Annotated in this window: 68 protein-coding genes and 4 tRNA genes; 54 read left to right on the forward strand and 18 right to left on the reverse strand. The window is 70.7% G+C overall.

The window, feature by feature from the left end:
- Nucleotides 1-90: 90 nt before the first annotated feature.
- A complete protein-coding gene (locus tag IE136_RS36990; RefSeq protein ID WP_189601865.1) occupies nt 91-297 on the reverse strand; it encodes a hypothetical protein in 207 nt (68 codons plus the stop codon).
- Between IE136_RS36990 and IE136_RS29765 the strand changes: the two genes are divergently transcribed.
- Together IE136_RS29765 and alc are read left to right on the forward strand one after the other, a co-directional pair.
- A complete protein-coding gene (locus IE136_RS29765; RefSeq protein ID WP_189601866.1) occupies nt 296-1,210 on the forward strand; it encodes a LysR family transcriptional regulator in 915 nt (304 codons plus the stop codon). The two genes, IE136_RS36990 and IE136_RS29765, sit on opposite strands and share 2 nt — an antisense overlap.
- Nucleotides 1,211-1,294: 84 nt before the next feature.
- Complete coding sequence (alc, locus tag IE136_RS29770; protein ID WP_158987334.1) at nt 1,295-2,425, forward strand: allantoicase; 1,131 nt, start codon at nt 1,295-1,297, stop codon at nt 2,423-2,425.
- A gap of 148 nt (nt 2,426-2,573) precedes the next feature.
- Here alc and pepN (IE136_RS29775) read toward each other — a convergent pair whose 3' ends face one another.
- The 5 genes from pepN (IE136_RS29775) to IE136_RS29795 form a co-directional block, all read right to left on the reverse strand.
- On the reverse strand, nt 2,574-5,144 hold the full coding sequence (gene pepN, locus IE136_RS29775) for an aminopeptidase N (RefSeq protein ID WP_189601867.1): 2,571 nt from the start codon (nt 5,142-5,144) through the stop codon (nt 2,574-2,576).
- Between the two features lie 52 nt (nt 5,145-5,196).
- Complete coding sequence (locus tag IE136_RS29780) at nt 5,197-6,432, reverse strand: TerD family protein (protein WP_158987330.1); 1,236 nt, start codon at nt 6,430-6,432, stop codon at nt 5,197-5,199.
- An 88-nt stretch (nt 6,433-6,520) separates the two neighbouring features.
- A complete protein-coding gene (locus IE136_RS29785) occupies nt 6,521-7,537 on the reverse strand; it encodes an aspartate-semialdehyde dehydrogenase (RefSeq protein WP_189601868.1) in 1,017 nt (338 codons plus the stop codon).
- A gap of 193 nt (nt 7,538-7,730) precedes the next feature.
- A complete protein-coding gene (locus IE136_RS29790; RefSeq protein ID WP_158987326.1) occupies nt 7,731-11,051 on the reverse strand; it encodes a S8 family serine peptidase in 3,321 nt (1,106 codons plus the stop codon).
- A gap of 198 nt (nt 11,052-11,249) precedes the next feature.
- Nucleotides 11,250-11,792, reverse strand: a complete 543-nt coding sequence (locus IE136_RS29795; protein WP_189601869.1) for a CGNR zinc finger domain-containing protein — start codon at nt 11,790-11,792, stop codon at nt 11,250-11,252.
- Nucleotides 11,793-11,925: 133 nt separating this feature from the next.
- Here IE136_RS29795 and IE136_RS29800 point away from each other — a divergent pair, with 133 nt between their 5' ends.
- The 5 genes from IE136_RS29800 (at nt 11,926) to IE136_RS29820 (ending at nt 15,813) form a co-directional block, all read left to right on the forward strand.
- A complete protein-coding gene (locus IE136_RS29800) occupies nt 11,926-12,381 on the forward strand; it encodes a VOC family protein (protein WP_158987322.1) in 456 nt (151 codons plus the stop codon).
- A 313-nt stretch (nt 12,382-12,694) separates the two neighbouring features.
- Entirely contained in the window at nt 12,695-13,576 is an 882-nt protein-coding gene (locus tag IE136_RS29805) for a pyridoxamine 5'-phosphate oxidase family protein (RefSeq protein WP_189601870.1), read from the forward strand.
- Nucleotides 13,573-14,049 carry an HPP family protein gene (locus IE136_RS29810; protein WP_158987319.1) on the forward strand — a complete coding sequence of 159 codons (477 nt, stop codon included), beginning with the start codon at nt 13,573-13,575 and terminating at the stop codon, nt 14,047-14,049. The genes IE136_RS29805 and IE136_RS29810 overlap by 4 nt, the downstream gene beginning before the upstream one ends.
- 21 nt (nt 14,050-14,070) lie before the next feature.
- On the forward strand, nt 14,071-14,538 hold the full coding sequence (locus IE136_RS29815) for an NUDIX hydrolase (protein WP_158987317.1): 468 nt from the start codon (nt 14,071-14,073) through the stop codon (nt 14,536-14,538).
- A 93-nt stretch (nt 14,539-14,631) separates the two neighbouring features.
- Nucleotides 14,632-15,813 carry a serine hydrolase domain-containing protein gene (locus tag IE136_RS29820; RefSeq protein WP_158987315.1) on the forward strand — a complete coding sequence of 394 codons (1,182 nt, stop codon included), beginning with the start codon at nt 14,632-14,634 and terminating at the stop codon, nt 15,811-15,813.
- Between the two features lie 3 nt (nt 15,814-15,816).
- On the opposite strand, the gene IE136_RS29825 is transcribed toward IE136_RS29820, so the two are convergent.
- Both IE136_RS29825 and pepN (IE136_RS29830) read right to left on the reverse strand, forming a co-directional pair.
- Nucleotides 15,817-16,671, reverse strand: coding sequence for a hypothetical protein (locus IE136_RS29825; protein ID WP_189601871.1), 855 nt, complete (start codon nt 16,669-16,671; stop codon nt 15,817-15,819).
- A 200-nt stretch (nt 16,672-16,871) separates the two neighbouring features.
- Complete coding sequence (gene pepN / locus IE136_RS29830; RefSeq protein ID WP_158987311.1) at nt 16,872-19,436, reverse strand: aminopeptidase N; 2,565 nt, start codon at nt 19,434-19,436, stop codon at nt 16,872-16,874.
- 136 nt (nt 19,437-19,572) lie between these two features.
- Between pepN (IE136_RS29830) and IE136_RS29835 the strand changes: the two genes are divergently transcribed.
- Nucleotides 19,573-20,208 (forward strand): mycothiol-dependent nitroreductase Rv2466c family protein, encoded by a 636-nt coding sequence (locus IE136_RS29835; protein ID WP_158987309.1) that lies wholly within the window; start codon nt 19,573-19,575, stop codon nt 20,206-20,208.
- Nucleotides 20,209-20,339: 131 nt separating this feature from the next.
- Here IE136_RS29835 and IE136_RS29840 read toward each other — a convergent pair whose 3' ends face one another.
- The 3 genes from IE136_RS29840 to IE136_RS29850 form a co-directional block, all read right to left on the reverse strand.
- A complete protein-coding gene (locus tag IE136_RS29840) occupies nt 20,340-20,984 on the reverse strand; it encodes a superoxide dismutase (RefSeq protein ID WP_158987307.1) in 645 nt (214 codons plus the stop codon).
- Nucleotides 20,985-21,166: 182 nt separating this feature from the next.
- Nucleotides 21,167-22,585: an amino acid permease gene (locus IE136_RS29845; RefSeq protein ID WP_158987305.1), complete on the reverse strand. Its 1,419-nt coding sequence runs from the start codon at nt 22,583-22,585 to the stop codon at nt 21,167-21,169.
- A gap of 115 nt (nt 22,586-22,700) precedes the next feature.
- On the reverse strand, nt 22,701-24,095 hold the full coding sequence (locus IE136_RS29850; RefSeq protein ID WP_189601872.1) for an amino acid permease: 1,395 nt from the start codon (nt 24,093-24,095) through the stop codon (nt 22,701-22,703).
- Between the two features lie 266 nt (nt 24,096-24,361).
- On the opposite strand from IE136_RS29850, the gene IE136_RS29855 reads away from it, so the two are divergent.
- Nucleotides 24,362-24,955 carry a biotin transporter BioY gene (locus IE136_RS29855; protein WP_189601873.1) on the forward strand — a complete coding sequence of 198 codons (594 nt, stop codon included), beginning with the start codon at nt 24,362-24,364 and terminating at the stop codon, nt 24,953-24,955.
- A 392-nt stretch (nt 24,956-25,347) separates the two neighbouring features.
- On the opposite strand, the gene IE136_RS29865 is transcribed toward IE136_RS29855, so the two are convergent.
- Complete coding sequence (locus IE136_RS29865; protein WP_158987301.1) at nt 25,348-26,793, reverse strand: amino acid permease; 1,446 nt, start codon at nt 26,791-26,793, stop codon at nt 25,348-25,350.
- Nucleotides 26,794-26,977: 184 nt separating this feature from the next.
- Here IE136_RS29865 and IE136_RS29870 point away from each other — a divergent pair, with 184 nt between their 5' ends.
- Together IE136_RS29870 and IE136_RS29875 are read left to right on the forward strand one after the other, a co-directional pair.
- Entirely contained in the window at nt 26,978-27,472 is a 495-nt protein-coding gene (locus IE136_RS29870; RefSeq protein WP_189601874.1) for a ribose-5-phosphate isomerase, read from the forward strand.
- A complete protein-coding gene (locus IE136_RS29875; protein ID WP_189601875.1) occupies nt 27,472-28,287 on the forward strand; it encodes an Fpg/Nei family DNA glycosylase in 816 nt (271 codons plus the stop codon). Before IE136_RS29870 ends, IE136_RS29875 begins: the two co-directional genes overlap by 1 nt.
- A gap of 9 nt (nt 28,288-28,296) precedes the next feature.
- Here the strand turns inward: IE136_RS29875 and IE136_RS29880 are convergent, their stop codons facing one another.
- Nucleotides 28,297-29,526 carry a GNAT family N-acetyltransferase gene (locus IE136_RS29880; protein ID WP_189601876.1) on the reverse strand — a complete coding sequence of 410 codons (1,230 nt, stop codon included), beginning with the start codon at nt 29,524-29,526 and terminating at the stop codon, nt 28,297-28,299.
- Between the two features lie 106 nt (nt 29,527-29,632).
- On the opposite strand from IE136_RS29880, the gene IE136_RS29885 reads away from it, so the two are divergent.
- Both IE136_RS29885 and IE136_RS29890 read left to right on the forward strand, forming a co-directional pair.
- Complete coding sequence (locus IE136_RS29885; RefSeq protein ID WP_158987292.1) at nt 29,633-30,775, forward strand: PP2C family protein-serine/threonine phosphatase; 1,143 nt, start codon at nt 29,633-29,635, stop codon at nt 30,773-30,775.
- Nucleotides 30,776-30,933: 158 nt separating this feature from the next.
- Nucleotides 30,934-31,128, forward strand: coding sequence for a hypothetical protein (locus IE136_RS29890; RefSeq protein WP_030684996.1), 195 nt, complete (start codon nt 30,934-30,936; stop codon nt 31,126-31,128).
- A 178-nt stretch (nt 31,129-31,306) separates the two neighbouring features.
- Here the strand turns inward: IE136_RS29890 and IE136_RS29895 are convergent.
- Nucleotides 31,307-31,380 (reverse strand) — tRNA-Gly (locus IE136_RS29895).
- A gap of 132 nt (nt 31,381-31,512) precedes the next feature.
- On the opposite strand from IE136_RS29895, the gene IE136_RS29900 reads away from it, so the two are divergent.
- From IE136_RS29900 to clpX, 5 genes are all read left to right on the forward strand, one after another.
- Nucleotides 31,513-31,589 (forward strand) — tRNA-Pro (locus IE136_RS29900).
- A gap of 168 nt (nt 31,590-31,757) precedes the next feature.
- Nucleotides 31,758-33,143, forward strand: a complete 1,386-nt coding sequence (gene tig, locus IE136_RS29905) for a trigger factor (protein WP_158987290.1) — start codon at nt 31,758-31,760, stop codon at nt 33,141-33,143.
- 257 nt (nt 33,144-33,400) lie between these two features.
- Entirely contained in the window at nt 33,401-34,006 is a 606-nt protein-coding gene (locus tag IE136_RS29910; protein ID WP_158994269.1) for an ATP-dependent Clp protease proteolytic subunit, read from the forward strand.
- Nucleotides 34,007-34,058: 52 nt separating this feature from the next.
- Nucleotides 34,059-34,745 (forward strand): ATP-dependent Clp protease proteolytic subunit, encoded by a 687-nt coding sequence (locus tag IE136_RS29915; protein ID WP_373309179.1) that lies wholly within the window; start codon nt 34,059-34,061, stop codon nt 34,743-34,745.
- Nucleotides 34,746-34,921: 176 nt separating this feature from the next.
- On the forward strand, nt 34,922-36,205 hold the full coding sequence (clpX, locus tag IE136_RS29920; protein WP_158987286.1) for an ATP-dependent Clp protease ATP-binding subunit ClpX: 1,284 nt from the start codon (nt 34,922-34,924) through the stop codon (nt 36,203-36,205).
- 86 nt (nt 36,206-36,291) lie between these two features.
- Here the strand turns inward: clpX and IE136_RS29925 are convergent, their stop codons facing one another.
- The gene (locus tag IE136_RS29925) at nt 36,292-37,257 is read right to left on the reverse strand and encodes a sulfur globule family protein (protein ID WP_158987284.1); all 966 of its coding nucleotides are present in this window, start codon (nt 37,255-37,257) and stop codon (nt 36,292-36,294) included.
- A 138-nt stretch (nt 37,258-37,395) separates the two neighbouring features.
- Between IE136_RS29925 and IE136_RS29930 the strand changes: the two genes are divergently transcribed.
- The 27 genes from IE136_RS29930 to IE136_RS30060 all read left to right on the forward strand — a co-directional run bounded on the left by IE136_RS29930 (nt 37,396) and on the right by IE136_RS30060 (nt 74,251).
- Nucleotides 37,396-40,017, forward strand: coding sequence for a valine--tRNA ligase (locus IE136_RS29930; protein WP_158987282.1), 2,622 nt, complete (start codon nt 37,396-37,398; stop codon nt 40,015-40,017).
- A 172-nt stretch (nt 40,018-40,189) separates the two neighbouring features.
- Complete coding sequence (gene folC, locus IE136_RS29935; RefSeq protein WP_189601877.1) at nt 40,190-41,689, forward strand: bifunctional tetrahydrofolate synthase/dihydrofolate synthase; 1,500 nt, start codon at nt 40,190-40,192, stop codon at nt 41,687-41,689.
- 5 nt (nt 41,690-41,694) lie between these two features.
- Complete coding sequence (locus IE136_RS29940; protein ID WP_158987278.1) at nt 41,695-42,054, forward strand: DUF4233 domain-containing protein; 360 nt, start codon at nt 41,695-41,697, stop codon at nt 42,052-42,054.
- Between the two features lie 194 nt (nt 42,055-42,248).
- Nucleotides 42,249-42,662, forward strand: coding sequence for a nucleoside-diphosphate kinase (gene ndk, locus IE136_RS29945; RefSeq protein ID WP_158987276.1), 414 nt, complete (start codon nt 42,249-42,251; stop codon nt 42,660-42,662).
- Between the two features lie 283 nt (nt 42,663-42,945).
- Nucleotides 42,946-43,965, forward strand: coding sequence for a rod shape-determining protein (locus tag IE136_RS29950; protein ID WP_158987274.1), 1,020 nt, complete (start codon nt 42,946-42,948; stop codon nt 43,963-43,965).
- A gap of 108 nt (nt 43,966-44,073) precedes the next feature.
- The gene (gene mreC, locus IE136_RS29955) at nt 44,074-45,090 is read left to right on the forward strand and encodes a rod shape-determining protein MreC (protein WP_158987272.1); all 1,017 of its coding nucleotides are present in this window, start codon (nt 44,074-44,076) and stop codon (nt 45,088-45,090) included.
- A gap of 3 nt (nt 45,091-45,093) precedes the next feature.
- Nucleotides 45,094-45,756 carry a rod shape-determining protein MreD gene (mreD, locus tag IE136_RS29960; protein WP_189601878.1) on the forward strand — a complete coding sequence of 221 codons (663 nt, stop codon included), beginning with the start codon at nt 45,094-45,096 and terminating at the stop codon, nt 45,754-45,756.
- A 19-nt stretch (nt 45,757-45,775) separates the two neighbouring features.
- Nucleotides 45,776-47,968, forward strand: a complete 2,193-nt coding sequence (mrdA, locus tag IE136_RS29965; protein ID WP_158987268.1) for a penicillin-binding protein 2 — start codon at nt 45,776-45,778, stop codon at nt 47,966-47,968.
- Nucleotides 47,969-47,972: 4 nt separating this feature from the next.
- Nucleotides 47,973-49,172 (forward strand): rod shape-determining protein RodA, encoded by a 1,200-nt coding sequence (gene rodA, locus IE136_RS29970; RefSeq protein WP_158987266.1) that lies wholly within the window; start codon nt 47,973-47,975, stop codon nt 49,170-49,172.
- A 40-nt stretch (nt 49,173-49,212) separates the two neighbouring features.
- Nucleotides 49,213-50,739: a CYTH and CHAD domain-containing protein gene (locus IE136_RS29975; protein WP_189601879.1), complete on the forward strand. Its 1,527-nt coding sequence runs from the start codon at nt 49,213-49,215 to the stop codon at nt 50,737-50,739.
- Nucleotides 50,740-50,791: 52 nt separating this feature from the next.
- Nucleotides 50,792-52,720, forward strand: a complete 1,929-nt coding sequence (locus IE136_RS29980; RefSeq protein ID WP_158987261.1) for a TIGR03960 family B12-binding radical SAM protein — start codon at nt 50,792-50,794, stop codon at nt 52,718-52,720.
- A 97-nt stretch (nt 52,721-52,817) separates the two neighbouring features.
- Complete coding sequence (locus tag IE136_RS29985; RefSeq protein WP_189601880.1) at nt 52,818-53,954, forward strand: hypothetical protein; 1,137 nt, start codon at nt 52,818-52,820, stop codon at nt 53,952-53,954.
- Between the two features lie 124 nt (nt 53,955-54,078).
- Nucleotides 54,079-54,882 carry a TIGR03936 family radical SAM-associated protein gene (locus IE136_RS29990; RefSeq protein ID WP_189601881.1) on the forward strand — a complete coding sequence of 268 codons (804 nt, stop codon included), beginning with the start codon at nt 54,079-54,081 and terminating at the stop codon, nt 54,880-54,882.
- Between the two features lie 234 nt (nt 54,883-55,116).
- On the forward strand, nt 55,117-58,914 hold the full coding sequence (locus tag IE136_RS29995; protein ID WP_189601882.1) for an Rne/Rng family ribonuclease: 3,798 nt from the start codon (nt 55,117-55,119) through the stop codon (nt 58,912-58,914).
- Between the two features lie 255 nt (nt 58,915-59,169).
- Nucleotides 59,170-59,490: a 50S ribosomal protein L21 gene (gene rplU, locus IE136_RS30000; RefSeq protein ID WP_114036861.1), complete on the forward strand. Its 321-nt coding sequence runs from the start codon at nt 59,170-59,172 to the stop codon at nt 59,488-59,490.
- 14 nt (nt 59,491-59,504) lie between these two features.
- The gene (rpmA, locus tag IE136_RS30005; RefSeq protein ID WP_030961848.1) at nt 59,505-59,759 is read left to right on the forward strand and encodes a 50S ribosomal protein L27; all 255 of its coding nucleotides are present in this window, start codon (nt 59,505-59,507) and stop codon (nt 59,757-59,759) included.
- A 111-nt stretch (nt 59,760-59,870) separates the two neighbouring features.
- A complete protein-coding gene (obgE, locus tag IE136_RS30010) occupies nt 59,871-61,310 on the forward strand; it encodes a GTPase ObgE (protein ID WP_158987253.1) in 1,440 nt (479 codons plus the stop codon).
- Nucleotides 61,311-61,381: 71 nt separating this feature from the next.
- Entirely contained in the window at nt 61,382-63,019 is a 1,638-nt protein-coding gene (locus IE136_RS30015) for a glycosyltransferase family 2 protein (protein WP_308432493.1), read from the forward strand.
- 224 nt (nt 63,020-63,243) lie between these two features.
- Nucleotides 63,244-66,027 carry a CDP-glycerol:glycerophosphate glycerophosphotransferase gene (locus IE136_RS30020; RefSeq protein WP_189601883.1) on the forward strand — a complete coding sequence of 928 codons (2,784 nt, stop codon included), beginning with the start codon at nt 63,244-63,246 and terminating at the stop codon, nt 66,025-66,027.
- A complete protein-coding gene (locus IE136_RS30025) occupies nt 66,020-67,174 on the forward strand; it encodes a glycosyltransferase (RefSeq protein WP_158987249.1) in 1,155 nt (384 codons plus the stop codon). Before IE136_RS30020 ends, IE136_RS30025 begins: the two co-directional genes overlap by 8 nt.
- 123 nt (nt 67,175-67,297) lie before the next feature.
- Entirely contained in the window at nt 67,298-68,290 is a 993-nt protein-coding gene (gene galE / locus IE136_RS30030) for a UDP-glucose 4-epimerase GalE (protein ID WP_189601884.1), read from the forward strand.
- A 182-nt stretch (nt 68,291-68,472) separates the two neighbouring features.
- Nucleotides 68,473-69,000, forward strand: a complete 528-nt coding sequence (locus tag IE136_RS30035) for a GtrA family protein (protein ID WP_229819300.1) — start codon at nt 68,473-68,475, stop codon at nt 68,998-69,000.
- A gap of 36 nt (nt 69,001-69,036) precedes the next feature.
- A complete protein-coding gene (proB, locus tag IE136_RS30040; RefSeq protein WP_158987247.1) occupies nt 69,037-70,164 on the forward strand; it encodes a glutamate 5-kinase in 1,128 nt (375 codons plus the stop codon).
- Nucleotides 70,165-70,353: 189 nt separating this feature from the next.
- Nucleotides 70,354-70,827: a DUF8830 family protein gene (locus IE136_RS30045; RefSeq protein WP_158987245.1), complete on the forward strand. Its 474-nt coding sequence runs from the start codon at nt 70,354-70,356 to the stop codon at nt 70,825-70,827.
- A gap of 229 nt (nt 70,828-71,056) precedes the next feature.
- Entirely contained in the window at nt 71,057-72,340 is a 1,284-nt protein-coding gene (locus tag IE136_RS30050) for a glutamate-5-semialdehyde dehydrogenase (protein WP_158987243.1), read from the forward strand.
- A 125-nt stretch (nt 72,341-72,465) separates the two neighbouring features.
- Complete coding sequence (locus IE136_RS30055; RefSeq protein ID WP_189601885.1) at nt 72,466-73,071, forward strand: SCO2584 family spore wall biosynthesis protein; 606 nt, start codon at nt 72,466-72,468, stop codon at nt 73,069-73,071.
- Nucleotides 73,072-73,165: 94 nt separating this feature from the next.
- Complete coding sequence (locus IE136_RS30060) at nt 73,166-74,251, forward strand: SCO2583 family membrane protein (RefSeq protein ID WP_189601886.1); 1,086 nt, start codon at nt 73,166-73,168, stop codon at nt 74,249-74,251.
- Here IE136_RS30060 and IE136_RS30065 read toward each other — a convergent pair.
- The gene (locus tag IE136_RS30065; protein ID WP_158987239.1) at nt 74,236-75,405 is read right to left on the reverse strand and encodes a M48 family metallopeptidase; all 1,170 of its coding nucleotides are present in this window, start codon (nt 75,403-75,405) and stop codon (nt 74,236-74,238) included. The two genes, IE136_RS30060 and IE136_RS30065, sit on opposite strands and share 16 nt — an antisense overlap.
- Before the next feature lie 227 nt (nt 75,406-75,632).
- Between IE136_RS30065 and IE136_RS30070 the strand changes: the two genes are divergently transcribed.
- The 8 genes from IE136_RS30070 (at nt 75,633) to IE136_RS30110 (ending at nt 80,516) form a co-directional block, all read left to right on the forward strand.
- Nucleotides 75,633-75,791 carry a hypothetical protein gene (locus tag IE136_RS30070; RefSeq protein ID WP_189601887.1) on the forward strand — a complete coding sequence of 53 codons (159 nt, stop codon included), beginning with the start codon at nt 75,633-75,635 and terminating at the stop codon, nt 75,789-75,791.
- A gap of 52 nt (nt 75,792-75,843) precedes the next feature.
- Complete coding sequence (gene nadD / locus IE136_RS30075) at nt 75,844-76,464, forward strand: nicotinate-nucleotide adenylyltransferase (protein ID WP_158987237.1); 621 nt, start codon at nt 75,844-75,846, stop codon at nt 76,462-76,464.
- A gap of 19 nt (nt 76,465-76,483) precedes the next feature.
- A complete protein-coding gene (locus IE136_RS30080) occupies nt 76,484-78,208 on the forward strand; it encodes an LCP family protein (protein WP_189601888.1) in 1,725 nt (574 codons plus the stop codon).
- An 80-nt stretch (nt 78,209-78,288) separates the two neighbouring features.
- Nucleotides 78,289-78,726 (forward strand): ribosome silencing factor, encoded by a 438-nt coding sequence (gene rsfS / locus IE136_RS30085; RefSeq protein ID WP_158987228.1) that lies wholly within the window; start codon nt 78,289-78,291, stop codon nt 78,724-78,726.
- Nucleotides 78,723-79,376 carry a histidine phosphatase family protein gene (locus IE136_RS30090; protein WP_158994263.1) on the forward strand — a complete coding sequence of 218 codons (654 nt, stop codon included), beginning with the start codon at nt 78,723-78,725 and terminating at the stop codon, nt 79,374-79,376. The genes rsfS and IE136_RS30090 overlap by 4 nt, the downstream gene beginning before the upstream one ends.
- Nucleotides 79,377-79,461: 85 nt before the next feature.
- Nucleotides 79,462-79,534: transfer RNA gene (locus IE136_RS30095), tRNA-Ala, on the forward strand.
- Nucleotides 79,535-80,063: 529 nt separating this feature from the next.
- Complete coding sequence (locus tag IE136_RS30105; RefSeq protein WP_158987224.1) at nt 80,064-80,279, forward strand: hypothetical protein; 216 nt, start codon at nt 80,064-80,066, stop codon at nt 80,277-80,279.
- A gap of 3 nt (nt 80,280-80,282) precedes the next feature.
- Nucleotides 80,283-80,516 carry a hypothetical protein gene (locus IE136_RS30110; protein ID WP_158987222.1) on the forward strand — a complete coding sequence of 78 codons (234 nt, stop codon included), beginning with the start codon at nt 80,283-80,285 and terminating at the stop codon, nt 80,514-80,516.
- Here the strand turns inward: IE136_RS30110 and IE136_RS30115 are convergent.
- The gene (locus tag IE136_RS30115) at nt 80,495-81,730 is read right to left on the reverse strand and encodes a glycosyltransferase 87 family protein (protein WP_189601891.1); all 1,236 of its coding nucleotides are present in this window, start codon (nt 81,728-81,730) and stop codon (nt 80,495-80,497) included. The two genes, IE136_RS30110 and IE136_RS30115, sit on opposite strands and share 22 nt — an antisense overlap.
- A 120-nt stretch (nt 81,731-81,850) precedes the next feature.
- On the opposite strand from IE136_RS30115, the gene IE136_RS30120 reads away from it, so the two are divergent.
- Nucleotides 81,851-81,923 (forward strand) — tRNA-Ala (locus IE136_RS30120).
- A 71-nt stretch (nt 81,924-81,994) separates the two neighbouring features.
- On the opposite strand, the gene IE136_RS30125 is transcribed toward IE136_RS30120, so the two are convergent.
- Nucleotides 81,995-83,009 (reverse strand): NADH-ubiquinone oxidoreductase-F iron-sulfur binding region domain-containing protein (locus tag IE136_RS30125; protein ID WP_189601892.1); only part of this gene is annotated, 1,015 nt, incomplete at its 5' end.

An 83,009-nucleotide genomic window follows, 5' to 3' on the forward strand; every position in this document is an offset into this window, starting at 1 on the left:
TCAAGCACAGCCCGCTGGGCACCGGTCACCGACAACGGCGGAATCTTCGGACCCGGACGACTCATACCGAACCAACGACGAATCTCCGACTCAGGTCACTAGGCCATCACCCTGATCGGCGCCGCCCGCGCCGGAGCCGTCCACCACCTCCAGCCGGCCTGCGTCGCCCTGCTCTCCTTCGCCCTCCTCGGCGGGCGGCCCGGACTCCTCGGCGGCGCCTGCATGGTCCTCGTCCTCGGCGGGGTGGCCCTCGCCTCGGCGCGCGGCAGGTGACCGCCCCGGTAGGTTGCGCCCCATGACCGAGTGGGACATCAAGAAGCTCCAGATCCTCCGCACCCTCCGTGACCGCGGCACCGTCACCGCGACCGCGGAGGCCCTGCTCATGACCCCCTCGGCCGTCTCCCAGCAGCTCACCAACCTCGCCAAACAGCTCGGCGTCCAGCTCCTGGAGGCGCAGGGCCGCAGGGTCCGGCTCACCGACGCCGCACACCTCGTGCTGCGCCACGCCGAGGTGGTGTTCGCCCAGTTGGAACGCGCCGACGCCGAACTCGACGGATACCTCCGGGGCGAGGCGGGCCAGGTGCGCGTGGCGGCCTTCTCGACCGCCGTACCCGCCCTCGTCGTCCCCGCCGTGCATCAGCTGCGCACCGCCCACCCCGGGCTCGACGTCCGCGTCCGCGAGGCCGAGGCCGCCAAGGCGTACGAACTGCTCGCCGCCGGCGAGGTCGACCTGGCGCTCTCGCTCGCCGCCCACGCCCCTTCCGTACGCGACCCCAAGTTCAGCCGCGTCCCCCTGCTCGCCGACCCGCTCGACGTGGCCCTGCCCACCGGGCACCCGCTCGCCGAAGCGCCCGGACTGCGGCTCGCCGACCTCTCCGCCGAGCCCTGGATCTTCGGCGGCTCCGGCCCCTGGTCCGAGATCACCACCGCCGCCTGCGAGGCCGCCGGCTTCGTGCCCGAGCAGGCCCACAGCGCCTCCGGCTGGACCGCGATCCTCGCCATGGTCGAGGCCGGGATGGGCGTCGCCCTGGTGCCCAGGATGGCCTCAGCCGAACGCCGCACGGGCGTCGTCATGCGGGTCCTCTCCGCCGACCAGCCCCGCCGCCACGTCGTCGCGGCGGTCCGGCGCGGCGCGGAGGAGGGGCCCGCCGTGGCCCGCGTGCTCGGGGCGCTCCGTCAGGCCGCCGCAGGGCGTGAGACCGTTCGGTAGCGCACTAGACCATTCAGTAGAACTGAAGGGATACATCGAAAACATTCGATGGACCGCAGGGCTGGCAGCGGGCAAGGTCGGGGCATGAGCAGCTTCCAGGAGAACCAGGACCCGCACGCCAACGACGCCGCCCCGTACGGCGGTGGCGACCCGTACGCCGACTACCGCACCGGTGACTTCCCCTTCACCGAGCTGGTCGACCTCGCCGACCGCCGCCTCGGCGCCGGCGTCGTCGCCGCCAACGACGAGTTCTTCGCCGAGCGCGAGAACCTCCTCGTCCGCGAGCGTGCCGTCTTCGACCCGGAGCACTTCGGTCACAAGGGCAAGATCATGGACGGCTGGGAGACCCGCCGTCGCCGCGGCGCCGACGCCGAGAACGTCTTCCCCGCCGCCGAGGACCACGACTGGGCGATCGTCCGCCTCGGCGCCCCCGGCGTCATCCGCGGGATCGTCGTGGACACCGCCCACTTCCGCGGCAACTACCCGCAGCGGGTCTCCGTCCAGGCCGCCGCCTTCGAGGGATCGCCCAGCCCCGAGCAGCTGCTCGCCGACGACGTGAAGTGGGAGGAGCTCGTCCCGCCCACGCCCGTCCGCGGCCATGCCGCCAACGGCTTCGGGACAACCTCCGAGCGCCGCTGGACCCACATCCGGCTCTGCCAGCACCCCGACGGCGGGATCGCCCGCCTCCGCGTCCACGGCGAGGTCGTGCCCGACCCCGAGTGGCTGGAGCTGCTCGGCACCCTCGACCTGATCTCCGTACTCAACGGAGGGGTGTACGAGGACGCGTCGGACAAGTTCTACTCCTCGCCGACCCAGATCATCCTGCCCGGCACCTCCCGCAAGATGGACGACGGCTGGGAGAACCGCCGCCGACGGGTCCGCGGCACCAACGACTGGGTCCGCTTCCGGCTCGCCGCCCAGGGCGCCGTACGCGCCGTCGAGATCGACACCGCCTACCTCAAGGGCAACTCGGCCGGCTGGATCGCCCTCCAGGGCCGCAACGGCGAGGCGGGCGAATGGTTCGAGATCATCCCGCGGACCAGGCTCCAGCCCGACACCCTGCACCGCTTCAAGCTCCCCGCCCAGGCCGTCGTCACCCATGTCCGCCTCGACGCCTTCCCCGACGGCGGCGTCGCCCGGATGCGGCTGCACGGCACGCTGACGGAGCAGGGCGCTGCCGACCTGCGCGCCCGCTACCAGGCGCTCGGCGGCTGACCCGCCCGACGCACAGCTTCCGCCCGGCGGAGCGGTCGCGCACCGACGACCGTCCGCCGGGCGGACCTCGAGCACGACGAAGGGGCACTCCCACGGGGGAGGGTGCCCCTTCGTCGTTCAGGCGTTCAAACGCCGATGCGTGTGCCGGTCAGACGGCCGCGTCCGCCGCCCGGGCCTTCCGGGCGCGCTCCACGCCCGCGCGGCACTCGGTCACCATCCGCCGCAGCGCCGGCGCCGGGTCGTGCTGAGCGATCCAGGCGTCCGTGGCGTCCAGGGTCTCCTGCGAGACCTGGATCGTCGGGTAGAGCCCGACCACGATCTGCTGGAGGATCTCGTGGCTGCGGGTCTCCGCGATGCCCTTGATCGACGCGAAGTACTTCTCCGTGTACGGAGCCAGCAGCTCACGCTGATCGGTCTGGACGAAGCCGCCGATCACCGCCGCCTGCACGGCGTTCGTCAGCTTGTCGGACTCCACGACCGACGCCCACGCCTCCGCCTTCGCGGCCTCCGTCGGACGCGCGGCCCGCGCCGTGGCGGCATGACGCTCGCCCGCCGCCGTACGGTCCCGCTCCAGCTCGCCCGCGATCTCCGGCTCGTCGTAGACACCGGTCGCCGCGAGGCGCTGCACGAACGCCCAGCGCAGCTCGGTGTCGACGGCCAGGCCCTCGATCGACTCGCGGCCCTCCAGGAGCGCCGCCAGCAGGTCCAGCTGCTGCGGCGTCCGCGCGGTCGCGGCGAACGCCCGCGCCCACGCCAGCTGGTGGTCGCTGCCCGGCTCGGCCGCCCGCAGGTGCGCCAGCGTCGCGTCCGTCCATCGGGTCAGGCCCGTCTCCCGCCAGCCCGGCGCCGCGTACAGGTCGAGCGCGGCCTTCACCTGGCCCTGCAGCGACTGCACCACGCCGATGTCGGACTCCTTGCCGATGCCGGAGAGCACCAGCTCCAGGTAGTCCCGGGTGGCCAGCTCGCCGTCGCGGGTCATGTCCCAGGCGGCGGACCAGCACAGCGCGCGCGGCAGCGACTCGGTGAAGTCACCGAGGTGCTCGGTGACGTTCTTCAGCGACACCTCGTCCAGACGGACCTTGGCGTACGACAGGTCGTCGTCGTTGAGCAGCACGACCGCCGGGCGGGCCTTGCCCACCAGCTGCGGTACCGAGGTCAGTCCGGTGGCGGTGACGTCCAGCTCGACCCGCTCCGTACGGACCAGCTTGCCGGCCTCGTCCAGGTCGTAGAAGCCGACAGCGATCCGGTGCGGACGCAGGATCGACTCGCCCTTGGCACCGGCGGGCAGCGCGGGCGCCTCCTGCTTGACGGCGAACGACGTGATCGCGCCGGAGTCGTCCGTCTCGATCTCCGGGCGCAGGAGGTTGATGCCGGCCGTCTCCAGCCACGCCTTCGACCAGGCCTTCAGGTCACGGCCGGAGGTCTTCTCCAGCGCGCCGAGCAGGTCCGACAGGCGGGTGTTGCCGAAGGCGTGCGCCTTGAAGTACGCCTGCACGCCCTTGAAGAACTGCTCCTGACCGACGTACGCGACCAGCTGCTTCAGGACACTGGCGCCCTTGGCGTAGGTGATGCCGTCGAAGTTGACCAGCACGTCCTCGAGATCGTTGATCTCGGCCATGATCGGGTGCGTGGACGGCAGCTGGTCCTGACGGTAGGCCCAGGTCTTCTCCGCGTTGGCGAAGGTGGTCCAGGCGTGCGGCCAGCGGGTGCCCTCCACGGAGGCCTGGCAGGCGACCGAGGTGAACGTCGCGAACGACTCGTTCAGCCACAGGTCGTTCCACCACTCCATGGTGACCAGGTCGCCGAACCACATGTGCGCCAGCTCGTGCAGGATCGTCTCGGCCCGGCGCTCGTACGCCGCGTCCGTCACCTTCGAGCGGAAGACGTACTGGTCGCGGATGGTGACCGCGCCCGCGTTCTCCATCGCGCCGGCGTTGAACTCCGGCACGAACAGCTGGTCGTACTTGGCGAAGGGGTAGTCGTACGCGAACTTCTCCTGGAACCAGTCGAAGCCCTGGCGCGTGACGTCGAAGATGTGGTCCGCGTCGAGGAACTCGGCCAGCGAGGGACGGCAGTAGATGCCGAGCGGGACGGACTGCCCGTCCCTCTCGTAGGAGGAGTGCACCGAGTGGTACGGGCCCACGATCAGCGCGGTGATGTACGTCGAGATGCGCGGGGTCGGCTCGAAGACCCACACGTCGTCCTTGGGCTCCGGCGTCGGCGAGTTGGAGATCACCGTCCAGCCGCTCGGCGCCTTCACGGTGAACTGGAAGGTCGCCTTCAGGTCCGGCTGCTCGAAGGAGGCGAAGACGCGGCGGGCGTCCGGCACCTCGAACTGCGTGTACAGGTACGCCTGGTCGTCGACCGGGTCGACGAACCGGTGCAGGCCCTCACCGGTGTTGGTGTACGCGCAGTCGGCGACGACCCTCAGCTCGTTCGGGCCCTGCTGCAGATGCTTGAGCGCGATCCGTGAGTCCCGGAAGACGGCGGCCACGTCCAGCGCGTGCCCGTTGAGCACGACCTCGTGCACGGCGGGGGCGACGAGATCGATGAAGGTCTCCGCACCGGCCTCGGCGGAATCGAAGCGGACGGTGGTGACGGACCGGTAGGTGCCGCCCTCCTGCGCACCGGAGAGGTCCAGTTCGACCTCGTACGCGTCCACGGTCAGCAGCTTCGCCCGCTGCCGCGCCTCTTCACGGGTCAGGTTTGTGCCAGGCACCCGGTCAACTCCTCGGTTTCGTGACGTTTGGCTCATCCTTCCACGGCGCGGCTCAGCGGCGCACGACGCATTTCCACGGCCCGTCGCCACTGATCCGCAGCAGTCCCGGCCCGGACACGGGAGCGCTCACCCGCACCTCGCCGATCTCGTTGACCAGCAGGTCCTGGTCCTCGTCGTCGTAAGCCGGCTCGGCGGGCGGGGTGTGCTGGTGGACGGTGAAGTTGGACTCGCCGTGGTGGGAGAAGTCGAGGATCCCGGGCGGCCCGTCGTAGACGACGAGATCGTGCGCCACGCCCTCGATGTGGCTGTCGAAACGGCGCGCGTGGGTCAGCGGCAGGACCCGCAGCGTCCAGGGGGTGTCCGCCTCGACCCGCAGCGTCAGCGGCCTGCCCCGGGGCACGAGGGCGACGGTACGGGCCCGGACGTCGTCCTCGTACGCCATCAGCAGGTAGTCCTCGGCGCGGCCGTAGGCGTCGCAGGACTCGATGGTGGTCGAGATCGAGTGGTACGACTCGATCTCCAGGAGGGCCCAGCCCGGCGGGATGGCCGGGTCGCAGTGCACGGTCTCCTTGCCACGGCCCTGATGGACGGAGGGCCGGAAGGTGGTGGAGATGGGGTCGACGGCGGTGTACGTGGGGGTCGCGGCCCGGGGCGCGGGGGACGGCGGGGCATACGCGGGTGCGGCATACGCGGGTGGGGCGTACGCGGGCGGCGCGGGCGGGACGTAACCCGGACCCGGGATCGGGGCGGGCGGGGCCTCGACCTCGATGCCGAAGTCCGTCGCCAGCCCCGACAGGCCGGAGGCGTACCCCTGCCCCACCGCCCGGAACCGCCAGCCGCCGTCCCTCCGGTAGAACTCCCCGAAGACGAACGCCGTCTCCGTCGTCGTGTCCTCGATCGGGAAGTACGCCACCGGGGCGCCGGTCAGGTCCATGACCCGGATGTCCAGCGCCGGTATCCGGCCGAAGGGCACGCCGTCCGCGGAGGCGGCGACCACGACCCGCTCGACGCCGGGCTCGAGCCGGGCGAGGTCCATCCACAGCCAGTCCGCGGCCTGGTCGCCCGGGGCCCCGGGCGCCGATCTGCCCAGGTGCCGTAAAGCCCCCGAAGGATGCTCCTGATGGTTGTAGAAGACGAGGTCCGCGTCCCCGCGCACCCGGCCCCGCGCGTCGAGGAGCAGGGCGGAGACGTCCACGTCGGGCACGCCGGGACCGGTCCGCCAGGCGACGGCGACCTGAAGGGCCTGGGCGGGCACCGGCAGATGGGCGCCCTTCGGTATCTGGGTCATGGACAGCACTGTGCCACTGCCGCACACGCCGAGGGGCGGCCACCTCCCGGTGACCGCCCCTCGGACGCGAACGGCGCGTGCTCCGGCGTCAGCCCTTGAGTTCCGCCGCCACCAGCTCGGCGATCTGCACCGCGTTCAGCGCCGCGCCCTTGCGCAGGTTGTCGTTGGAGAGGAACAGCGCGAGACCGTTCTCCACCGTCTCGTCGACGCGGATGCGGCCCACGTACGACGCGTCCTTGCCGGCCGCCTGGAGCGGCGTCGGGATCTCGGAGAGCTCGACGCCCTCGGCGTCCTTCAGCAGCTCGTAGGCGCGCTCCACGCTGATCGGACGGTCGAAGCGGGCGTTCACCTGGAGCGAGTGGCCGGAGAAGACCGGGACGCGCACGCAGGTGCCGGAGACCTTGAGCTCGGGGATCTCCAGGATCTTGCGGGACTCGTTGCGGAGCTTCTGCTCCTCGTCGGTCTCGAAGGAGCCGTCGTCGACGATCGAGCCGGCCAGCGGGACGACGTTGAAGGCGATCGGACGCTTGTACACGGCCGGCTCGGGGAACTCGACGGCCTCGCCGTCGAACGCCAGCTGGTCCGCCTTCTCGGCCACGGCGCACGCCTGGGTGCGCAGCTCGGCGACGCCCGACACGCCGGAGCCGGACACGGCCTGGTAGGTGGTGGCGACGAGCGCGGTCAGACCGGCCTCCTGGTGGAGCGGCTTGAGGACCGGCATCGCGGCCATCGTGGTGCAGTTCGGGTTGGCGATGATCCCCTTGGGACGGTCCTTGACCGCGTGCGGGTTGACCTCGGAGACCACCAGCGGCACGTCGGGGTCGCGGCGCCACGCGGAGGAGTTGTCGATCACGACGGCACCCTGGGAGGCGACCTTCTCGGCGAGCGCCTTGGAGGTGGCGCCACCGGCCGAGAAGAGCACGATGTCCAGGCCGGTGTAGTCGGCGGTGGAGGCGTCCTCGACCGTGATCCCGTCGACGACCGTGCCGGCGGAACGGGCGGAGGCGAAGAGCCGCAGCTCGTCGACCGGGAAATCGCGCTCGGCCAGAATGCTGCGCATGACTGTGCCGACCTGACCGGTGGCTCCGACGATTCCGACCTTCACGGGGACTCCTCCGTACGTATGTGCAGGGTGCTGCCAGACCATGATGCGTATGTCACGGGGCGCCTTGTCCAATCCATTGTCCAAGGGACGGGACGTATGGCGGACGGTTGCCGGACGTGTGTCACGACACACGAAGGGCGGGCGCCGGTTCCGGCGCCCGCCCTCCTACCCGCTCAGCGGGGTTTCACCGTGCTTACGGTGTGACCTTGCCGATCACGACACTGCCCGAGCCCGCGACCGTGCCGCGCGCGTTCAGCAGCTGGACCTCGCCGAAGAACTGCCGGCCCTCCGGCGCGGCACCGGCGACCAGGACCTCGGCGCCGACCTTCGCGGACGCGCCGTTGGCCAGCGGCACCGTCTTCGCGGCGTCGACCTGCACGCTGCCGAGCGCGGACGAGAAGTACACGTCCTTGTAGTCGTAGGTCGTGCCGCCCGCGGCCTGCACCGAGTAGCCGTCGATCACGATCGTGTAGGTGCCGGCGGCCGGCTTGACGAGCGAGACGGCCTCCTCCGAGTCGCCGTCCGCCGCCTGGCCGACCTGCTTGCCGTTCAGGAGAACGGTCAGGTCGAGGTCGGCGGCCTTGTCGGAGGTGTTGCCGATGGCCACGTCCAGCCGCTCCACACCCTCACCGATGGTGACGGTCTTCGTCTGCTGCTCGTGGTGCTGGATGGTCGGCGTCTCGACCTTGGCCGAGCCGAGCGAGCCACCCTTCAGCCTGCCGTCGATGCCGGCGAACTTGTTGGTGACGGTCCACTCGACGGCGGCCGGGGTGCCGACCTTCGCCTCGGCGACGGTCTGCACGGCCGGGTCGAAGTCGGCGCCGAGCACCGAGACGTCCAGCTTGTACGGGTTGTCCAGGTCGGGCGAGGTGCGGCGCGCCTCGACCTCGATCTCCCAGACGCCCGGCGTCGGGTTGGCGTACGAACGCAGGTCCGCACGGCAGCCGTTGCCCGGGTTGTAGTGCGGGTAGCACACGTTGGACGCGGTGGGCTCGACGGCCACGCCGTACGGGTGGATGGAGATGAACCGGGTCTGGCTCTTCTCCTTCAGCCCGCCGAGGGCGACCTCGAGGGTCTTGGCGCCCTCCGGCACGGTGACGAAGTACGACTTGTGGCTGTTGCGCTGCACCGAGCCGGCGGCCGAGAGGCCGTAGCCGGGCGCGACCAGGTCGTTCGCGACGACGACGGTCGACAGGATCTGCTTGTCGACGCCCTCGGTGCGCTCGTCGTCGGCCTCCAGGATGACGCTGTGCACACCGGCCGAGGTGGGCCGGGCCTGGATCTTCACGGTGACCGGCTTGTTCAGCGGCAGGTCGATCTCGTCGTCGCCGAGGATCCGGAAGGTGCCGTCGTTGTACTTCAGGTCCAGCTCGTGCTCGATGGTCCGGTTCGGACCGCTCGTGCGTGTGACGGTGACGTCGTAGACCTTCTTCTGGCCGACCTTGAGGCCGCCCTCACGGTCGTACACACCGGTGCCGGTGTGCGGGGCCGGGAAGATCGCGGTGTCGACCGGGGCCTCGACCTTGTAGTCGTGCGCCGTGGCGCCGTCCTTGATCGAGTCCCAGGCGTCGTTGATGTCGATCAGACCGGAGCCCTGCTCGTGCGCCGCGACACCGGAGATCCGGTTCGCGGTCGAGGTGAGCGCGGTGCGCAGGGTGAGCGGGGAGAGCTCCACGCCCTTCTGCTTCGCGGCGGAGAGCAGCAGCGCGCTCGCGCCCGCGACCTGCGGGGAGGACATCGACGTGCCGTTGAGCATGCCGTAACCGGCCGGCAGCGCGTAGCCGGCCTCGGGCACGCCCGAGCCCGCCTGCCAGGTCGGGATGGTGTTCACGGCCGAGCCCGGACCGGTGATGGTCGGGGTGAAGCCGCCGTCCTCACGCGGGCCGCGCGAGGAGAAGGGGAACATGGCGTACCGCTTCTCGACGGCCGAGCCGTAGTTGGCGGCCCAGGTCGACTTGGAGATGGCCGCGCCGACCGAGACGACCTTGTCGGCCAGGCCGGGGTCGCCGATCGTGTTGATGCCCGGTCCGGAGTTGCCGGCCGAGATGACCAGCTGGACGCCGTACTGGTCGATCAGGCGGGTGTAGAGGCGGGCGCGCACGTTGTCGCCGTCGTTCTGCGCGGGCAGGCCGCCGATCGACATGTTGACGATGTCGACGCCGCGGTTGACGACGAGGTCCGTCATGCCCTCGGTCAGGGCGGTGTTGGTGCAGCCGCCGGTCCAGGTGCAGGCGCGCGAGGAGACGATCTTCGCGCCGGGGGCGGCGCCGTTCATCTTGCCGCCGAAGAGGCTGTGGGCGGCGGTGATGCCGGCGACGTGCGTGCCGTGCGAGGACTCGACGATGCCGACGTTGACGAAGTCGCGCTTCTGGCCCACCCAGCTGCCGCCGAGCGGGTCCATCGCGACGTCCTTGCGGATCTCGACGACGAACGGGGTCTTCTCGACGACCTCGGTGGCCGGGTTGTCGGTACCGAACCAGCCGATCTGGTACCCGTCCTTGTACGGCTTCATCGGCGTGTTGTCCGTGAAGTCGTTGTTCTGGTCGGTGTCCACGCGGACGGTGCCGGCGGCCGGGTCGTACAGCATCCCGAAGACGTCGGTGGTGTCGCCGTCGCGGTTGATGTCACCGGCCGGGTCACCGCCCGCGGTGATCGACTCGGTGAAGCGGCTGAACTGGTAGGAGCCCGCGGGCGCCTTCCAGGACTGCGACGAGGCGGTGAAGACCGGGCCGTTGACCGGGGCGTTCTGGGCACGCCAGGTGGCGTCGCCCTCGGTCAGCGGGTCGGTGGCGGTGACCCAGTCGACGATCTTGCGCTCGCCGGTGGTGGTCTTCTGCAGGGCCGGGTGGCCGAGGTCGACACCGGAGTCGAGGACGCCGATGGTCACGCCGCGGCCGTCGGCCTTGGGGTGGTCCTGGACGAACTCGACCGCGCCCGTCTCGTGCGACGGGTTGTACGGGTTCTTCGCCGGGGTGTTCTTGCCGGGGGCCGGGTACGTCGTGGTGACGGTCGTGCCCTCGACGGCGCCGGCGGCGCCCGCGTCCGGGGTCGGGTCGTCCAGCTTGATCTCGGCCTGGAGGTCGATCGACTGGACGGAGGAGAGCTTGGTCGCCGCCTTGATGGCGGCGTCCGCCTTGCCGGTCGGGATCGTGGCGCGGACGTAGCCGAGCTTGTCGTCCCGCTTGCCGACCGAGGCGCCCTGGACGGCGTCGAGCTGGCCGGCGACCTGCTCGGTGGAGCCGGGGGCGGTGGCGACGAGGATGGTGACGTTCTTCTCGCCGGTGGCCTCGGCCTCGGACAGACGCTGGGCGTCGGTCGCGCCGAGCTTGTCGGCGGGGTCGGCGGACTTCACCGGGGGAGTGGTGGTCGCCGGATCGTCGGCGGCCAGGACCGGAGCAGCACCGGCCGCGATGAGCGCGGTCACAAGCCCGGCGGCGGCGGCGATACGTGCCGCGCGTCTGTGCCCGGGGGTCGAGCGTCCGGGTATGGAGCTCTGAGATTCGGGGGTGGTCATTTACATCCCTGTTTGTGAAAAGAGAGGGTCCGGATTTCGGTACCGGATGACCGCTCAGCCTTTCGCAAGAGACAGGGGTTTGTGGAGAGTTGCCAGGGGACGGGTTACGGCCGTGGCATACATCCGCCACCGCGCGCGATGCGCCATCGGGAACGTAACGGGGCGGACCGGGGCGAGTCGACTCCCTTCCGCCGCTGGTTAGTTGTCCTTTGTACGGGCGTAGTGCCGCGAGGCCTTGGCCCGGTTGCCGCAGGTCGTCATCGAACACCACCGTCGCGTGCCGTTCCGCGAGGTGTCGAAGAAGTGCAGGATGCACGCGTCGTGGGCGCAGGCCCGGATCCGGTCGGGGGCGGCCCGCAGAAGGGTGAGGTAGTCGCGGGCGGCGGTCCAGGCGGGTCCCCAGGCGAGATCTTCGAACTCCGGCTCCTCGCCGGGGCCCTCGACGGTGAGGGTGGCCCGGATGCGGCCGTGGCCGAGGACGGCGTCGACGCGGGCGACGGCGTCGGGATCGCCAGGGCGGTCGGCGAGCGCGAGCAGCGCGCCCCGGGCGGCGAGGGTGTGGCGCAGAGTGGTCGCGTCCGCGACGAAACGGTCCTCGAGCCGGTTGGCGGCGAGCCAGACACCCAGGCCCTCGGTCCCGGTGAGCAGGTCCTGACGGACGCCGTCCTTCATCCACCGGGTGTTGAGCAGGTCCAGGGAGACGGGCTCGCCGGTGAGCGGACGCGGGTCGGTGACGGTCATCGCGGGGGCCCCTTTGCCGTGGTCTAACCACTCAAGAGTACGTGGCGGGTTGACGCTGGCGATCTCTAACCTCTAAAGTCCGATTAAGAGGTTAGCCCCGCTCGGGGTGGACCGCCGCGAGAGGGGAACCGCCATGTCGGCGATCGGCACGCTGCGAACCGGCCACATCGGACTCAACGTCACGGATCTGGAGCGCTCGCTCGCCTTCTACGGCGACGTTCTCGGCTTCGGCCTGATCGGCGAGGGCAAGGAGGAGGGCAGGCGCTACGCCTTCCTGGGCCAGGGCGGGCGGCTCCTCCTCACCCTCTGGCAGCAGGCGGAGGGCGGATACGACGCGGGGCGCGCCGGCCTCCACCACCTGGCCTTCGAGGCCGAGTCGATCGAGCGGGTCAGGGCCGCCGAGGTCGCTCTCAAGGCCCGGGACGTCTCCTTCGCCTACGAGGGCGTGGTCGCCCACCGCGAGGGCTCCGCCTCCGCCGGCATCTTCTTCCACGACCCTGACGGCACCCGCCTGGAGATCTACGCCCCCGAGGGCGCGGATGCCGCCGAGGCGCCCTTGGGGTCGGCCCCCACCTGCGGCTTCTTCTAGGCCGGGTTCGTAAAGTCCCGTCTGGTCCGCGACGCCTGGCACGCACGCTCGCCGCGTTGTCGGGATCACCCGAGTACGCCCGGTACGGGCGCGGCCCTCCGCCTCGTGATCGCACGCACCGGACGCCGCGGGCCCTGCCCCGCGGGCAGAGGGCGCAGGACACGACCTGGAGGAGCCCGCCACGTCGGGGGCAATCGTTCCGCACGGGGGTTGCCCCGAGGGCGAAGCCCCCGGGGGGCGCAACGGTGGGCACACCCCCGAACGCGCCGCCCGCGCCCCCGACCCCAGGACCCCACCCGGAAGGACGCTCAAGATGGACCCGTACAACCCCGGCTCCCTCACCGTCCAGGAAAGAGCCGGCGTCCGCCACCTCGCCGCCCGCATCGCCCCCTCCATCACCCCCGGCATCCGCCCCGTCGCCGCCGCCTTCCTCGGACTCCAGCCCATGCTGGTGCTCGGGGCGGCCGACGCCGACGGCCACGTCTGGAGCACCCTCCTGACCGGCGCGCCCGGCTTCGTCCGGGTGACCGGCCCGCACACGATCTCCGTGGCGGCGCCCCTCCCCGCTCCCGCAGCCGGCACCGCGGGCACTCCCGTCGGAACGATCGCCCTCGACCCCCGCACCCGCCGCCGCATGCGACTCAACGGCATCGCCCGCCCCAGCGCCCGTGGCTTCACCATCGAGGCGGAGCAGGTCTTCTCCAACTGCCCGAAGTACCTGCGGAAGCGCGAGCTTCACGCGCCCGACACGGCCACCCCGCCCGGTGCCCCGCACCACGGCACGGCGCTCACCCCCGACCAGGAGCGCTTCGTCCGCGCCGCCGACACGTTCTTCGTCGCCACCGTCGCCCCCGACGGCGCGGACGCGAGCCACCGGGGCGGCAACCCCGGCTTCGTCCGGGTCGACTCGCCGACGCAGCTGAGCTGGCGGGACTACCCCGGCAACGCGATGTTCCTGACCCTCGGCAACCTGGAGTCCGACGGCCGCGCCGGCCTCCTCTTCCTGGACTGGGGCACCGGTACGACGCTCCAGCTCAGCGGCCGCGCCCACACCGTGTACGGCCCCGACGGGAGCGACCGCACCACCCGCTTCCGTATCGAGCGGACCGTCGAGACGCCCCACGCCGGCCCCCTGCGCTGGTCGGGCCCGGCGTACTCCCCTGCCGATCCACCCCTCTCCCAGGACGCCGTATGACGACCGCCCCCGCCCGCCCCCACCCCCGTGCCGTCGCCCTGGCCACCGCCGTCAGCGTCGCCGCGCTCCTCACCCTCGTCGCCGTCGGCACCGTGGTCCACCAGCCCCTGCTCATCCCGCCCCTCGCGGCCAGCATGGCGCTCGTCGCCGGGGCGCCCGGCCTGCCGCTCTCCCAGCCCCGCTCCGTGGTCGGCGGCCAACTGCTCTCCGCGCTCACCGGTTTCGCCGTGCTGCTGTTCACGGGGCCCGGCCTCTGGGCCGCCGCCCTCGCCGGCGGTCTCGCGCTCGGGGTGATGATGCTCGCGCGTGCCCCGCACTCGCCCGCCGCCGCGACCGCCGTGATCGTCACCCTCCAGAATCCGCCGTTCTGGTCCTTCCTGGCGTTGCTCGCCCTCGCCTCGGTCCTGCTCGTCGCCGCCGGCCTCGCGGGCGCCCGGGCCACCGGTCGGACGTATCCCGCGTACTGGCTCTGACCTCGCCGCTAACCTCGTTGCATGAAGCAGGAGTTGAGGGTGGCGGCCTACGCCGTGTGTGTACGGGACGAAGAGATACTGCTCGCCCGCTGGGTCGACAGCTCCGGAGCCAAACGGTGGACCCTGCCCGGCGGCGGCATGGACCACGGCGAGGAGCCGGTCGACACCGTCGTCCGGGAGGTCGAGGAGGAGACCGGGTACGCCTGCGAGCCCACGGCGCTGCTCGGCATCGACTCCATCCGCCGGGGCTGGCTGCGCCGGCTGGCGGGACCCGGCGACTTCCAGGGCCTGCGGATCATCTTCGAGGCCCGGATCACCGGAGGCTCCCTGCGCAACGAGATCGGCGGCTCCACCGACCTCGCCACCTGGCATCCGCTCGCCTCCGTCCCCGGCCTGGAGCGCGTCGCACTCGTCGACATCGGCCTCGACCTGTGGCGTGAACGGCCCCCGGTCGGACGCTCCCGCCTCGCCGATCCGACGAACGGCTGAAAACCGCTCAACCGCCGGCCCGGCCCTCAACCCTCCCGCCGGCCCCAGGGTCCCCACCCGTGACCGCAGTACGCACACCAGGGGAGCCCGCACATGTCAGCCATACGCTCTGCCCGTACCGCCCGTACCGTTCTCGCCGCCACCGTCGTGGCCGGTCTGGCCGCCACGGCCTTCGCGAGCCCGGCCCTCGCGGCGCCCGCCAAGTCCGACCACCGCGCCACCCAGCAGGCCCTCGACGCCGCGGTGGCGGGCGGCGTGCCCGGGGCCGTCGCCCAGGCCCGCTCCGGCCGGTCAGGCTGGACCGGGACGGCCGGTGAGCGAGGGGGCCAGGACCGCTACCGGGTCGGCTCCATCACCAAGACCTTCGTCGCCACCGTCCTCCTCCAGCTTCAGGCCGAGGGCCGCCTCGACCTCGACGACTCCGTCGAGAAGTGGCTGCCGGGCGTGGTCCGCGGCAACGGCCACGACGGCCGCGAGATCACCGTCCGTCAGCTCCTCAATCACACGAGCGGTGTCTACAGCGTCACCTCGGACCCGGGATTCCAGGAGAAGGTCTTCGGTCCGGAGTTCCTGGAGCGCCGCTACGACACCTGGACCCCGCAGCAGCTTGTCGCGATCGCGATGACCCACAAGCCGGACTTCGCGCCCGGTACCTCCTGGAACTACTCCAACACCAATTACGTCCTGGCGGGCATGGTGATCGAGAAGGCGACCGGCCGGCCGTACGGCAAGGAGGTCCAGCGCCGGATCATCAAGCCGCTCAAGCTGCGCGCCACGACCGTGCCCGGTACCACCGTGACGATGCCCAAGCCCAGTTCACCCGCCTACTCGAAGCTCTCGATCGACCCGAACGCGACGACGATCCACGACGTCAGCGAGCTGAACCCGAGTCTCGCGTACGCGGCGGGCGAGATGATCTCCGACTCCAACGACCTGCAGACCTTCTATCGCGCGCTGCTCAAGGGCAGGCTGCTCCCCAAGGCCGAGCTGCGGGAGATGACGGACACCGTGGCCGCCGGCCCCGAGCTGCCGGGCGTGGGTTACGGCCTCGGGCTGATGCGGCAGAAGCTGAGCTGCGGCAAGGAGGTCTGGGGCCACGGCGGCGGCATCCACGGCTCCGCCTCGGAAGCCGTCGCCACTCGGAACGGCGAGCACTCGCTCGCCATGAACTTCAACTCCGACTGGACAGGTGACAGCCAGGCTGTCCTGGAGGCCGAGTTCTGCGGCACGGCACCGAAGCCGGCGAAGCAGCCGCTGTCGGCGCCGCTGCCGTAGCCACTACCGGGGCAGGACGACGACATAGGCGGCCGGCTGCCGGTCCGTCGCGGCCATCAGCGCCGTGCGGACCACGGTGGCCTGCTGCTCCATCGCCTCGCGCAGCTTGCGCGGGGTGATGTGGACGACCGTGATGCCGAGCCGCTCCAGGTGCTCACGCTTACGGGTGTACTCCGACCACAGCGCGTCGTCGTCCTGCCTCGGCGCCCGGGTGTCCAGCTCCACCGCCACCGCCTGGTCCGGCCAGTAGGCGTCCAGTCCGCCGAGGTGCGGACCGCCCGGCAGCCGCAGGTCCACGTTCCACATAGGGTCCGGGAGCGCGAACTCCCGCACCATCTCGTAGAGCCGCTCCTCGGCGATCGACCGCCCCTCGGCGAGCAGCGCGTCGACCGCGTCCACCACGTGGGGCTGGTTCAGGAGCCGTGCCCGGTTCAACTCCCGTACCACGGTGCTGGGTTCACAGTGGCCCGCGCGGACGGCCTCGGTGAGCAGGCGGCGTACCACCTCCGCGTCGTCCAGGCCGGAGAGTGCGTCGGCGAGCGCCCGCGTGACCGGGGCGACCGGCACGCCGGCGATCTCCAGCGGCTCGGGCAGGTCCTGGGCGCGCACCACCCGGACCCCGCCGGTGGAGCGCAACCGGCGGGTGCGGGGCACCAGTACGTCGATCCGGTCCAGGGAGAGCAGCGGGGGAGCCGAGGAGAAGCGGTGCAGGGCGAGCGCGGCGAGACCGGTGATCATCGCCTCGGACCCCAGGGCGGGGACGGCGCCCCGGCGCCGGACGTGGTGGAGCACCTCGTGCAGCCGGTCTTCGGCGGAACGGGGGAGGGGGCGGGGGGAGATGGGGGTGTTGTGGTTCATGCCGGGGGTCTTCCGCCGCCCGGGCCTCCGCTAACCGCTGTTACAAGACCGTCGACATTTAGGGACAAGCTCGTCCTAAAGTACGCGCGTTCGAGTGCCGATCATGCCCCTCGTCCAGCCGTCGAGTCCCCCCGCACACGCGGTCGGCCCCGGTGGCGAGACTCCTCACCACCGGGGCCGACAGAGCGACGGATGGTTCGCTACCCCGCGAGGCGGTCGCACGCCTGCGCGCGCAGAGCCCTCGCCAGGTCGTCCCGCGACTCCAGCACGAGACGGCGCAGCGCCGGCGCCGCGTCCTCGTGTGCCGAGAGCCACGCGTCCGTCGCCGCCAGGGTCCGCTCGCCGTCCTGCAGCCCCGGGAACAGCCCGCGTACGACGTCCATCCCGATCTGGATCGAGCGCTCGGCCCAGACCCGCTCGATCGCCGCGAAGTACTTCTCCGTGTACGGCGCGGTCAGCTCGCGCTGTGAGGGCTGGGCGAAGCCTGCGATCACCGCCTCCACCAGCGCGTTCGAGAGCGCGTCCGACTCCACGACCTGGGCCCACGCCTGCGCCTTGACGGCGGCCGAGGGCCGGGCCGCCAGGCAGCGGACCTGGTGGCGCTTGCCGGTCGCCGTGTCGTCGCGGGCCAGCTCCTCGTCGATCCGGGCCTCGTCCGCGCGGCCGTGCGCGGCCAGCGGCTCCAGGAACGACCAGCGCAGCTCCTGGTCGACATCGAGACCGTCGATCGAGGCCGTGCCCGCCAGCAGCCCCTCCAGAAGCTGGAAGTCGGCGTCGGAGGAGGCCGTGGCGGCGACGAAGCGCGCCCAGGTCAGCTGGTGCTCGCTGCCCGGCTCGGCGAGGCGCAGCTCGCGCAGCCCGCCCTCGGCGAGCAGCCGGCCGCCCTCCTCGCGCCACTCGGCCGCCGCGTAGTGCGTGACCGCCGACCGCGCCCAGGTGTGCACCATCTGCAGCACACCGATCTCCGTCTCGCGGCCGGCGAACTCCAGCGCGACCGCGACGAAGTCCCGGGCCGGCATCAGACCGTCCCGCGTGAGGTTCCACAGCGCCGACCAGCACAGCGCGCGGGCCAGCGGGTCGGTGATGTCGCCGAGGTGCGCCCGCAGCGTGGCGAGCGATCCCTCGTCGAAGCGGATCTTGCAGTAGGTCAGGTCGTCGTCGTTGACCAGGACCAGCGCCGGGCGCTCCTGGCCCGTCAGCTCGGACACGACCGTCCGCGCGCCCGTGATGTCGGCCTCGGCGCGCGCGTAGCGCACCAGCTCGCCCGCCGGCGACAGCCGGTACAGGCCCACCGCCGCACGGTGCGGGCGCAGCTCCTCGCCGTCCTGGACGACGGCCAGTTCGGTGATCCGGCCCTCGGCGTCGTACATCACCACCGGCGTCAGCGTGTTCACGCCGGAGGTCTGCAGCCAGGACCGCGACCAGGTCTTCATGTCGCGCCCGGAGGTCTCCTCCAGGACGGACAGCAGATCGCCGAGGCGGGTGTTGCCGTACGCGTGCCGCTTGAAGTAGCGGCGCGCGCCCTCCAGGAACGCGTCCCGTCCCGCGTACGCCACCAGCTGCTTCAGCACCGAGGCGCCCTTGGCGTACGTGATGCCGTCGAAGTTCAGCTTGGCGTCCTCCAGGTCACGGATGTCGGCCGTGATCGGATGCGTGGACGGCAGCTGGTCGGCCCGGTAGGCCCACGACTTGCGGTTGTTGGCGAAGGTCACCCAGCTGTTGGTGAAGCGCGTCGCCTCCGCGAGCGAGAACGAGCCCATGAAGTCGGCGAAGGACTCCTTCAGCCACAGGTCGTCCCACCACACCATCGTGACCAGGTCGCCGAACCACATGTGCGCCATCTCGTGCAGGATGACGTTGGCCCGGCGCTCGTACGCGGCCTGGGTGACCTTGCCCCGGTAGATGTACTCCTCGCGGAAGGTCACCATGCCAGGGTTCTCCATCGCGCCGAGGTTGTACTCGGGGACGAAGGCCTGGTCGTACTTCCCGAAGGGGTACGGGTGGTCGAAGTGGTCGTGGAAGAAGTCGAAGCCCTGCTTCGTGACGAGGAAGACGTCGTCCGCGTCGAAGTGCTTCGCGAGCCCCTTGCGGCACATCGCGCCGAGCGGGATCTCCAGCTGGGTCCCGTCCTCGAAGGTCCGCTTGTAGGTGTCCGTGACGTAGTGGTACGGCCCCGCCACGACACAGGTGATGTAGGTGGAGATGGGCGCCGTCTCCGCGAAGCGCCACACCCCGTCCTCGCCCCGCTCGCCCACGCCGTTCGACCAGACCGTCCAGCCCTCCGGCGCCGTCACCTCGAAGCGGTAGGGCGCCTTGAGGTCGGGCTGCTCGAAGTTCGCGTACACCCGGCGGGCGTCGGCCGGCTCGTACTGCGTGTAGAGGTAGACCTCGCCGTCCTCCGGGTCGACGAAGCGGTGCATGCCCTCACCGGTCCGGCTGTAGGCGCACTGCGCGTCCACCACCAGCACGTTCTCGTCGGCGAGACCGTCGAGCGCGATCCGCGAGCCGTCGAAGACGACGGCCGGGTCCAGCGCCCGCCCGTTCAGCTCCACCGAGGTCACGGCGGGGGCCACGAGGTCCACGAAGGTCGCCGACCCCGTCCCGGTGCGCCGGAAGCGGATCGTCGTCACCGAGCGGAAGGTCCGCGCCCCTTCGCCGGACTCGCCGACCGCCGACCGCAGATCGAGGGCCACCTCGTATCCGTCGACGGACAGCAGCTCGGCCCGCTCGCGGGCCTCGTCGCGGGACAGGTTCTCACCGGGCACGGTCACTCCTTCGTGGCTCGTCAGAAACAGCACCGATCCTCCCATGTGGGCCTGACACGTGGCACTCGGGGAATGCCTTCGCCGACCGGTGGTGTTGGTTCCTTCGGTGCGTAGAGATCCGTCCCTGAGGAGTGACATGTCCGAGAGCAGGACCACCGCCGACTTCTGGTTCGACCCGCTGTGCCCCTGGGCCTGGATGACCTCCCGCTGGATGGTCGAGGTGGAGAAGGTGCGTCCGGTCGACGTGCGCTGGAAGGTGATGAGCCTGGCGGTCCTGAACGAGGACAAGCTGGACGAGGTCCCGGCCGAGTACCGCGAGATGCTGGAGACGAAGGCCTGGGGCCCGGTCCGTGTGGTGGTCGCGGCCCAGCAGCTGCACGGTGACGAGGTCGTCGGCAAGCTCTACACCGCGCTCGGCACCCGCTTCCACAACAACGGCGAGGGCCCGACGCGCGAGGCGATCTCCGCCGCCCTGGCGGAGGTCGGCCTGCCGGCCGAACTGGCCGACTACGCCGAGAAGGACACGTACGACACCGAGCTGCGCGCCTCTCACGAGGAGGGCATCGGGAAGGTCGGCCAGGACGTCGGCACGCCGGTCATCTCCGTCCCGGGCGCGGACGGGGACCACGTCGCCTTCTTCGGCCCGGTGGTCACCCCGACCCCGCGCGGCGAGGCGGCGGCCCGGCTCTGGGACGGCACGCTGCTGGTGGCGTCGACGCCCGGCTTCTACGAGATCAAGCGCACGCGGACGGCGGCGCCGAGCTTCGAGTAGCCCGCCCCGGCACCATGGAAGAACCCCCGTGATTCACGTCATCACGGGGGTTCTTCGTTCTTCCGCCCGCCCGGTGAAGGTTGAGAAGACGATCACGAGCAGGACGACCGAGGGGTACCGACGGAAAGGGATCAGAGGGAGATCAGGGGGACGGACGCCTTGGCGGCCTGGTAGCGCTTGTTCACGTCCTGCCAGTTGACGACCTGCCACATGGCGTCGATGAAGTCCACCTTCTGGTTCTTGTACTGCAGGTAGAAGGCGTGCTCCCAGGCGTCGAAGACCAGGACGGGGATCGACCCCTGGCCGACGTTGCCCTGGTGGTCGTAGACCTGCTCGACGATCAGCCGGCCGCTGATCGGCTCGTACGCGAGGACGCCCCAGCCGGAACCCTGGGTGGTCGCCGCGGCCTTCGTCAGCTGGGCCTTGAACTTGGCGAACGAGCCGAAGGACTCGGTGATCGCGTCGGCGAGGTCACCGACGCCGTCGGCCGCCAGCGGCTCGCCGCCGCCGCCGTCCTTCGGGCTGTCCATGTTGTTCCAGTAGATGGAGTGCAGGATGTGGCCGGAGAGGTGGAAGGCCAGGTTCTTCTCCAGGCCGTTGATCGAGCCCCACTGCTCCTTGTCGCGCGCCTCTTCCAGCTGCTCCAGGGTGTCGTTCGCGCCCTTGACGTAGGCGGCGTGGTGCTTGTCGTGGTGCAGCTCGATGATCTGCGGATTGATCACCGGCTCCAGCGCCGCGTAGTCGTACGGCAGTTCCGGAAGGGTGTAGATCGCCATGTGCCGAGCCTCTCGCTGCTGGTACTTATTGCAACCTATATGCAAGTGCAGGCTAACAGCAGTAGTGCTTCGAAGTTGATCAGCCCTTGGGCCTAGGTCTCGCGTCGGAGAACGCGAGAACCCCCGGACCGACAGGTCCGGGGGTTCTCGCGCGCGGAGGCGGGGGCGGGGTGGGAGCGGGGTCAGGCGTCCTGCGACGTCCGCCCGCGCACCTTCTGGAGGATGAAGCCGGTCACGGCCAGGACGACCGTGAGGCCGCCCGTCCAGTACAGCTGCACCCGGGTGCCCTCCTCGCGCGCCATCAGGAAGAAGATCGCCGTCATCCCGGCCAGCGCCACCCAGGTCAGGACCGGGTAGGCCCACATCTTCACGACCAGCTTCTCCGGCGCCTCGCGCTCCGTCCTGCGGCGCAGCAGCAGCTGGGAGACGGCGATGAAGAACCAGACGACGAGGATGATCGCGCCGATGGTGTTCAGGAGCCAGATGAAGATGTCCTCGGGGCGCCAGTAGCTGAGCAGCACACAGGCGAAGCCGAAGACCGAGGAGACCAGCACCGCCGGGCGCGGCACGCCGCCGAACGTCCGGCCCAGCGCCTTCGGGCCCTGGTCACGGGCGACCAGCGAGCAGGCCATCCGGGAGGCGCCGTAGATGTTGGCGTTCATGGCCGAGAGCAGGGCGACCAGCACGACCACGTTCATGATCTGGCCGGCGGCGGGGATGCCCAGGTGGTCCAGGGTGGCGACGTACGGGCCCTTCTCGACGACCGTCTTGTCGTCCCACGGGACGAGCGTGACGATGACCGCCATCGAGCCGACGTAGAAGAGCGCGATGCGCCACATCGCCGTACGGACCGCCTTGGCGACGCCCTGCACGGGGTGCTCGGACTCGGCCGCGGCGATCGTGACCGTCTCCAGCCCGCCGTACGCGAAGACGGAGGCGAGCAACCCCACGATCAGCCCCTCGGAGCCGTTGGGGAAGAACCCGCCGTCACCGGTGAGGTTGGCGGTGCCGGGGGAGTCGGTGCCGGGCAGGACACCCACGATGGCGAGCACGCCGATGCCGAGGAAGAGGACGATCGCGCCCACCTTGAGCGCGGCGAACCAGAACTCGAACTCGCCGAAGTTCTTCACCGCGGCCAGGTTGGTCCCGCAGAACACCACCATGAACAGGGCCACCCAGGCCCACTCCGGGGTGCCGGGGAACCAGCCGGTCATGATCTTGGCCGCGCCGATGCCCTCCAGGCCGACGGCCACGCAGAGCAGGAACCAGAAGGACCAGCCCGCCGTGAAGCCGGCCCACGGGCCGATGGCCCGCTCGGCGTGGACGGAGAAGGAGCCGGAGGCCGGGTTCGCCGCCGACATCTCGCCGAGCATGCGCATCACCAGCATGACGAGCAGCCCGGAGATCGCGTACGCGACGACGATCGAGGGACCGGCGGCGGCGATGCCGGCTCCGGAGCCGACGAAGAGGCCGGCACCGATGACGCCACCGAGGGCGATCATGGAGAGATGGCGCTGCTTGAGGCCGTGCGAGAGGCCGTGCGAGGGATTCGCCCCGTCGTCCTTGCGGTCGACGGGCGTGGGCGCGGTGGTCCGGGACATGGGCCGCCCTGTTCATTGGCTCAGACGGGGGAACGCGCCACAGTCTGGGCGGGAGCACCGCTTACAGGGAACAGATGTCCGCTATACGGGCACCAGGTTCACACAAGGTGAAGAACTACCTCCGCTTCGTACGCGATTCTCGCACCCACGCCACGAGGAGGACCGCCCCCGTGGCCGCGCTCGACCACAACACCTGCGGCCGCGCCCCGTCGTCGGTCAGCATGAGGACCAGCACCGCTCCCATGGCCGCCAGCGCCGCCCACGTCAGCCAGGGGAAACCCCACATCCGGAGTGTCAGCGTCTCGGGCGCCTCCCGCTCGATCCGGCGGCGCAGCTTCAGCTGGGAGACCGCGATCAGTCCCCAGACGAAGAGCAGGACGGCGCCGACCGCGTTGAGCATGTAGAGGAAGACCGACTCCGGCCACTTCAGATTGAGCAGCACCGACACGAAGCCGAAGGCCACCGAGGCGAGAACGGCCCGGCGCGGCACTCCGCCGGCCGAGACCCGTAGCAGTCCCTTCGGCGCCTCCCCGCGCTCGGCGAGCGAGAAGACCATCCGCGAGGAGCCGTACAGGTTCGCGTTGAGGGCCGACAGCAGCGCCACGAAGACGACGACGTTCATGATCTGACCGGCCGACGGCACCCCGAGGGAGTCCAGGACGGCCACGTACGGGGACTGACCCGGCACCATCGAGGTCCAGGGCAGCAGGGTCACGATGACCAGCATCGAACCGACGTAGAAGAAGAGGATCCGCCAGACCGCGCTGCGCACCGCGCGAGCCACGTTGCGCGCCGGGTCGTCGGACTCGGCCGCCGCGATCGTCACGACCTCCAGTCCGCCGAAGGCGAACACGACGGCGAGGACCCCGGAGATCACGCCCTCCCAGCCGGCCGGCAGGAAACCGCCCTGCCCGGTCAGGTTCGTCATCCCCACCGGGTCCGTGTCGGGGAGCCGGCCCACGATCGCCAGCGTCCCCAGGATCAGGAACAGCACGATCGCGCCGACCTTGAGCGCGGCGAACCAGAACTCGAACTCGCCGAAGTTCTTCACCGCCGCCAGGTTGGTGGCGGTGAACACGATCATGAAGATCAGGACCCATCCCCACTGCGGCACCCCCGGGACCCAGCCGTGCGCGATCCGCGCCGCGCCCGTCGCCTCCACCGCGAGAACGACGACCAGCAGGAACCAGTACAGCCAGCCCACCGAGAAGCCCGCCCAGCGGCCGAGCGCGCGCTCCGCGTGGACCGAGAACGCACCCGAGGCCGGCATCGCCGCCGACATCTCGCCGAGCATCCGCATGACCAGCATCGCGAGCGTGCCCGCGATCAGGTACGACAGGACGATGCCGGGGCCGGCGACCGCGATGCCCGCGCCCGAGCCGACGAAGAGTCCGGCGCCGATCACCCCGCCCAGGCCCAGCATCGTCAGATGACGCTGCTTCAGGCCATGGGAGAGCGGCTCCGGTTCGGGAGCGAGGGGAGCCGAGGGGGCGGGCGGCGCGTCGTGCATGGGAAGGGCTCGTGCTCTCGCTGGATTCGCAAAGGGATTTATGGAGACCCCACAGTCTCTCCGGTGACCACCTCCTGACGCAAAAGGGACCTCCTGGCGACAGTGCCCAGTGACGAGTGTCACGTGCTGAGAGGATTGGCGCCGGTTCTTTGTCCGATTCCGACGAAGTGTTCAACCCCCGCTTTGTGGGCGGCTGATGGTGATCGAGCGTTCACTCCTGGACTACGGTCAACCTGTCCCTCGCCCGTCACCCCCGCGGAGTACCGATGAGCATCGCTGCCGCCCCCGTCCGTTCCCTCCGCCCGGGAACGGTCCTCGCCGACCTGGTGCCCGCGAGCCGCGCCCGCGAGATCGCGCTCGTCGTCGGCGGCGCCGCGCTCACCGGTCTCGCCGCGCAGATCGCCGTCCCGGTCCCCGGCTCCCCGGTCCCCGTCTCCGGCCAGACCTTCGCGGCCCTGCTCGTCGGCACGGCGCTCGGCGCCCGCCGCGGCTTCCTCGCCCTCGCCCTCTACACCCTCGCCGGCGTGGCGGGCGTGCCCTGGTTCGCCCAGGCCACCTCGGGCTACGCGATGCCCTCCTTCGGCTACATCCTCGGCATGCTGCTCGCCGCCACCGTCGTCGGCGCCCTCGCGCGCCGCGGAGCCGACCGCACCCTGCTCCGCACCGCGGGCTCGATGGCGCTCGGCTCCCTGATCATCTACGCGGTGGGCGTGCCGTACCTCGCCCTCGCCACCGGCATGTCGCTGCCCCAGGCCGTCGCGGCCGGCCTGACCCCGTTCCTGATCGGCGACGCGCTCAAGGCCGCGCTCGCGATGGGCGTGCTGCCGACCGCGTGGAAGCTCCTCGGCCGGAAGGGCTGAGCCGGGTCGTTCGACAGCGATGTCGTAGTTCCTGCGAAAGAGGTTCGCCGGGTCGTAAGCCGCCTTGACCCGGGCGAGCCTCTTTCCGTGTCTCGGGGGTGTCCAGCCCTTCCGTACGCCCGCCGTCGCCGAACGGGAAGTTCACACCCGGCCCGTCACCCAGGGCCGTGGAGCCGCGCGACCGGCACGAGTTCGACCTCTCGCTTGGCGATTCCTCGCCGTACCCGCAGTCGCCGGGGCGGAAGACGTGCTGAGCGGCGACAGACATGGAGACGGACACGGAGAAGCTCTCCGTTCCCGAGGTGGTCGGTGTACGGAGAGCTTCCCGCCCGTACCCGACAGGTTCCGTCAGGTACGGATCAGACGCGGATCACTGGTCGATCAGTGGTTGATCACTGCGTGATCTCGTCGCGCGTGGCCTTCGCGAACCGCTCCTTGACCAGGGCGATCACCAGCACCAGCGCCGCCACGAGCAGGGACAGCACGACCTGCTCCCGGGCGCTGCCGCCGTCGTAGATCATGTAGCCGAGGACGAAGACGATCATCGCGATGGTCGCCCAGGTCAGGTAGGGGAAGAGCCACATCCGCACGATCAGCTTCTCGGGCGTCTCGCGGAGGATGATGCCGCGCATCCGCAGCTGGGTCACACAGATGACCAGCCAGACGAAGAGCGCGACCGCGCCCGAGGAGTTGAGCAGGAAGGCGAAGACGGTGTCGGGCCACTTGTAGTTGAAGAAGACCGCGACGAAGCCGAAGACGACCGAGCCGAGGATCGCGGCCGTCGGCACACCGCGCGCGTTCGTGCGGGCGAACGCCTTGGGGGCGTCACCGCGCCGGCCGAGCGAGAAGGCCATGCGGGAGGCGGTGTAGAGGCCCGAGTTCAGGCAGGAGAGCACCGCGGTCAGCACGATGACGTTCATGACCTGGCCGGCGTGCGGGATGCCGATCGAGTCGAGCGCGGCGACGTACGAGCCCTTCTCGACGATCGACTTGTCGTTCCACGGCAGCAGCGTGAGGACGACGAAGATCGAGCCGAGGTAGAAGACGCCGATCCGCCAGATCACGCTGTTGGTGGCCTTGGTGACGGCCTTCTGCGGGTCCTCCGACTCGCCGGCGGCGAGGGTGACGATCTCGCTGCCCATGAAGGAGAAGACGACCATCAGCACGCCCGTGAGGATCGCGCCGGCGCCCATCGGGAGGAAGCCCCCGGCGTCGGTGAGGTGCGCGAAGCCCGCGCCCGGGTTGTCCGAGCCCGGCAGCACGCCGAAGACGGCGAGGAGGCCGACGACGACGAAGGCGGCGATGGCGACGACCTTGATCCCGGCGAACCAGAACTCGAACTCTCCGTACGAGGAGACGGAGGCGAGGTTGGTCGCGGTCAGCACCACCATCACGATGAGCGCCCAGGCCCACTGCGGCACGGCCGGTATCCAGGACTCCAGGATCACCGCGCCGGCGGTCGCCTCGACGGCGAGCACGACGACCCAGAAGAACCAGTACAGCCACCCGATGGTGAAACCGGCCCAGCGGCCCAGGGCCTGGTCCGCGTAGGCGGAGAAGGAGCCGGACGACGGCCGGGCGGCCGCCATCTCGCCGAGCATCCGCATCACGAACACGACCATCGTGCCGACGAGCGCGTACGAGAGAAGGATGGCGGGGCCGGCGGCGGCGATGCCGGAGCCGGAGCCGACGAACAGGCCGGCGCCGATGACACCACCGATGGCGATCATCGAGAGGTGGCGGTTCTTGAGACCGGCCTTGAGTCCGTCGGAGGGCTGGGATTCACCGGGGTTTCCGGTGGCACCGCCTTCCTTCGCAAGGGTCGGCTGCGTGGTCATGAACGCTTCCTTACGTCTGGGGGGCGCTCGGGTCGCGAGCCCGAGCATTCAACACCGGGTGCCCGGTTGATCGGAAGACCTGATTCCGGATCGTTGCGTATGGGCGAAAGGCCCCCACTGATACGGACGAAGGTCCCGACCCCGCTGACCGATACCCCGCGCCGGTCGTGCCACACTCGGAACCATGCGCGTGTACCTCGGCTCCGACCATGCCGGCTTCGAACTCAAGAACCACCTCGTCGAGTGGCTGAAGGCCCATGGCCACGAGCCCGTCGACTGCGGTCCCCACATCTACGACGCCCTGGACGACTACCCGCCGTTCTGCCTGCGCGCCGCGGAGAAGACGGCCGCGGACCCCGACAGCCTGGGCATCGTCATCGGCGGCTCCGGCAACGGCGAGCAGATCGCCGCGAACAAGGTGAAGGGGGTGCGCGCGGCCCTCGCCTGGAGCGAGCAGACCGCCGCCCTCGGCCGCGAGCACAACAACGCCAACGTCGTCTCCATCGGCGGCCGGATGCACACGCGGGAGGAGGCGACGAAGTTCGTCGAGATCTTCCTCAGCACCCCGTACTCCGGTGACGAGCGTCACACCCGCCGGATCGACATGCTCTCGGCGTACGAGACGACCGGCGAGCTCCCCGCGGTCCCGGCCCACCACCCGCAGGAGCCGACCGCCTGATGCCCGAGGGGCACACGATCCACCGACTGGCCGCCGACCACCGGGAACGGTTCGGCGGCCGGCCTGTGCGTGCCTCCAGCCCGCAGGGCAAGTTCGCGGACTCGGCGGCCCTGCTCGACGGCACGGTCCTGGAGACCACCGAGGCCCACGGCAAGCACCTCTTCCTCGGCTTCGGCGGCCTCGGAGGGGAGTGGGTCCACATCCACCTGGGCCTCTTCGGCAAGGTGGACTTCGGCGACGCCCCGGCGCCCCCGCCCACCGACACCGTGCGGCTGCGGCTCGCCAACGCGGAGTCGTACGTCGACCTGCGCGGCCCCACCACGTGCGCCCTCGTCACGGACGCCGAGAAGCGCGCGATCCACGACCGCCTCGGCCCCGACCCGCTCCGGGACGGCGACGACCCGGACAAGGCGTGGCGCCGGATATCGAAGTCCCGCACGACGATCGCGGCCCTGCTCATGGATCAGAAGATCGTCGCGGGCGTCGGCAACGTCTACCGCGCCGAGGTCCTCTTCCGGCACGGCATCGACCCGTACCGCCCGGGCAGGGACCTGACGTTGGGGGAGTGGCGGGCGATCTGGACGGACCTGGCCGCCCTGATGCGGGAGGGTGTCCGCCTCAACCGCATCGACACGGTCCGCCCCGAGCACACCCCCGAGGCGATGGGCCGCCCCCCGCGCGTGGACGACCACGGCGGCGAGGTCTACGTCTACCGCCGGGCCCACCAGCCCTGCCACATCTGTGCCACCGAGATCCGCACCGCCCCACTCTCCGCCCGCAACCTCTTCTGGTGCCCGGGCTGCCAACAGGCGTAGAGCCTCCGGCTAGAAGCCGTGGGGCAGCCACGGGGCGACCGGCGACCCGAACGCCACGGACGCCTCCAGCAGGGCCCCGGCCCTCAACTCCCGCACACGACCCGCCGCGGCCAGCGAGGTCAGGCCCACACCGCCCAGGTACGCCGCCCCCAACTCCCGTACCGACAGAGCCAGCTCCGCCGCCTCCTCCGTACGGGTGCACGTCGCGCCCTCCCTGCCGCCCGTCAGCCGCCAACGCCCCTCGTTCCACGGACAGAACGCGTCAGCGACCTCGAACACCATGTCCACCGGCGCCTGATAGCTCCGCGCCTCCAGCGCCGCGCCCACGTCCACCAGACGCACGTGCAACCCGTCCCGCTGGGTCGGCGCGCAGCGCCGGATGTCGCTCACCAGGTGCTGCCATCCGTCGTCCACCGGCCTGCTGTGGATCCGGACGGACGAGGTCAGGTCGATCGAGCAGAGGAACCGCCACAGCGCCGCCTCCGCCACCGGGTCCAGCGCCTCCAGGTCCTTCAGCAGCACACTGCCCTCGGCCCCGGTGTAGGACCACTCCGGCTTGACCGCGTACAGCGCGTACCCGACGACCTCCCCGTCCCGCTCCGCCAGCACGCACTGCCGCGGCGACGCGCCGCCCCGCTCCCCCTCCGGATCGAGGAGCGGCAAGCGCTCCCACCCCGGCTGCCGGGCCGGCATTCCCGGCCGCGCCGGGACCCGGCGCGCGTACACCGCCTCGCGCTCCGCCGTGGACTTCGCCGGATCGGCCTGCCGCAGCACCACTTCGTCCGTGCCGTCCGGCACCGAAAGCCGCACCCGGGTCGTGTCGATCACCGCCCGGGTCGCGTACGCACCGATGCCGTAACCGAACCGTCCGTAGATCTCCGGCTCCGAGGCCGTCAGAACGGCCAGCGGCTCGCCCCCCGCCCGTACGTCGTCCAGCTGACGCCGCATCATCGAGGTGAGGATCCCGCGCCGCCGGTGCGTCGCGGCCACACCCACCATCGTGACGCCGGCCGTCGGCACGATCGCCCCGCCCGGTACGGACAGCCGGAACGTGAACGCCCCCGCCGTACCGACACAGCGCTCGCCGTCCCATACACCGATCGAACGGTCGTGCTCGGTCAGTTCCCGCCAGAGGTTCCGCTCCTCGGGGGCGTCCGGGACACCGCCGAACGCGAGCTCCAGAGTCCCGTACCAGTCGTCCCACTCGCCGGGGTCGAGCACCCGAAGTTCCGTCGTCATATGCCATCGATATCAGCGCGGACCGGACCGACGCGACCCGATTTCCCGCGCAATGTCTCAGGGGGCCCCTGCGCGAGGTCCGACCGGATCGATAGGGTCCAGGCCAATGGGAAATCGCGCGGGCGTCGCCTCGTACACGGCCCGGATGCGCAAGAGCGCACAGCGGGCGCGCATCGCGCTGCGCAGATCCGGTGTCGACTACTTCCGCGGTGAGGGCTCCGACTGGGTCGCCTTCGCCGGTCTGCTGCTCACCATCCCCGCGATCACCTGGGGAACGCTCACCAATCCGGTGTGGTGCTCGCCCGCCGCGCTCGTCCTGCCGATCGTGGCCGGCGGGCTGCTGCTCCGCCCCGCGAGCCTGCTCGGTCTGTACGCGACGGCCGCCGGCGCCCTGATCGTCGAGTCGGTCGTCCTCGGCCCGTACACGCAGGGCCCGGCCCGGGTCACGCCCGGAACGGTCCTGGTGGTCGCGGCCTGCGGACTCTTCGGACTGCTCATCGCCCAGTTCCGGGCCCGGGTCGGCGTGCCCTGGCGGCGCGGCGGAACCATGCTCTTCGACCTGCGCGAACGCATCCGGGTCCAGAGCGCCCTGCCCCGGCTTCCGCAGGGCTGGCACCGCGAGATGGCGCTGCGCCCGGCCGGCGGCCAGTCCTTCTCCGGCGACTTCGTCGTCGCGGCCCGTACGAACGGCGGCCGGACGCTGGAGGTCCTCCTCACGGACGTCTCCGGCAAGGGCATGGACGCGGGCTCCCGCGCCCTGCTGCTCTCCGGCGCCTTCGGCGGCCTGCTCGGCTCGCTGCCGCCGCACGCCTTCCTCCCGGCCGCCAACGGCTATCTGCTCCGCCAGGACTGGGACGAGGGCTTCGCCACCTCGATCCACCTCGTCCTCGACCTGGAGTCGGGGGACTACGAACTGCTCTCCGCCGGCCACCTGCCCGCACTCCAGCTCCACGCGGGCAGCGGACGCTGGGAGGAGAAGAGCGGCGAGGGCCCGCTCCTCGGCGTCTACGACGGCGCGGAATTCCACCCCGTCAAGGGCTCGCTCCTCCCCGGTGACGTGCTGATGCTCTTCACCGACGGGCTCGTGGAGTCCGCGGACCGGGACATCGCCGAGGGCATCGACCGCCTGACCGGCGAGGCCGACCGCTACGTCGCCTCCGGCTTCGAGGGCGCGGCCTGGCACCTGATCGAAGCCTGTGCGAAGGACGTCAACGACGACCGCGCCCTGCTCCTGATCAGCCGCCGCTGAGGTGCCCGGCCGCGCCGGATCGGCGTGATCTTGGGCACGACGGTTCGTCACAACCCAGCATGGGCAAGGGGGTTGATGGCACGATGGATGCAGCGGGGGGTGCGGTGCGACGTGCACCCCGGTGGGCAAGGCGGGACCGACCGAGGGTGTGATCAGTTGTGGCCATTTCACTGTCTGTGGTGTTGCTGTTGGCAATCATCCTGGTGGTGCTGATCCGCGGTGGAAACCTCAAGGGCGGCCCGGCCGTCGTCGCGGTGCTCTTCGGCTTCTTCCTCGCCTCCACGGGCATGGCCGACGACATCCAGCGCTTCCTCGACTCGATAACGCAGACCGTCGGCTCCATCAAGTTCTGAGCCCGGCGAACCGACGACGGGCCCCCGCCGACACCGGCGGAGGCCCGTGAACGCGCCGGAGCGCGTCGGAAGAAGGAGACGCCCACTCAGCGGCGGGGGCCTCTGACCAGGGGGACGGACACGGGCGCGTGAAAAAACCTCCGGCCCGGTCCCTCGGAAGGGGCCGGGCCGGAGGCCGTGGAGCGGGCGACGGGAATCGAACCCGCGTAGCTAGTTTGGAAGACTAGGGCTCTACCATTGAGCTACGCCCGCACAGGTCGCGCCGCAGGTCACGTGGGCCGCGGCACGGACAGCATCGTAGCGGGTCATGGGCGGTTCCCGCACGCCCCTCGGAAACGGGGGCGTCGCACTGTCTCCGTGCATGTACCCTACGTGTCGCACCGACGGGGTGTGGCGCAGCTTGGTAGCGCGTCCGCTTTGGGAGCGGAAGGCCGTGGGTTCAAATCCCGCCACCCCGACCACTTCGTCGACGGACGCGGAATACAAGATCGCGTTGTAGGCCGCGTCCCGCATGCGGTTACTATGCAAGCTGCGTGCCCGTGTGTCTCTCTGACCGGGGCCGATCGGCCGGAACCGCCGACAAGCGGCCTCGGCAGAATCCAAGAATCAGCCACCAAGGAGACCGAACCGTGAAGAGCGCCGTGGAGACCCTGAACCCGACCCGGGTTCGGCTCACTGTCGAGGTGCCCTTCGAGGAGCTCAAGGACAGCCTCGACGCGGCGTACAAGAAGATCAACCAGCAGGTCACGGTCAAGGGCTTCCGCAAGGGCAAGATCCCGGCTCGTGTGATCGACCAGCGGTTCGGCCGTGGTGCGGTGCTGGAGGAGGCCGTCAACGACGCGCTCCCGAAGTTCTACACCGAGGCCGTGAACGAGGCCGAGGTCAACCCGCTGGGCCAGCCCGAGGTCGACATCACCGAGCTGAAGGACGGCGAGCTGCTGGCCTTCACCGCCGAGGTCGACATCCGCCCGACGATCGAGATCCCGGACTACTCCGGCATCGAGGTCACCGTCGACGCGGTCGAGGTCACCGACGAGGACGTCGAGAAGTCCGTCGAGCAGCTGCGCGAGCGCTTCGCCTCCACCAACCCGGTCGAGCGCCCCGCCGCCGACGGTGACGTCGTCACCATCGACCTCGAGGCCAAGGTCGACGGCGAGGTCCTGCCCGACGGTGTCGCCCAGGGCGTCTCGTACACCATCGGTTCCGGCGAGCTCCTCGACGGCATCGACGAGGCCGTGACCGGCCTGGAGGCCGGCGGCGAGGCCACCTTCACCTCGCAGCTGAAGGGCGGCTCCGCCGAGGGCAAGGACGCCGAGGTCACCGTCAAGGTCACCGCCGTCGCCGCCCGTGAGCTCCCCGAGCTGGACGACGACTTCGCGCAGCTCGCGTCGGAGTTCGACACCCTCGACGAGCTCAAGGCCGACAGCCGCAAGCGCCTCGAGAACATGAAGCAGTTCGACCAGGCCACCCAGGCCCAGGAGCGCGTCCTCGACGAGCTGCTGAAGCTGGCGGAGGTCCCGATCCCCGAGAAGCTCCTCGAGGACGAGATCAACACCCGCAAGCACAACCTGGAGCACCACCAGCTCGGCCAGATGGGCCTGACCCTCGAGAAGTACCTGGAGATCCAGGGCAAGACCGAGGAAGAGTTCCTGGCGGAGACCAAGGAGCAGGCCGAGAAGGGCATCAAGACGCAGTTCGTCCTCGATGAGCTCGTCAACAAGGAGAAGCTCAACGTCAGCCAGGAGGAGCTCACCGAGCACCTCATGCGCCGCGCCGCCTCCTCCGGCATGAGCCCCGACCAGTTCGCCCAGGCCGTCGTCGAGGGTGGCCAGGTGCCGATGCTCGTCGGCGAGGTCGCCCGCGGCAAGGCCCTCGCGGTCGTCGTCGAGGCCGCCAAGGTCGTCGACACCAACGGTGAGACCGTCGACCTCGAGGACGACGAGGACGAGGTCGAGGCCGCCGCCGAGGCGGTCGAGGCCGTCACCGGCGACGCCGAGGAGAAGAACGAGGCCTGAGCCTCGCGCTGAACCCGGTCCACGGGCCCGGTCGCACTGCGGTGCGCCCGGGCCCGTGGACGTATGCGCGCGGACCCGGCCCCGCCCTCAACTACCTTGCGCTCCCAGCGAACAGTTCGGGAAGCGGGATGGTGTTGTCCTACCTGCGCGTTAGGGTCCATGAATACGAGGGCAGGGTCGTACCCCGTCCCCAGTACGAGAGACGCTGAGACGGCCGGAGCCGTCAGAGACGAGCAGGTGGATACGTGACGAATCTGATGCCTTACGCCGCGGGTGAGCCGTCCATCGGTGGCGGCCTCGGCGACCATGTCTACAACCGGCTGCTCGGCGAGCGCATCATCTTCCTCGGCCAGCAGGTCGACGACGAGATCGCCAACAAGATCACCGCGCAGATGCTGCTCCTTGCCGCCGATCCGGACAAGGACATCTACCTGTACATCAACAGCCCCGGTGGCTCGGTGACGGCCGGCATGGCCATCTACGACACCATGCAGTACATCCCCAACGACGTCGTCACCATCGGTATGGGCATGGCGGCCTCCATGGGCCAGTTCCTGCTGACCGGCGGCGCCGACGGCAAGCGCTTCGCGCTGCCGAACACCGACATCCTGATGCACCAGGGCTCCGCCGGCATCGGTGGTACGGCCTCGGACATCAAGATCCAGGCCGAGTACCTCCTTCGTACCAAGAGGCGCATGGCCGAGATCACCGCGCTGCATTCCGGTCAGACCGTCGAGGCGATCATCCGCGACGGCGACCGCGACCGCTGGTTCACCGCGGAGGAGGCCAAGGAGTACGGCCTCATCGACGAGATCATCTCTGCCGCTTCGGGCGTTCCGGGCGGCGGCGGCACGGGCGCCTGAGCGCCCGAGGCCCTACCGCACCGAAGCCAAAGCCCCGCTGAACGCCACCAGGATGGTGAACAACCCCATGAACGCGATGCCCCCGACCTTCTCCGCGAGCGGCCTCTACACCGGCCCCCAGGTGGACAACCGGTACGTCGTCCCGCGCTTCGTCGAGCGCACCTCGCAGGGCGTGCGCGAGTACGACCCGTACGCCAAGCTCTTCGAGGAGCGCGTGATCTTCCTCGGCGTGCAGATCGACGACGCCTCCGCCAACGACGTCATGGCCCAGCTGCTGTGCCTGGAGTCGATGGACCCCGACCGCGACATCTCGATCTACATCAACAGCCCCGGTGGCTCCTTCACCGCGCTGACCGCCATCTACGACACCATGCAGTTCGTGAAGCCGGACATCCAGACGGTCTGCATGGGCCAGGCGGCCTCCGCCGCGGCCGTGCTGCTCGCCGCGGGTACGCCCGGCAAGCGGATGGCCCTGCCGAACGCCCGCGTGCTGATCCACCAGCCCTCGGGCGGCACCGGCCGTGAGCAGCTCTCCGACCTGGAGATCGCGGCCAACGAGATCCTGCGGATGCGCACCCAGCTGGAAGAGATGCTGGCCAAGCACTCCTCGACGCCGATCGAGAAGATCCGCGACGACATCGAGCGCGACAAGATCCTGACCGCCGAGGACGCCCTGGCGTACGGTCTCGTCGACCAGATCGTCTCGACCCGCAAGAGCACGGCCGCCGCGGCAGCCTGACGCTCGACCTTCCCCTGGCACGGGGAACAGGGTGGGAATCATGGCGCCATGGCGCATTCCCGTTCATGTGAACCGTGCCAAGGGGGGCCCGAACGGGGGGCCCGGCAAGGTACCGTCGAATATGAGGCACCAGGAGTCGCTGAACCAAGCACTCCCAGGCGAAGGGGAAGCACCTCGTGGCACGCATCGGTGATGGCGGCGACCTGCTCAAGTGCTCGTTCTGCGGAAAGAGCCAGAAGCAGGTGAAGAAGCTCATCGCAGGACCCGGTGTGTACATCTGCGATGAGTGCATCGACCTCTGCAACGAGATCATCGAGGAGGAACTCGCCGAGACGAGCGAGGTGCGGTGGGAGGAGCTCCCGAAGCCCCGCGAGATCTACGAGTTCCTCGAGGGGTACGTCGTCGGGCAGGAGCCCGCGAAGAAGGCCCTCTCGGTCGCGGTGTACAACCACTACAAGCGCGTCCAGGCCGGCGAGAACGGCGGCGGCGCGGGACGGGACGACGCCATCGAACTGGCGAAGTCCAACATCCTGCTGCTCGGCCCCACCGGGTCCGGCAAGACGCTGCTCGCGCAGACCCTGGCCCGGATGCTCAACGTCCCGTTCGCCATCGCGGACGCGACGGCGCTGACGGAGGCCGGCTATGTCGGCGAGGACGTCGAGAACATCCTGCTCAAGCTGATCCAGGCGGCCGACTACGACGTCAAGAAGGCCGAGACCGGGATCATCTACATCGACGAGATCGACAAGGTCGCCCGTAAGAGCGAAAACCCGTCGATCACCCGCGATGTCTCCGGCGAGGGCGTGCAGCAGGCCCTGCTGAAGATCCTGGAGGGCACCACGGCCTCCGTGCCGCCGCAGGGCGGACGGAAGCACCCGCACCAGGAGTTCATCCAGATCGACACGACGAACGTGCTCTTCATCGTGGGCGGCGCCTTCGCCGGCCTGGAGAAGATCATCGAGTCGCGGGCGGGTGCGAAGGGCATCGGCTTCGGGGCGACGATCCGCTCCAAGCGCGAGATCGAGGCGAGCGACCAGTTCCAGGAGGTCATGCCGGAGGACCTGGTGAAGTTCGGGATGATCCCGGAGTTCATCGGCCGTCTGCCGGTCATCACCTCGGTCCACAACCTCGACCGCGAGGCCCTGCTCAAGATCCTCGTCGAGCCGCGCAACGCACTGGTCAAGCAGTACCAGCGCCTCTTCGAACTCGACGGCGTGGAGCTGGACTTCGACCGCCCGGCCCTGGAGGCCATCGCCGACCAGGCGATCCTGCGCGGCACGGGAGCGCGTGGCCTGCGGGCCATCATGGAAGAGGTCCTGATGTCGGTGATGTACGAGGTCCCGTCCCGCAAGGACGTGGCTCGCGTGGTCATCACGGCGGACGTGGTGCGCAACAACGTCAACCCGACGCTGGTGCCGCGGATCGTGAAGAACGACGGACGGCACGAGAAGTCGGCCTGAGCCGAGAACGGCGCACGGAACGGCAGACGAACAGGAGGGGGTCCCGCCCGAAGGCGGGACCCCCTCCGTCATGTCCGTTCCGGCGCTCAGACCTTGACGCGGACCTCCTTGCGGAACTTCGCGGTGATGGCGGCGGCGTCCTCCATGCTGCCTGCCTTGCCCGCGGCCATCGAGGCCATGTCCATCGGCGTCACGAAGCCCACGGTGCTGTGGTCGGCCCACACGCAGACCGTCATGGTGAACGCCGGTGTCGAGCTGGCGGCGTCGGCCTTGGTCTTCGCCTGCTGGCACTTGAGGACCGCGCCCTCGAGCTCGGCCGGCTTGTACTCCTGCGGGCTGCCGACCAGTTGCGGCTCGTCCGCCTTGTCCTTGTCCTTGTCGGCCTCCGCCTTGATGCTGGCGAAGACGTTGTCGACCACCTTCTCCGGGTCGTCGATCTCGCCGTAGAGGCCGCTGAAGGAGATCAGCTTGTTGCCGAGCGGGTTCGCCTTGTCCGTCACCTGGTAAGCGGCGCTGACGTTCGTGGCGTTCTTGACGCCGTTCTGCTTGGCCTCCTTGAGGGAGTCCTTGTCGCCCGCGCCGTCGGTGCCGGGCTTCTTCTGGTACTCGCCGAGCACCGTCTCCGGGGTGATCAGCTTGTGCGGGCCGTCGTCCGCGACCGAGGAACCGCCGCCACCGGCGGTGAAGTACCAGGCGCCGCCGGCGATCAGCGCGAGCGCCACGACCGCACCGCCGATGATCAGGCCGGTCTTCGACTTCTTCGGGGCCGGCGGGGGCGGCGGGTAGCCGCCGGGGCCCTGGGGAGCGCCGTACGGGGGCTGCTGGCCGTACGGGCCCGGCTGCTGGGGCTGCTGGGGGTAGCCGTAGGGCGGCTGCTGCGGCGGCACACCCTGGGGCGCCTGCTGGGGGTAGCCGTAACCGGGCTGGGGCGCCTGCGGCTGCTGGCCGTAAGGACCGGGCTGCTGCCCGTACGGACCAGGCTGGCCCGGCTGACCGTACGGCCCGGGCTGCTGGGGCTGACCGCCGTACGGACCCGGCTGGTTGTAGCTCATGGACAGGTTCCCCTCACAGGATGTTTATGCGTAGCGGACATCCTGTCGGAACCGCCGTCGTGCCGGGGCGGCGGGGGGCACACCGTTACCGAACAATCGAGTTTCAGGACCACCCCGCCGCACCCCTAAACTGACCCCGTGACCGAGAACACTCAGCAGCAGCCAGCAGCCAACCCCGAACTGCCGACCCAGTACGCGCCGGCCGAAGTAGAGGGGAAGCTGTACGAGCGCTGGGTAGAGCGCGGTTACTTCGAGGCGGACGAGAAGAGTGACAAGCCGCCGTACACCATCGTCATCCCGCCGCCGAACGTCACCGGTTCGCTCCACCTGGGCCACGCCTTCGAGCACACGCTGATCGACGCCCTCACCCGCCGCAAGCGCATGCAGGGCTACGAGACGCTGTGGCAGCCGGGCATGGACCACGCCGGTATCGCGACCCAGAACGTCGTCGAGCGTGAGCTCGCCAAGGAGGGCAAGTCCCGCCACGACCTGGGCCGCGAGGCCTTCGTCGAGCGGGTCTGGCAGTGGAAGGCCGAGTCCGGGGGCCAGATCTCCGGCCAGATGAAGCGCCTGGGCGACGGTGTCGCCTGGTCCCGTGAGCGCTTCACCATGGACGAGGGCCTGTCCCAGGCCGTCCAGACCATCTTCAAGAAGCTCTACGACGACGAGCTGATCTACCGGGCCGAGCGCATCATCAACTGGTGCCCCCGCTGTCTGACGGCGATCTCGGACATCGAGGTCGAGTACCAGGACGACGACGGCGAGCTCGTCTCGATCCGGTACGGCTCCGGGGACACGGAGATCGTCGTCGCCACGACCCGTGCTGAGACGATGCTCGGTGACACCGCCGTCGCCGTCCACCCGGACGACGAGCGGTACCGCCACCTCGTCGGCACCGAGATCGAGCTGCCGCTGACCGGCCGCCGGATCCCGGTCGTCGCCGACGAGCACGTCGACCCCGAGTTCGGCACCGGCGCCGTCAAGGTGACCCCGGCGCACGACCCGAACGACTTCGAGATCGGTCAGCGCCACAACCTGCCGAACCTCGCGGTCATGGACGAGCGCGCGGTCATCACCGCCCACGGCCCCTTCCAGGGCCTGGACCGCCTGGAGGCCCGCTCCGCCATCGTCGCCGCGCTGCGCGCCGAGGGCCGGATCGTCGCCGAGAAGCGTCCGTACGTCCACTCCGTCGGCCACTGCTCGCGCTGCAAGACCACCATCGAGCCGCGCCTGTCGATGCAGTGGTGGGTCAAGGTCGGTCCGCTCGCCCAGGCCGCGGGTGACGCGGTCCGCGACGGCCGGGTCAAGATCCACCCCCAGGAGATGGAGAAGCGGTACTTCGACTGGGTCGACAACCTGCACGACTGGTGCATCTCGCGCCAGCTGTGGTGGGGCCACCGCATCCCGGTCTGGTACGGCCCGAACGGCGAGATCGTCTGCGTCGGACCGGACGAGCAGCCGCCGACGGGCGAGGGCTGGCACCAGGACACGGACGTCCTGGACACCTGGTTCTCCTCCGGCCTGTGGCCGTTCTCCACGCTCGGCTGGCCGGAGCGGACCGACAGCCTCGCGAAGTTCTACCCGAACTCCGTCCTGGTCACCGGCTACGACATCCTCTTCTTCTGGGTCGCCCGGATGATGATGTTCGGCCTGTACGCGATGGACGGCACCCCGCCGTTCCACACCATCGCCCTGCACGGCATGGTCCGCGACCAGTTCGGCAAGAAGATGTCGAAGTCCTTCGGCAACGCGGTCAACCCGCTGGACTGGATGGACGAGTACGGCTCCGACGCCGTCCGCTTCACCCTGGCCAACGGCGCCAACCCGGGTGTCGACGTCCCGATCGGCGAGGACTGGGTCAAGGCGTCCCGGAACTTCGCCAACAAGATCTGGAACGCGACCCGCTTCGCGCTGATGAACGGCGCGACGGTCGAGGGTCCGCTGCCCGACGCGTCGGAGATGTCCGCGACGGACCGCTGGATCCTCTCCCGTCTCAACAAGACGGTCGCCGAGGTCGACGGGTACTACGACGACTACCAGTTCGCGAAGCTCGCCGACGCCCTCTACCACTTCGCGTGGGACGAGGTCTTCGACTGGTACGTCGAGCTGTCGAAGACGACGTTCTTCGCGGGCGGCGAGCAGGCCAAGGTCTCCGGCCGGGTCCTCGGCGAGGTCCTGGACGTCATGCTGCGCCTGCTGCACCCGATCGTCCCGTTCGTCACCGAGACGCTCTGGACCACGCTCACCGGCAAGGAGTCCGTCGTCATCGCGGACTGGCCGACCGACTCGGGCTTCCGTGACGAGGCCGCCGAGCGCGAGATCGAACTGGTCCAGCAGGTCGTCACCGAGGTCCGCCGGTTCCGCTCGGACCAGGGTCTGCAGCCCGGCCAGAAGGTCCCGGCCCGCCTGGACCTGACCGGCACGCAGCTCGCCCCGCACGAGGCGGCCATCCGTCAGCTGCTGCGTCTGCAGCCGGAGGGCGAGGGCTTCTCGGCCACCGCCTCCCTGCCGGTCGCCGGGGCCACGGTCGCGCTCGACCTGTCCGGCACGATCGACGTGGCGGCGGAGCGCAAGCGGCTGGCCAAGGACCTGGCGGCCGCGGAGAAGGAGAAGGCGCAGGCGAACGGGAAGCTCGGCAACGAAGCGTTCCTGGCCAAGGCGCCGGACAACGTGGTCGAGAAGATCCGTACCCGGCTCGCCAAGGCGGACGAGGACATCGCCCGCATCCAGGCGCAGCTGGAGCGACTGCCGCAGGCGTGAGTACGGGTGTGGGGCCCGGGACCTGTCGGTCCCGGGCCCCACACGTATTTCCGGAGCGCTGTCCGGAAGGACCCACCGGTGTCGGCGCCGGCCGGCCCCGCGACAGTGGGGGTGAAAGTCCCGAAAGGGGTGGGTCGCCGGTGCTGTCGGTACGCCTCCGTAGACTGGGACCGTGAGTGAGCCCCGCGACGAGTTCGACCCGTTCGACGACATCGTCGATGCCGAGACCGACCGTGACCCCGACCTGGCGGTGATCGAGGCCGGCAGCCGCACGCTGCGCGCGCAGGCCGGTCCGCCCCAGGGTGACCCCGTGCCCGCCCGGCCCTCCGACCCGGAGGTGGACAAGGCGCTGCGCGAGGTCGAGACCGAGCTGTCGACCCGCTGGGGCGAGACCAAGCTGGAGCCGTCGGTCCGGCGGATCGCCGCGCTGATGGACGTCCTCGGTGAGCCGCAGCGCGCGTACCCCTCGATCCACATCACGGGCACGAACGGCAAGACGTCCACGGCCCGGATGATCGAGGCGCTGCTCTCGGCGTTCGACCTGCGCACCGGCCGTTACACCTCGCCGCACGTGCAGACGATCACCGAGCGCATCAGCCTGGACGGCGCCCCGATCTCCGCCGAGCGGTTCATCGAGACGTACCAGGACATCAAGCCGTACATCGAGCTGGTCGACGCGCGTGAGGAGTTCCGGCTCTCCTTCTTCGAGGCCATGACCGCGATGGCGTACGCGGCCTTCGCCGACGCGCCGGTGGACGTGGCGGTCGTCGAGGTCGGCATGGGCGGCACCTGGGACGCCACCAACGTCATCGACGGCTCGGTCGCGGTCGTCACCCCGATCGACCTCGACCACACCGACCGGCTCGGCGACACGCCCGGTGCGATCGCCGGCGAGAAGGCCGGGGTCATCAAGCAGGGCGCGACGGTGGTCCTGGCCCAGCAGCCGGTGGACGCGGCGCAGGTCATGCTGAAGAAGGCCGTCGAGGTCGACGCGACGGTGGCCCGCGAGGGCATGGAGTTCGGCATCGTCAGCCGAGAGATCGCGGTCGGCGGCCAGCTGCTGACCCTGCGCGGGCTCGGCGGCGAGTACGACAGCGTCTTCCTGCCGCTCTACGGCGCCCACCAGGCGCACAACGCGGCGGTCGCGCTCGCGGCGGTCGAGGCCTTCTTCGGGATCGGCGCCGAGCACGCCCGCACCCTGGACATCGACACGGTCCGCCGTGCCTTCGCCTCGGTGTCCTCGCCGGGCCGCCTGGAGGTCGTGCGCAGCTCCCCGACGGTGATCCTGGACGCGGCGCACAACCCGGCGGGTGCGCGGGCCACGGCCGAGGGCATCAGCGAGGCCTTCGGGTTCTCGCGGCTGATCGGCGTGGTGAGCACCAGCGCCGACAAGGACGCCAAGGGCCTGCTGGAAGCCTTCGAGCCGATCTTCGCGGAGGTCGTCGTCACGGCGAACTCCAGCCCCCGCGCGACCGACGTGGACGCGCTCGCGGCGATCGCCGTGGAGGTCTTCGGCGAGGACCGGGTGGTCGTCGAGCCGCGCCTGGACGACGCCATCGAGGCGGCGATCACGCTCGCGGAGGAAGAGGACGAGTACGCCGGCGCGGGTGTGCTGGTGACCGGTTCGATCTTCACGGTCGGGGACGCCCGGCTGCTGCTCGGAAGGCGCTGAATCCGATGCGTACGCTCTGTGCCTCCACCCTCATCGGCGAGTTCTTCGTGATCGGCTTCGCCGGTCTCGTCGCCATGAAGGACGACACGCTGTCGACCACCACGGTCTGGACCGTCTGTGGCGTCGCGATGTTGCTGTCGGTGCTGCTCTGCGGGATGCTGACCCGCCCGGGCGGCGTCCAGCTCGGCTGGGTGCTGCAGGTCGCCCTCATCCTGAGCGGCTTCGTGGTGCCGATGATGTTCTTCCTGGGCGCGCTCTTCGCGGCGCTGTGGTGGGCCTCGGTGCACTACGGGCGGATCATCGACGAGGCGAAGGCCCGGTGGGCCGCGCAGGCGGAGAGTCAGGCGGCGGCGGACGCGTCGTAACGCGTTCGGCCCCCGCCGGTCCCTCCGTCCGCCGGTTTCCTCCGCCCCGGCCTTCCGTCCGCCGGGTCCTCTGCCCTCCGCCCGTCCCGGCTGCCCACCCGGGTCTCCGTACGGCCTGACGCTGCGTAATCGGCGGCCGTGTGAGACCTGTAGCCTCTGAGTCCCGCACACCGCATTCGTAAGGAGTCTCCACCGTGAGCCAGCGCACGCTCGTCCTGCTCAAGCCCGACGCCGTCCGCCGTGGCCTGATCGGCGAGATCATCGGCCGTATCGAGCGCAAGGCCGGTTGGACCATCTCCGCGCTCGAAATGCGCGAGCTGAGCCAGGAGACGCTGGAGCAGCACTACGGCGAGCACAAGGGCAAGCCCTTCTACGAGCCGCTGATGGGCTTCATGCAGTCCGGCCCGGTCGTTGCCCTGGTCGTCGAGGGCGAGCGTGTGATCGAGGGCCTGCGCACCCTCGCGGGCCCGACCGACCCGATCGCCGCCGCCCCCGGCTCCATCCGCGGGGACTACGGGACCATCGTCCGGGAGAACCTCATCCACGCCTCGGACTCCGAGGAGTCCGCCATTCGGGAAATGAAGATTTTCTTCCCCGGTCTGGCGTGACCGAGGCTGACCCGCTGTCAGCCATCCACCGCAACAACGTGGGGCGACCGATGGAATTTCGGTCGCCCCCGGGCATATGAACGAGGCAACCGGGAACGCATCGCAGCGTCCTACCGTCACCTATACAGAGGTGGACCACCGCGCGGTATCCGTGCGGGCGGCACTACGATGGAAAACTCCACGCCGCAGCACCCGCCGCACCACCACCTCGCCTACCTGAGAAGCCGTCAAGCTCCAATTGGGAAGGCACCGACGCATCCTCATGGGAAACAAGGGGAACTCAATGTCGTTCATCGGCCGTGACATGGCTGTCGACCTCGGGACCGCCAACACGCTGGTGTACGTCAGGGGTCGAGGCATCGTTCTGAACGAGCCGTCCGTCGTCGCGATCAACACCAACACCGGCGGCATCCTCGCGGTCGGCTCCGAGGCGAAGAAGATGATCGGCCGGACACCCGGCAACATCGTCGCCGTCCGGCCTCTGAAGGACGGTGTGATCGCCGACTTCGAGATCACCGAGCGTATGCTCCGCTACTTCATCCTGAAGATCCACAAGCGCCGCTACCTGGCCCGCCCCCGGGTCGTCGTCTGTGTGCCCTCCGGCATCACCGGTGTCGAGCGCCGCGCCGTCATCGAGGCCTCCACGCAGGCCGGTGCCCGGCAGGTGCACATCATCGAGGAGCCCATGGCCGCGGCCATCGGCTCGGGCCTGCCGGTCCACGAGGCGACCGGCAACATGGTCGTCGACATCGGTGGCGGCACCACCGAGGTTGCCGTGATCTCGCTCGGCGGAATCGTCACGGCACAGTCGATCCGGGTGGCCGGCGACGAGCTGGACAACGCGATCATCCAGCACATCAAGAAGGAGTACTCGCTCCTCCTCGGTGAGCGCACCGCCGAACAGATCAAGATCACGATCGGCTCGGCGTACGACCTCGACAATGACGAGCACACCGAGATCCGCGGTCGTGACCTGGTCTCCGGTCTGCCCAAGACCGTGGTCATCTCCGCCGCCGAGGTCCGCAAGGCCATCGAGGAGCCGGTCAACGCGATCGTCGACGCCGTGAAGACGACGCTCGACAAGTGCCCGCCGGAGCTCTCCGGTGACGTGATGGACCGCGGCATCGTTCTCACGGGTGGGGGCGCCCTGCTGCGCGGCCTGGACGAGCGGCTGCGCCGCGAGACCGGGATGCCGATCCACATCGCCGAGGACCCGCTGGACTCGGTGGCGCTCGGCTCAGGCAAGTGCGTGGAGGAGTTCGAGGCGCTCCAGCAGGTGCTCGACGCTCAGCCCCGCCGGTAGGAATCGTCCCGTTCCCCGGGCCCACGGGTCCGGGGAACGGCGCCGACCGGACAGCACCGACAACGGCAGAGAACAACCGATCCAAGAGGAAAGGCACGGCCGCCGCACGTGAGGGACACACGAGAGAGCCGGCTGCTCCTGGTGCTGCTGATCGCCATCGCGTTCGCGCTGATCACGGTGGACATCCGCGGTGGCGAGGAGTCACCGGTCGACGGCGCCCGGCAGGCCGCCGCGGCTGTCTTCGGACCGGTGGAGAACGGCGTCGCGGCAGCGGTCGACCCCGTCGGCAACGCCATAGGAGCGGTACGCGACTCCGGCGAGCGCCACACCCGTATCGCCGCACTGGAACGTGAGAACGCCGCCCTCAAGGCCAAGCTGGGCAGCGACGACCGCAACCGCAGCCGCCTCCACGAGCTCGACACCATGCTCAAGACGGCCGGTGCCGGGCAGTACGGCATCAAGGCCGCCGAGGTCATCGCCATAGGGGCGGCCCAGGGCTTCTCCTGGACCGTCACCATCGACGCCGGCGCCAACGACGGCATCAGGCGGGACATGACCGTGCTCAACGGCTCCGGTCTGGTCGGCCGGGTCACCACCGTCGGCCCCTCCACGGCGACCGTCCTGCTCGCCAGCGACCCCGACTTCACCGTCGGCACCCGCATGGAGAAGACCAACGAACTCGGCTTCGCCACCGGCCAGGGCAACGGACCGCTCCTCGTCCAGCTCCTCAACGGCAAGGCGAAGGTGAATGCCGGCGACCGGCTCGTCACCTTCGGCTCGCAGGCCGCCAAGCCGTTCGTGCCCGGGGTGCCGGTCGGCGAGGTCATCCGCGTGGACCCGTCGGGCGGCGGCCTGACCCGCAACATCTACGTCCGCCCGTACGTCGCCTTCACCAAGCTCGACATCGTCGGCATCGTCGTCCAGGCCCCGCGCACGGACCCCCGTGACATGGTCCTGCCGCCCAAGTCCAAGCCCGCGCCGACCGTCACCGTCACGGTCACCCCGCCCCCACCGGAGGGGCAGCAGCAGGCCGGCGAGCAGCCGGGACAGCAGCCGGGACGGCAACAGCAGCCCGGACAGCAGCCGGAGCAGGGGCAGAAGCCCGAGAACGAGCAGGGGGACTGAGGCATGAAGTTCAACCGGATCCTCCTGTCGGTCACCCTCGTCGTGGTCGCCCTCGTCATCCAGGTCTCCGTCCTCGCCCGCCTCCAGCTCCCCGGAGCCGTACCGGACCTCGTCCTGCTGACCGTCCTCGGCCTCGCCCTCGTGTACGGCCCCGTCAGCGGCTCCCTCATCGGTTTCGGGGCCGGACTCCTCGCCGACCTCGCCCCGCCCGCCGACCACGCCGCCGGCCGCTACGCCCTGGTGCTGTGCCTCATCGGCTACCTCGCCGGCCTCGCCCGCCCCGAGAACGGCCGGCTCAAGTCCGCCAGCGGCCCGATGGCCGTGGTCGTGGCCGCCGCGATCGGCACCACCCTGCTGTACGCGGGAGTGGGCGCCCTGGTCGGAGACACCGCCGCCCGCCACGTCGGCCTCGGCTTCCTGCTGTTCACCGCGGCCGTCTACGACCTGCTCCTCGCGCCCTTCACCGTGCCGCTGATCATGGCCCTGGCCCGGCGCGCGGAGAACGACCCGCTCGTCGACACCTCCGGAAGCACCGACGTCGCCACCGGCTGGCTCGCCTCCGGCACGGGCCTGCGGATCGGCACCCAGCGCGGTGGCCTGCTCGTCAAGGCCGCCCGCACCAGAGCCTCACGCGCCGGACGTATCAAGGGAGTCAAGCGACTGTGACCGAGGGGGCACCGGCAGTATGAGCAACATCCCGGAGACCGGACGGACTCCCAGGGTCCAGGTCCGGCTCGTCGTCATCCAGGTTCTCGTCTTCTCCCTCCTCCTCACCCTCGGCGGACGCCTCTGGTACCTCCAGATCCGCAACGGCAAGGAGTACACCGACGAGGCGAGGAGCAACCACGTCCAGCGGGTCGTCCAGCCCGCCGTACGCGGCTCCATCCTCGACGCCCGCGGCGTCCCCCTCGCCGACAACGAGACCCGCCTCGTGGTCTCCGCGTCCCGCACCGACCTGATGAAGATGAAGGACGACGGCAAGGCCGTCCTCACCCGTCTCGCGGGCGTCCTGGGCATGAAGCCCAAGGACGTCATGGACAAGGTCCGGCTCTGCGACTCCCAGACCCCCCAGCCCTGTTGGAACGGCTCGCCCTACCAGCCGATCCCCGTCACCAACAAGGCCACCACGCAGCAGGCGCTGCGGATCCGCGAGAGCTCCGAGGACTTCCCCGGCATCACCGCCGAACCCACCGCCGTCCGCCGCTACCCCGCGCCCGGCAAGGCCCGCACCTCGCAGGTCCTCGGCTACCTCTCGCCGGTCACCGACGAGGAGATCCAGAAGGCCAAGGACACCGACTCGCCGCACCTGCGCTCCGACCAGGTCGGCCGCTCGGGCCTGGAGCGCACCTACGACAAGCAGTTGCGCGGCAAGGCCGGCGTCACCTCGTACGAGGTCGACAAGCTGGGCCGGGTCATGGACCAGACCGAGTCCGACCCTGGCGTGCCGGGCTCCCACGTCGTCACCAGCATCGACGCCAGGGCCCAGGCCGTCGCCGAGTTCGAACTCCACGCGGCGATGGAGACCGTGCGGAAGGAGACCGACAAGATCACCGGTCGTCCGTACGAGGCCGACGCGGGCGCCGTCGTCGTCATGGAGTCCAAGACCGGCCGGGTCGTCGCGATGGCCTCCCAGCCGGACTACGACCCGAACGCCTGGATCGGCGGCATCTCCGCCAAGGACTACACCAGGCTCACCGACAAGAACTCCAACTACCCGCTGCTCAACCGCGCCATCCAGGGCCAGGCCCCCGCCGGCTCCGTCTTCAAGGTGGTCTCGGCGAGCGCCGCCGTGCGAGCCGGCTACCCCTTCAACGACCGCTACAACTGCAGCAGCTCCTACAGCATGGGAAACCGCAGCTTCGCGAACTTCGAGTCCAAGGGCCACGGCCCCATCACCCTCGGAGACGCCCTCAAGTTCTCCTGCAACACCGTCTTCTACCGTCTCGGCCACCAGGAGTGGCAGCGCGACGGCGGCATGAAGCCGAAGAAGGACGCCCACGACTGGTTCTACCGGACCGCCCGCGACTTCGGTTTCGGCTCCGAGACCGGCGTCGACCTGCCGAACGAGGTCACCGGCCGCATCCCGGACCGCCAGTGGAAGCAGAGCTTCTGGGAGGCCAACAAGGACTCCTGGTGCAAGCAGGGCAAGAAGGGCGGCACGTACGTCGAGCAGATCGCGTACGAGAGCTGCCTCGAAGGCAACCAGCTGAAGGCCTTCGACAGCATCAACTTCGCCATCGGGCAGGGCGACGTGCTCATCACCCCGGTCCAGCTGGCCACCGCCTACGCCGCCATCAGCAACGGCGGCACCCTCTACAACCCCACCATCGGCAAGGCCGTCATCAGCCCCGACGGCAAGAGGATCCAGGAGATCAAGCCCAAGGCCCACGGCAGGCTGCCGGTCGACGCGCAGACCATCCGCGACCTCGACAAGGGCCTGCGCTCCGTCGTCGAGCCCGGCGGCACCGCCGCCTGGCGGTTCGGCGGCTGGCCGCAGGACAAGATCCCGATGCGGGCCAAGACCGGTACCGCCCAGGTCTACGGCAAGCAGACCACCTCGTGGTTCGCGACCTACACCGACGACTACACGATCGTCATGACGATCTCGCAGGGTGGTACGGGCTCCGGCGCCTCCGGCCCCGCCGTCCGCAACATCTACGACGCGCTCTACGGCCTCGACGACGAGGGCAACCAGGACCTCAAGCGGGCCCTGCTGCCCAAGCCGCAGCAGGCGCTGCCGAAGATCCAGGCCGACGGGACCATCGAGGCGCCCGAGATCAAGCCGTACGACCCCGCGTCACAGCTGGTCGACCCGAACAAGAAGAGGGAAGGCGGGCAGGAGCCACTCGCGGGACCGCCTCCCGTCTGGAGGGACTGACCTGATGACCGCACCCCACGGCTTCTCCGTCTCCCGGTACGCCCCCGAGCGCGGGCCGCTCGCGAAGCTCACCGCCCGCGACTCGGTGCTGCGCCGGCTCGACTGGCCGATCCTGCTCTCCAGCATCGCCCTGTCCCTCCTCGGCGCCCTGCTCGTCTGGTCCGCCACCCGCGGCCGGACCGAGCTCAACCAGGGCGACCCGTACTACTTCCTGCTCCGTCACCTCCTGAACACCGGCATCGGGCTCGTCCTGATGATGGGCACCGTCTGGCTCGGCCACCGCACCCTGCGCGGCGCGGTGCCGGTCCTCTACGGCATCTCGATCGTGCTGATCCTCGCCGTCCTCACCCCGCTCGGCGCGACCATCAACGGCGCGCACGCGTGGATCGTCATCGGCGGCGGTTTCTCGCTCCAGCCCAGTGAGTTCGTCAAGATCACGATCATCCTGATCATGGCGGTGCTCCTGGCCGCCCGGGTCGACGCCGGCGACCAGATCCACCCCGACCACGGCACCGTCGCCAAGGCGCTCCTCCTCGCCGCGCTGCCCATGGGCATCGTCATGCTGATGCCGGACCTCGGCTCGGTGATGGTCATGGCGGTGATCGTGCTCGGGGTGCTCCTGGCCTCCGGCGCCTCCAACCGCTGGGTGATCGGCCTCATCGCCGCGGGGATCACCGGCGCCGTCCTCGTCGCCGCGCTCGGAGTCCTCGACGAGTACCAGATCAACCGCTTCGCCGCCTTCGCCAACCCCGAACTCGACCCGGCCGGCGTCGGCTACAACACCAACCAGGCGCGCATCGCGATCGGATCCGGCGGCCTGTACGGGGCGGGACTCTTCAACGGCCACCAGACCAGCGGCCAGTTCGTTCCCGAACAGCAGACCGACTTCATCTTCAGCGTCGCGGGCGAGGAACTCGGCTTCCTCGGCGGCGGACTGATCATCGTGCTGCTCGGCGTGATCCTGTGGCGCGCCTGCCGGATCGCCCGCGAGACGACGGAGCTCTACGGCACGATCGTCGCGGCCGGCATCATCGCCTGGTTCGCCTTCCAGTCCTTCGAGAACATCGGCATGGCACTCGGCATCATGCCCGTCGCGGGCCTTCCCCTGCCGTTCGTCTCCTACGGAGGCTCGTCGATGTTCGCCGTGTGGGTGGCGATCGGACTCCTCCAGTCCATTCGCGTGCAGCGGCCGATGACGGCGTGACGGCATGGACCGGCCTCCCGGGGGCAACTAGATTCGAATGATGGCGGAGACGAAGCGCGAGATCGAGCGGAAGTACGAAGCCGACGACGAGACGGAGCTCCCGGACCTCACCCGGGCCCGCGGGGTCTCGGCGGTCCTGGACCGGGGCGTCGCCGAACTCGACGCCGTCTACTACGACACGCCCGGTCTGCGGCTTGCCGCCGACTCCCTCACGCTGCGCCGCCGCACCGGAGGTGAGGACGCCGGCTGGCACCTCAAGTTCCCCGTCGCCACCGGAATCCGCGACGAGATCAGGGCCCCGCTCTCGGACACGCTCCCGCGTTCCCTGGCGGGGCTCCTGCGTTCCCGCGTGCACGACGAGCCGGTCGTCCCCGTCGTCCGGCTCCGCTCCTCCCGGGACGTCCGCCACCTCGTCGACGGCGACGGCACGCTGCTCGCCGAGGTGTCGGTGGACACGGTCCGCGCCGAACGCCTGGGGGAGGGCGGCGGCGCCACGGCCTCCTGGAAGGAGATCGAGGTCGAACTGGCGGACGGCGCCGACCCCGCGCTCCTCGACACCGTCGAGAAGCGCCTGCGGAAGGCCGGCATCCACCCCTCGGCCTCGCCCTCCAAGCTGGCCAGGGCGCTGGAGGAGACGACGCCCGGGGACGCCGTGCCCGCGCGGCCGGAGCAGCCCGCCGAGGACACCGCGGGCGCCCGCGTCCTGGCGTACGTACGCGAGCAGATCGACGCCATCGTCACGCTCGACCCCGCCGTCCGGCGCGACCTGCCCGACTCCGTCCACAAGATGCGCGTCGCCACGCGCAGGCTCCGCAGCGCCTTCAAGACGTACCGCAAGGTCCTCGACCGGACCGTCACCGACCCCGTCGGCGAGGAGCTGAAGTGGCTCGCCGGCGAGCTCGGCGTCGCCCGTGACCAAGAGGTCCTCCACGCCCGCCTGCGCGGCCGCCTCGACGAGCTTCCCCCGACCCTCCTCCTCGGCCCCGTTCACGCGCGGCTGCGGATCTGGGACGTCTCGCGGGGCGTCGACGCCCGCCGCACCGCGCTCGCCGCCCTTGACTCCGGCCGCTATCTCGCCCTGCTGAAGATTCTCGACGCCCTCCTGGCCGACCCGCCCCTGCGCAAGGACGCCCGCAAGGCCCCGGCACCCGTCCTCGCCCGGGCCGTGCTCAAGGACTACGACCGCCTCGCCGACCGCGTCGAGCAGGCCCTCGCCCTGCCCGCCGGCCACGACCGCGACATCGCGATGCACCAGGCCCGCAAGGCCGCCAAACAAGTCCGCTACGCCGCCGACGCCGCCACCCCCACGCTCGGCAAGCCCGCCAAGCGCTTCGCCAAGAGGATCAAGACCGTCCAGACCCTCCTCGGCGACCACCAGGACAGCGTCGTCGCCCGCGAGGCCCTGCGGACCCTCGCGATACAGGCACACGCGGCGGGGGAGACGGCGTTCACCTGGGGGCTTCTCCACGGTCGGGAGGAGGCGGCCGGAGCGGCCGGGGAGCGCGCCTTCCCGGACGCCTGGAAGTGGGCCTCGGCCCCGAAACCTCGGGCGGCACTGGCCCGCTGAGCACCGGGGTACGCTTGAGAGTCGCCCCCCTGCCAGCTCACGAAGGTTCGAGATGTCTGCTGCCGAGTCTGTCTTCCCGCAGCTCGAAGCTCTGCTCCCGCACGTGCAGAAGCCGATTCAGTATGTCGGCGGAGAGCTGAACTCCACGGTCAAGCCGTGGGAGTCCGCCGACGTCCGCTGGGCGCTCATGTACCCGGACGCGTACGAGGTCGGCCTGCCCAACCAGGGCGTCATGATCCTGTACGAGGTGCTCAACGAGCGCGAGGGCGTGCTCGCCGAGCGGACGTACAGCGTGTGGCCGGACCTCGAAGAGCTGATGCGCGAGCACGGCGTCCCGCAGTTCACCGTGGACAGCCACCGCCCCGTCGGCGCATTCGACGTCTTCGGGCTGAGCTTCTCCACCGAGCTGGGCTACACCAACATGCTCACCGCCCTCGACCTGGCGGGCATCCCGCTGGAGTCGAAGGACCGGACCGTCGACCACCCGATCGTGCTCGCCGGCGGCCACGCCGCGTTCAACCCCGAGCCGATCGCGGACTTCATCGACGCGGCGATCATCGGCGACGGCGAGCAGGCCGTCCTCGACATGACCGAGATCATCAGGACCTGGAAGGCCGAGGGCCGCCCCGGCGGCCGCGAGGAGGTCCTCCTCCGGCTGGCGAAGACCGGCTCGGTCTACATTCCCGGCTTCTACGACGTCGAGTACCTGCCCGACGGCCGTATCGCCCGGGTCGTACCCAACCGCTCCGGCGTGCCGTGGCGCGTCTCCAAGCACACCGTCATGGACCTCGACGAGTGGCCCTACCCCAAGCAGCCGCTGGTCCCGCTCGCCGAGACCGTCCACGAGCGGATGTCCGTCGAGATCTTCCGCGGCTGCACCCGCGGCTGCCGTTTCTGCCAGGCCGGCATGATCACGCGTCCCGTGCGGGAGCGAAGCATCACCGGCATCGGCGAGATGGTCGAGAAGGGTCTCAAGGCGACGGGCTTCGAGGAGGTCGGCCTCCTCTCGCTCTCCTCCGCCGACCACACCGAGATCGGTGACATCGCGAAGGGCCTCGCCGACCGGTACGAGGAGGACAAGATCGGTCTGTCCCTCCCCTCGACCCGCGTCGACGCCTTCAACGTGGACCTCGCCAACGAACTGACGAGGAACGGCCGTCGATCCGGCCTCACCTTCGCCCCCGAGGGCGGCTCCGAGCGCATGCGCAAGGTCATCAACAAGATGGTCTCGGAGGAGGACCTCATCCGGACCGTCTCCACCGCGTACGGCAACGGCTGGCGCCAGGTGAAGCTGTACTTCATGTGCGGCCTGCCGACCGAGACGGACGAGGACGTCCTCCAGATCGGCGACATGGCGGTCAAGGTCATCGCCGAGGGCCGCAAGGTCTCCGGCCAGAACGACATCCGCTGCACGGTGTCGATCGGCGGCTTCGTGCCCAAGCCGCACACCCCCTTCCAGTGGGCCCCGCAGCTCTCCGCCGAGGAGACCGACGCCCGCCTGGGGAAGCTCCGGGACAAGATCCGCGGCGACAAGAAGTACGGCCGCTCGATCGGCTTCCGATACCACGACGGCAAGCCCGGCATCGTCGAGGGCCTGCTCTCGCGTGGCGACCGGCGCGTCGGCGCGGTCATCCGCGCGGTGTACGAGGACGGCGGCCGCTTCGACGGCTGGCGCGAGTACTTCTCGTACGACCGCTGGATGAGCTGCGCGGAGAAGACCCTCCCGGAGATGGGCGTCGACGTCGACTGGTACACGACGCGCGAGCGTACGTACGAGGAGGTCCTGCCCTGGGACCACCTGGACTCCGGTCTCGACAAGGACTGGCTCTGGGAGGACTGGCAGGACGCGCTCGACGAGACCGAGGTCGAGGACTGCCGCTGGACGCCGTGCTTCGACTGCGGTGTCTGCCCCGCGATGCAGACCGAGATCCAGGTCGGCCCCACGGGCAAGAAGCTGCTGCCGCTGACGGTCGTGAAGTAGGCCGTTCGGGTAGGCCGTTCGGGTTCGATCGCGTCACACTTCGACGACGGCCCGGCTGAGGGGAAACCCTCCGCCGGGCCGTCGCGTCATTCCGGGCATGAGCATGGAGAAGTCGCAGCCCCGTCCCGAGCCCGAGGGCTGCCTCACGGCGTTCATCAGGATGCCCGTCCGGATCGTGGTCCTGGTGATCGTCGTGCCCGTCCGCATGGTCTGGGACGTCCTCGTCGTCTGCGCGCGGGCCGTCGACCGGGCGGTCCTGCGCCCCGTCGGCCGCTCGCTGGCCTGGTTGTTCCGGCACGTGGTGGCCGTCCCGCTCACCTGGCTCGGCACGCACGTCCTCGCCCCGCTGTTCCGTGGCGTCTTCACCGCCGTCACCTGGCTGGCCAAGGCCCTGTGCGTGTGGCCCTGGGTCGCCCTGTGGCGGTACGTGGTGGTGCCGCTGGTCCGGTACGGCATCGCGATCCCGGCCGCGTGGCTGTACCGGACGGTGTTCACCCCGTTGGGCCAGGGTCTCGCGTGGATCTTCACGCGCACGGGCCACGGCCTCGGCCGGCTCCTCACCGGGCTGTGGCGGTACCTGCTTGTGCCGCTTGCCCACTACGGCTTCGCCGTCCCCGCCGGCTGGCTCCACGCCCGGGTCCTCACCCCGCTCGGACGCGCCCTGACCTGGCTCTTCACCGGACTGGGCCGCGTACTCGGATGGCTGGCCAAGGCTCTGTTCGTATGGCCGTGGGTCGCGCTCTGGCGCTATCTGCTCGTGCCGCTCGTCCGCTGCGGAATCGTCGTCCCGCTCGCCTGGCTCTGGCGGCGGGTCCTCGCGCCGGTCGGCCGTGAGATCGTCGACGCCCTTCAGGTCTGCTGGCGGATCGCCGGCCACATCTCCCGCGCCGTCGGCCGGGCCGTCAAATGGCTCGCCTGGAACCTGATCGGGCGCCCGCTGGCCTGGTTCTACAAGTGCGTCGCCCGGCCCGTCGGGCACTGGGTACGGGACAGCCTCTGGGCCCCGGCCCGCAGCGCGGCCGTCCAGGCCGGGCGTGTCGCTCGTGCCGCCCTGGCCTCCGCCCGCGCGACCGTGCGCCAGGCCCGGCGAGACGCGTGGTACGCCCTGGTCGGCGGAGCCCGGCCGACCGAGCCTGGGGAACCGGTGGTGGCCTCTGCGCGTACTCTGGGTAGTACAACAAGTGCCTCCGGCGCGGCGCCCGCACCCGAGATCTCCCCGCGAAGGCGGGGGTGAGCCGGTCGGGACCCCCAGAGGCCACCCGTATTTCGAGGGCGGCGCGCCACCCGCGTCCGCCCCGCACCGAGGAGAAGAACCACTGGGCAAGCGACAGCCCGAAGGCCCGCCGCCCGCACCGGCGGTGCAGCGCATCCGACTGCGCTACACCAAGCGCGGCCGCCTCCGGTTCACCAGCCATCGTGACTTCCAGCGCGCGTTCGAGCGCGCGCTGCGCCGCGCCGAGGTGCCCATGGCGTACTCGGCCGGCTTCACCCCGCACCCCAAGGTGTCGTACGCCAACGCCGCCCCCACGGGTACGGGCTCCGAGGCCGAGTTCCTGGAGATCGCCCTCACCGAGGCGCGGGACCCGGAGACCCTGCGGGTGCTGCTCGACGAGTCGCTCCCCGCCGGCCTCGACATCACCGACGCCGTCGAGGCCCGGACCTCCGGACTCGCCGACCGGCTCACCGCCTCCGTGTGGGAGCTGCGGCTCGACGGCGTCACCTTCGAGGACACGGAGAAGGCCGTCGAGGCGTTCCTCGCGGCCGAGACCGTGGAAGTGCAACGCAAGACCAAGAACGGCATCCGCACCTTCGACGCCCGCTCCGCCGTCGCCGGCCTCGTCGCCGAGCGTCCACAGGCCGACCCTCCGGGCCATCCCCAGGTTGATAGGCCGCTGGACAATGCCTGTGCGATACTGCGGCTGGTTGTTCGGCACGTGACACCTGCCGTGCGACCCGACGACGTCCTGTCCGGTCTCCGAGCTGTGGCCGACCTGGCGCCGCCGGTCCCCGCAGCGGTGACCAGGCTGGCGCAGGGGCTCTTCGACGAGGAGTCCGGCACGGTGACCGACCCGCTCGCGCCCGACCGCGAGGCAGTCAAGGCCGCTTCACCCACGGCCGCCGCGACCGCCTCAGCGACGGCGCCGGGTACCGGTACCGCGTAGGGAGCGGTCGTCGTAGCGCAGCCCTGGTACTCGGGAGCCACCTGGGTCGGGCAGCGCACTGACCAGGAGACTTTCGCCAGGCCGTACGCACAACGCATACGGAACCGGCGAGCCAGACATCAGCTCCCGTGCGGCGCCCGCGCCCCGGACGGCGGCACCGCGCATCTCGCGCGATCGTGCCGCCGGACCGGAACAAGGCGCGGCGCCCGGGGGCGTGACGGGAGAACCGCCCGCATGCTCGAGCCGAACGAAGAGAACACCACCGCACCTGGTGACAAGCTGCCGCCGCGCCGCAGGCGCCGCGCCGCGTCCCGACCGGCCGGTCCGCCGGTGACGGAGGGCACCACCTCGGCCGCGGCCGAGGTGGTCGTGGAGACGCCGGTGGCCGAGGCCCCGGCCGTCGAGGCGGAGGCCGCCCCGGCGCCCCGCACCCGCCGTCGTGCCACCCGTAAGGCCACCTCTCCGGAGCCGGTCGCCGAGACCGTCGAGGCCCCGGCCGCCGTGGAGGCGCCCGTCGAGGCCGCCCCGGCCGTCGAGGTCCCGGCCGAGGAGCCGGCGCCCGCGCGCACCCGCCGTCGTGCCACCCGTAAGGCCACGTCTGCGGAGCCGGTCGCCGAGACCGTCGAGGCCCCGGCCGCCGTGGAGGCGCCCGTCGAGGCCGCCCCGGCCGTCGAGGCGGAGGCCGCCCCGGCGCCCCGCACCCGCCGTCGTGCCACCCGTAAGGCCACCTCTCCGGAGCCGGTCGCCGAGACCGTCGAGGCCCCGGCCGCCGTGGAGGCGCCCGTCGAGGCCGCCCCGGCCGTCGAGGTCCCGGCCGAGGAGCCGGCGCCCGCGCGCACCCGCCGTCGTGCCACCCGCAAGGCCACCTCCCCGGAGCCTGTCGCCCCTTCGGCCGGCGAGAGCCTGCCGCAGGAGACCGTCGCCCAGATGACCACCGAGCAGGCCGAGCCCGAGGTCGCCGCCGCGGAGAAGGCCGCCACCCGGGGCCGTACCCGTCGCCGCGCCACCTCGCCGCAGTTCACCTCCGAGCCGGTCGTCGCCCCGAAGGCCGAGGAGACGCCTCGCGGCCGCCGTGCCGCGCGTCCCGCCGTCGCCGTCTTCCAGGCCCCGGTCTTCACCGAGCCGATGTTCCAGACCCCGGAGACGGCGGCCGCCGCGGCCGCCGCCGAGGCCGCGGAGCTGGACGAGGAAGAGACCGTCGAGACCGCGGAGCCGGTCGTCGAGACCGTCGAGACCGTCGAGCGTCCCGAGCCCGCCGGCCGTCGCCGCCGTCGCCGTCGTGGCGAGCCCGCCGAGCCCGCGGCCGCCGAGCCCGTCGTCGTCGAGCCCCTGCCCACCACCGTGGCCGACGAGCCCGAGGTCGAGGCCGAGGAACCCGAGTCCGAGGCCGTGGAGGCCGAGGAGTCCGACGAGTACGAGGACCGTCCGTCCCGGCGCCGTCGCCGCGGTGGCCGTCGCCGTCGCCGTGGCGAGCTCGCCGAGGCGGAGGACGCCGAGGAGTCCGAGGAGGCGGAGGAGACCCGCGCCGAGGACGAGGAGGCCGAGGAAGAGGCCGACGAGTCCGACGAGTACGAGGGCGGCGGCCCGTCCTCCGCCGGCACCAGCAGCTCGCGCCGCCGCCGCCGTCGTCGCCGCCGCAGCGGTGACACCGGTGTCGACGCCGAGGGTGGCGAGGACGACGGCGTCCGTACGGTCGTCAAGGTCCGCGAGCCCCGCCCGGCCCGCGAGAAGGCCGAGCCCGGCACGGGAGCAGACGAGGTCCAGTCCATCAAGGGCTCGACCCGCCTGGAGGCGAAGAAGCAGCGGCGCCGCGAGGGCCGCGAGCAGGGCCGCCGCCGCGTCCCGATCATCACCGAGGCCGAGTTCCTGGCCCGCCGCGAGGCCGTCGAGCGCGTCATGGTCGTCCGCCAGAACGGCGAGCGCACCCAGATCGGCGTGCTCGAGGACAACGTGCTCGTCGAGCACTACGTCAACAAGGAGCAGGCCACCTCGTACGTCGGCAACGTCTACCTGGGCAAGGTCCAGAACGTCCTGCCGTCGATGGAGGCCGCCTTCGTCGACATCGGCAAGGGCCGCAACGCCGTCCTGTACGCCGGTGAGGTCAACTTCGAGGCGCTCGGCATGGCCAACGGGCCGCGCCGCATCGAGACCGCGCTCAAGTCCGGCCAGTCGGTCCTCGTCCAGGTGACGAAGGACCCGATCGGCCACAAGGGCGCGCGCCTCACCAGCCAGGTCTCCCTCCCGGGCCGTTACCTCGTGTACGTCCCCGAGGGCTCGATGACCGGCATCAGCCGCAAGCTCCCGGACACCGAGCGCGCGCGTCTGAAGACCATCCTCAAGAAGATCGTTCCCGAGGACGCGGGCGTCATCGTGCGCACCGCCGCCGAGGGCGCGAGCGAGGACGAGCTGCGCCGCGACGTCGAGCGTCTGCAGGCGCAGTGGGAGGACATCCAGAAGAAGGCGAAGAACGGCGGCGGCTCCAACGCGCCCGCCCTTCTCTACGGTGAGCCGGACATGACCGTCCGGGTCGTCCGCGACATTTTCAACGAGGACTTCTCCAAGGTCATCGTCAGCGGCGACGACGCGTGGGAGACCATCCACGGGTACGTGAACCACGTCGCCCCGGACCTGACCGACCGCCTGTCCAAGTGGACGAGCGAGGTCGACGTCTTCGCGACGTACCGGATCGACGAGCAGCTCATGAAGGCGCTGGACCGCAAGGTCTGGCTGCCGAGCGGTGGCTCGCTGGTGATCGACAAGACCGAGGCGATGATCGTCGTCGACGTCAACACCGGCAAGTTCACCGGCCAGGGCGGCAACCTCGAGGAGACCGTGACGAGGAACAACCTCGAAGCGGCCGAGGAGATCGTGCGCCAGCTGCGCCTGCGCGACCTGGGCGGCATCGTGGTCATCGACTTCATCGACATGGTCCTGGAGTCCAACCGCGACCTGGTGCTGCGCCGCCTCCTGGAGTGCCTGGGCCGCGACCGGACCAAGCACCAGGTGGCCGAGGTCACCTCGCTGGGTCTGGTTCAGATGACCCGCAAGCGGGTCGGTCAGGGCCTCCTCGAGTCCTTCTCCGAGACCTGCGTCCACTGCAACGGGCGTGGCGTGATCGTGCACATGGAGCAGCCGACCGCCCCCGGTGGCGGCGGTGGCGGCAAGCGCTCGAAGAAGCGCGGTCGCGGCGGTGCCGAGCACGAGCACGAGCACGTCGAGGTGGTGGAGACCGAGGCCGAGGGCGTCGAGACCGAGGCCGAGCTGGCCGCGGAGGTCGCCGCCCCGGTCGCCGTGGAGGAGCCCTTCCGCCCGGACGAGGAGCTGTACAGCAGCGCCGCCGAGGCCGAGGCCGCCGCCACGCGTGGCCGTGGCCGTCGTCGCGCCACCCGCAAGGTGTCCGCGCCGGCCGGCCCGCCGGCCGTCGCCGCGCCCGAGCCGGAGCCGGTCGCAGTGCCGGAGCCCGAGCCGGTCGTCGAGGCCGCCCCCGAGCCGGTTGTCGCGGCCGAGCCCGTGGCCGAGGCCCCGGCCTCCGTCGAGGAGGCCGCCCCGGCTCCTCGTACCCGCCGCCGTGCCACCCGTAAGGCCACGGCCCCGGCTGGCGCCCCCGCCCCTGCCCCCGAGCCGGTCGTCGAGGCCGCCCCGGAGCCGGAGCCGGTCGTCGTGCCCGAGCCCGAGCCCGTCGTCGAGACGCCGGTCGTCGAGGAGGCCCCCGTGGCCGCCCCGCCGAAGGCCCGTCGCCGTGTGGTCCGTAAGGTCACCGCTCCCGCCGGGTCCCCGGCCGGTGCCGAGGAGGCCGCCGTCGTGGTGGTCGACACCCCGGTCGCCGCCGAGAGCCCCGCCCCGGAGGCGGAGGCCGGTGCCGAGGCCGAGGCCGCCGCCCCGGCCAAGAAGGCGGTCCGCAAGACCGCCAAGAAGGCCACCGCGAAGAAGGCCGCCACCAAGAAGACGGCGGCCGTGAAGAAGACCGCGGCGAAGAAGACGACCACGAAGAAGGCCGCCGCCAAGAAGACGGCCGCACCCGCGCAGGACTGACGCGGCCACGGTGGGACGTCCTCCTCCGAGGACGTCCCACCTGGCTTCGCGGGGTCGAAGTCACCGAATTTGACCCCTTGAGGCACCGGCCCGTAACCTTGACCGTCGGCGTGTCGTATGACGCGCCGCTCCCCTGAGCACCCTCCTCCCGGTCTGCCGGGAGAGGCCGCTCGTCCATTTCCGGATCATCGCGGGCCCCGGCCCGTGTGAGCGGCTGGCATCAGGGGTCCGTTCCCGAGTGAGAGAGAGATCCGCGTGTACGCCATCGTGCGCAGCGGTGGTCGCCAGCACAAGGTTGCTGTCGGCGACATCGTTGAGGTTGACAAGATTTCCACTGCCAAGGTTGGCGACACGGTCGAGCTCTCGACCCTGCTCGTTGTCGACGGCGACGCCGTGACCAGCGACCCGTGGGTCCTGGCCGGTATCAAGGTCACGGCCGAGGTCGTGGACCACCACAAGGGCGCGAAGATCGACATCCTTCGCTACAAGAACAAGACCGGCTACCGCCGTCGCCAGGGCCACCGCCAGCAGTACACGGCGATCAAGGTCACCGGCATCCCCACGGCTGCGAAGTAAGGGACTGAGGAGAGATGGCACACAAGAAGGGCGCATCGTCCACTCGGAACGGTCGCGACTCCAATGCTCAGCGGCTCGGCGTGAAGCGCTTCGGCGGTCAGGTCGTCAACGCCGGTGAGATCCTGGTCCGCCAGCGTGGCACCCACTTCCACCCGGGCGCGGGCGTCGGCCGCGGCGGCGACGACACGCTGTTCGCCCTCAACGCCGGTGCGGTGCAGTTCGGCACCCACCGTGGCCGCAAGGTCGTGAACATCGTTCCGGTCGCCTGATCGGTTCTTTTGCGGAGGCGGACCTCACTTCCCGTAACGGGAAGCGGGTCCGCCTTTCGCGTGTTACTAGATAGACATTCCGCACGTAAGTAACTCTGGAGGCACAGAACCATGACCACCTTCGTGGACCGCGTCGAGCTGCACGTCGCCGCGGGTAACGGAGGCCACGGCTGCGCCTCCGTTCACCGGGAGAAGTTCAAGCCGCTCGGCGGCCCGGACGGCGGCAACGGCGGCCGTGGCGGCGATGTGATCCTGGTCGTCGACCAGTCCGTCACCACGCTCCTCGAGTACCACCACTCCCCGCACCGCAAGGCGACCAACGGCAAGCCCGGCGAGGGCGGCAACCGCTCCGGCAAGGACGGCCAGGACCTCGTCCTGACCGTGCCCGACGGCACCGTCGTCCTCGACAAGCAGGGGAACGTCCTCGCGGACCTCGTCGGCGAGGGCACCACGTACGTCGCCGCCCAGGGCGGCCGCGGCGGCCTCGGCAACGCCGCACTGGCCTCGGCCCGCCGCAAGGCGCCCGGCTTCGCGCTCCTCGGCGAGCCCGGCGACATGGGCGACATCGTCCTGGAGCTGAAGACCGTCGCCGACGTGGCGCTCGTCGGCTACCCCAGCGCCGGCAAATCCTCGCTCATCTCCGTCCTGTCGGCCGCCAAGCCGAAGATCGCGGACTACCCGTTCACCACGCTCGTCCCGAACCTGGGCGTCGTCACGGCCGGCTCGACGGTCTACACGATCGCCGACGTCCCGGGGCTCATCCCGGGCGCCAGCCAGGGCCGCGGCCTGGGCCTGGAGTTCCTGCGCCACGTCGAGCGCTGCACGGTCCTCGTGCACGTCCTCGACACGGCGACCCTGGAGTCCGACCGTGACCCGGTCTCCGACCTCGACGTGATCGAGGAGGAGCTGAAGCAGTACGGCGGCCTCGACGACCGTCCCCGCATCGTCGTCCTCAACAAGATCGACATCCCGGACGGCCAGGACCTCGCGGACATGATCCGCCCGGACCTGGAGGCCCGCGGCTACCAGGTCTACGAAGCGTCGGCCGTGGCCCGTACGGGTCTGAAGGAGCTGTCCTTCGCCCTTGCCGAGATCGTGTCGAAGGCGCGCGCGGCCAAGCCGAAGGAGGAGGCGACCCGAATCGTCATCCGCCCGAAGGCGGTCGACGACGCGGGCTTCTCGGTCACCTACGAGGAGTCCGAGGACCTGTACCGCGTGCGCGGCGAGAAGCCGGAGCGCTGGGTCCGCCAGACCGACTTCAACAACGACGAGGCCGTCGGCTACCTGGCCGACCGTCTCAACCGTCTCGGTGTCGAGGACGCGCTGATGAAGGCGGGCGCCCGCGCGGGCGACGGCGTCGCGATCGGCTCCGAGGAGAACGCGGTCGTCTTCGACTGGGAGCCCACGATGATGGCCGGTGCCGAGATGCTCGGCCGCCGAGGCGAGGACCACCGTCTCGAAGCCCCGCGTCCGGCCGCGCAGCGCCGCCGGGACCGGGACGCGGAGCGGGACGACGCCCAGCGCGAGTTCGACGACTTCAACCCGTTCTAAGGGACGTCGACCCGCTCGGGCCGACGCCGGGAGCCGGAGGGGGGTCACGCATCCTCCCGTAGGATTCACGGGTGAGCGAGACCCCCCGCATGCCCCCCGCTTCGGCCCGAGTCAGCGTCGTCGTCATCGCGTACAACGACGCCGAGCACGTCGGTGACGCCGTCCGTTCCGCCCTGGCCCAGGGTGACGTCGTCGGCGAGGTGATCGTGGTCGACGACGCGTCGAGCGACACGACCCGTGACGTGCTGGCGGCCTTCGACGGCGACCCGCGCGTGCGCGTGCTCGCCCGGGAGGACAACAGCGGAGGCTGCGGCACCCCGCGCAACGACGGCATCGCCGCCGCCGTCCACCCCTACGTCATGTTCCTCGACAGCGACGACCTGCTGCTGCCGGGGGCGGCCGACGGGCTTCTCGCCGCCGCCACCCGGCACGACGCGGACGTGGTCGCCGGCGTGTGCGTCCGCCGTGAGCTCCCCGAGGGCAGGGAGACGACCTGGGCCGCGCGGTTGTACGACACCGCCGAGGGCGCCGCTCTGCCCGGCACCGTGCTCGACGGTGTCGAGGACCACCCCGAGTTGCTCCTCGACACGCTCTCCGTCAACAAGCTGTACCGGCGCGCGTTCCTGAACGAGCACGGCATCCGCTTCCCCGACGGGGCCTTCCACTACGAGGACTTCGTCTTCGTCGCCCGCGTCCACGCCGCCGCGCCCCGGCTCGCCGTCACCGACGTACCCGTGTACGTCTGGCACGTCCGGCGGCAGGCCGCCACCCTCTCGATCTCGCTGCGGCGGGCTTCCCTGGCGAACTGGGAACACCGGCTCGCCGCCCACCAGGCCGTCGTGGAGGTGTTCCGCGCCGCCGGAAAGCCCGCGCTCGCCACCGCGGCGCAGACCAAGTTCCTCGACTACGACCTGCCGATGTACCTGCGCGAGCTGAACCAGCGGTCGGAGGAGTACCGGGCCGGGTGGTGGGACTCCGCCCGCGCGTACGTGTCGGCCTTCGAGACCGAGGCGGTGGCCTCCGCGACCGCGCCCTCGCGCTGGATCCACGGCGCGCTGGCGGCCTGCGCCGAGCCGTACGCCCTCGGTCGGCTGGTCGAGCTGGCCGCGCCCCTTCCCCGTCTGATCCCCCCGTATCACCGCTCCGCCGCGGGCCGGCCGGTGCTGGCCGACGCTCCCTGCGACGTACCGCTCGACGGTCTGGCCGAGCTGTCGGCCCGGGAGCTGCCGATCGCCGTGGACGGAACGGTGTCCGTCGGCGTCACCACGCGGCTGACCCTGACCGTGCACGATCTCTACGGCAAGGCCGACGCCCTGCGCCCCGCCTCTGTGCGGGTCGAGTTCGCGGAGCGGGTGGCCGCCGACCGGAAGGTCGCCGTCGAGGCACCGGTGACCCCCGTCGAGGGTGGCTGGACCGCTTCCGTACGGGTTCCCACCAGCGAACTTGTCTGCGCCGGGCGGCTCGCCGCGTGGTCCGTCCTCGCCGAGGTGCGCTTCGCGGACGGAGTGGCCGGCGGTGTCACGGAGGTCAGGGCCCCGCAGGGCTACGCGGGCCGGCGGGGTGTGGTGATGAGCCGCACGGCCCGCATCCTGCTCGTCCAGTCCCATGTCTCCGCCCGGCGCGGGCTGATCCTGCGTCTCGCCGACGGCACGCTCGGTGCCCGTCGGGTGCTCTCCGGACGACTGCGGCGACTCCTCGCACGCCGCTGAGTGTTCACCCGGGAGCCGTAGCGGCGGGGCTCGAAGGCGATTATGGAACAATTGCGCTCGCGAGGTAGCCTTTCCGGTCGCTGGGTGACTGCGGCGCGGTCCGCCGCGTCGCCCCCGCACCACCGGAAGCCCGATGTGCGCCACGCCATGGCGCCGGCAGCGCTATCGCCGGCCGGCTGACACTCGTGCCCGATGTGTTGCGCCCGAACTGTGAGAGGACTTGGATGCCGACTAGCGACGTCCCGGATGTGAGCGTCGTCGTCATCGTCTACAACGATGAGGAACGGCTCCCGCGAGCAGTTCGGTCTGTGCTCGACCAGACCCTGAACAATCTTGAAGTGATCATCGCCGACGACTGTTCGACCGATGGCACCGAGCAGGTCGCACGGTCGCTGGAGGCCGCGGACCCGCGCGTGCGGTACGTGCGGCTCGAGCAGAACAGCGGCGGCTGCAGCGCGCCGCGCAACCGCGGCATCGAGGTCGCGCGCGCGCCGCACATCATGTTCCTCGACAGCGACGACGAGCTGCCTCGCCATGCCTGCAAGAGCATGCTGCTGGTCGCCGAGGAGACGAGGGTCGACTTCGTCACCGGCGAGGTCACCCGTTACTACGAGGAGAACGACTCCACCGGCCTGTGGTATCCGCATCTCTTCACCGAGCAGCGCGTGGTCCAGGGCATCGCGGAGCAGCCCGAGTACTTCTTCGACCACCTGTCGACGAACAAGCTGTACCGGACCGCGTTCATCCGCGACAACCGGCTGACCTTCCCCGAGGGCATCCACTACGAGGACCAGCTGTTCTCCGCGCAGGCCTACACCCTCGCGGAGACCTTCGCCGTCGTTCCCTGGTCGGTCTACACCTGGCGACTGGCCCCCGAGAGCGTGTCGATCTCGTCCAGCCGGCACAAGATCCAGAACGTGGCCGACCGTATCGGGGTCGCGCGGCTGATCGACGCCTACTTCGACGAGCACGGACATTCCGGGCTCCGCCCGGACAAGGACTACAAGTTCCTCCGCCACGACTTCCGTCTCTACCTGGGTGACCTGCCGTTCCGCGACGCCGACTGGGTCGCCGAGTTCGCGGACGTGGTCAACCCGTACCTGAACGAGATCGCGGACGAGACCTACGCCAGGCTCTCCCGCGAGGAGCGCATCTGCATCCACCTGCTGCGCACCGGCCGCCTTGAGGAACTCCAGGTCGCCGCACGCCAGTTGGGCCGACCGCAGGTCGCGCCGCGCTTCGTGACCGAGGACGGCGACGCGATGTACTGGGGCGCGGTCGCCCCCGCCGACGACGCGGCCCGCAGCGAACTCGACATCAGCGAGTGGCACCTGAAGCGCCAGGTCCTCAGCAGCGGACGCGTACGGCACGAGCTGCGCTCCGTCGAGATGCGGGGCTCCGTGCTGCGCCTCGACATCCGCACCTACGATCCGGCCGGCCTGATCACCGACGACGTCAAGGCATCGGTCAAGCTCGCCGCCCACAACAAGCCGCTGTCGGTCCCGCTCGTCCTGCGCCCCGAGGGCGAGGGCCAGTACGCCTCCACCGTCGACCTCGACCTGAGCAGGGTCCCCGTCGGCCGCGTCGGCGTGGCCACGCGCCGCCACCCGGTGGTCTCGCTGGAGAGCGAGGGAGCCCGCCGCGCCGATGTGCTGCTCACCTCCCACGACCTGCCCGAGCGCCGGACCACCGTGACCTACCACAAGGTCGGCCTCCACCACGTCAAAATCGCCGCCGAGCAGCGCGGGACCGGACGTCTGGAAGTGACCTGGGAGCGGTCCGGTGTGCTGCGCGCCCTGGAGCCGCTCGGCCCGTACGCCCGCAAGGCGAAGAAGAAGGCCGGCCGGGTCAAGAAGATCCTCGTCGGCAACGAGGGCCGGGCGACCGTCTACGACGCCATCTCCAAGCTGCCGCGCAAGCGCTCGCTCGCGGTCTTCGAGGCCTCCGAGGGCCGTGGCTACTGCGACAGCCCCCGGTACATCTACGAGGAGCTGCGGCGGCGCAACCTGCCGATCGACGTCGTCTGGGCGTACTCCGGCGACACGTCCTCGTTCCCGGACGACGTCACGCTGGTCAAGCGGGGCAGTTGGGCCTACGGGCGCGCCCTGGCCCAGGCCGCGTACTGGGTCGACTCGCACAACCTTCCCTACCTCTACCGGAAGCCGCAGGGCACGCGATACCTCCAGACCTGGCACGGCCAGACCTTCAAGGCGATGGGCTTCGACGTGCCCTCGCTGCGCCAGGCGCCGGCCGCCCAGCAGGACCAGTTCCGTGACGGCGTGGCCCGCTGGGACGCGCTGGTGTGTCCCAGCGCCGAGTTCGAGCGCACCTTCGTCCCCGCCTTCGAGGTCTCGGCCCAGCTGATCCGCTCCGGTTACCCGCGCAACGACGTCCTCGTGCGCTGGTCGGAGCCGGAGCAGCAGGCCCGGGCGGCCGCCGCACGCGAGACCCTGGGCATCCCGGCCGACCGGAAGGTGCTGCTCTACGCGCCCACCTTCCGCGACGACGCCCGCAAGTCGGGTCAGTCGATCCGGGTGGACTTCGCCGAGCTCGCCCCCCTCATCGCCGACGAGTGGATCGTGGTCGTGCGCGCGCACCCCTACGACCGCTTCAAGGTGGACCCCGAGCTGGGTCACTTCCTGCGGGACGGCTCCGGGTTCCCCGACATCAACGACCTCCTGCTCGCGTCCGACGCGGTGCTCACGGACTACTCGTCGCTGATGTTCGACTACGCGAACACCGGGCGCCCGATCCTCCTCTACACCGACGACTACGAGGCCTACCGCGGCGGTGACCGAGGAACGTACTACGACCTCGAGGACATCGCGCCGGGCCCCATGCTGACGACGACCGAGGAACTCGCCGACGCCGTCAAGGACATCGAGGGCGTCAAGGAGCGGCACACGCAGCGCTACCAGCGCTTCCAGGAAATGTTCTGCTCGTACGAGACCGGCCACGCGAGCAAGATGGTGGTCGATGCTTTTTTCGAAGGCGGCACCGATGACTGAGGCCACCCCTGTCCGCAATGTGTTCTTCGTCGGTATCGACGTCGACTCGATGGGCGGATCCCAGCGGGTGCTGCACACCCTTGCCCAGGGCATGGGGGAGCGCGGACACCGGGTGGAGCTGATCGGCATCCGCCCCAGTCCCGAGCCCTTCCCGTACAACGAGAAGCGGGCCTACACGCACTCCACGCTGTACGCCGAGCCTGCGCGCCCCCGGACGCCGCCGCGCACGGTCGGACAGCGGCTCAGCCTGGCCCGACGTGCCGAGACGCGGCGTGCGAGGGCCGAGCGCGACCGTGCCCGGCGCGAATTGGAGCAGAAGCTGACGGCCGTCCGCGACGGCTACATCGTCTTCGGTTCCCCCTGGGCGGTGGACTGGGTGATGCCCCTGAAGTGGGATCACCTCAAGGGGATCGGCCAGTACCACGAGTCGTTCGCCCAGGCGAAGCGCGGCCCCAACCTCGGTCTGATCAGGCGCCTCTACCCCCGCCTCGAGAAGACGCTGGTGCTCAGCGACGGCGACGCCGAGGAGTTCCGCAACCAGCGGGTGCCCAACGTCAAGGTCATGCCCAACCCGCTGCCGTTCTACCCCGACGCCCTCGCCCCGCTGGACACTCGCAAGATCGGCGCCGTGGGCCGTCTCGACCCGATCAAGCGGTACGACCGGATGATCGAGGCCTTCGCCGCCGCGCGCGGGGGCCGGGACGGCTGGGAGCTCCACATCTTCGGTGAGGGGCCGCTGGAGAGTGACCTGAAGCGCACGGCCGCCGACCTCGGCGTGGGTGACCAGGTCGTCTTCCGGGGTACGGCCCGCGACATGGAGTCCGTCTACCGGGAGCTGTCGATCGTCGCGATCAGCAGTGAGCGTGAAGGACGCCCCATGGCGCTCGCCGAGGCCGCCGCGTGTGGTGTGCCGTGTGTGAGCTTCGACCTGTCCGGCGGTGTCCGCGAACTCGTCGCGCACGGCCGTACGGGCACCCTCGTGACACCGGCCGACGTACCGGGCCTCGCCGAGGCTCTGGGCGAGCTGATGGACGACGGTGAGATGCGGACCAGGTACGGCGCCGCGGGCCGCGAGCACGTCCGTCAGCTGGCGCTGTCCAACGTGCTCGACCAGTGGGAGCAGGCCTTCGCCGAGATCGATCGCTGATCCGCGGACCGTTCCGCCTCGCCGGACGACGTCCGGCGAGGCGGAGTCCCGTGCCGGCGGCGGTGTGTCCGGCGCCCGTACCGCGCGACGGGACTCACTCGAGCCTGTTGTTAAACTGCCTGGATGACCTGGCTTATCACCGGCGGCGCCGGATACATCGGTTCCCACGTCGTCAAAGCAATGACCGAGGCCGGCGAGCGTGTTGTCGTCGTGGACGACCTCAGCACCGGTGACGTCGCGCGGCTGCCCGAAGGGGTCGCGCTCGAGCGCGGCACGGTCCTGGACGGCGACTTCCTCGACCGGGTGATGCGCGAGCACGAGGTGCGCGGCATCGTGCACCTCGCCGCGAAGAAGCAGGTCGGCGAGTCGGTCGAACGCCCGCTGTTCTACTACCGCGAGAACGTCACGGGCCTGCAGACCATCCTGGACGCGGCCGTTCGCGCCGGTGTCCAGCGCTTCCTGTTCTCCTCCTCGGCCTCCGTCTACGGCATGCCCGATGTCGACCTCGTCACCGAGGAGACCGAGTGCCTGCCGCTCAGCCCGTACGGCGAGACCAAGCTGGTCGGAGAGTGGATGGTCCGGGCCGTCGGCCAGGCCCACGGCATCTCCACCGCCTGCCTGCGGTACTTCAACGTGGCCGGTGCCGCCACCCCCCGGCTCGCCGACACCGGCGTCTTCAACCTTGTGCCGATGGTCTTCGAGCGCCTCGACGCCGGTCTGCCGCCGAAGATCTTCGGTGACGACTACGCGACGCCCGACGGCACCTGCATCCGTGACTACATCCACGTCGCCGACATCGCCGACGCGCACCTGGCCGCGGCCCGCGCGCTCGCCGCGTCGGGCGAGACCGGCGAGCCCACCGCCCTCACCCTGAACATCGGGCGTGGCGAGGGTGTGTCGGTGGCGGAGATGGTCGACCTCATCAACGAGATCACCGGCCACGCGATCGCGCCCGTCGTGACACCGCGCCGGCCGGGCGACCCCGCCCGGGTGGTCGCGTCCGCGGACCGTATCGAGTCGGAGCTGGACTGGAAGGCCCGTCACGACGTCCGTTCCATGATCAGTTCGGCCTGGGAGGGCTGGGTCGCCCGTCGCGCGGTCCCGGCCTCGAGCTGACACAGCCGGTTCCAGGGCTTCTGGGGGCTCGCCGGAGAGGCGGACGCCGTCCGTACGGAGGTACGGACGGCGTCCGCCTCCCGCGTACGGAAGGCGCGGCTTTCCGGACATCTCCGCGACGGGCGCCGGTCATCGAGGCGCCGTACCGTGGCCGGTCTGCCCACCGACCAGGAGTGACCTTCATGACCGGGCTTTCCGCCATCGGCCCTCGCCACGGGCGATTCGGCCAGATTCTCCGCTTCGGCCTGGTGGGCGGGGTCAACACAGGTACGTTCTACGGCTGTTACCTGCTGCTGCACCCCTGGATGCCGTACTTCGCGGCGTACTCCCTCGCCTTTCTGCTCAGCATGGTCGGCTCGTTCTTCCTGAACACCTACTTCACCTACCGCACACGGCCGACCTGGAAGAAGTTCGCCCTCTTCCCGCTCACCAACGTCACCAACTACCTGGTGCAGAGCGTCGGCCTGTACGTCCTGGTGGCCTGGGCCGGGATGGACGACCGGGTCGCGCCTCTGGTCGCGGCCGTCGTCGCCATCCCGTTCACCTATCTGCTGTCGCAGCGCATCCTGACGTCGGGCGGGGCCGGGGCGAAGGCGTCGGCGGGCGCGTCGGCGGACGGTTCGTCCACGGAACGGAATGATCAAGCGAGGGCAGGGGCGGCTCGCGTAGATTGCGAGGTCGAGGAACCTTCGGAAGGTGTACGGGGGTAGCCGGACAGCAAGCAGAGGCGAGTGGGGACGACGCAGGTGACCGAGGCAAGGCAGTTCGTGACCGAAGCGCGCAGGGTCGTCGTCAAAGTCGGCTCCTCCTCCCTGACCACCGCGTCCGGCGGCCTGGACGCCGACCGGGTCGACGCGCTGGTCGACGTCCTCGCCAAGGTCCGCAGCGGTGGCGAGAAGGAGATCGTCCTGGTCTCCTCGGGTGCCATCGCCGCCGGGCTCGCCCCGCTCGGCCTCACCCGCCGGCCCAAGGACCTGGCTCGGCAGCAGGCCGCCGCCAGCGTCGGCCAGGGGCTCCTCGTCGCCCGCTACACCGCCTCCTTCGCCCGGTACGGCGTCCGCGTCGGGCAGGTGCTGCTGACGACCGACGACACCAGCCGCCGGGCCCACTACCGCAACGCCTACCGGACCCTCGACCAGCTCCTCGCCATGGGCGCCCTGCCGGTCGTCAACGAGAACGACACCGTCGCCACGGACGAGATCCGCTTCGGCGACAACGACCGGCTCGCCGCTCTCGTCGCCCATCTCGTCCGCGCCGATCTGCTGGTGCTGCTCTCGGACGTCGACGGGCTCTACGACGGGGACCCGTCCAAGCCGGGCACCTCACGGATCGCCGAGGTCACCGGCCCGGAGGACATCGCGCACGTCGAGATCGGCTCCGCCGGCAAGGCGGGCGTGGGCACCGGTGGCATGGTCACCAAGGTCGAGGCCGCCCGCATCGCGGCGGCCGCGGGCATCCCCGTGGTCCTCACCTCGGCCAGCCGCGCCGCCGACGCCCTGGCCGGCCGCGACACCGGCACGTACTTCCACCGCACCGGCCGCCGCTCCGCCGACCGGTTGCTCTGGCTCGCTCACGCGTCCACCCCGCAGGGCTCCCTGACCTTGGACGAGGGGGCCGTACGGGCCGTCGTCGAGGGCAAGAAGTCGCTGCTCGCGGCCGGGATCGCGGCCGTGGAGGGGGAGTTCGTGGCCGGCGACCCGGTCGAGCTGCGGGACACCGAGGGCCGGGCGGTCGCCCGAGGTCTGGTCAACTTCGACGCCAAGGAGATCCCCCGGATGCTCGGCCGCTCCACGCGGGAGCTGGCCAAGGAGCTCGGCCCGGAGTACGAGCGGGAGGTCGTCCACCGGGACGACCTGGTCGTCGTCCGCCCCTGACCCCGGCCCGCGATCCCGTCGCGCTTGCGATTCCGTGGTGATCCCGCGAGGAAACGGCTGAAAGTCCGGCCATCCGGTAGAGACCTTCACCAAAACCGCCCCACGTACCGCCTCGGACTGGTCAACTTTGTCTCGGGGGCAAGACAAGGCGGGGTACAGCACCACACGCATCAAAACAGGAGGCCGCCGGTGAGACGAGCGCGCCCAGGGGCACTGCCCCGCGGGACTGCCGAACGCGCCCTGACCAGTGTCGAGGCCGGAGCCGACTTCGACGAGGTTCAGGACACCGAGACACGTGAGGCACGTGGCGAGGAGCGGGTGGTGTCCAAGCTCTGGCACATCACCCTGAGCGTCTCGGGGGCCGAGGCCCCGTTGAAGGAGGTCAGGCGAGGGCTCGAGCAGCTGGCCCACGACCATCCCTTCCTGCTGACCAGTCGCTACGCCAATGATCACGCCGAGATCCGCTACTGGGAAGAGGCCCGCGACCTGCACGACGCCGCGGCGGTCGCGCTGCGGCTGTGGGGCGAGCACCGGCAGAGCGCCAGGCTGCCCCCCTGGGAGATCGTCGGCCTGGAGGTCATCGACCGCGAGACCTACCACCTGCGCATCGCCGAGGGATACGGCCCGCCGCCGGCCGCCCCGGTGGGGGTCCACCCCTACTGAGCCGGCTGCCGACGGGCTCAGGGATGGGGGTTCCGGGTCTGCGGTGCGGCTGTCGTGGGGCCGACGCGCGGGGCTGGCGTGGGCCTGAGGGCCGCGGGGCTCCTCGCGCGCGGGCCGGACACCGGGGCTGTCTCGGACTGCGGGACGCGCGGGGCGGAGGTGTCTCGGATTGCGGGATGCGCGGGGGATACGTGAGGGATGTCCGCAGCGGTGCCAGTACCCTGCGGACATGACCTCGCTCACGCCCCTCGACAACCTCTCCCCGGTCGCGCAGGCCGCCTACCGGGCCCGCTCCGCCGCCGCCCAGATCGCGCCACTTCCGCGGGCGGCGAAGGACGACGCTCTGCTGGCCATCGCGGACGCGCTCGAGGTACGGACCGCCGAGATCGTCGAGGCGAACGCCGAGGACGTCGCTCGCGCCCGCGAAGCCGGGACCAGCGAGTCCATCGTCGACCGGCTGACCCTCACCCCGGAGCGCGTTCGGGCCATCGCCGCCGACGTCCGTGACGTGGCCGCGCTGCCCGACCCGGTCGGCGAGGTGGTCCGCGGCTCGACCCTGCCCAACGGCATCGACCTCCGCCAGGTCCGCGTCCCGCTCGGCGTCGTCGGCATCATCTACGAGGCCCGGCCCAACGTCACCGTCGACGCGGCCGCCCTCTGCCTGAAGTCCGGCAACGCCGTCCTGCTGCGCGGCTCGTCCTCCGCGTACGCCTCCAACACCGCCCTGGTGAAGGTCCTGCGCGACGCCGTCGGCGGGGCCGGCCTGCCCGCCGACGCGATCCAGCTGGTCCCGGGTGAGTCCCGTGACTCGGTACGGGAGCTGATGCGCGCCCGTGGCCTGGTGGACGTCCTGATCCCGCGTGGCGGCGCCTCCCTGATCCGTACCGTCGTCGAGGAGTCGACCGTCCCCGTCATCGAGACCGGCACCGGCAACTGCCACGTCTACGTGGACGCCCAGGCCGACCTCGACATGGCCGTCGACGTCCTGATCAACTCCAAGGCCCAGCGGCCCAGCGTCTGCAACGCCGCCGAGACCCTGCTGGTCCACCAGGACATCGCGGACGCCTTCCTGCCCCGCGCCCTGGCCGCCCTCGCCGACGCCGGTGTGACGGTCCACGCCGACGAGCGGGTCCTCGCCCAGGCCGAGGGCTCCAAAGCCACCGTCGTCCCCGCGACCACGGAGGACTGGGAGACCGAGTACCTCTCCTACGACATCGCCGCCGCCGTCGTCGACTCGCTCGACGCGGCCGTCGCCCACATCCGGCTCTGGTCCTCCGGCCACACCGAGGCGATCGTCACCACCTCGCAGGCCGCCGCCCGCCGCTTCACCCAGCTGGTCGACTCCACGACGGTCGCCGTCAACGCCTCCACCCGGTTCACCGACGGCGGTCAGTTCGGCTTCGGCGCCGAGATCGGCATCTCGACGCAGAAGCTGCACGCCCGCGGGCCGATGGGCCTGCCGGAGCTGACCTCCACGAAGTACATCGTCACCGGCGACGGCCACATCCGATAGCCCCCGCTTCCCCCGTCCGGCGCCGCTCCGCGACGCCGGACGGGGGCCGCACGGGCGACCGGACGGGCCGGGATGGTCCGCACTCTCCCTGCCCAAATCCCCCTCTCCGGTCTACTCTGAAAAGCGTGCCGGACGACGTGGGGGGCAAGCCGTTTCCGGACGGCGGAGACCCCGAGAACTGGGACGACCGCGGGGGCGCGGACGAGGACTTCGCCACCGTGGTCTTCGACGAGGACTTCGTACGCGCTGCCCGGGTTCATGAGCCGACCGCCGTGGAGCGCCTGCTCGCGGCGGCGCAGGCGCGTGCCGAGGCGGAGGCCGCCCGGGCCCGCGCCGGTGGCGGACCGGGCGAGGACGAGCTCCACGAGGACGGCTACGACCCCTCGAACCCCTTCGGCGGCTCCTACGGCGACGGCTACGACCCGGACGACCCCGACGACGACTCCGGCCCCTACGGCCCCCACGGAGGGGCTCTGCGCCCTTACCGCGGCAGTGCCCGCTGGCACCGGCCGGTCGCCTGGGTGCTCGCCCTCGTGATGGGCGTCGGGATGGTCGCCCTCGCCTTCACCGCGGTCTACCGGGGCGCCTCCGCCAACCGCCAGGACAAGGTGCCCGCGCCCGCCACGACGGGAATCGACAAGCCCCGGGCCGTTCCTCCGGCGGCCGTCGCGCCCTCCGCCTCCGCCCCCTACTCCGCGCCACCGGTCTCCGCCGTTCCGCCCACGCCGTGACCCGAGGGCGCAGGAGGGTGACAGGTCGGAAATCTTCGGAACTTGTCGTGTACCTGGGCGTTTACCAGGGCTTCGTCCGACCTACTCTGAAGGTATGGCAGGGCGTGGCGACCCGCCTGAGGGGACGGCACCCGACCCCGGCGGCGGTGACGACGAGTACCGATCCGTCGTCTTCGACGAGTCGTTCGTCCGCGCTGCCCGGCTTCAGGAGTTCTCCGCCGAGGAGCGGATGGGCGAGCCCTCCCAGGCCGTGCGCTCCCGCGCCGTGCGTGAGCGCAGAAGCGGCTCCGGCCAGGCCGTTCTGCTCGTGCTGCTGATCCTCCTCGCCTTCGGAACGGCCATCTATCTCGGTGTCCGCAACCCCTATCAGCCCCCCATCGACCAGCGGGCCGAACCCCTGCGCATCACGATGGTCCCGCTGGCCCCCACGGGGCCCGTGCCGGGCGGCGAGCCCGCCCAGCTTTTCGCCCGCAGCCCCGCCGCCGAGTACCGCGAGGGCGCCTCCGGCATCAACCTCCCGCACACCGGACGCACCAGCCACTTCTCGGAGAGCCAGGTCCTCACCGCCCTGAGCATCGCCAAGGACTACCTGGTGGCCACGTCCCTGGAGCCCGACGTCCTGACCGGAGAGACGGTCCGCCCCGCCAGGCTGCTGATCGACCCCGACCAGCTGGAGCAGTTCGACCGGAGCGTCGAGTCGCCGCTCGACGACGGACTGCACGCGGTCTCGGGCTGGCTCGTGCGGTTCGACCCGGCCGAGGTGACCCTCGCCGATCCCGCGCCCCGCGTCCAGGGCACGCTCCGCTTCGCGGAGACGACCACCGACATGCTGGAGGTGACCGCGGACCACACGTTCACGTACGCCCTGCGTCCCGCCACGTCGGGCGCCGGCCCGGTGGGCCAGGCCTCGCTCTTCACCGTCCACCGCGAGATCCACTTCCGCTTCGACCGCGAGGATCTGCGGATGCACCGCGCCGAACTGCTGACCAGCGCCGTCCAGGCCGGCCCCCAGTCCTGCGGCGACGACACCAGCGGCTCCCTGCGCCCTCTCCGGGCGGGTGAGCGGGCCTCCGGCTCCGACGGCGGGGAACCCGCCGTCACCGACCCGTACGCCACGGGCCGGCCCGCCGCCTCCCCGCTCTGCGGAACCCTCGATCCGAGCGCTCAGCCCTCGCTCTGACCGCCCCGGCCGTCGCTCCCGCTCCCGCCCTCACCGCCTGCCGTACCGCCGTCGCCCGGCGTACCGTCGGCGGCCCCACCCGTAGCGCCGGTGGTCCCGTCGCCCCGCGAGGCAGCGCCGCCGAACCGGCTGCGCAGCTTCCCGCCCAGGTCACCCGCCAGGTCGCCCGCGCCACCGGCTATGTCGCCGACCAGCTTCATCAGCGGATCCCTGCTGGTGCGCACCGAATCGGCGTAGTGCCCCGCCGACTCACGGAAGGAGTCGGTCACCGAGGCGTCCTTGTCCTCCGAGCGCCGCGGGTAGTGGCCGTCCATGATCCGCTGGTAGTCGCGGGTCTCGGACCACTTCTTCAGCTCGGCCGCCCGGACGGTGGTGAACGGGTGCGAGCGCGGCAGCACATTGAGGATCTTGAGGACGGAGTCCCGCAGGTCGCCGCCCTTCTCGTACTCGTCGGCCTGGGCGAGGAACGCGTCCACGTTCATCTCGTGCAGGTGGTTGCCACCGGCGATCTTCATCAGGCCGCGCATCGAGGCCTGGAGGTCCTGCCCCACCAGAAGCCCCGCGCGGTCGGCGGAGAGCTCCGACTTGCGGAACCACTCGCGCAGCGCCGTCACGATAGCCATGATCGCCACATTGCCCAGGGGAATCCAGGCGACCTTCAGCGCCAGGCCCGTGAGGAACAGCAGGACCGTGCGGTACACGGAGTGACCGGAGAGGGCGTGGCCCACCTCGTGGCCGACGACCGCCCGCATCTCCTCCTCGTCGAGCAGCTCCACGAGGCCGGTGGTGACCACGATGATCGGCTCGTCCAGACCGATGCACATCGCGTTCGGCTTCGGGTCCTGCGTGACGTACATCGGCGGGACCTTCTCCAGGTCAAGGATGTAACACGCGTCCCGCAGCATGTCGTTGAGGTGCGCGAACTGGGCGTCGCTCACCCGGACGGAGTCGGAGAGGAAGAGCAGTCGGAGACTGCGCTCGGGCAGCAGCCCGCTGAGCGCCTTGAAGACCGTGTCGAAACCGGTCAGCTTGCGCAGCGCGACGAGGGCGGAGCGGTCGGCCGGGTGTTCGTAGGCCCGCGAGGAGATGTCCGGGAAGCGCTTGCGCTGCCTGCTCGGCACGTTCCCGTTTCCGTTGGCGGTCTGCTCGGTCATGGATGCCCCCTGTTCGTACGAGACCTTGCTCGTCCCCCTGACCCGTCCCAGCCTAGGTGCTGGGGCCCGCGTGTGCCGGAGCCTGTGGACAACCGACCTGTGGACAACTCGGGCAGCGTGGAACATCAACGCCAACGACTGAGTCGGCGTGAGCGTGCCCGGAGGCCCCGCATACGATGTGGGCGAAGTCTCCGCTCCCACCCCCGATCGATAAGGTCCTGCCGAAGATGAGCCTCCACAGCACCGCATCCAACCTGGTCTCGCTCGCCCAGGGCGAGCACGGCGGCAACCACGAAAGCCTCAGCCCTTACCTCACCGGTTTCGGCGCGCTCGGTGCGCTGCTCCTGCTGCTGTGGATCACCACCCGCTTCAACCGCGACCGCTGAGCCGGCGACCGCCGCTCAGGCGTTCGCCGCCGTGCCAGTAGGCTCTGCACGCATGGGAGAGCAGGAAGTGCCTACTGGCAGTCGCGGCAAGCGCCGACTCGGCGTGATGGGCGGGACGTTCGACCCGATCCACCACGGACACCTGGTGGCCGCCAGTGAGGTGGCCGCCCTGTTCCACCTCGACGAGGTGGTGTTCGTGCCGACCGGGCAGCCCTGGCAGAAGAGTCACAAGGCCGTCTCCGCGGCCGAGGACCGCTATCTGATGACGGTCATCGCCACCGCGTCGAACCCGCAGTTCTCGGTCAGCCGTATCGAGATCGACCGCGGCGGACCCACGTACACCATCGACACCCTGCGGGACCTGCGCTCCCTCAACAGCGACTCGGACCTCTTCTTCATCACCGGGGCCGACGCGCTGTCGCAGATCCTCACGTGGCGCGACGCCGACGAGCTCTTCTCGCTCGCCCATTTCATCGGCGTCACCCGGCCGGGCCACGACCTCACGGACGACGGTCTGCCCAAGGGCGGGGTCTCGCTGGTCGAGGTCCCCGCGCTCGCGATCTCCTCCACCGACTGCCGGATGAGGGTCGCGCAGGGCGACCCGGTCTGGTATTTGGTGCCGGACGGCGTGGTGCGCTACATCGACAAGCGCCAGTTGTACCGCGGCGAGTGAGCCTCGGAGAGGGGCACCGGTGAACGATCAGCAGAACCCGTACGACCCGTACTACGCGCAGCCGCAGATCGTCGGCTACGACGAGTACGGGCAGCCGGTGTACCAGCAGGCCCCGCCTCAGGCACAGCAGCCGTACGACCCGTACGCCCAGCAGCAGGCCCCGCAGCAGCATGTCCAGCAGCAGGGCTACGGTTACGACGCCTACGGGCAACCGATCCAGCACCAGCAGCCCCAGCAGTACCCCCAGCAACAGCCGTACGACCCGTACCAGCAGCAGCCCCAGCAGCAGCAGGACTACGGCTACGGGTCCTACGACAACGGGCAGCAGCACACCGGCCAGGCGCACACCGGGCAGCAGTGGTCCGCGCGCGGCGAAACCGCCGCCCCCGCCCCGGTGGCGGCCCCGCCCGGGGTTCCGGGCCAGCGCCCGTCCCCGGAGACCCGAGGCGACGAAGACGGTGACGGCGAGGGCGGCGCTCGGGACTATCGCACCGAGCAGTTCGCGTTCATCGAGGAGCCCGACGAGGACTCCGAAGACGTCATCGACTGGCTGAAGTTCACCGAGAGCCGCTCCGAGCGGCGCGAGGAGGCCAGGCGCCGCGGCCGCAACCGGGTCGTCGCCCTGATCGTCGTCCTCGCCCTCGCCGCGGTGGGCGGCGTCGGCTATCTCTGGTCCGCCGGCAAGCTCCCGGGCGCAGCCGGAGACGAGCAGCAGCGGAACACCGCTACCGGTCCCCAGAAGCGCGACACGATCGTCGTCCATCTCCACGACACCAAGGGCGGCGGAACCTCCACCGCCCTGCTGGTCGACAACACCACGACCAAGCAGGGCACCACCGTCCTGCTCCCCGACGCGCTCGCGGTCGCCAACGACGAGGGCTCCGCGACCACGCTCGCCAAGTCCGTCGAGGACGACGGCTCCAGCGGCACGCGCGAGGGCATCGGCAACCTCCTGGGCACGAAGATCACCGGTACCTGGCGGCTGGACACGCCCTACCTGGAGAACCTGGTCGAGCTCGTCAGCAACATCGACATCACCACCGACACCGACGTGCCCGCCGCGAAGAAGGGCGAGGCGCCGCTCGTCACCAAGGGCGAGAACCAGACACTCAACGGCCGCGCCGCCGTCGCCTACGCCACCTACCGCGCGCCCGGCGAGGCCGAGGCCAAGCAGCTCCAGCGCTTCGGCCAGGTCCTCTACGGCGTGCTGCGGAAGATGCCGGACGACCCCGAGGCCGCCACGGAGACGATCGCGACGCTCGTCCAGATCATGGACCCCTCCCTGCCCGAAAAGGACCTCGGCGCCTCGCTCGCCAGGCTCGCCGAGCACGCCAAGGGCGGCGACTACAAGACGGCGATGCTCCCCGTGGAGCCCGACGGCTCGCTGAGCGAGAGCGCCGCCGACAGTGTGGTCAAGGACATCCTCGGCGGAAAGGTCAGCGCGCCCGAGCAGGGCGAGGCGGTCCGCGTCTCGGTCCGGGACGCCACCGGCGAGGACGCGACCGAGGCGGCCCGGATCGTCCTGGTCAACGGCGGCTACGCCTTCGTGGGCGGCGCGAAGGCGGACACCGAGGAGACCTCGCGGGTCCTCTACGGCGAGGACGCCCAGAAGGCGACCGCGGCCGAGGTGGCCAAGACCCTGGGTCTGCCCGAGAGCGCGGTCAAGAAGGGCAAGGCCGCCGGAAACGCCGATGTCACGGTGGTCCTGGGGCAGGATTACAAGATCCCCGGTGCCAGGGAATGACCTCGTCGTAAAGGTTTGCGGGAGCGTCGGCGGTACGTGAGACCCTTGATGTGTCTCTGACCGCCGACGAAAGCCTGCTTGTGACCGCCACGGATCGCTCCATCGAGCTCGTCAACGCCGCCGCCCAGGCGGCGGCCGACCGGCTCGCGCACGACATCATCGCGTACGACGTCAGTGATGTGCTGTCGATCACCGACGCCTTCCTGCTCGCCTCCGCACCCAACGACCGCCAGGTCAAGTCGATCGTCGACGAGATCGAGGAGCGGCTCAACAAGGAGCTCGGCGCCAAGCCGGTGCGCCGCGAGGGCGACCGGGACGCCCGCTGGATCCTCCTGGACTACGTCGACATCGTCGTCCACGTCCAGCACAGCGAGGAGCGGGTCTTCTACGCCCTGGAGCGGCTCTGGAAGGACTGCCCCGAGCTGCCGCTCCCCGAGGACGCCCTGAAGACCCGCGGCAAGGCTGCCGAGCACGCCGCGCTGACCGGCGCCGACGGGACGGACGGTGAGCTGAGCTGAGCGCCACCACGGGCGGCAGCGGCCGCCGTATCGTTCTGTGGCGCCACGGCCAGACGTCCTGGAACCTGGAGCGCCGCTTCCAGGGGTCCACGGACATCGAGCTGACCGAGACCGGCCTCGCCCAGGCGCGCCGGTCCGCCCGGCTGCTCGCCTCGCTCAGGCCGGACGCGATCATCGCCTCCGACCTGAAGCGGGCGGCGGCCACTGCCGGTGAGCTCGCCGCCCTGACCGGCCACACCGTCGCGTACGACTCCGCACTGCGCGAGACGTACGCGGGGGAGTGGCAGGGACTGACCCACGACGAGATCGTCGGGCGGTACGGCGAGCAGTACGCCGCGTGGAAGCGCGGCGAGCCCGTGCGCAGGGGCGGTGGCGAGCTGGAGACCGAGGTCGCCGACCGGGCCGCCCCGGTGGTCCTGGCGCACGCCGAGAAGCTGCCCACCGACGGCACGCTCGTCGTGGTGAGCCACGGCGGCACGATCCGGACCACCATCGGCCGGCTGCTCGGCCTGGAGGCGCGTCACTGGGAGGGCCTGGGCGGGCTCTCCAACTGCTGCTGGTCCGTCCTCGGCGAGGGCGCCCGCGGCTGGCGGCTGCTCGAGCACAACGCCGGCACCCTGCCCGAACCGGTGCTCGGCGACGACGACTGAGCCGCCCGACGGCCCGGATTTCACTTTCCGGCAGCTCACAGGCTAAAGTTCTTCTTGTTCGCAGCGCGGAGCGCGAAGAACACGAGGGGCTATAGCTCAGTTGGTAGAGCGCCTGCATGGCATGCAGGAGGTCAGGAGTTCAATTCTCCTTAGCTCCACAGTCACCGAATCCCGTCCCCGTCAGGGGGCGGGATTCGTCGTTGTGCCGCCCCTCCTCTCGCAGTGCGTCCCGACCGCACGGCGGCTCTCCTCGTTGTCGGGCGCGTACGTCACGATCCGGCACGCGGGGCTCACCCACGTGCCGCCGTACGCACCCCGCAGTCGGCCGGAGTTCGCCGGCACGCGCGCGGTCCTTTCGCCGGCGTTCAGTCCGGCGCCGGCCGGCGGGCCGGCCGCCGTACCGCCCGCGAACGCCGCCGGCACCGGTCATCTGCGCGCCACCGTCACCCAGCCCGGGCGGCTGATCGGTGCCGCGTCCTTCGGCACACTCTTCCTCGGAGGACCGCATGCGCCGGGGGCCCATGCCTCCGGCAAAGCGCTGTGGACCTGCGCTCTCGCGCCGACCGCGGCTTCGATCTTGGGCGCCGCGCCCGGCCTGGGACGCCGAGCCCGCTGACCCCCTTGCGGGGCCATGGCAGAATCGGACGGCCGGAGGGGGACGAGGGTCCGGACGGGAGGGAGTGTGCGATGGCCGTGAGCCGTGCCGAGGGTGCCGATACCGATACCGATACCGATACCGAGGCCGATGCCGTTGCCGAGCCCGCCGGCCGCCTCACCCCGGTCGAGGGGACGGGAGCCCGGCTCGACTGTCCCTCCTGCGGTTCCGCCCATGTCGCCCAAGTGCTCGGCGACAACGGCGGGGTGTCCTATGTGTGCACGTCCTGCGGCCACAGCTGGAGCTGAGTGATGGGTGCACACAGGCGGAAGTGCGACTGGTGCGGCAGCGGTACGCCCATTGTCCGGGACATGGACCCGGTCAACACCGACTACCAGTACTGGTGCGAGGAGTGCGCCCGGGCGCTGATCATAAAAGGCGACCCCATCGAGACGTACCGAGAGCTCGAAGGGGAGCCGATCTACGGCCGGCTCCTCGACGAGCACTGCACCCTCAAGCGGTTCTACTCCTTCGCCACGGCCTGACGCCCTCGCGTCAGGGCGCGACCGGCGTATCCGAGGAACAGCGCCGTCACCGTCAGCGGATAGACCGCCGACAGCAGCATCTGACCGGCGTTCTGGTCGAGTTCGGGCCGTCCCGGGTCGTGCGGGACCCACCACAGCGCGAACGAGACGAAGGCCAGTGCCACGGCGGCCACCGCCCAGCCGGGCCGCACGCGGTCCCGGCGGTCCACGAGCAGGACGAGCAGCGGCACGCACCACACCCAGTGGTGCGACCAGGAGATCGGACTGATCATCAGGGCCGTGACGGCGCAGACGATCACGGACAGCGCCTTGTCCCCGCGCAGCGCGGCCCGCACCGCGAGCACCATCGCCGCGCCACCCAGGACGGCCGCCGTCACCGCCCACCACATGCCCGGGTCATCGGTGTGCATCAGCCGGGCCAGCACGCCGCGCAGCGACTGGTTGGCGGTCTCCTCGGCGAAGCCGACCCGGCCCGTCTCGAAGAGCGTCCCGGTCCAGAAGCGCCTGGAGTCGTGCGGAAGGATCAGCGCACTGACCGCCGTCGCGCCCAGGAACACCGCGGTCGCCGTGGCGGCCATGCGGAGCCACTGGTTCCAGCCCTTCTCCCGGCGCCACAGGAGCAGACCGGCGGCGAGCAGGAGGACGACGAAAAGTCCCGGTGTGAGCTTCACCGCAGTGGCGAGCCCGATCCCGACGCCCGCCCAGCGGTTCCCCTCGCGACGGGTGAAGTCCCACAGCACCGCCACCGCGATGAGCAGATTGATCTGCCCGTACCGCAGCGTCGTCCACACCGGCTCGCACCAGACGACGATCGCCGCCACCCAGAGGGTGGTGCGCCACAGCTGTGTACGGGAAAGGGAGGGACGGACCAGCTGCACGGAGAGCTGGACCAGCGCGACCACGAGGAGCAGGTTCCCGGCGGTCGCCAGCGTCCGCATCAACGGGACGCCGACGAACGTCAGCGGGACGAACAGCAGCCCCGCGAAAGGCGGGTACGTCATGGCGAGGTTCGCCGAGGTGGCGCGCATCGCGTAGAGATCGCCGCCCGCGCGGACCGTCTCCCCCTCGGCCCGGTAGACCATCACGTCGAGCATGTTCACGTGGGCGAGGCGTTGCGCCACCCAGAAGGCCATGAACGACAGGAGACAGGTCGCCGCGGCGGTGGCGAGGGGCCACTGGCGGGCGCGGGTTCGGGCGAGCACGGACACGGTCACAGAGGGGGACCTTACCCGGCGGCCTCCGAGCGCCGGGGAAACGATTTGGTGATCCCCCGAGGAGCCGGTTAATGTTCTGTCTGTCGCCGCGGGGGAAACCCGGAACGGGGCGGACAGCAAGGGGCTATAGCTCAGTTGGTAGAGCGCCTGCATGGCATGCAGGAGGTCAGGAGTTCAATTCTCCTTAGCTCCACAGAACGAAGAAGCGGACCATCCGGATCGGATGGTCCGCTTCTTCCTTTCGGTCGAGAGGCGGGGGAGGGATCAACCCCTGCCGGAGTCCAGCGCCTTACGGCCCGTGCCAGGCGGAAGCGCCGGACGCTCCACGGGCGCCTGCTCGATCCGGAGCGCCAGCGCGGGACAGCGGCGTACGGCCCGCTGCGCCCGCCCCCGCAGATGCATCGGCACGGAGGCGTCGGCGAGCGCCGGGTAGCCGTCCGGGCCCAGTCTGATCAGCTCCGGCACGATGTCCGCGCACAGCCCGTGTCCCTGGCACAGCGTCCAGTCGACGGCCAGCTTCTCGCCGCTGGGGATCGACTCCTCCGCGTCCTGGTAGCCGGCCGCGGGCAGCGGCAGGACCCCTCTGGTCGGCCGCCCGCACCCACCGTCGAGGACATGAGCGGCCAAGTCGTCCGTGAAGGCCGACAGGGTCGAGGCGAAGAAGCGCGCCGAACCGTCCGGATGCTTGCAGGCGCCCCGGCCCTTCACCGCCTGCGTCACCTCCCGCAGCGCCTCCAGGGCTGCCGGACCGCCGCCGTTCAGCACGTCCGACAGGCCACCGGCCGCCGCCGGGAGACCCAGCCGGCACGGGCCGCACTGGCCCGCCGTCTCCGCCGCCAGCCAGCTCGCCACCCGCAGGGACTCGCCGAGCGGGCATGTCTCGGGACCGATCGGCAGGATCGCCCCCGCCCCGAGCGCCCCGCCGACGGCCGCAAGGGACGCGCGCGAGACGACGGCGTCGTGGACGGCCGCCGCGTCGATCCAGTTGCCGTGGTAGCCGCCCGTGAGCACGCCTTGGGGCACCGGGGGGGCGCCGGCGAGCTGGAGCACGTACCGCAGCGGGACACCCGTCGGGACCTCGACCACCATGGGGCGGGCGACGGCCCCCGAGAGCGTCAGCAGGACCGTGCCGGGCTCGGAGTCCAGCCCCGAGTGGCCGTAGCGGCGCGGCCCGATCCGGGCGGCCACGGCGAGCTGCGCGAACGTCTCCGCGTTGGACAGCAGCGTCGGCGCGCCCCCCACCCCCGACTCCGCCGCGCGTTCGCGGCGGGCGGCCGGC

It is taken from the genome of Streptomyces lateritius, assembly GCF_014649715.1.
In the GTDB taxonomy this organism is placed as follows: Bacteria; Actinomycetota; Actinomycetes; order Streptomycetales; family Streptomycetaceae; genus Streptomyces; species Streptomyces lateritius.

Bases quoted from the DNA above. Each gene is read 5' to 3' on its own strand.
- IE136_RS29865 (WP_158987301.1), bottom strand. From the start codon at position 26,793: ATGACCACGCAGCCGACCCTTGCGAAGGAAGGCGGTGCCACCGGAAAC.
- IE136_RS30105 (WP_158987224.1), top strand. From the start codon at position 80,064: ATGGCCGTGAGCCGTGCCGAGGGTGCCGATACCGATACCGATACCGAT.
- IE136_RS29995 (WP_189601882.1), top strand. From the start codon at position 55,117: ATGCTCGAGCCGAACGAAGAGAACACCACCGCACCTGGTGACAAGCTG.
- IE136_RS29800 (WP_158987322.1), top strand. From the start codon at position 11,926: ATGTCGGCGATCGGCACGCTGCGAACCGGCCACATCGGACTCAACGTC.
- galE (WP_189601884.1), top strand. From the start codon at position 67,298: ATGACCTGGCTTATCACCGGCGGCGCCGGATACATCGGTTCCCACGTC.
- rpmA (WP_030961848.1), top strand. From the start codon at position 59,505: ATGGCACACAAGAAGGGCGCATCGTCCACTCGGAACGGTCGCGACTCC.
- IE136_RS30020 (WP_189601883.1), top strand. From the start codon at position 63,244: ATGCCGACTAGCGACGTCCCGGATGTGAGCGTCGTCGTCATCGTCTAC.
- IE136_RS30035 (WP_229819300.1), top strand. From the start codon at position 68,473: ATGACCGGGCTTTCCGCCATCGGCCCTCGCCACGGGCGATTCGGCCAG.
- alc (WP_158987334.1), top strand. From the start codon at position 1,295: ATGAGCAGCTTCCAGGAGAACCAGGACCCGCACGCCAACGACGCCGCC.
- IE136_RS30070 (WP_189601887.1), top strand. From the start codon at position 75,633: ATGAGCCTCCACAGCACCGCATCCAACCTGGTCTCGCTCGCCCAGGGC.
- IE136_RS29940 (WP_158987278.1), top strand. From the start codon at position 41,695: ATGCGTACGCTCTGTGCCTCCACCCTCATCGGCGAGTTCTTCGTGATC.
- rodA (WP_158987266.1), top strand. From the start codon at position 47,973: ATGACCGCACCCCACGGCTTCTCCGTCTCCCGGTACGCCCCCGAGCGC.
- IE136_RS29870 (WP_189601874.1), top strand. From the start codon at position 26,978: ATGCGCGTGTACCTCGGCTCCGACCATGCCGGCTTCGAACTCAAGAAC.
- IE136_RS29885 (WP_158987292.1), top strand. From the start codon at position 29,633: ATGGGAAATCGCGCGGGCGTCGCCTCGTACACGGCCCGGATGCGCAAG.
- IE136_RS30050 (WP_158987243.1), top strand. From the start codon at position 71,057: ATGACCTCGCTCACGCCCCTCGACAACCTCTCCCCGGTCGCGCAGGCC.
- IE136_RS29980 (WP_158987261.1), top strand. From the start codon at position 50,792: ATGTCTGCTGCCGAGTCTGTCTTCCCGCAGCTCGAAGCTCTGCTCCCG.
- nadD (WP_158987237.1), top strand. From the start codon at position 75,844: ATGGGAGAGCAGGAAGTGCCTACTGGCAGTCGCGGCAAGCGCCGACTC.
- obgE (WP_158987253.1), top strand. From the start codon at position 59,871: ATGACCACCTTCGTGGACCGCGTCGAGCTGCACGTCGCCGCGGGTAAC.
- IE136_RS29950 (WP_158987274.1), top strand. From the start codon at position 42,946: ATGTCGTTCATCGGCCGTGACATGGCTGTCGACCTCGGGACCGCCAAC.
- IE136_RS29835 (WP_158987309.1), top strand. From the start codon at position 19,573: ATGTCCGAGAGCAGGACCACCGCCGACTTCTGGTTCGACCCGCTGTGC.
- IE136_RS29850 (WP_189601872.1), bottom strand. From the start codon at position 24,095: ATGCACGACGCGCCGCCCGCCCCCTCGGCTCCCCTCGCTCCCGAACCG.
- IE136_RS36990 (WP_189601865.1), bottom strand. From the start codon at position 297: ATGGGGCGCAACCTACCGGGGCGGTCACCTGCCGCGCGCCGAGGCGAG.
- IE136_RS29925 (WP_158987284.1), bottom strand. From the start codon at position 37,257: ATGAGCTACAACCAGCCGGGTCCGTACGGCGGTCAGCCCCAGCAGCCC.
- mreD (WP_189601878.1), top strand. From the start codon at position 45,094: ATGAAGTTCAACCGGATCCTCCTGTCGGTCACCCTCGTCGTGGTCGCC.
- IE136_RS29915 (WP_373309179.1), top strand. From the start codon at position 34,059: ATGGTGAACAACCCCATGAACGCGATGCCCCCGACCTTCTCCGCGAGC.
- IE136_RS29805 (WP_189601870.1), top strand. From the start codon at position 12,695: ATGGACCCGTACAACCCCGGCTCCCTCACCGTCCAGGAAAGAGCCGGC.
- IE136_RS29840 (WP_158987307.1), bottom strand. From the start codon at position 20,984: ATGGCGATCTACACCCTTCCGGAACTGCCGTACGACTACGCGGCGCTG.
- IE136_RS30025 (WP_158987249.1), top strand. From the start codon at position 66,020: ATGACTGAGGCCACCCCTGTCCGCAATGTGTTCTTCGTCGGTATCGAC.
- IE136_RS29780 (WP_158987330.1), bottom strand. From the start codon at position 6,432: ATGACCCAGATACCGAAGGGCGCCCATCTGCCGGTGCCCGCCCAGGCC.
- IE136_RS29790 (WP_158987326.1), bottom strand. From the start codon at position 11,051: ATGACCACCCCCGAATCTCAGAGCTCCATACCCGGACGCTCGACCCCC.
- IE136_RS29815 (WP_158987317.1), top strand. From the start codon at position 14,071: ATGAAGCAGGAGTTGAGGGTGGCGGCCTACGCCGTGTGTGTACGGGAC.
- IE136_RS29765 (WP_189601866.1), top strand. From the start codon at position 296: ATGACCGAGTGGGACATCAAGAAGCTCCAGATCCTCCGCACCCTCCGT.
- IE136_RS29810 (WP_158987319.1), top strand. From the start codon at position 13,573: ATGACGACCGCCCCCGCCCGCCCCCACCCCCGTGCCGTCGCCCTGGCC.
- IE136_RS29855 (WP_189601873.1), top strand. From the start codon at position 24,362: ATGAGCATCGCTGCCGCCCCCGTCCGTTCCCTCCGCCCGGGAACGGTC.
- IE136_RS29875 (WP_189601875.1), top strand. From the start codon at position 27,472: ATGCCCGAGGGGCACACGATCCACCGACTGGCCGCCGACCACCGGGAA.
- IE136_RS30110 (WP_158987222.1), top strand. From the start codon at position 80,283: ATGGGTGCACACAGGCGGAAGTGCGACTGGTGCGGCAGCGGTACGCCC.
- IE136_RS29985 (WP_189601880.1), top strand. From the start codon at position 52,818: ATGAGCATGGAGAAGTCGCAGCCCCGTCCCGAGCCCGAGGGCTGCCTC.
- mrdA (WP_158987268.1), top strand. From the start codon at position 45,776: ATGAGCAACATCCCGGAGACCGGACGGACTCCCAGGGTCCAGGTCCGG.
- IE136_RS29825 (WP_189601871.1), bottom strand. From the start codon at position 16,671: ATGAACCACAACACCCCCATCTCCCCCCGCCCCCTCCCCCGTTCCGCC.
- IE136_RS29795 (WP_189601869.1), bottom strand. From the start codon at position 11,792: ATGACCGTCACCGACCCGCGTCCGCTCACCGGCGAGCCCGTCTCCCTG.
- IE136_RS30060 (WP_189601886.1), top strand. From the start codon at position 73,166: ATGGCAGGGCGTGGCGACCCGCCTGAGGGGACGGCACCCGACCCCGGC.
- IE136_RS29820 (WP_158987315.1), top strand. From the start codon at position 14,632: ATGTCAGCCATACGCTCTGCCCGTACCGCCCGTACCGTTCTCGCCGCC.
- IE136_RS29845 (WP_158987305.1), bottom strand. From the start codon at position 22,585: ATGTCCCGGACCACCGCGCCCACGCCCGTCGACCGCAAGGACGACGGG.
- IE136_RS29880 (WP_189601876.1), bottom strand. From the start codon at position 29,526: ATGACGACGGAACTTCGGGTGCTCGACCCCGGCGAGTGGGACGACTGG.
- IE136_RS29975 (WP_189601879.1), top strand. From the start codon at position 49,213: ATGGCGGAGACGAAGCGCGAGATCGAGCGGAAGTACGAAGCCGACGAC.
- IE136_RS30065 (WP_158987239.1), bottom strand. From the start codon at position 75,405: ATGACCGAGCAGACCGCCAACGGAAACGGGAACGTGCCGAGCAGGCAG.
- IE136_RS29910 (WP_158994269.1), top strand. From the start codon at position 33,401: ATGCCTTACGCCGCGGGTGAGCCGTCCATCGGTGGCGGCCTCGGCGAC.